A 110,351-nucleotide genomic window follows, 5' to 3' on the forward strand; every position below is an offset into this window, starting at 1 on the left:
TCCTTCGGAACCACCACGGGCAAGCAGCCATCAGCCACACCCCACCGCTCCGGGCATCCGAGACATCGATCCCGGACATCAACAATCTTATGGAGACAGCCATGACGGCAACCCCCGCGTCCAGCGCAGCCACGCCCCCGGTCGTCGACCGGGAGACCTGGCTGCGCGAGCGCAACGAACTGCTGGTCCGGGAGAAGGCCCATACCCGCGAAGGAGACGCGATCGCAGCCGCTCGTCGTCAGCTGCCGATGACGTTGATGCCGACGGTGACGGTCCAGGGCCCCGGCGGGGACACCCCGCTGGTAGAGGTTTTCGAGGGCCGCCGGATGCTCATCGCCTACTTCCACATGTGGCACGACGGCAAGCCGCACGAGCATCAGTGTGAGGGGTGCACCTTCTCGACCTGTCACATGCAGACGCTGGACTACCTGCATGCCCGGGACGTCACCTACGCCGTGTTCTGCCAGGGCCCCTACGACGAAAGTGCCCCGTTCGCGGAGTTCATGGGCTACCCGTTCCCCTGGTATTCGGCGAAAGACTCCGACCCGGCTCTGGCCGACGGTCGTGACTTCGGGTTCATCGCCTGCTACCTGCGCGACGGCGACCAGGTCTACGAGACCTACTGGACCACCGGGCGGGGCGTGGAGGCGTTGATGACCAGCTACCACGCCCTGGACCTCACCGTGTACGGACGGCAAGAGGACTGGGAGAACTCACCCCAAGGTTGGCCGCGGGTCAGTGGTCACCCGTGGCGGCTCAACGGCCGCCCCACCGCCCAATGGTCACGCCCCGGCGTTACCTCGGCGGTGACGTCCTGACACTCGAGATGATCATGCTCGGGTCGGCCGCGGTGTCGGCCTGCTGCTGCGTCGCGCCGCGGGCGGGCGCGTGCCGCAGGGCCCGGATGCTCGCGGGTGCGATGGTGGCTGTCATGGTCGCGGTGACCCTCGACGCCGCACCGGTTGTGCAGTACGCGGGCGCGCTGCTGCTCCTCGCCTTCGCGGTCGCACTCGTCACCAGCGGTCCGACCGAGCGCGGCCCGGAGGTGGAGTGGCACCGTACGGCCGGGGCCGTGCTCATGGCGCTCGCCGTGCTGATGCATCAACACGGCGGGTCGATGGCCATCCACCACCTGGCCGCCGGGCCCCGGATGGACCACGGCACCGTCACCGGCCATGACGGGGCGCTCGTGTTGCTACGCGCCGCCACGGCGGCTTACCTCTGCTGGATGGCGGCCGCACTCGTCCGGCTGCGCAATCGACCGATCACGGACCTGCTCCGTTGGGAGCACCTGGCCATGGGGGCAAGCCTCGCGGCCATGATCTTCTTCATGAGCTAGCCGAGTAAGCCAGCCGGCAGATCACGTGACGTTGGAGTATCAGGCCGTGCTCACGAGCCTCGCGCTTCGGACCGTCGTGGCGCAGCTCGCGGCCCTGCTTAAGAAAATTAAGATCAACCTCTTGGAAGTTGAGGATTTCTGAGCTAGAACTTCAGGTATGACAGATCAGGCGATGGATTGGCAGGACCTCACCAGCCTGACGCGAGGGCAGCCGTTCGTCGTCGAGCGGGTGCGCCTGGCGAGCAACGGCGTCGCGATCGAGGGCGAGTTCGAGCCGCCGCAACTGGCTCAGCTCAACGTCGAGGATCAGGTCTTCGTCACGGCGTTCGTGCGCTGCCACGGTTCGATCAAGGAGATGGAACGCATCTTCGGGGTGAGCTACCCGACGATCAAGTCACGACTCAACCGGATCACGCAGATGCTCGACTTCGTCGAGACCGACCCGGCGCCCTCGCGGGCCGACATCATCGACCGGCTGCGCCGCGGTGAGATCACCGCACAGCAGGCGTTGGCCGAGCTGGACGGCCGGACGTGATGCCGCAGCTGGTGACCGTCAAGGTCAACCGCCCGGACCGCCGACCCGTCCGCGTCTGGGTTCCGGTGCTCCCCGTGGCGCTCGTGCTCTTCCCGGTCGTGGTCCTGGTCGTACTGGCGGCGATCGTGGCCTGCCTTGTGTTCCGCATCGGTGTGGTGCGGGCACTCGGCGCCGCCTGGCGTGTCATCTGCGCGCTACCCGGCGCCCGCTTCGACATCGAGCAGGGCCGCACGGCCGTGCTCGTGGCTATCCGATAGGAGACGTTCGCATGACCGAACAACGCAAGGACATCCTCGACCTGCTGGCCGCCGGCAAGATCACCGCCGAGGAGGCGGAGCAGCTCATCGCCGCCCTCGAACGCGACCAGGCACCGGCGACGGCGGGTCATGACACCCGCCCGAAGGGCAAGGTGAAGTACCTGCGGGTGCTGGTGGACGCCACCGACAACGGCGAGCCGTCGCGGGTCAACGTGCGGGTGCCACTGCAACTGCTGCGCGCCGGCGTACGGCTGGCGGCTTTGGTCCCGCCGCAGGCCCTGGTCAAGGCCAACGCCTCACTCAGCGACTCGGGTGTGCCGATCGACCTGACGCAGCTCAAGCCCGAGCAGTTGGAGGCGCTCGTGGAGCACCTCGACGAGGTGACCGTGGAGGTGGACTCACCCGATGCCACCGTGCGGGTCTTCTGCGAGTAGGCGCGGCTACGACGTCTCGCGGTGTTCCAGCCCGCCACCTGGACGGGTGTCCTCAGTCAGCCCTTGGCCGGCCTACGACGAGCCCGCCGACGGGGGTTGTCGTCGCCGCCGGCAAGCCTGGTGAAGGTGAGCATGTTCGCCAGCGCCACCACGACGATCGCGACGCCGACCTGGATCGCGAGCACGACCCAGTCCCACCGCAGCACCCACACCCGCATGCTGGCTCCGTCGTCGATGTCGAGCGCCCTGGCGACCACTGTGCCCAGCACCGCCGAGCCGACGCCGATGACGAACGTGGCGAAGAGGCCGATCCGCTGCCTCCCCGGCAGGATGAGTCGGCCGAGCAGGCCGACGAGGGCACCGATGAGCACCGCGCCGAGATAACCAGTCACCAGCATTGCTGTCTCTCCCCTCCAGCAGTGCCGAAGTACATGCCCGGATCTCACGTTCCCGGAAACCCCGCTCCCGGCCGTCGCCGGACGCGGGTGGTTCGCGGTGGCCTCGGGTGGCGGTCGTGGTCGGGCCTGGGTCGGCAGGTCGGGTTACCTGGCGTCATCGCGTGCCTAGATCTGCGTCCGTGCGTGCTCGATCTGCCGCACGATGGCGTGGGCGCCGTGCGCCTGGGCGAGGGCGTCCGCGCGGTCGAGTGTCGCGAGCGCGTCCTCGTGACGGTCCTGGGCGGCGGCGACGTAGGCCAGGCCGACCATGTTGGCGGCCACGCTGCCCAGCGCTCCCTGCTCTCGGCGCAGCCGCGACGACTCCTCCAGCCGCTCGCGTGCCTCGTCCAGCCGACTCGCAGCGTGCGCCGCGATGCCCAGGTGTCGCAGTGCCTCGGCCTGGGTCGTCTTGTCGCCGACCTGTGCCGCCATCTCGCGGGATCTCTCCAGGTGTGGAACCGCGGTCTCGTTGTCACCTCGGATGACCTGATGCAGGCAGCCGATCCAGAACGACGTCTCGGCCTGGCCGCGGACGTCGCCCAACGCCTCGTACAGCTCGATCGCACGCTCGAACAACGGCAGCTCAGCCGGGTCCTCGACGGCAGGCGAGCCGCTACTGGCGCGTGCGATGAGAAACCGCGCGTGCAGGATCCGCCCACGGGCCAGCGCGGTGTCGGCCTCCACCCCGTCCAGGTCCCGATCGGCGTCGGTCAGCGCGCTCGCATCCCCACCCAACACGGCTTGGTCGTAGAGCGTCCTGGTTCGTTCGATGCGATCTTCGGCGTTCATCGCCGCCCCCGTCCTGGCATCACCACCGAGTGCTGGGGCAGCAGTTTAGTGGTGCAGCACGGACCGCGTGGTTCCCAGTGCCCGCCGATCCGTTCTACCAACCGCGCAGGTTCCACTGCTGGGCGGCGGTGCTGTTGCAGGTCCACTGCTTGTTGGCCGTGCCATCGGCGGTGCTGGCGTACGACACGTCGATACACAAGCTGCCGTACGGCTGCACGCTCATGATCAGGCCGTGGGCGTGTCAGCTCGATCCACTACGCTGGGGAGCTGTCACACGTGAACGAAGGACACACATGGCCCGCCCCTACAGTCCCGGACCGAAGCTGTTCGTCTTCACTGCCGGTGCTGGCAACGATCAACACGTCTCGGTGGGCGACCCGCAGGAGGCGTACGTGGCGTTCTCTGCGTTCTTCCGAGGTCGAGAGTCTGACACCTACACCATCAGGGACGAAGCGGCGAGGCAGAGTGTGGTGCTCAGGCCCGGTCGCGGTGCGATCTCCCGGATCAAGGATGCGGACCAACCTCGGTCCGAACATCTCCTGGTCGACAGGGGCAACCGCTACCTTCCGAGCGCGATGCTGTTCTTCGAGAACGGATACGCCGGCCTCGACCACTTCGGCCAGTGGTTTCCCGACCTCTCCGATCTCGACGCGTCACCGGAGACCCGCGGTGCCGCCCGCGCCGCCACGTTCACGACGGAAGCGGCGGCAGTCGAAGAAGTCGCCCGGATCTGGGCAGATTCCGGCATCGTCGACCCGAGCGACAGGTACTACGTCTTCTTCGACTCGCATGATGTCGACGAGGACCGAGCCGAACGAGCCGAACTGCTCCAGTTGATCGGTTTCCTCGGCCTCGAACAGGTCGACGCCCCGGCCGACGCCGCCGGGGGCGAAGTCTGGGTGCGGACGGACCCACGCCTCGACGTCGAATGTGCACGGTGGTCGTGAGCCGTGCGGGACATCGTCTTCACGCGTAGCGGCAGCGGCTGGATCCCGACGGTGATCCGCGAGGACGGCGAACTGAGACTGATGCTCGCCGCCGGGGCCGACGCCAACCACGACCCTCGTACGTTCACGTTCCCGATCGGGGAAGCCCACCTCGCGGTGATCCGGGACGACCTGGCCAGACACCTGCTGCTGTGGAGTGCGGTCCTCCCACTGTGCGACGCCGCCGGCACTCGGGGCCAGCTCGACGAGGACGCTGCCGTCGCGCTCCTGGATCCGGTCCTGCTCTCCCCACCCGCGGACGTCGACGCGCTCTTTCGGCGCATCCGGTGGGACCGGAGCCGACTCGTTGCCCATGGTGCCGACATCGAGCTACTTGGGCGCGGTCAGGTCTGCACGGCGATGCGCACGGCGACGGAGGGGTCGGATGAGAAACGTGCGCAGGAGTATCACGCGCACCGCCGTCGCGCCGAGCGCGGAGTGGTCCTCGGGCCACTCGATGCGGAGATCCTGAGGTACACGGGCCGGTACCTGCATGGCGCGACGGTGCCACGGCGCAGCCCCGACGCCGTCGACCCCGCGCTGCTGCCCCAGGTCATGCGTGTGATCGCCACCGCGGAGCAGGCGTGCGCCGGGATGCGGATCGACCTCGATCCGCGGCGGGGAAACCGGGCCACGGACAAGCGCGACTGGGATCGGATGGCGGCGACGGTTGACGCGGCCGTGCGCCGCGCACACCCCGAACTCGTCGATGACGCGGTCCGTACGGTGAGCTTCCTGATGTGCTCGGAGGCGGCGGACCGCTCCCGGAGCACCCCTGCGGACGATGACGAGGAGGCCGCCGACGTCGGTGCGAGTGCGGGAAAGGCGGCCCTGTCGTTCACCGATGACAAGGGCGGCGAGAAGACGTGGGTACGGGACGGTTCTCGCACCGCCTCCGCCGAGTTCTGGGAGTTCGTCGCCGATCGCTCCGCCGGGGACAACGAAGTGTTCACCATCGAGGACGAGGAACTGGGCGAGGGGATTCAACTGCACTTCTACGCGGACTCCATCGCCCGGATCACGACGGTGCGGCACGGGGCAGCCGGGTCGGATCCGCAGTACCAGGTCGAGTACCGCCTGGTCGACGGGATCGGCGAGTATCGAAGTCTGGTGACCGCCTTCGTGCGTGGCGGCTGTGCCGCACTCGAACAGCACGGTCCCTGGATGTCAGATGTCGCCGAATTCGAGCGCGCGCGTCGTCGGCGCGACGCCCGCTAGTCCCAGAGAGTGCCTCAGGTCGGCCTGCATGCCGGCCAGCCACCGCAGGAAACCCGGCTCTACCAGGGCGGCGAGGCGGGTATAACCAGCCGCGAACGGATGATAGGCATCACCCGCAGCGATTTCCTGGCACCAGACCGGGTCCGCGGAGAGCTCCGTGACATCGACGAATGGCACGCTTCGGGTGGTACAAACCCGCGCCATCGCGGCGGCGAGATCGGCTGCCCGTTTGCTTGCCTGCGGGTCCAGCACCGGCGGCGGCCCCACGACAAGCGTGTGCCACCGTGCGGCGTGGGCGTCGTCGAGCATCGCGGCGAGCAGCGCGAGTGATCGGCCCGGCGGGACACGAACCTGGTCGAGCTGCATGTCCACGTCGTTGGTCCCGAACGCGAACACGACCCCGAAAGCCTGCCCGTCCTTGAGGCGGACACGGGCTTCAGGAAGCCAGCGTTGGGCCACGTCCAGGGATGTGTCCCGGCGAACCCCCATGTTGTAGACGGTCAGATCATGGCCTTGCGCGCGGGCGGCAGCAGCCACGTGCCCCACCCAGCCCACACCGGACGGATCGCCAACCCCCGTCGTGAACGAGTCACCGAAGAAGCACACCCGCAGGTCGCACCGCGATCCCGTCGCGCCGGGCTCCTCCGAATAGGCGGATAACATACCTCCAGCATATCCATTCACTTGAACGCATCACAATGCGTTCAAGTGTCGATCTCCCTGACCTCAGACTGCGGATTCTGCTGGCCGGTGCGGCGCGGTGACGTCTCCAGGTCAGTGAGCATCGCCGCGGCCTGCGCAAGCTGTCCCTGGTGGAACACCGGCATGCCGTGACGGAGCAGTTCCTCTGCGGCTACTCCCCGTCCGGGCACGGTACGGCCGGTGAACGAGCCGTCATAGATCACGCTGCTGCCGTTGTACCGCAGCGCCTGCCCCTGCAAGCATCCGCTGACAAGTACCTTCAGCCCGGGCCGAACCGTAGCACCGCCGATGGCTGCGTTATGCCGTTAATGCGGGCGCAGGCCGTCGAACAGAACGGCGAGGGTCCGGTCGATGACGGGGCCGGAGTAGTCACCGGTTTCGGCCGCCATGCTGGCGCCCCTTAGCAAGGCGAGTATCTCGGGCAGGCCGACGTCGGGGCGTACGGCGCCGACGTGTTGGGCGTCGCGCAGAAGCTCTGCCAACGCTTCACGCATCCGCGTACGCTGGCCCGCCTGCTCTGCTTTGACGTCGATCCCCGCGCTGCGCAACGCGTCCGTCAGGGTCTTCTTGCCCGCCGCGTCCGCGACGACCTGCGCGAAGAATCGGAAGAACCCGGTCTGTGGCTCCGCGGCGGCGCGCAACCGGGCGGCCTCGTCGAGCAGCAGGTCCACACGCGCCGAGACGATCGCCGCGTAGAGGGCTTCCTTGGTCGCGAAGTGCCGGTACAGGGTGCCGACACCCACTCCGGCTCGGCGTGCGATCTCGTCCATGCGGGCGGTCGGTCCCTGCTCGTCGAGCACGATCTCGGCCGCTTCGAGCACCTTCGCGCGGTTGCGCGCCGCATCCGAGCGGATCATGCCGGCCTCCTCCGATCGAATACCGTTGACAATCGGAATCCAGATTCCGTATGTTGAAGCGGAATGCTAATTCCGATTGTACGAGGGGTGGCATGCGGTACGCGACACTGGGCCGATCCGGCCTCCACGTCTCCCGGGCATGCCTGGGCACGATGAACTTCGGCACCGATCCGCAGGCACCGACGCCGGCCACCGAGGCCCGCCGCGTCATCGGCGAGTTCCTCGACGCCGGCCACAACTTCATCGACACCGCGGACACCTACCGGGGTGGCACCAGCGAAGAGGTCGTCGGCCGAGCCATCGCCCACCGCCGCTCCGAGGTCGTCCTCGCCACCAAGGGGGCGGCACCGCAAGGCGCCGGACCCAACAACCGGGGCCTGTCCCGCGCCCACCTGACTCGCGCCCTGGAGGCGAGCCTGCGCCGACTGGGCACCGACTACGTCGACCTGTACCAGTGCCACGTGCCCGACCCGGACACCCCGATCGACGAAACCATGGCAGCGCTCGACGGCTTCGTACGCTCCGGCAAGGTCCGCTACGTCGGCTGCTCCAACTTCACCGCCGCCGGAATCGTCAGCGCCCAATGGGCAGCGCAACGCCTGGGCGGCACACCCTTCATCAGCCTGCAAGCCAACTATTCGCTGATCGCGCGCGCGATCGAGGCCGAGATCGTGCCCACCTGCCAGCAACACGGGCTCGGCATCCTCGCCTACAGCCCGCTCGGCAGCGGTCTGCTCGCCGGTCGATACCAGCGCGGCACCGCGCCGGCCGCCGGATCCCGACTCGCCGAGTGGGCGGCCATGCCCAGCCCGATGGCACGCGCATTCGTGACCGGCCTCCTCGCCGAGCGGCATTTCGACATCGTCGACGAGGTCACCACCGTCGCCGCCGAACTGGCAACGACCACGCCAACCGTGGCGCTCGCCTGGCTCGGCAGCCGCCCCGAGATCAGCTCGGTGGTCCTCGGCCCTCGCTCCGCCGATCAACTGAACGCCAACCTGGCCGGCCTCGCATTCGAACTGCCGGAAAGCGTGTCCGCCCGGCTGGATGCGGCGAGCCGGTGCACCATCAGCCCTCCGGTCAACGGCCAGCACAACGCCGCCTGATCCAGCGACGAGCCGCTCCCTCGTCGTCCGCGTCCACAAGCGCGAGACCTTGTCCCCAGCGTGGCCCCCGACCGCTGGGTGGATAAATCGCGGCCCTCCAGCATGACGGCCGAATGATCGAGTCTGAACGTTCTTGAACGCCTCGGTCCGTTTCATGGCATCTCTTGATCCGGATCGTATAAATATGATTCGATGCGATCAGACGATGGCGTGCCACCTCTGGACACCGCAGGCCGGCGAGCCCGAGGCGTCGCCTGCCACCACCACCCTGACCGGTTGACTGGAGATCTCATGACCAGCCCTCGATCCGCTCCGCCTCGGCAGACTCCGGGAGTAGCCCGCCCGCGCCGTGCCCGCGTCAGACCCACCGCGCTGAGCATGCTGTCGATCGCAGCGCTTGCCCTGGCGTACGTGGTAGCCATGCCGGCCGCATCCACCCCAGTGGGCCTGACCATGGAAGTAGCCGCCACCTACGTCAAACTGGGCAACCGGACCACCGGCAAGTTCATCGACGGCATGGGCCGGACCACCAACGGCGCCGCAGTCGGCCAGTACTCCTCGTCGTCCAGCGACAACCAGCAGTGGACGATCGATGCCGTCGGCGACTACGTCCGGATCAGGAATCGGGCCACCGGCCTGTACCTGGACGGGATGGGCCGCACGACGGGCGGATCCATCTGCGGCCAGTGGAGTGACACCGGCAGCACCAACCAGCAGTGGACCCGGGAGGACTCCGGCGGCTACGCCAAGTTCAGGAACCGGGCCAACGGGCTGTACCTGGATGGCGGGGGCAGCACGTCCGACGGCGCCAACCTCGTCCAGTACGCGAACAGCGGCAGCACCAACCAGCAGTGGATCGTCACTGACGTGTCGACTCCGGGATCGGGCACGATCACGGTGGACGGCAACAACATCCGCGCCGGCAACGTCAACGGCCTGACGTTCAAGGGCTTCGGCGCGCTCAGCGCCAACAGCACCAGCGAGTTGCTGATGGATTACAAGGCCCAGAGCCCGACCGCGTACGCGCAGCTGCTGCGGGTCCTCTTCGGTGGGGAGAGTCCGGTCTTCACCAACGTGAAGATCGAGATGGGCAACGACCGCAACAACTCCACCGGACCGGACCCCTCGACAATGCGTTGGGAGTCCGAGACGCCCAACGTCAAGCGTGCGCAGGGCTTCCAACTCGCGGCCGACGCGAAGAAGGTCAATCCCAACGTCAAGGTGTCCCTGCTGCGCTGGAACTCCCCCGGCTGGGCGAACAGCAACGACAAGGTCTACACCTGGTTCAAGAAGACCATCCTGAGCGCGTACCGGACCTACGGGTTCATGGTCGACTACGTCAACCCGGGTCTCAACGAGCGCGGGGCGGACCTGAACTGGACCAAGACCTATGCCAACCGGGTCAGGACCGACAGTGCCGACTTCGCCAACTCGACAGAGCAATCCCGGTACAACCAGCTCAAGGTCGTCATCTCCGACGAGGTCGGTGTCGGGTCGTTCGGCGGCAGCATGATCAGCGACGCCGGCCTGCGCGACGTGGTGGCGGCGGCCGGCTACCACTACAGCCCCGACGACGACGGCGCCGGCAACTTCAAGCGCCTGGCGATGGACTACGACAAGGAGATCTGGAACAGCGAAGCACAGGCGACCTTCGGCAACTCCGCCTTGCGCCCCAACAACAACATGCGGTCCCCGTCGGTGGTCGGAACCGGCATCGGCGGCACCAACAGCGCCCTGGAGATGGGAAACACCATCATCAAGGGATTCGTCAACTCGCGCCGGACCAACTTCATCTACCAACCGGCCATCGGGTCCTTCTACGAAGGTGGGCAGTACTCCTACAAGGAGGTCGTCAGCGCCCGTGATCCCTGGTCGGGCTGGCTGCACTACGACGCCGCCATCGACGTGCTGCGGCACTTCAGCTGGTTCGCCAAGACCGGCTGGGAGAACTCCAGCAACACGGCCGGTATCTGGCGCGCCGTCCCCGAATCCAGCTACACCGGAGCGACCGGGACGAACCCGGTGGTCGGACGCAACGGCACGCCCAGCTATCTCACGCTCGCCGCGCCCGACCGGCGCAACTTCTCCACGGTCTTCATGAACGACAGCGAGTACACCCAGTCGTACCGCCTCCAGCCGGTGAACATGGCCTACTCCGGCACTCCGGCCCTACAGCTGTGGGAAACCCGCGCGGCCGACCCCGGCCAGGCGTTCAACGCCAACTACCTGAAGCACCTCGGCAGCGTCCCGGCCGGTGACGGCGGGGTGTACACCGTGACGGTCCGGCCGAACTCGGTCGTCACCGTGACGACGCTGGCCAACCACACCAAGCCCGAGTACCTGGAACCCCTGCCGGTGGAGGGCCAGCGCACCGTGCTGGACACCGACATCTCCGGCGACGTGCAGAGCACCAGCGACAACATCCTCTACGCCGACGGCTTCGACTACACCGGCAAGACGGTCCCGGTGATCGGCAGTGGCGGCACCATCACGGGCACCGAGGACTTCATCACCTCGCGTGGCGGCGCCAAGAGCGTCATCCCGCGCTACGCCAGCGACCGCAACGGCGCCTTCGAGGCATACCAGCCGGACGGATCGACCAATTACGTGCTGCGCCAGCAGCTGGACAGCCCGAGCCAGGGCCTGGGCGGTGCGTGGAACGGGGGGGACGCGGTCACCAGGATCGGTGACAGCCGGTGGCTCAACTACAAGGCCAGCGTCGACGTCTCCTTCGAGAACAGCAGCACCCAGAACGGCGCCAACCACGCCCGGCTGGGCATCCGCGAGCAGCACGGGGACAACGGTGCGCCGTACTCGGTGCGGTTCACCTTCGACGGGGGCTGGCAGTTGCTGGTCAACAACACTGCGGTCGCCAGCGGCAACGTGGTCAGCGGCGCCGGCGGCGTGCGGATCAGTGGGTTCAACACCGCTCCCAACGCGTGGCACAACATCGCGCTGAAAGGCGTCGGAAGCACGGTGACCGCCTACCTCGACGGCGTCACACTGGCCACCTACACCGACCCGAATCCCAAGCTGTCCGGCCGGATCACGCTGGGCAGCGGCTACTACTTCACCCGGTTCGACAACCTCAAGGTGGAGACGGTCGACGGAAGCCCGCCGTACTACTCCGAGGTGCTGGACAACCTGGAGATGTCCGACCTGGCCAACCCGCCCGCCCGGAAGCTGGTGTACGGCGGGTCCTGGGCGCACGAAAACGGTAAGGGTATGTACAACGTTCAGCGGAGCCTGTCGACCAGCCAGGGCAGCGGCTCGACGCTCACCTACACGTTCGCCGGCACCGGACTGGACATCATCGGGCCGAACAACGGCTCGGCCGTCCTGCAGGTCACGGTGGACGGCACGGTGGTCAACTCCGCAGCGAGCACGCTCGCCTCTCCCGAGTTCTCTCAGACGTACGCCCTGCGCAACCTCGGCGCCGGCACGCACACCGTGCAGGTCATGGTGCGCAGCGGCAGTCTCGTCGTGGATGCCGTCGGGGTCGTCCGGCCGTGATGCCGGTCGCGCCGGACGACCAATAGGACCCGCATCGTCCCGTCCCCGTCCCCGTCCCCCAACAGAAAGGACGACGCAATGCGACCTGCCATGTTCAGCCGCCCCCTGTCGCGAATGGCCAGGCTCGTGGCCACCAGTGCGGTGATGGCGACCACGGCTGCCGCAGCGGCAATCGCCATCACCGCTACCGCCGGCCCAGCAGCTGCCGCCACCAGCCAGTTCCGAGGCATGAACTGGGCTCAACTGGGTGACAACTTCAGCACCAGCCCGCTCGTCGTGCAGGGTCTGAGCCAATCCGACAGCTACGCGACGGTGCAGGCCAAGGCCAACGCCCTCTACGACGACATGGCCTCCACCATGGGGATCAACACCGTCCGGCTGCCCATCAACACTCAGACGGTGGCCAACACCACCTGGTGGAACGCCTACCGGGGCGCCATTGACGCCGCCACCGCCCGTGGAATGAAGGTCATCCTCGCCTTCTGGACGGACCACAACTCCGGCGCTAGGATCGCGAACCTCGCCGCGTGGAACACGATGTGGTCCAGCGTGACCAGCGCCTACGGCTCGAACACCAACGTGTACTTCGAGCCAATGAACGAGCCGGGCGGTTACAGCTCGGCACAGTGGCGCGACATCGCAGCCACCTGGCTCAGCACCCACTACTCCGCCGTGCCCAGCCGGGTGCTCATCGGCGGCACTGGCGCAAGCCAGGACCTGCGCGACGTCTGCAACGACAGCCGCTTCAACGGCACGCTGCTGTCGTTCCACCACTACGCCTTCTTCTACGGCGCGATGACCTACGACGCCTGGCGAAGTCACATGCAGACCCGTCTGGGCAACTGTGCCTCCCGGGCGGTCGCGACCGAGTTCGGCGGGCCCATGGACAACGGCCTCAACTACGCCGACGCGAACAGCACCGACAACTTCGTGCGCCACATCCGTGCCATGGCTCAGGTCATGCGGGACAACCAGATGGGCGGCACCTACTGGCCCGCCCTCGGCGGCAAGAACTCCGGCTCCGGCCACGACTGGTACTCGATGTTCGCCCTCAGTGGCAGCGGCACCAATCTCAACCTGACCATCCGCAACACTTCTGGCGCCGACCGGATCCGCTATGCCTATGGCGACAACATCGGCGGCGGCTCCACGACGCCCCCGCCCTCGGGGACCCACTACCGGATCAACAACGTCAACAGCGGCAAGGCGATGGACGTGATCGGGCAGTCCACGGCCGACAGCGCTGAGATCAAGCAATGGAGCTACCTGGGCGGCAGCAACCAGAAATGGCGTTTCGAGGACGCCGGTAGCGGCTACTTCCGCATCGTCAACCAGAACAGCGGCAAGTGCCTCGACGTCGCCTCCGCCTCCACCGCAGACGGCGCGAACATCGTCCAGTGGACGTGCGGCAGCGGCCAGAACCAGCAGTGGCAATGGCAGTCCCAGGGCAGCAACTTCCGGCTCGTGGCCCGGCACAGCGGCAAGTGCCTGGACGTGTACCAGTCGGGAACCGCAGACGGCGCGGACATCCAGCAGTGGACCTGCGGAAGCGCCAACAACCAGCGCTGGACAAGAACCGCGGTCTGACCGGGGCTCAGCAAGGCGGGGTGGCAGACCGTGCGGCACGGTCTGCCACCCCCGTCTGTTGGCAACCGTGACCGCACACGCGTGGGAAGGCGAGCCCGGTGGGCCGCTGGTCGAGGCAGCCGACCAGTTCGACCGCGCCTGCCACGACCCACGCGGCCGGCTGCGTCCAGCGGGTTGTCGCCCTGCCGGTCGACCACGACGTCTAGACGGTCCACGTGGTCAATGGACTCCGCGGCACCCAAGTCGCTGCTGTCCGCAGACCAACCAGTCGACAGACAGTCGTACCCAGGTGCAGGACCCGCGGTCGCCCAGGCGGCCTGTTCCATCGTGCATGGGTTAACCGGCGGTGAGCGGCACCGCCGGCGCGCCCTGCTTCACGCACAGCGGCACACCCGGGTAGTGAGCGGTGACCGTGGCGGCGTCGCGTTGCGGGTCACCGACGCCGACGCTGACGCACTTCCCGATCGTCGGCCCCACCTCGTACACGGCCACACCCCGCTGCCGCCAGTAATCCATGTCGGCAGCGATCTGCTCGACCCACCGGTCGAGTGCCCGAGCGGAATGCTGAGCGTCGACGAAACGCACCGTGACGTGCAGACCGAGCTGACGCACCGCCTCGTCGAACCCGGCAGAAGGTATGCGGTGCACCAGCAGCACACCAGCGGGAACATCGAGGCTCACGTCCGCGTACAGGTCGGGCCAGCGCTCGCCGACGCCATCCACGGCTTCGGCGGCGTCGCTAAGCGCATCCTGGGCAGGCCAGTACGACTGCTCAGCGTGCGGCACGCTCGGCACGGCGGACGCCGACGGTGAGGCGCAGGCCGCAGGCAGGGCCAGCAGCGCCAGGGTGAGCAACGCGGGAACACGGCGAGGCATCGTCGACCTCCTTCGGCGGCACCCACCGCCAGACGGACACTACGGATAAACGAACCACCAGAGGATGAGACGCACACCAGCCCCAGACGGTTCCCCACCCGCCCCGCGAGGTCTGGCCCTCCGGCCGGACTAGCCAGCGGCCATGGGCCCAACTGCGCGGGTGCGCCGGCCGAACAGCTGCGCTGAGGACAGCCGGCCGTGGCAGCAACGGATCGTGACCGCCAGACGCGCGGCGCGACGAGACCGGCGTCCGGGTACGGGCTCAGGCGATCAGTGTGCCGCCGTCGACGGTCACCACCGTGCCGGTGGCGTAGGTCGCCCGCAACAGGTAGACGAACGCCTCCGCGACCTCCTCCGGCTCGCCCACCCGACCGAGCGGAAGTGACTCGCTGAGCTGGGCGTACATCTGCTCTCGGGTGTCCTCCGGCAGCGAGTCCCAGAGTGGCGAGCGGATGACGCCGGCGGAGACGGCGTTGACCCGGAGCGGGGCGAGTTCGACGGCGAGGGCGCGGACCAGCGCGTCGATGGCCCCGGTGATGCTGGCGGCCACCGACCATCCGGTGCTCGGCCGGTGGTTGGCGGTGCCGGTGGTGAGGGTGATCGAGCCGCCGGATCGCAGGTACGGGAGTGCCGCGTTGACCGCCGACAGGGAGCCGAAGTAGCGCAGGTCGAAGGCGCTGCGAGCGGCGGCGAGGTCGAGGGCGTCGACGGACATCAGCGCGAGCGGCTCGCCGGCGGTGTAGACGAGGTGGTCCAACGGGCCGAGACCCTGGAACAGTCGGGCCACGTCGGCGGGGTCGGTGAGGTTGGCGACGTACCCGTGGGCGGTGCCCGGCAGGGTGGCCAGGGCGCGGTCCACGCTGCGCTGGTTGCTGGAGGCGACCACCACCTGGGCGCCCTCGCGGGCGGCGCGGGTGGCGGTGGCGAGCCCGATCCCCGAGGTTCCGCCGAGTACGACGACGCGCTGGTCGGTGAGGGTCATGATGGTGTCCTTCCGGGTTCGTGGTGGAGACGGCTACCACCATGCGTCGCCTCCGAACCCCACGTCCAAGACCTCTTTCACCTGCTGTGATACCTGACGGGTATCGTGGATCGGACCGGGATCACGAGCCGGACGGGGGGACCGATGGATGTCGATCTGCGCAAGCTCCGCTACTTCGTGGCGGTTGCCGAGGAGTTGCACTTCGGGCGGGCCGCCGCGCGGCTGCACATCGCCCAGCCGGTCCTGTCGCGCCAGATCCGGGCCTTCGAGCACGAACTCCGCGCGGAGCTCTTCGTCCGGGACCGCCGGTCCACCGTGCTGACCGAGGCCGGCCGTCAACTGTTGGCCGACGCCCGTCCGCTGCTCGCTTCGGCCGAGGCTCTGCGCCGGCGGGTGCAACAGGTGGCGCACGGCAGGGCGACGTTCACCATCGCGTTCATGCCGGGCATCATCGTCACCGCCGAGGCACGCGCCATCGCGCAGCGGCATCCCGACCTGACCGTCGATGTCGTGCGCACCTCCTGGGACGACCAGGCCGAAGTTGTTCGTGCGGGGCGCGCCGACGTCAGCTACGTACGGCTCCCGGTCGACCAACGCGGCCTGCGCCTCCGCCCACTGTTCCGCGAACCCCGCGTCGTCGTCCTGCCCAGAGATCACCGCCTGGCCGGCAAGGAGTCCGTCGACCTCGCCGAGTTGGTCGAGGAACGGCTGCTCCAGGACCCGGACGCGGTGCCGGAGTGGCGGGACCTGCCGAACCGCCCGACGGACCCCGATCCCCGCCCAAGGCCCGAGTTGAACTCCGTCGAGGAGAAGTTGGAGCACGTCGCCGCGTACTCCGGGATGGCGATCCTCCCCCTGTCAACGGCGACGTTCTACACCAGGCCCGACGTCGTGCACGTGCCCGTCGCCGACCTCGGTCACAACCAGGTGTGCCTGGCCTGGGCCGAGGACAACCGGTCGCCCCTGGTCGGCGAGTTCGTCGACATCGCCGAGGCCGCGACCCGGCGGGATGTCGGCTAGCTTGCCGGCCGTGGTCGGGATCCGCTGGTTGCGGGGACGGCGACGACGTAACCAAGGTGGTCCCTGCCGCAGCCAGGTCCGAACCTTCGAGTCCTGTCCGTATGCCCCGTCCTCCGTGACCCAGCTCGCCGGAGGCCCGCGATAGTGGCGAGTTGGCTTCCTCGCGGCGGACGGGCTCGTCGCACCAGCCGCGGGGTAGATACAACTCTCGGTCGATCAGCGTGCGCCCGGCCGGGCTGGCATGGGCCAGGAACACTCCGAGCTGGCAGTTCTCCGTCCGCCCGGCCCTGCCCGAGTACCGCCGCTGCACCCCGGCGGACTTGATTCCCTTTTCAGTAAGCCGGTCTCGTCGACGTCCTGGACGAGGCGGTGACGCGTGGCGTTCGCTGTGAGTCGAAACGACGGGCTGACGCCGACTCGTCACGGGTCCAGTTGGACTGGGTGCGGTCACCGGGTGAGGCCGACAAGCGTCGCCAGTCGCGCCACGCCAGCCGGCGCCGGCTGCGCGCGGGCGACATCAGCGATCACCGTACGCGCCAGCGGCCGGCACCGAACCTCGGCCGGCGCGACACTGTCCGCGTCCACAAGCGCCCGTGCCGCGCCGCGCAGGTCACCCACCTGGAGGTACGCCCGCGCGACGTCCATCAGGTACGCGCCCCGATACTCGGCCGGCAACCGCCGCCACGCCTCCCGCCGCACCACGGCCGAGTGCCGCCGGAGCGCCTCCTCGGCGTCACCCCGCTGCGCCGCCAGCACCACCCGAGCCAGCTCGACGACAACCGGCCCGAAGCCGGTGCGGTGCTGATCGTCGTACCCCCGAAGGTGTGCGGCGACCCCCGCGGCCCGGTCGGTCAGCTCGGCGGCGCGGCGGTGCTCGCCGCAGCCGGCGGCGGCCAGCGCGGCCTGCACCAGCAGCGTCCCACCCAAAGCCCACTCCCCCGCCGACCACCCCCGACCCTCGCCCCCGTGATCAAGAGGTTTGCGGGCGGTTTGATCTCCAACAGTCCCGCAAACCTCTTGATCACCAAGGCCGGGCAGGGATGGGAGGATGCGGTTTGCGGCCGTTAGGGACGCTGTTAGGGCCAGGTGGTCGCGGTTGGACGCGCGGAGCGCCTGGGCTACCGCGATGGTCGCCGTTGCCGCCAGGATCTGGTTGTCTTCGGCGGCGGCCATCGCCCGGTCGGCCGCCAGCCAGGCCAGGTCGGCCTCGTCGAGCTTGACCAGCAGCGACGAGGTGATCCGGTACGCCGGCACCAGCACCTCCGTCGACCGCACGCCCTGGACGGCGTCCAGCAGACCCGGCAGCACCCGCACCAACTGCCCGTAGTGCGCGTGCTGGTAGGACAACCAGGCGTACCCGATCTGCCTTCGCAGCTCCTCCGGCGCCTGCGCCGGGGACTGCGGGATGTCGTAGCGGGCGAGCGCGGCCCGGATGTCGTCCACCCCGTCCGGCGTGCCCGCCGGAGTGCTCGGCTGCTGGCCGAGCAGCACCTCCGGATCGACCCGCAGGACGTGGGCCAGTTCCTGGATCACCGAGTACCGATCCAGGGCGCGCACGCCCCGCTCAACCTTGTCCACCCAGCTCTTCGACCTGCGCAGCCGGTCGGCAAGCATCTGCTGCGTCATCGACCGCCGCACCCGCCAGCGGGCAACCCGGCGGCCGATCGGGAGGTCATCGTTGGTCACGCCGCCACCGCCGGTCCGGGACCGCGCGGGTCGTGTCGTCCACGGGTACGCGGTCCGCCTCGGCCTGGGCCAGGAGGCGCTGTTTGGCAGCCTCCCGCTCGGCCGCCTCACCCGTGTTGTCCGGAACGTTGTCGTCCTGCCCGCTCATCCCCGCCTCCTCCGTCATAGTTCCGGGAGGCTCGCCGCCCTCCCAGGCCAGGACGTGATCGCGTCCCAAACCGGAAACTAGGGCGAAATGGTGATGCGGTGATTACTGGCAGTTATGTGGCCAGGTTGATGCCGATGCGGCCGGCGAGCAGCCGCAGGTCGTCGGGGATGGCTCGGCGCTGGGCGCGCTGGGCAAGGGTCACCACGGCGTCGCGGGCGAGCGGGTTGATGGCGAACGGGATCGGCGCGGCCTGCTCGGCCCGGATGAACGCAGCCAGCGCCTCGGAATCCCGACGACCGCTGTCCGCCAACGCTCGCCCGATGTCGAGCCAGTACGACAGTTGGCGATTGGATGCTTTGAGCACCTGCGGTCGGATCGTGCGGGACAGCTCGATTATCTTGCCGTACTCGCCCTGCTCAGCGGCGATCGACATTTTCCAGAGCCCCACATTGGTCGGGCCGAAGCAGCAGCCGTTGAAGCCGCCTCCGTCGGCCGGATCTCCCAGACTCGCCGCCTCCCGGGTGGCTTCGGCGAGGTGGTCACGAGCATCGTCCGGGCGAGCGTCCACGGTCAAGGCCAGCGCTGCCATCAGGTGAAGCTGACCAAGCATCTGCCGCACCCGGACGTCGGAGGCGTCCCCCTGAAGCTCCACCAGTGAGCGGTCACTGACTCTGGCTGCCAGGCGCGCGGACTCGATCGGCAGGCTCTGCGCGTAGATGAACCGGGAGGCGCCTATCCACGCGCGATCTTCGACGTCCTCGGCAGCCGATACGGATACCCGGGCGGCGTTGAGGGCAAGGTGGCGGTAGCCGAGGTGCCGAAGGCAGGTGGAGGCGAGGTAGGCGACCTGAGCGAGTGCGGTGCCGCCCACGGCGGCGGCTTCGAGCAGCAGGGTCGGGAGCATGCGGGCCATGGCCGGGTAGTTGCACGAGTTGCGGAGCTGATCGGCGAGGGCGATCTCGGCCACCAGTTGATCGGCGGTGTAGGTCGGTGGGCGGCGCTCGCCGTCCTCGATCTCGATCACGGCCGACCAGACCGCCGGCACGCACTCGGCGGCGCTCTCACGGGCCGGATCGCCGGACTCAGTGCCCTGGCCGAGCAAATCGGCCACCGTGACCTGGAGTGCGGCGGCGAGAGCGACCAGAGTGGAGCGGCGATCGATCGGCTTTCGGCCGGACTCGACCTGCGACACGTAGGACTGGGTGACGCCAGCAAGCCCGGCGAGGACGGCCTGAGTCATCCCGCCCCGGCGCATCCGCCAGTACCGGATCCTGGCACCGATGGTGTCTGGCTTCATCACCATGCCTTTGCCAACCTGGAGGTAGAGGACCAAAACAGCGGCCATGCTCTGCTGGCCCCCATTCTGGGACGGTACACCGGTTGACCGTCGCAGTGGCCCGTGACGCACGTCCAATGTGCTGTGTCGGCACTGACGATCGTCGTTGGCATGACGTGGACCGACTCCGATGCGCCGTACGCTGCCCCTGCCACCCTCCGCGCCGCCACAGCAGCCGCCATCGTTAGGGGCTGGTCTTGATCGAAATCGCTTTCAACATCCTGAGTAATTTCATTGCGAACGTGCTGTTCTGGGTCGTCCTCGGCGGCATATTCTGGTTGGCGAGCAAGGCCGGCCGCCGGAAGTTTGGCGGATTCTTTGGCCTTCGTACCCACTCCACTATCAGTGCCTATGTGTCAAATTTGTGGCTGCCGGAAAGCGACCAACATGACGGGAGGTTACTCTATCTCCCTTCATGAGTCCATGGCCGCTCAGGCGATTGCCAGTCTCGTTGGATCATCCCAGTTAAGAGCCCCTGAGATTGCCCGAGGGCTCGTCGATGGAATTTGGCTAAGCACCACCCTTAACTCGGTGACTACTGTTACAGATGCCATCAACGAGACCTCACCTCATGCCGGCGGCCCCGCAATCACCATAGGTGCGGCTGATCGCAATTCACTTCGCAGACGGTACATCCGGGCCGGACTTCCACGCGCCACGTTCAGCTACGAACGCGCGGATGGCCGTTTGCCGACCGGCGCAACGAAGAATCGCGCCATCGAGGTTCAACATCGATCCGGCAACCGTCTGGTAATCGACGCACAGATGCATTTAGCAGTCATAGAGAAATTTCAGGATGCCGAACGCGCTGCGACCCGGTTCTTCTGTTTCGGCGAGAAAGGTGACAGCACCTGAATCGCCGTCGAGTATTTGTGTAGGAATTGGAAGGCTCTTGAACGAAAGTTCGGAAAAACGAATTCGTCATCTGCCTCGGATTACCCACCGCCGAAGAATACTCAAACCGACTACCAGGAACCGCTCCGGCTGGCCGCGATACCCATGTAGCATGGTCAAACTCTGGCAGAGGTGCAGATACTTCCCGCCACATCAGCGGGACTGACCCATTGACAGGACTGCCGCGCACCCGCCACAATCCTCGCCCGGCTGCACGCCGCCGCCCTGACGGTGGGGAGGCTACTCATGGTGGACTGGCACCACCTGCAGGGATCCGACCGTGAGCGATCACCAGCTTTACCTTCGACTGCGGAGCACCGCTCATGACCTGACGGCAATTGACAGCGGGCGTGCAGCGTACTCGAACAAACAAGACCCGAGCACCGAATAGTCAACGGAGTGATACCACGACGAGAATTGCCCCGCCAGCCGATATCGAAAGATGAAGACTAACCCATATCAGGTTAAGGCGAATTCGGCGCAGCCACGGATGTTGTTTATCGTGGATATCGCGGCCTCGACGCCGGGCGGCCTCCAGATCGAGACCGGGATGCAACTCTTCCATCGCTACTGCGAAGCCGGCTGATTGCCTCATGTGCAGCCGATAGCGCTCGTGCAGCTTCGCAGATGCCACGGCACCATATAGTCCCAGTAAAACAAGCCCGCAAGAGATCGGCAAGGTGGCTGACGTCGCACCGTTTTGAGCGATAAATCCGAAACCGATTGCGGATATAGTCAAGACGATGTTTGCGAAGACTGCACGCTGATCCTCCGACCGCTGAGCTTGCCGCCTCTGATCCTCCCAGAAGGTAATCAACAGCTCATCCGATGAACTCATCGTCTCTCCAATAGCTCAATTGCTGATGTCCCATCGAGGATGCTCTTGCTCGAAAGCGTCGGGCACCTCGGCACAGATCGTACCCAATGGCCGCAAACGCTTTGCGATTCACATGCCCAGCAATTGCGACATTTGCAATTCCCATGAATGCAATATTGCCAAGCAGGTCGCCGGCCTGACAGAACTTTGACTTAACATGACCTTCGGCAGTCGGTATGATGACGCTCATTCGATTCACTTGTACGAAGAAGCACCCGTCGCGAATAGGGGGATCCACGTGACAGTGGAAGATTTCTCATCTCAGACGCTCGGACTTTTCGCGCGGGTCGCTCCCGACTACTACAGCCACACCGGCCTAGAGACACTTCTTCTAACTCACGGAATAGTAGAGGATTCGACCGAACGGTCATGGGTCAGCAAACAAAGAAGAATCTTGAACGCAATAAAGATCATCCAGGAAATGGGAGAGCCACGTGCATCCGAAGCAATGAGAGCTTTTATTACGGACCTCATTCCGCATTTTCATGACACTGACTGCATGGGAGATGGGACGGATCCGCAAGTGGAGGGATTTATTCAGTCCCTTCAGAACGACGGATGGACAATAGCATCCGGTCGACTGGAGAGGGGTCAACTCTCGAAGCAAAATGGGGAAGTCCGCATACCGGAGCACAGTCGAGTCCGTTCAGACCTAAATACCAGCCGCCGCGTATTTATTGTGCATGGCAGAGACAACACATTAAAGAATCACGTCACCCGGGCGGTACACGAGTTCAGATACGAGCCTTGCATTCTTGGGTCTACGCCAAATCGAGGTCAAACGGTGATCGAAAAGTTGGCCGCAGAGGCACAAGATGCAGCATTCGCTATCGTCTTATTGACTCCGGACGACGAGGGCCGACTGGCTGGCGAAACAGGCAAGCTTGAAGCCCGCGCCCGACAGAACGTGATCTTTGAATGGGGTTTCCTCATCGGCCTTATCGGACGTAACCGAGTGGCTGCCATGTCACGCGGCGATGTGGATCTACCTTCAAACCTCCTGGGAATCGCCTGTATAAAGGTAACCGATGATTCCGATGGCTGGAAGATGAGGCTGGTACGGGAGATGCGCGCGGCCGGTCTCGATATCGACAGCGATGTTCTCTGAAGTTCATGTAGTCACAGCGCCACGATCGCCGCAGTCTCCGCCGGCAACTGGATCCGGTCCCGCATCACCGTGACCCCCTCCCCCGTAGCCAGCAACACCCGGCGAGCCACCCCAGGCAGGCTCACCCCCTGCCCCCGCCCCGCGAGGTTGGCCACAACAAGCGTGTCCCCCCGCCGCATCACCAAAAACTGGTCCCCATGCTGCACCGACACCGCGTGCAGCCGAGGATCCGACAGGTCAGGGCACGACCGACGCAGCCCAATCAACCGCTGGTAAAACGCCAGCATCGAAGCATGCTCAGGCTTGTCCAGCTCCGCCCAGTCCAACCGCGACCGTACGAACGTCTCCGGGTCCTGCGGATCCGGCACGTCTCCCTCCGGCCACCCGTGCGACGCGAACTCCCGCCGCCGCCCGCTACGCACCGCAGACGCCAGCTCAGGCTCCGGATGCGAGGTGAAGAACTGCCACGGCGTAGAGGCAGCCCACTCCTCCCCCATGAACAACATCGGAGTAAACGGAGCGGTCAGCAGCAACGTAGCCCCGACCCGCAAAAGCGAAGGCGAGAGAGAAGCCGAGATCCGATCCCCAGCAGCCCGGTTCCCGATCTGGTCATGGTTCTGCAAGTAGGCCACGAGCCGGTGACCAGGGACGCGGGAATCCAGAGGCCGCCCATGATGACGGTTGCGGAAGCTCGACCAGGTCCCCGCGTGGAAGAACCCACCAGTCAGCACATCAGACAACGTCTCCAGGGAGCCGAAGTCCCCGTAGTACCCCTGCCGCTCCCCCGTCAGCAACGTGTGCAGCGCGTGGTGGGCGTCGTCGTTCCACTGCGCGTGCAGCCCGAACCCGCCCGCCTCCCGAGGCGTGATCAGCCGCGGGTCGTTGAGGTCGGACTCGGCGATCAGCGACAACGGCCGCCCCACGTGCGTCGACAGCGACTCGACGGCGATGGCCAGTTCTTCCAGGATGGGCACCGCCCGCGAGTCCGGCAGGGCGTGCACGGCGTCCAGGCGCAGGCCGTCGACGTGGTAGTCGCGCAGCCACATGAGCACGCTGTCGATGATGTAGCGGCGTACCTCGTCGGAGTGCGGGCCGTCCAGGTTGATCGAGCGGCCCCAACTGTTGCTCTGCTCGGCCAGGTAGGGGCCGAACTGCGGCGCGTAGGCCCCGGAGGGCCCGAAATGGTTGTAGACAACGTCGAGGATCACCCCCAACCCCTTGGCGTGGGCGGCGTCGACGAACCGTTTCAGGCCGTCGGGGCCACCGTAGGGCTGGTGGGGGGCGTACCAGCAGACGCCGTCGTACCCCCAGTTGTGTTCGCCGTTGAAGGCGTTGACCGGGAGCAGCTCGATCAGGTCGACGCCGAGTGACACCAGGTGGTCGAGGCGGTCGATGGCCGCGTCGAAGGTGCCTTCCGGGGTGAAGGTGCCGATGTGCAGCTCGTAGAGGATGCTGCCGGGCAGTTGCCGGCCGGTCCACGAGGTGTCGGACCACGCGAAGGCCGAGTGGTCGTAGCGGCGGCTGGGACCGTGCACACCAGCAGGCTGCCACGGTGACCGGGGGTCGGGCAGCGGGGTCTCGTCGTCGTTCAGCAGAAAGGAGTAGTCGAGGCCGGCGTTGGGGACGTCGACGCGCCACCAGCCGTCGGCGGCGGCGCGCATCTCGTGGTCGGCGTCACCGGTCAGGCGTAGCCGCACGCGGGTGGCGTCCGGTGCCCACACGGAGAATTCGGTCATGACGCAGCCTCCACGGCAGCGGTGGGTGGGGCCAGCAGTGCGACGGGATAGTCGGACAGAAGGTCGTCCAGAGGGGTCTCCCCGCCACTGTAGACCCGACCGGTGAACAGGTCCTTAACCTCGTTAACGGGGAGCGACAGCGCGGTGTCGCACCAGCCGCCGGCGCGGGCCAGGCCCAGCGGCAGCCGGGTGGCGACGGTGATCGCGCCGCCCCGGTCGAACGCCACCGCGTGCCGCCCCAGCCGCCCGTGCGCCGGCACCGGCCGGTAGCCGGTGAACAGCTCCGGGTGCGCCCGCCGCAGCCGCAGGGTCCGCGACACGACGAGCAGCTTCGCCGCTCCGTCGGTGTCGATCGGGGGACGCCAGCCGCCGTCGAGGCGTGCCAGCAACTCTCGGCGTACGTCGAAGTCGACCGGGCGCCGATTGTCCGGGTCGACGAGGGAGTTGTCCCACAGCTCGGTGCCCTGATAGGTGTCCGGGACGCCGGGCATGGTCAGTTGCACGAGTTTCTGCCCGAGCGAGTTGCTCCAGCCGGCGGGGGTGATGGCGGCGGCGAGTTCGGTCAGCTCGTCGTGCAGGCTCGGGTCGTCGTACATCCGGTCGATGACCGCGTGCATGGCCTGTTCGAAGGCCGGGTCGGGGTCCGCCCAACTGGTCGAGGCCGCGGCCTCCCGGGCGGCCTTCTCGGCGTACGCGTGCAGCCGTTCCCGTTCGATCGGCCACGCGCCGACGGCGGTCTGCCAGAGCAGGTGGGCGAACGCCGGGTCGGGCAGCGGCGCGTACTCCATCCAGGTCTTGACCTGCTCGGCCCAGCGGCCCGGCAGCTCGCTGAGCACGGCGAGGCGGGCGCGGACGTCCTCGCCGCGTTTGGTGTCGTGGGTCGAGATGGTGGTCATGGTGGCGGGCCAGCGGACCTGCTGGGCGGCGGCGAAGCGGTGGAACTCCGCCGGCGGCACCCCGAAGTGGGCGGGGCTGTCGCCGACCTCGTTGAGCGCCACGAACCGGGTCCACCGGTAGAACGCGGTGTCCTCCACGCCCTTGGCCATCACCGCGCCGGTGAGCTGCGGGAACCGTTGCGCCAGCTCGTCGGCGGGGTCGCGCAGTCGGCGGGTGATCGCGTCCAGGGCGCCGGCCAGGTCGGGGCGGCGGCGGCCGGCCTCGGAGCGGGCGGCGGCGAGGTGCCGGGCACCGTGCGGCGGGTAGCCCCGGTAGACCTCGAACGCGGCGGCCAGCTCGGCGAGCGCCATTCGGGCCTGCTCGGTGGGCACCTCGGGGGCGAGCGCGGCCAGCCTGGTCAGCTCGGCGGCCAGCAGCCCGGTGGCGGCGGCCAGCTTGGTGGCGTGGGTGAGGTCCTCCCAGGAGGTGTGGCGCCCGACGAGCTGGGTGTCCAGCACCGTGAAGTCGCCCTCGGCGTCGGTGTCGACGAACAGCCCACCGACCGCGGCCAGCGCCTCGTAACCGGTGGTGCCGTCCACCGGCCAGTCCGGCAGCTCCTCGCCGTACTCCAGGATCTTCTCCACCACGAGCCAGGCGTCCGGCGCGGCGGCCCGCAACCGGGTCAGGTAGCCGCCGGGGTCGCGCAGGCCGTCCGGGTGGTCGACGCGGATGCCGTCGACCTCGCCGGCGGCGGCCCAGCGCAGGATCAGCTCGTGGGTGGCGGCGAACACCGCCGGGTCCTCCACCCGCAGACCGGCCAGGCCCGCGATGGCGAAGAACCGGCGGTACGTCAGCTCGGCGTCACCGCGCCGCCAGGAGACCAGCTCGTAGCGCTGCCGGTCGTGCACCTCCCGGGCGGTGCCGTGGCCGGTGCCGTCGGCGATCGGGAAGCGGTGCTCGTGGTAGCGCAGCTCGTCGTCGACCACCTTGAGGTCGTCCAGGGCGGCCGGGTCGTCGGCGAGCACCGGCAGCAGCAGCCGGCCTCGGTCCCAGTCGATGTCGAACCAGTCGGCGTACGACGAGTCGCGCCCCCGGCGCAGCACGTCCCACCAGGCCGGGTTTGCCGGCGGCACGGCGACACCGGCGTGGTTGGGCACGATGTCGACGACCAGGCCGAGCTGCCTGTCGCGCAGCGCGCCCAGCAGTCGCTGCCGGGCGGCCTCGCCGCCCAGCTCCGGGTTGACCGCCCGGTGGTCGACCACGTCGTAGCCGTGCTGCGAACCGGGGGTGGCGGTCAGCAGCGGGGCGGTGTAGAGGTGGCTCACGCCCAGGTCGGCGAGGTAGCCGAGGATCGCGGCGGTGGCGTCCAGGTCGAAGCCGGGGCGGACCTGGACGCGGTAGGTGGCCTGCGGAGGGGTGGCCGGCATGTCAGATCGTCCTCTCCAGCACGACGAGGGAGCGGTCCGGCACCCGGATGGTGCCGCCCGCGCTGATCACCGTGGCGTCGCCCGGCTCGGGTTCGGCCGTGCTGATCACCCGTTCCCACTTCTGGCCGTATTCGGAACCGGGCATGGTGAAGTCCAGCGGCGCGTCGTGGGCGTTGAAGCAGAGCAGGAACGAGGCGTCGTGGTGTTTCTGGCCGTACTGGCCGCGCTCGCGGATGCCCTCGCCGTTGACGAACAGCGCCACCGAACGGCCGAAGTCGTTACCCCAGTCGTCGCCGGTCATCTCCCGCCCGTCCGGGGTGTGCCAGGCCAGGTCGGGCAGCGGCTCGTCGCTGCCGCGCCCGCCCACCGGCAGGCCGGTGAAGAACCGGCGACGGCGGAACACCTGGTGGCGTTTGCGGAACGCGGTCAACGTCTGGACGAACTCCAGCAACTGCTCGTCGACGTTGTCCCAGTCGACCCAGGCTAGCTCGCTGTCCTGGCAGTAGACGTTGTTGTTGCCGTGCTGGGTGCGGCCCAACTCGTCGCCGTGGCCGATCATCGGCACGCCCTGCGACAGCATCAGGGTGGCCAGGAAGTTGCGCCGCTGCTTGGCGCGCAGGGCGAGCACCGCCTCGTCGTCGGTGTCGCCCTCGACGCCGCAGTTCCAGGAGCGGTTGTGGCTCTCGCCGTCGCGGTTGTCCTCGCCGTTGGCCTCGTTGTGCTTGTCGTTGTACGACACCAGGTCGTTGAGGGTGAACCCGTCGTGCACGGTGACGAAGTTGATGCTGTGGAACGGGCGGCGGCCGTCGTCCTGGTAGAGGTCGGCGGAGCCGGAGATCCGCGACGCGAACTCGGCGAGGGTCGCCGGCTCGCCGCGCCAGAAGTCCCGCACGGTGTCGCGGTACTTGCCGTTCCACTCCGTCCACAGCGGCGGGAAGTTGCCCACCTGGTAGCCGCCGGGGCCGACGTCCCACGGTTCGGCGATCAGCTTCACCTGGCTGACCACCGGGTCCTGCTGCACCACCTCGAAGAACGTGGAGAGCCGGTCCACCTCGTAGAACTCGCGGGCCAGGGTGGCCGCGAGGTCGAAGCGGAAACCGTCGACGTGCATCTCGGTCACCCAGTAGCGCAGCGAATCCATGATCAGTTGCAGGGAGTGCGGGCTGCGCACGTTGAGGCTGTTGCCGGTGCCGGTGTAGTCGACGAAGTAGCGGCGGTCCTCCTCGCTGAGCCGGTAGTAGCTGGGGGCATCCACGCCCTTGAAGCTCAGCGTCGGGCCGAGGTGGTTGCCCTCGGCGGTGTGGTTGTAGACCACGTCGAGGATGACCTCGATGCCGGCCGCGTGCAGTGCCTTGACCATGCCCCGGAACTCCTGCACCTGCTGGCCGGTGCGGCCCAGCGCCGAGTAGCCGTGGTGCGGGGCGAAGAACCCGATGGTGTTGTAACCCCAGTAGTTACGCAGCCCGAGGTCGCTGAGGCGGTTGTCGTGGATGAACTGGTGCACCGGCATCAGCTCGATCGCGGTCACCCCGAGCCGGGTCAGATAGTCGATCATCGGCGGGGAGGCGATGCCCGCGTACGTGCCGCGCAGCTCCTCCGGGATGTCCGGGTGGCGCATGGTCAGCCCGCGCACGTGCGCCTCGTAGATCACCGAGTGGTGGTAAGGGGTGCGCGGCGGCTTGTCGTTGCCCCAGTCGAAGTACGGGTTGACCACCACCGACTTCGGCATGAACGGCGCCGAGTCGGCCTCGTTCATCTTCTCCGGCTCGGCCATGTCGTAGTCGTAGACCGCCGGGTCCCACTGGACGTCACCGTCGATGGCCTTCGCGTACGGGTCGAGCAGCAGCTTGTGCGGGTTACAGCGCAGCCCGTTGGCCGGGTCGTACGGGCCGTGCACCCGGTAGCCGTAGCGCTGCCCCGGCTCGATGCCCGGCAGGTACGCGTGCCACACGTAGGCGTCCACCTCACGCAGCTCGACGCGGCGCTCCGCGCCGGTGTCCCACTCGTCGAAAAGGCAGAGCTCGATCCTGTCGGCCACCTCGGAGAAGATGGCGAAGTTGGTGCCCATCCCGTCGTAGGTGGCGCCCAGGGGGTACCGCTCGCCCGGCCAGACCTGCATGTTGCTCCTTAGACCATGGTTGTGCCCGCACCGGCCGACGCATGCCCGCGCGCACGCAGGTATTGCCCCCCGCCCGGCAGCGCCAATCCATCCTTTCAGGCGGTGACGGAAAACCACCCGTCTGATGCGGGCAACACCCTCAGGTGTCCTCCGTCACGATGACCCTTTTCGAGGTGCGTTCTCGGGCCCGATGCACTTTCCTTGACCGGGGACAAGCGTTCGCGCGTGTTCCGCCAGGCCACTCGGCCACCCCTTACACCTCACTCCGCCGCCACTGACGCCGGCGTACCACCATGCATGGACGGAGATTGATGTGACCCTGCGGGTCGACGAGCAGCACACAGCCACCAAGGACCGGGCCCACCGGCCCACCCTGACCTCCCGGTCCCCGCTCCCGACCCAGCCCGGTCACACCGCGCAGCCCGGTCTCACCGCGCAGCCCGGCGCGGCCGTGCCGGCGCAGCCCGGCGCCGGGGTGCCCCCGCAGACCCAGCGCATCCTGATGCTGTCCTGGGAATACCCGCCGGTGCTCGTCGGCGGCCTCGGCCGGCACGTGCACGCGCTCTCCGTCGCCCTCGCCGCCGCCGGCCACGAGGTCACCGTCGTCACCCGCCACACCGAGGGCGCTCCCATGGAGGAGTACGCCGACGGCGTCCGCGTCCTGCGCGCCCCCGAGGACCCGGTCGCCTTCCCCCTGGCCACCGACTCGCTGCTGGCCTGGACCATGGCCTTCAACCACACCCTCACCCGCACCGCGCTGCGTGCCACCCAGGCCGGTTCGTACGACGTCATCCACGCCCACGACTGGCTCGTCGCCCACACCGCGATGACGTTGCGCGACCACCTGGACATCCCGCTGGTCAGCACGATCCACGCCACCGAGGCCGGACGGCACCAGGGCTGGCTGCCGGAGGAGATGAACCGCACCATCCACGGCGTCGAGCAGTGGCTCACCAGTGAGTCGGGCCGGGTGATCGTCTGCTCCGGGTACATGCGCGACGAGGTGAACGCCCTGTTCGACGTACCGACCGCCCGGGTCGACGTGGTCGCCAACGGCGTGGAGCCGCACCGCTGGCGGGTGCCGGCCCGCGCGGTGGCCGCCGCCCGCGCCCGGTTCGCCGGGGACGGCCCGCTCATCACCTTCGCCGGCCGCCTCGTCTACGAGAAGGGCGTCCAGCACCTGATCGCCGCGCTGCCCCGGCTGCGCGAGCGGCACCCCGGGCTGCGCGCCGTGATCGCCGGCGACGGCCCGTACCGCGCCGAGTTGGAGGCCGAGGTGCACCGCCGCGGCCTCGGCGGGATGGTCACCATGCCGGGCTTCCTGGGCGGCACCGACCTGCCGGCGTTGATGGCCGCGTCCGACTGCTTCGCCGTGCCGAGCATCTACGAGCCGTTCGGCATGGTGGCCCTGGAGGGCGCGGCAGCCGGCGCACCGCTGGCCGTCGCCGCCACCGGTGGCCTCGGCGAGATCGTCGAGCCGGGCGTGACCGGGATGACCTTCCGCCCGCACGACCCCGACGGACTCACCGACGCGATCGACGCGCTGCTGTCCGACCCCGACCGCTCCCGCGTCATGGCCCGCCGTGCCCGCCGGATGGTCCACGACCAGTACGGCTGGTCGGCGATCGCCCAGCGCACCGCCGCCAGCTACGCCGCCGCCATCGCCAGCGACGCCGCGTTCACCGCCCAACGCGCCGAGCAGCGCATGTCCCGGGGCCGGGCGCTTCCGGCGCTGCCCGAGGGCAACCTGCTCGCCGCCGCCGGCCTGCGCTGACGCTACGTGATCGGCGGCCTGGCCCGTTTGCGCGTGATCGACGGCCCGGCGCTTGATCGACTCGATTTCCTTGAAGTCGGGGTGTCCCAGCGCCCGCGACACCCCGACTTCCCGGAAGCCGAGTCGATCACGCCGCGCCAGCCGGCACCGCGCCGCTCGGCACCGGCCGGTCGGCGCACGCCAGCCCGACCGGCCGGCGCCTGTCAGAATGTGCGGATGTCTCGCCCTGTCGACGCCCTGGATGACGCCTTCCCGGTCGCCGCCTCGATCGCGCTGGACCTGATCCGGCGCCCCGAGGTGTCCGAGCGGTGGTCGCATCCGAGCGCGCTGCCGCACCTGTCCGTCGGAGCCCTGGCGTGCCACCTGGGACGGCAGACCGTACACGCGGCGCACCTGCTGCCAATGTCGACCGACCTGCCTCTGCTGGAGTCGGCCGACGGCCACTACGAGCGGGCCGCCTGGGTCACCGAGGGCTCTCCGGACGAGGAGTCGGTGGCCGCGGGTCCCGACGAGGCCGAAGCCGCACAGGGCCTGGCCCGCCTGCGCGCCCGATCCGTCCTCGCCTTGAAGGAAGTGGATCACCTGCTCTCCGGAGGTGGCGCTCGTGACGTCGTGCCGATCCCGTGGCAGGGCTGGGCGCTGCGCCGCGGCGACTTCCTGCTCACCCGCCAGTTGGAGATCGTGGTCCACTCCGACGACCTGGCGGTGAGCGTCGGCGTACCCACGCCAGTTTTCCCCGCGGAGGTCTTCGATCCGGTACGCGACCTGCTGGTGCGCCTGGCCGTACGCCGCCGTGGTCAGTCCGCGTTGATCAGCGCCCTGAGCCGCAGCGAGCGCGCACAGGACATCTCCGCCTTCTGATGCCCCGGCACCACGAAAGCCGAGTCGATCACGCGCGAGCCCCGCCGACGGACGGCCGACCACGGTCGGGCAGCCAACGTCGGGGAAAGCGGCAGGCCGCCGACCCGAAAGGGGTCGACGGCCTGCTGGTGAAGCGAGGAGCAGGTGTCAGCGCTCGGCGAAGGGGACGTAGTCCCGCTCGGGCGCGCCGACGTAGACCTGCCGAGGACGGCCGATCTTGGTCTCCGGGTCGCTGATCATCTCGCGCCACTGGGCGATCCAGCCGGGGAGCCGGCCGAGCGCGAAGAGCACCGTGAACATCTTCGTCGGGAAGCCCATGGCCTTGTAGATCAGACCGGTGTAGAAGTCCACGTTCGGGTAGAGCCGACGGGAGACGAAGAAGTCGTCGGCGAGGGCGATCTCCTCCAGCTCCATGGCGATGTCCAGCAGCGGGTCGGGCTTGGCCATCCGGCCCAGCACGTCCTGCGCGGCCTTCTTGACGATCGCCGCCCGCGGGTCGTAGTTCTTGTAGACCCGGTGGCCGAAGCCCATCAGCTTGACGCCGTCCTCCTTGTTCTTCACCTTGCGGACGAAGGAGCGGACGTCGTCGTCGCCGGCGTGGATCTTCTGGAGCATCTCCAGCACCGCCTGGTTGGCACCGCCGTGCAGCGGGCCGAACAGCGCGTTCACGCCGGCGGAGACCGAGGCGAACAGGTTGGCGTTGCTGGAGCCGACCAGGCGGACGGTCGAGGTGGAGCAGTTCTGCTCGTGGTCGGCGTGCAGGACGAACAGCATGTCCAGCACCTTCGACATCACCGGGTCGACCTCGTACGGCTCCGCCGGCACGCCGAAGGTCATCCGCAGCAGGTTGTCCACGTACCCCAGCGAGTTGTCCGGGTACAGCAGCGGCTGCCCGATGGACTTCTTGTACGCGTACGAGGCGATGGTGGGGACCTTCGCCATCAGCCGGACCGTGGAGATCTCCACGTGCTCGGAGTCGAACGGGTCCAGGCTGTCCTGGTAGAACGTCGACAGGGCGCTCACCGCGGACGACAGCACCGCCATCGGGTGGGCGTCCCGGGGGAAGCCGTCGAAGAAGCGGCGCATCTCCTCGTGCAGCAGCGAGTGCCGCCGGATCCACTCGGTGAACTCGGTCAGCTGCTGCTCGGTCGGCAGCTCACCGTAGATGAGCAGGTACGAGACCTCCAGGAAGGAGGACTTCTCGGCCAGCTGCTCGATCGGGTATCCCCGGTACCGCAGGATCCCCGCGTCGCCGTCGATGTAGGTGATCGCCGATGAGGCGGCCGCGGTGTTGACGAAACCGGGGTCGTATGTCGTCATCCCGGTTTCCTTCAGCAGCTTGCTCACCCCGATACCGGCGGGGCCGTCGACCGCTGGGTGTACCGGCATCGACAGCTGCCCACCGGGGTGATCGAGCTTGACTTCCGTCATGTGGTTCCTCGCTTCGCCGGCAGATCTACGTTGAATTGCCTTCGCTTCTACCGTAATTGCGGCTCGGGGGACAACGCCCGCCGTGGTTCGGCGGTGAGGTATGCGTCACCCGATTCCCGACCGGGCCACCGGGAAACCCGGCTTCCCGGTGGGCGGGACGACCGGTTCAGGACAGTGCGAGGCGTCGCAGCGTACCGTCCGTCGCGACCTGGTAGACGTCGAGCTGGTTGCTACCGGCGTGGAACAGCTTGTCGTCGGTGAGCAACGCGGCGAACCGACGACCGCCGGGGTCGGGCGGCACCACCGGGACGACCGCCCCGATCCGGCCGTTGACGGCCACCGCCAGCAGCGTGCCGTCCGGGATCCGGTCCGGGACGTCGCCCCAGACGAGCGCCGGGAGGGTGCCGGTGTCCGGGTCCATGGCCGTGAACGCGGCCAGGTCGGCCACCCGGGCGTTGCCGCCGGCCGGTCCGGCGCGCACCTCGGTGCCGACCAGGGGGTGCGGTGTCGGCGGCGGCGGTGGGGCGGGCACCCCGCCGGGGAAGGTGACCGGAACGCCCGGGCGGTCGTAGAAGTGTTTCGTGCCGTCGGCGCGGGGGGCCTGCCGGGCGGAGCGGCCGTCGACCGGCCAGGGCAGCCGGAGGTTGGCCTCGTCGGCGACGGTCGGCAGCAGGTCGACGTGTTCCCAGTTGCGGTCGTCCACCCGCCCGGTCCGCTGCCGCGGCTCCTTGACGAACGTCGGCACCCAGGCGACCTCACCGGCGGCGGCCTTGATCGCGTCCATGCCCCGGCCCTGCGCGCCGGGGCGGAAGCTGACGCCGTGGTCGGCGGTGACCACGACGAGGGCCTGGTCGTAGAGGCCGCTGGCGCGCAGCGTCCGCAGGGTCTCGCCGATCAGCCGGTCGGTGTAGCCGAGTTGGGCGAGGTGGCGTTGCCGGGCGAGGTCGATCCAGCCGGCGCCGTCGTTGGGCAGGTCCTCGGGGGCGTCGTAGCGCGCCCCGGAGGGCAGGTAGGCCCACGGTGAGTGCGGCATCAGCAGGTGCAGGAAGTGCAGGGTGGGCCGGGACGTCGGTTTCAGCCCGGCCAGGAAGGTGGTGAACCGGGCCGGTTGGTTGTCGTCCAGGCTGTCCCAGCGGAACGTCGGGTCGGCCGGCACCGGCTCGGCGGCGTCCAGGCCGGCCTCGGCCCGGGTCTGCTCCCGGTAGGAGTCCTCCGGGTCGACGGCGCTCTCCGTCGGCCCGGCGAGCTGGCCGAGCAGCCTGCCGGTCTGCCGGGCCAGCACGCCGAGCCCCTGTTCGGGGGCGACCGCCTGTTCGCAGCGACTGGGCGGGCACAGTCGGGTGATGCTCTCCTCGGCGCGGATGTCGTACAGGCCGCCGAAGGCGGTGAAGATGTTGTCCGGGTACTGCGAGTAGTGCGGGGCGACGGGCTTCGCCGGGTACCGGCCGGTGAGCATGGCGGGCAGCGCGTTGGGCGTCCAGCCGCTGACCCCAGTGGCGTTGCGGTACCAGGTCGAGCCGGCGGCCAGCTCGGCGAAGTGCGGGTACCGCGTGGCGTCGATCCGTCCGTCCGTCCCGAGCAGGCTGACCAGCGGCAGTTCGTCGAGGATCAGCATGACCACCGGCGGGTGTACGCCGGTGCCCTGCGCGGTGCCGGCCGCGCCGCCGTCGCCGCGCGGCAGCACCACCGCCGAGGTGGGTGAGACGAGCAGGAACAGCGCCACGAACGCCACCGGCCCGGCGGCGGCCAGTCGCAGCGCCCGGCCCGGCGCCCGCCACCGCCGGTGCGCGGCCGCGCCGCCGGCACCGGCCAGCACGGCCACCAGCAGCAGGGGTACGCCCCGAAGCGGCGTCACGTGCCGGCCCACCTGCACGGCGAGGGCGGCGAGCAGCAGCCCGACCAGGCCGGTGTGGGTGAGGGCGCGGGCGGTCCGGCCGGCCAGTCGACTGAGCGCGCCGAGCAGGGCCACCGCAGTCGTGGGCAGCACCGCGACCAGGGCGGTCAGCAGCAGGATCTGGGCCGGGTCGGCACGGTGGAACAGGAAGAAGTCGGGGCTGCGCCCGAGTACGTCCAGCAGGGGCTGGGTGACGACCAGCCCGACCAGGGCGACCACCTCCAGCAGCCGGCCCAGCTCGCCCCGCCAGCCCCGGTACCAGCGGGTGGCGGCCGGTCGCGACCGGGCGTCCGGGGCTGGTGGGTGGGCGGCCGGGTCAGCCACCCACCACCGTCCGGTAGAGCGTGCGGGTGCCCGAGGGCAGTTCCAGCCGGTCGGTGATCCGGCCCCGGGCGGCGAGCAACGCCTCGAACGTGTCGCGTCGGTAGTCCGGGAAGAGGCCGGCGGGTTTGTTGGCGAGCAGTCGGGTCGCCATCGGGTCCTGCGGGTCGACGAACTCCACCACGACCGCGCCGCCGGGCGCGGTCAGCCCGGTCAGCCAGTCGACGACCTCCGGCAGCGGCACGTTGCGCCCGATCGCCAGGTGGTGCACCACGGCCAGGGCGAGCACCACGTCGGCGGACGCCCGTTCGGCGAAGCCGGCCCGCTCGACGCCCCGCCAGCCGCCGCCGGGCGACGGGTCGGCGAGGTCCAGCACCAGCGGCAGGATCCGGCGCTGCCCCTCGGCGCGCAGGGTCCGGTACAACTGGTCGACCACCGCCGGGTCCTGCTCGACGGCGACCACGTAGTCGGCGTGCCCGGCGGCCAGTCGGGAGTACCGGCCGTCGTTGGCGCCGAGGTCGAGCACCAGGCGGGGGCGGGCGCCGGCGGCCACCGCGGCGGCGACGAACTGTTCCTTCGCCACGCGGTCGCGGGCCGAGTAGCCGCAGGTCTGCTGGTAGTCCGACCAGTGGGTCTCCGCCGGACGATGGTCCAGCTTGCGGACCAGTTTCCGCATGCCGCGTACCGTGGCCAGCAGCAACTCCCGGGAGAAGCCGGCGGCCCGGAGCTGGTCGCGGACGTCGGTGGTGCTGGCGGCGGCGTTGCGGCGCTGCATGGCGCCGTGCAGGTGCAGGTGCGTCAGCACGCCGGGGCGCAGCCGACGGGTCCCGCCGAACAGGGGCCGGAGTTCGTCGGCCTCGATGCCGTCGACCCGGGCGCGCAGCCAGGGCTGGAAGTCGACGCCCAGGTGGGCGGTGAGCATCAGCGGGTAGAGCACGGTCTGGCAGAACTGCCGGTAACCGGCCCACGGCTCGCCGTCGTGGACCGGCTCGAAGGAGCCGATGTCGATGAAGACCGGCTCGGCGCCGCGCCACTGCAGGTTGTACGCCGAGCCGTCCTTGGTGGTGAAGCCGTCGGTGAGCGCGGCGTGCAGAATCTCCAGGTGCAGCAGGGCGGCGTCGCGCAGCATGCCGAACGACCACTCGTACGGGTGGGAGACGAACGGGATGCGCTCGTGGCGCAGCACGGCGGCCCACGGCGCGCCGGTCGCGGCGGGCACCAGTGTCGACGGGGCGTCCTCGGTGGCGCAGACCTTGCGGGCGGCGACCAGGGCCGGGAAGAACGTGCTGCCGGTGAGGGCACGCCAGTGCTCGGCGGCCTGCGGGTCCAGCCCGCGCAGCACCTCGTCGCCGACGTGGAAGACGCGGTTGGCGGGGTCGCGGAAGGAGGCCGGCTCGGGTCGTACCTCGGTGGGTGAGATCGCCATCGTCGGGACCGGTCCGCTCACCGCTGGTCGGTCGGTTGCCGGCGGAACCGGTCGACGAGGCGTCGCCAGTAGAGCTTGGCGGCGACCGCTGCGCCGGCCACCCCGCCGACGACCGCCTGCACGATCAGGCTGCCGGATCCCGCGTCCAGGTAGGCCAGATGTATCACCGATCGCTCCTTGCGCTCGCCGTTTCGACACCGGCGTCCCGGCCGCAATACCGGTGAGGCTTTTGACCCAGAAAGCCGGACTTGTCCCACACCGTACGCCGCTAGTCATCGCCGTCGCGGGCACATCGGCGTACTCCCAGCCTCGCCACAGAATGTGGTCGAAACGCCCGACCGCACCGGTACGCTGCGGACGTGCGCTGGATGATCGTGGACGCGCCGCTGGACTCCTCCGGCGCTGGGCGCGGCGAGGAACGGGCCCCCGCCGCGCTGCGCCGGGCCGGCCTGATCGACGCCCTGTCCGCCGACGACGACGGGCAGATCGACGAGGCCCGGTTGCGCGACCCGGTCCGGGACCCGGCCAGCGGGGTGATCGGCGCCGCGGGCCTGGTCCGGGCCGGTGGCGCGATCGCCGCGCGGGTCGGCGCGCTCCTGGCGGACGGCCACCGACCGCTGGTGCTCGGCGGGGACTGCGCGATCCTGCCCGGCATCTGCCGTGCCCTGCCGCCGGGAACCGAGCTGTGGTTCGTCGACGCCCACCCGGACTTCCTCGACGGCGCGACCTCCCCCACCGGCGAGGCCGCCGACATGGACCTCTCGGTGGTCACCGGGCACGGCCCGGCCGCCGCCGTCGGCCCGGACGGCACGCTGATCGCGCCGAGCCGCGTCTGTCTGCTCGGGCACCGCCCGGCCACCGACGAGAGCAGCCGGGTCGAGGCGGCCCGGATCGACCCGGCGATCCGCCAGGTGAACGCCGCCGAGGTGCTGCGCCGAGGCGCCGCGACGGTCGGGGCGGGCCTGGCCACCGACTCTGACGGGCCGGCCTGGCTGCACCTCGACCTGGACGTGGTGGATCCACGCGATCTGCCCGCGGTGACCTACCCCGAGCCGGACGGGTTGCGCTGGGCCGACCTGATCGCGCTTGTCACCCCGCTGGCCCGTGCCGACCGGCTGCTCGGAATGAGCGTGACCGACCTGAACACCGACGAGGACCCCGACGGACATTCCACGCGACGCGTCGTCGAGGTCCTCGCCGAGGTGCTGCGCGGCTGACCCAAGGGTGTCCGCGCGGACCGATCAGGTGTCCGTGCTGGGACCGGGCAACCGGACGGTGAACACGGTCCGGCCGGGGCGGCTGTCCACCGCGACCGTGCCGTGGTGGGCCTCCACCACGGCCGCCACGATCGCCAGGCCGAGGCCGGTGCTGCCGTGCTCCCGGGACCGGGAGCTGTCGCCGCGGGCGAACCGTTCGAACATCTCCGGTCGCAGCTCCGGCGGCACCCCGGGTCCGTCGTCGGCGACGGTGAGCACGGCGCTGTCGGCGTCGACGGCCAACGTGGTGACCACCGTGCTGCCGGGCGGGGTGTGCACCCGGGCGTTGCCGAGCAGGTTCGCCACCACCTGGTGCAGTCGCGCGGCGTCGCCGGGCACCCGGATCGCCACCTCGGGCAGGCCGAGCTGCCAGCGGTGGTCGGGGCCGGCGACGTGCGCGTCGCTGACCGCGTCCACCAGCAGGGCGGTCAGGTCGACCGGGTCCGCCGCGAGCGGGCGACCGGAGTCGAGGCGGGCCAGCAGCAACAGGTCGTCGACGAGGCTGGTCATCCGGGTGCTCTCCGACTCCACCCGGCGCAGCGCGTGCGCCACGTCGGCGGGAACCTCGTCGCGGCCGCGCCGGGCCAGCTCCGCGTAGCCGCGGATCGCCGCGAGGGGCGTACGCAGCTCGTGGCTGGCGTCGGCGACGAACTGGCGTACCCGGGTCTCGCTGGCCTGCCGCGCGGACAGCGCGTCGGCGACGTGGCCCAGCATCCGGTTCAGCGCCGCGCCGACCTGGCCGACCTCGGTACGCGGATCGGTGTCCGCCGTCGGGACGCGGACGGCGAGTGCCACCTCGCCGCGGTCCAGGGGCAGTTCGGTGACCCGGGTGGCGGTGGCGGCCACCCGGCTGAGCGGGCGCAGCGTGACCCGCACGATCAGTGCCCCGGCGGCGCCCGCGACGAGCAGCCCGAGGGCGACCACCGCGGCCTGTGCGGCGAGTTGCCGCTGGACGGTCTCCCGCACCCCGGCCAGGGGGACGGCGACGACGCGTACCCGGCCGTCCCAGTACTGCCGGGCCACGGCCCGGTAGTCGCCGCGGGCGCCCAGGTCGACGGTACGCGGTGTGGCGTCGACCGGCAGGTCCGCCAGTGCGGCGACCTCCCCGACTGCGACGGTCTGCTCGTCGGGGAACGGGTCGTCGCCCGACGGGCTCTTGGTCAGGGTCCGGGCGCTCGTCACCCGGCCGTCGGTGATCTCGGCGACCACCGTGCCGGACGGGGACCCGGGTGGGATGGCCGGGCCGCTGCCCGGGAACGCCGGCTGTCCCGGGCGGTCACCCCGCATCACCGTGGCGGGCGCCAACTCGGCGTCCAGCCGGTCGATCAGGACGTGCCGCAGCGCCACGGTGGTCAGGCCGGCGACGGCGACGCTGACCACCGCCAGCAGCGCGAGAAGGGCAAACACCAGTCGGGTACGCAGGGAGCGGCCGGCCAGCCACCGGCGGACGGCGCGCAGGGGGTGGCGGCTACTCGACGGGCTTGAGGACATAGCCGGCGCCGCGCAGCGTGTGGATCATCGGCGCGCGACCGGCGTCGATCTTCTTGCGCAGGTACGAGATGTACAGCTCCACGACGTTGGCCTGGCCACCGAAGTCGTAGTGCCACACCCGATCGAGGATCTGCGCCTTGCTGAGCACGCGACGCGGGTTGCGCATCAGGTACCGCAGCAGCTCGAACTCGGTTGCGGTGAGGGTGATCAGCTGGCCGTCCCGGCGGACCTCGTGGCTGTCCTCGTCCAGGCTGAGGTCACCGACGGTGAGGACCGCGTCCTCCCGGGCGGCGACGGCGAAGCCGGAGCGGCGCAGCAGCGCGCGCAGCCGGGCGATCACCTCCTCCAGGCTGAACGGCTTGGTCACGTAGTCGTCGCCGCCGACGGTCAGGCCGGCGATGCGTTCCTCGACGGCGTCGCGGGCGGTCAGGAAGAGCACCGGGACGGTGGGGGCGTGCTCACGCAGCCGGCGCAGCACCTGGAAGCCGTCCAGGTCGGGCAGCATCACGTCGAGGACCACGGCGTCCGGCTGGAACTGTCGGGCGGCGCTCAACGCCGCCATGCCGTCGCCGGCGCTGCGGACCTGCCAGCCCTCGTAGCGCAGCGCCATCGACAGCAGGTCGGTGAGCGTCGCCTCGTCGTCGACCACCAGCACCCGGACGGGCTCGCCGTCGGGACGACGCAATTCGATCCGGCTCAGCGCGGCCTGCCCGTTGGTGCCCATGGGTCCCATCGTGGCCGCGACGCCTGTGCCACGCCCCTGCGGGAGCTGTGCGCCAGCTGTGCGGTCGACCCGACGGGACGCCGGCCTCACCACCGTCAGCCCCGCCTCGTGGTCACTCGGACACCCCGTACGCGTCGGTGCGCACGAACCGCATGCTCCAACCGCCCGCGTCGTCGGGTTGGCCGCGTTCGTAGAGGTGGTCGGGGCCGGGCTGCACCGGCCCGGTGCCGTCCGGGTGCCGCATGATCCAGCGCTGCGGTGGGGCGCCGTCCGACCCGGCCGGCAGCAGGCGGACCAGGCCGTCCGCGGGCCCGCCGACGAAGCGTACGGTGACCTCGCTCATCGCGGCGCCCCCTCGGGTGACCGTGCCGACACAATCGGTGACGCCGGCTCTGGCTCGCAAGCTACCGCACCCGCCACCGTCGGCGCAGCGCCGATCGCCCCGAACACCGCTGCGGTTTGCCCAGCTTGACGCTCGGGTACCGCGATCGGAGCACCCGCCGTCGGCGGAGCGAGGGCGAGGAGTGGTCGATGCGCACACTGGACGGGCGGTATCAGCTCGAGCAGCGCATCGGTGTGGGTGGGATGTCGGAGGTGTGGCGGGCGCACGACCAGGTGCTGGACCGGCCGGTCGCGGTGAAGCTCATCCTCCCCGGCCCGGACGACCAGGACGGCCGGCACCGCCAGGGCGGCCCGGTGGACCGGATCCGCGCGGAGGCCCGGTCGGCCGCCCGCCTGGTGCACCCGAACGTGGCGAGCGTGCACGACTTCGGCACCGCCTCCACCTGGCCGGGCCGTGCCGTGCCCTACATCGTGATGGAGCTGGCCGAGGGCGAGACGCTCGCCGCGCACCTGCGGGCCGGGCCGCTGGACTGGCGGATCGCGGTACGGGTCTGCGCTGAGGTCGCCGCGGCGCTGGCCGCCGCGCACGCCGAGGGCATCGTGCACCGCGACGTCAAACCCGCGAACGTCATGCTCACCCCGTCGGGCGTGAAGGTGCTCGACTTCGGCATCGCCGTCCCCGCCGGCGCACCCGATCCGACCCCGACCGGGATGGTGTTGGGCACCCCGGCCTACCTCGCGCCCGAGCAGTTGGAGCGGGCGCCGGCCACCCCCGCCGCCGACATGTACGCCCTCGGCGTCCTGCTCTACTACAGCCTCACCGCCCGTCTGCCCTACCACGCGGCCACCCTCAACGAACTGCTCGGCGTACGCCGCTGTCAGCCACCGGAGCCGCTGCCCGAGATCGACGGGCTGCCGCCGGAGGTGGCCGAGTTGTGCCGCTCCTGCCTGGCCGACGATCCCGCGCTGCGCCCGAGCAGCATGGTCGCGGCGCTGCTGCTGGCCGAGGCCGTGGACGCCCGGGTGTACGTCCCGATGACGATGCCGACGGCCCGCCGGCCCGTGCCGACGTCGGAGTGGACCGAACGGGCCGCCACCGAGGCGACCGAGGCGGTGGTCCTGCTCGACGAGCCGGAGGGGGCCTCCGGGCGCTGACCGGAGGCGCACGGGCGTTTCGGCGGGCGGCGGCCGGGTAGCCGACCTGCCGAGCGACGGGAGAAACGCGATGCCGGATCAGAGTTCCTGGCTGCGTGAGGCCACCGCGACCGCCGAGGGCGGTCACGTACGCACCGACGATGGCGGGCTCTCCACCCCGCTGGCCTCGCCGCTGGCGGCGCACTGCACGGGGCTGAGACCAGAGCAGTTGCTGGCCGCCGCCTTCGCGTCCTGCCTGCATCACGCGGCGGTGGAGGCGGCCGGGGAGATCACCAACGAGGCGCACACCGTGCAGGTACGGGCGGAGGCGAAGCTGGGGCGCGACGACGACGGGCTGTACCGGGCCGACGTGCACGCCTCGATCTCGTCCGCCGGCCTGAGCCGAGATCAACTGGCCGACCTGGTGGAGTACGCGGACCGGCTCTGGCCGTTCTCCAGCGGCGACACGAGCCGGCATCGGCTGACCGTCACGCCGGCGGAGAACGGTCGACACTGAGGTCTGGCCGGACGATTCAACGTCAGGCGACGCGTGGGGAGACCTCTATCCCTGCGGACCGGGCGGGCAGACCGGACTGGCCCGTTCCGTCGAGGGGGGCTCACCCGAAGAGGTGAGGCCCCCTCGACGGCACGCTTCGACACGGCGACTCGGTCAATTGACCGCCTTCGCCCAGCCAATCGGAAATGCCGGTCTGGCCCGATCCGCGAGGTTGGTAGGCCTTGCACTACCTTCGCCCCTGGAAATCCCCCGGATCGGGGCAAATTGTGGCGCAGGCCACCCCACGGGCCGGCGAATTCGAGCAATTGGGTCTTTAACCTCGTCAGGTGCATCCCGACGACCCCTCCGACCAGAAGCTGACCGACGCGCATCCGAGCACCCCATCGGGCGATGTCGCATCAACCGAACGGACGATCGGCCGGCACCGCGTCCCCGAACCGCCCCGGCGGCCCCTGCTGGGCTCGACCCCGATCCGGGTAGCCCTGGCCACCGGCGTCACCTGCTGTCTCAGCCTCGTCGCGGTCGCCACCGCCCGGGGCAACGACGACGAGTCGGCCCGCTCGGTGGAGCCGCTCGCCGAGGCGGTGGCCGACCGCGCCGCCATCGCCGACGAGCGCGCCTCCCGGTCGCTGGACCGTGAGCTCGCCCCCGCGCGGGTCCTGCCCAGCCCGACGGCGACGCCGACCCCCGCGCCCACCGTCGCCCGCAAGGCGCCGAAGAAGCCGGTCAAGCCCCGCCGACCCCGTCCGGTGGCCGGTCTCGACCAGGCACAGATGGACAACGCGAAGATCATCGTGGACGTCGGCCGGGACATGAAGATGCCGCGTCGCGCCCTGGTGGTGGCCCTGGCCACCGCGATGCAGGAGAGCAACCTCTACAACCTGGCCAGCGACGTCCTCCCCGAGTCGGCCGACTACCCGAACCAGGGCAGCGGCTCCGACCACGACTCGCTCGGGTTGTTCCAGCAACGGCCCAGCAGCGGCTGGGGCACGGTGGCCGAGCTGATGCGCCCGTCGTACGCCGCGCGGGCCTTCTACAGCGCGCTGAACGAGATCCCCGGCTGGCAGGACATGAGCGTGACCGCCGCCGCCCAGGCCGTGCAGATCTCCGCCTACCCCGACGCGTACGCCCAGCACGAGGATCGGGCGTCCACCGTCGCGGCGGCGCTCACCACCTGAGCCGACAGCTCAACTCCGCGCCGACCGCTCTCAGCGACGGCCCGAGGGCGGCTCCGCACCCGCGTCCAGCCCGCCGACTCCCACCCGGCGCCCCGCCAGGCCGGCAGCCGCGGTCGGGGTGTCGGCGGGCACCTGATCCTCGGTCACCTGACCGAGGATCAGGTCCACCTGCGCCTCGCGCCGCCGCCGGACGTACAGTGCCGCCTCGAAGTCGCGCCGGGCCTGCACCGCCTCCTCGTACGCCTGCTCGCGCACCTGTCGGGCCTCCGCGCGGGCCTCGTCCAGTTCGGCGCGGGCCTGGGCCAGGATCTCGGCGGCCGCCCGTCGCTCCCCGGCGGAGGCGTCCCGGGTGACGGTGGTGTCGCCGAGGTCCAACCGCTGGAGGAGCCCGCTGAGCCACGCCGCTTCCTGCCGGATCTCGTCCCACTCGCCGGAGGCGTCGGCGGCCCCCTCGGCGCGCGCCGCGAGCCGGGACAGCCGGATCCCCAACTCGTCCAGGCAGGAATCCACCTGCCGCGTGTCGTAACCGGTCTCAACGATGGAGAACCTCATCCCGTCGCCCCCCAGGCAGCCGCTGTTACTTCCCCTTCTGGATCCTCGGCCGCGACGGTGACGACCGAGGGGGTTCGGGAAAAATGTTCAGCATGCGCGCACGGGGGCGCGTCAGGCGCGCTTGGGCAGCACGACCACCCGGCCGAAGAACTCGTCGATGCGGCGGACCACGTCGTTGAAGTCGTCCAGGTCGATCGGCTTGGTGACGTACGCGTTGGCCTGCAACGTGTAGCTGCCGACGATGTCGGTGTCGGCGTTGGACGTGGTCAACACCACGATCGGGATGGTCCGCAGATCCTCGTCCTGCTTGACCGCACTGAGCACCTGCCGGCCGTCCATCCGGGGCATGTTCAGGTCCAACAGGATCACGTCGGGCCGGCGGGCCTGCTCGTGCCGGCCCTCGGCGCGGAGAAACTCCATCGCCTCCTCGCCGTCGCTGACCACGTCGATGACCTTGTCGACGTCAGAGTCCGCCAACGCCTCCTCGATCATCAGTACGTCACCGGGGTCGTCGTCGACCACCAGGATGCGTACCGGCTGCGGGCTGTCTGCGCCCATCACTACCTGCCTCGGGTCGGCGGGGACGGGACCTGACGGTCACCGCGCTGGCGGGGAAATCTAGCCCATCAGGAGGCGCTGCGGGACGCGGGGTCGACCGATTCCGGTTCGTAGCTCAACACGTCGGCCAGACCGGTCATCCGCAACACCCGCTCGACGCGACCATTGGCGCCGACGAGCCGGAGCCAACCACCGTCGGCCGCAGCCTGATTGTCCCCCCGGACGAACACCGCCATCCCGGTGGAATCGCAGAAGGTGAGGTCGGTGAGGTCGAGCAGCACCCGGGACTCGCCGGCGGCCGTGAGCCGGTCGATCGCGGCGGTCAGCTCGGGGGACGTGCTCATGTCCAGCTCACCCGCCAGACGCAGGCAGGCGCCACCGCCGTCGCGCTCGACGTAGCTGACGCTGAACGTCACCGTTCTCCCCCTCGCTCCACCCGCGGGTGGACATTTGCGGTGCGGCAAGTATACGCAGGGTCGGCGCATCGGCCGTAGGGCGCGGTGATCGACAGCGACGTCGGCGGGTGGACCCTCAGCGGTCGGCGGCGGGCAGCCCGGCGCGCCCCAGGGCCACCATGCGCTCCGCCCGGGGGAAGTCGCGCAACGTGCCGGCGTAGTGCTCCAGGGACCGGGCGAGCGCCGACCCGGGAACCCCCCGACTCGACAGGATCCCCGCCAGCCACTCGACGAACTCCATGAACAACGAGGCGTCGTCGACGTAGACCGCCGCGGCCAGGAAATCCACCAGGTGACCCAGGTCGCTCACCGTGGAGTCGAGCTGGCTGGCGGTGTAGGTGTGCGTCGCCGGCACCCGCTCCCGCAGGTCGCCCAACGCGCTGTCGATCAGCTCGCCACGACGCCGCACCAGGCTGGCGTACTCGTCGTCGGCCAGGTGGCCCAGCCGCGCCGGCGGCACCCTGCGCAACGCCCGCTCGTCGGAGATCAGCTCAGCCGCCGAGGGCGCGTCCGGCGCCCAGGCCACGCCGAGCCGACGCGCCCACCGGCCGTCCGCACCGAACCCGCGCCCACCAACCACCACCGGCACGTCCGAGCGGCGGCAGGCCTCGATCATCCGGTGGGCGTGCGGCAGCCGCATCGGCAGCGCGCACGCCAACGCGACCGCGTGCGCGTCATAACGGTGCAGGTACGACACGAGGTGGGCCGCCGGCACACTGGCGCCCAGGAACGTCACCTGCCAGCCCCGCAACCGCAGCACCTCGGCCACCAGCCGGGGCGGCAGGGCGTGCCACTCGCCGTCCATGCACGCGACGACGACCCGCCCGCCGGTCGGGCGCGGGTTGACGTGCGTGGCGACCGCCGCCACCACCCGCTCGCTGATGTGGGTGGCCGCGTGCTCCTGGGCGACGCTCCACTCGTTGCGCGCCCACCGCTCACCCACCTCGGCCTGGGCGGGCGCGACCAGGTCGAGCAGCACCCGCTCCGCGGGCACTCCCGCGTCGAGCAGGCCGATCGCCAGGTCGATCGCGGCGTCCTCGTCGGCGTCGGCGAGGCAGTCCAGGTAACCGACGTAGGCGTCGCCCGGGTCGGTGGCGGCGGTTTCGCCGCGCTGGTCGGAGCGGGCCGGGGCGGCGGTCACGCCTCGACCTCGCCGCGCTGCTCGAAGAGGGCCGGTGCGGGCACCGAGTGCAGGTGCCGCGACGCGCGCCCACCCGGGCCGGCCGCCCGCAGCGCCAGCACCGCGATGTCGTCGTGATCGCCCTGCGCCAACCAGTCGCAGGTGACCTGCTCGACCCGCTCGGCCAGGGCCGGCGCCGGCATCCGTTGGCAGCCGGTCACCGTGGCGACCAGCCGTTCGGTGCCGAACTGCTCGTCGCCACGGCGGCCACCGCGGGCCTCGGTCACCCCGTCGCTGTAGAGCAGGCAGGTCTCGCCCGGTGCCAGCCGGACGGTCACCTCGCCGACGCGCGGGTCGGGCACGACCCCGATCAGCATGCCGCGCAGCGGCACCGACTCCACCTCGCCGGAGGCGCGCAGCACCAGCGGCGGCAGATGCCCACCGCCGGCCATGGTCAGGGTGAGGCCACCGTCGCGGTGGGGACGGGCCAGGCCGAGCACGATCGTGGCGAAGCGGCCCTGACCGTGCGCCTGGGTCGTCTCCAGCAACGCGTCGTTGAGCAGCCGCAGCAACCGCCCGGGGTGCGACTCCAAGCGGTGCAGCGCCTGGAGGCACTGGCGCAGCTGGCCGGTGAAGACGGCCGCCTCGACCCCCTTGCCCGACACGTCGCCGAGGAAGAACACCGAGCCGCCGTCGGCGAGCCGGTGCGATCCGTAGAAGTCGCCACCGATGCGGAGCCCCGCCTGCGCGGGCCGGTACGCGGCGCCCCACTGCACGCCCGCGGCCTCGGCCGGCTCGACCGGCAACAGGCTGGCCTGGAGGGTGTCGGCGACCTCCGTCTGGTCGCGGTAGAGCAGCGCGGTGGTCATCGCCGCGCCGGCGCGGGCCGCGAACGCGCGGATCAGCTCCGCGTCGGCCTCGTCGTACGAGTCGGGGGCGCGACGGGCGACCAGCAGCACACCGACAGGCGCGTCCCGGCCCGGCAGTGGGACGACCCGCGCCGCGGTCGCGACGCCGGCGAACTCGGGCAGCCAGCCGGCGTCGACCGCCTGCTCGACCAGCCAGTCCAGGGCGTGCGGCTCGACCCCGGTCAGCCCGTCGGCGATGGCGGCGGGCAGCTCGCCGGCGGCCAGCACACCGTTGTCCACCAACGCCTGCTCGTCGGGAGTGCCCGCGGCCCGCCACCAGCCGGCCCGACCGGCGCGCGGTGCGAGAACCAGCACAGCCACCTCGGCCAGGGTCGGCACGGCGAGCCGGACGATCGCGGCTGCGGCCCGGGCGGGGTGCAGCGGGTTGCCCAGCTTGTCACCGACCACGGCCAGGAAGGTCGAGCGGGCCCGCTCGGCGAGCAGCGCGTCGGCGCGGCCGAGACGGTCGGTGACGTCCTCGACGTACCAGCAGCAGTGGCCGCCGGAGAGCGGCACCTGGCGGGCGGTCAGCCGACGTCCGCGATGGGTGAAGCCGCCGGGGTCGCCCTCACTCAGGCCGGGCACACCGGCCGCGCTGAGCGGCTCGCCGGGCGTCACACCGGGCAGCAACCGCTCGGCCACCGGGCTGACGTACCGCACGACGCCGTCGACGTCGCAGACCACCAGGCCCTCACGGAGGTGCTCGGCGACCTCGAACCAGTCGGACGCGGCGTCATCGCGGTCGAGGGCCGTCGGCGGTAGGCCCGGGGCGGATCGGGGCGGCGGGGCCGCGGCGGGGCGGGGCGACATGTCGGCGCTCCACGCCGGAGACTGTGTCGTGCTCGGCGTGAAGACCCGTCCGTCGCCCGGGTCCCAGTCCCTGACGTCGGATGCAGTCACCAGCTGAGCCTCACTCCTTGTCGTCCACCCGAACCCGTACCGGAACCGGCGTCCATGGTGCAAACTCTCCCGCCCACCCTACGCCGGGACGCGCGAAGCGGCATCTCAGCGTGGCTGGCGAGGTGCCGCCACCAGCGGCTGGGCGAGCGCGAGCGGGCGTGTCGCCGGCCCCCGATTTGCATTCGCCCACCGGGCTGGGAACATGGTGGGATGTCCGACCAGCTGTTGATCATCGAGACCACCCGGCTCGACGCCGGGCACGTCCGACTGCGGCTGACTGGCGAGCTCGACTACGCCTCCGCGCCCGAGCTGATCGCCGCCGCCGCCGATCTGCGCGACGACCAGCAGGTGCTGGTCGACCTGACCGGCGTGAGCCTCTGCGACTCCTCCGGGCTCAGCGCGCTGCTGGTGGTGCACCACGCCGCCGGGGCGATCCGGCTGACCGGGGCCGGCCCGCAACTGCAACGGATGCTGGACCGCACCGGTCTGACCGAGTTGCTGACGGTGGAGCACGCCACCGACGACCTGCGCGCCATCGGCTGATTCGCGGCCACCTCCGGGCAGCCGGGGTGGCCCCCGACCCTGGGACCTGGGGTCGGGGGCCGGAGGAATGTCTCTAGGGTGTCGTCATCGGCTGGAGTCGAGGCCCGTTCTCGCGCAGCTCGCCCGTCGGGGCCGGATCGACGTCGTCGGGCTCTCCCGAATCGGGCGTCTGGTACAGGTAGCGGACGAACTGCCCACCCGCCTCGTTGTCGTCCGCGCCGGGCCACTGGCCGATGCAGTCCATCCCGATGACCTCACGGCCGGTCCCGTCGGCCTCCTCCAGCAGGGCCCACAGGCTCACCGGGTAACACCTGGTGACCTCGGGTGTGAGCTGCCAGCGGGCGTACCAGCCACGTCGGGCGGGGACGATCTCGACGATCTGCTTCATGACGACCTTCCTTCCGCGTACCTCGGAAGAACTTCGGTCCTGACCCGATCGTGCGCTCCGAGCGGGTGAGCACCCCTCACCCCCGCCGGATGAAGCGTCGCGGACACCGGGCCGACCCGCCCCGGCGGCGCCCGTTTCGGCTCCCGGGGCGGCGGGAACGCGACTGACACAGCCCACGATCCCCAGCGGAAGGGGTGCCACCATGCGTAAGCAGATGGAGGGCGACAACCAGCGGCGTCGGGCGCTGGCCCGGCAGGCCCGCGAACAGGGTCGCCAGCCCAGTGAGATCGGTGCCAGCCTGAGCGCTTCCAAGCAACTCACGAGCCTGGACCAGAGCAGGCGATCCGGTCCACCGGCGGCCGGACCGCACAAGCCGGACAGTACGCGCGGCGGGCCGGCGCCGCCGCCGGTCGGCAGCGCCGACAATCCGAGGCCGCAGCCGTCCCCGCCGACCGGCGCGGCCGGAGTCAGCAGCATGGGTTACCACGACCTGGTCGACGAGGTCCGGCGTCGGGCCGGGGTCGACTTCAAGACGGCGAAGGTCGGCACCGAGGCGACCGTGCTCGTCCTCGCCTTCGCCCTGGAAGCCGCCGAGCGGCAACGCCTGCTCGCGGCGGTGCCGGCGTCGCTGCACGACGTGCTGCCCGTCGACGGCATCGAGCGACACCGCGACCTGCCCGGCTTCCTCGCCGAGGTGGGCCGGATCAGTGGCAACACCCCCGAGCAGGCCCGATACCAGGCGGAGGCGACGATCGCCGCGCTCGCCGAGCAGGATGGCGACCTCGTCGAGTCGTTGCACGTACCCGACGGGTTGCGTGACCTGCTGAACCCACCGGAAGCTGGCGGCGGCCTGGTGGGCGCCTCCACCACCACGCCCACCCTGGACCCGGACGCCGTCGACGCGGCGCTGGACGACCTGCCCTACTGGGCCGGCGACACCCAGGGTCTGCACCGGGTGGTCGCGTTGCCGCCGGACAACCTGGACCGGGTGCTCGACCGGCTCGACCGGATGCGCCAGGACAGCGGACGCGGGCCGAGCATCGGACGTCCGGGAGACACCGCCGCCGTCCTGACCGTGCGCACCAGTCAGGCCAACGGGGTGACCGCGCTCGACGTGGACCTCGCCCACCGGATCGACGACGCGATCGACGAGGTGGGTGCCGGGATGGCCGGCAGCTGATCGGCTACGACGGCACCGCCGGGCCGGTGGACGCGGGACCTCCCGCTCCGCCGGCCCGTCGGCCGTGCCGGGCCGCGCGCCGGCTCGGTCGTCGGCCTGGGCTAGCGTGCCCGTCATGAACCGCGCCGCCGACCGGCTGGAGCTGGTCGCCGACCCGGTCCGGCGGACCGGGCGGATCCTGCTGTCCGCCGGGGTCGAGCAGTCGTACGTGGATGTCGATGATCCCCGCCACCTGCACTTCGAGTACGTGCGACGGATCGCCGCCGCGGTCGAGCTGGCCGCCCCGACGGGCGTCCCGCTGAGCGTGCTGCACCTGGGCGGCGGCGCGTTGACGTTGCCCCGCTGGCTGGCCGCCACCCGCCCCGGCTCCCCGCAACGCGTCGTCGAGCGGGACCCGGCCGTGGTCGAGCTGGTGGCCCGGGAGTTGCCGCCGCTGCCGCCGCAGGTACGGGTGGAGGTCGCCGACGCCCGGGACGCGGTCAGCGCCACCCCGGCCGGTTCCCACGACCTGGTGATCGCCGACATCTACCGGGCGGCCCGGATGCCCCCGCACGTACGCACCGTCGAGTTCGCCGCCGAGGTGGCCCGCGTCCTGCGCCCCGACGGCATGTTCCTGGTCAACGTCACGGACCTGCCGCCGCTCGTCGCCACCCGGGTGCAGGTGGCCACCCTGCGGGCGGTCTTCGCCGACGTGTGCGTGCTCGGCGACCGGCGGATGCTGCGCGGTCGTCGGTACGGCAACCTGGTGTTGGCCGCGACGTCCCGACCCGCCGGGCTGCCGGTCGGCCGGCTGGCGGTGGCGGCCCTGCGGGACCCGGTGCCGGGCGGGCTGCTGCACGCCGCCGCGCTCGACACGTTCGTCGCCGGTGCGCACCCGGTCACCGACGCCGACGAGCGCGGCTGACCCGTACGGAAGGACCAGAGCGGCCGTTCCGTCCGCAATGCCGGGTTTCCGACGGCGAGTGCGGGGAAGGCGCGGCGGATGAGCACCGCCGACGACCGGGCGACCGCCCGCCGGACCCTGATCGTGATCGGTCTGCTGCTCGCGACCGCGCTCGCGTTGGTCCTCGTGTACGCGACCCGCCGGGTGCTGGTCTGGGCGGTGGTCGCCGCGTTCTTCGCCGTGGCGCTCAAACCCCTCGTCGACCGCGTGCAACGCCGTCTCGTGCGGCGACGCTCGCTGGCCACGCTGCTGGTGTTCCTCGTCGCGTTCGTGCTGCTGGCGATCCTGGCCGCGCTGATCCTGGTGCCGTTGTCCGGGGAACTGGCCCGGTTCGCCGACCGGGCGCCCGAGCTGCTGCACGACGCCCGCGCCGGTCGTGGCCCGCTGGGGCAACTGCTGGAACGCACCGGAGTGCGGCGTTACGTCAGCGAGCACTCCGACCAGCTCCGTGATTTCGGCACCCGACTGCGGCAACCCGCGGTGGGCGTGCTGCGCGGCGTCGTCGAGACGGTCGCCGGGGTGGTCACGGTCATCGTGCTGGCGTACCTCATGGTCCTGGAGGCGCCGCGGATCACCCGCGGCCTGCTCGCGGCGGCCGGGGACGGTCAGGGTGAGCGGCTGCGCCGGGTGGGCCGGGAGGTATCGCGCACCGTCACCGGCTACCTCACCGGAAACCTGCTGATCAGCGTCATCTGCGGGGTGTTGACCTACGTGGTGCTGGCCCTCACCGGCGTGCCGTTCGCGGCCGTGATCGCCCTGCTGGTGGCGGTGGCCGACCTGATCCCGCTCGTCGGCGCCACGCTCGGCGCGGTGATCGCGGCCGGGGCCGGTTTCCTGCACTCCCCCACCGCCGGGGTGGTGGTGCTCGTCTTCTTCGTGGTCTACCAACAGGTGGAGAACCACCTGCTCCAGCCGTTCATCCTGTCCCGGGCGGTCCGGCTCAACCCGCTGACCGTACTGGTCAGTGTGCTGCTCGCGGCGGAGCTGGCCGGTCTGCTCGGCGCGCTGCTGGCCATCCCCGCCGCCGGCATCATCCAGGCCCTGCTGCGCGAGTACGGCCCGCGCCGACTGCGACCCGCCCCACCGGCCGGTCCCGGCGCGCGGCGACCGGCCGGTCCCGCCCCTCGGGGCTGACCGGCCGGCGCGTGGGCTCCCCGCTCAGCGGGCTCGGGACGCGACCTCGGGTGTGGTGCTCTCCAACGGCACCGCGTTCGCCGGGACCAGCCCCAACTGGACCGCCGAGCGGGTCAGCGCGGCGTCGAGCACCCAGTCGGCGCTGACCCGCGTGCGGTTGCCCGGCATCGCCATCAGGTGGTACGCCCGGGTGACCGTCTTGGCCGGCAACCCGCCCAGGTTGACCTGCAACGGGTTCGCCGCCGCGTCCTTGCCCCCCAGGTCTACGACCCAACCCAGGTCGTGGTGCTTGTACGGCTTGCGCTTGCCGAAGCCGTACGACGCGGCGATGTTGTGCGCCGCACGCTTGCCCTGCCGCTGCGCGTGCTGAGCCGTCATCCCGCAGATCTTGCCCGGGTTCACCAGGTCGGGCACCGCGGCGGCGTCGCCGCAGGCGAACACCTCCGGGTAGCCGGGGACGTTGAGGAACTCGTCGACCACCAGCCGCCCCCGGTCGGTGCGCAGGCCCAACTCGTTGACGAACGGGTCGGGGCGCACCCCCACACACCACACCAGGGTGCAGGTCGGCACGTACTCGCCGTCGGTGAGCTTCACCCCGTCGCAGGTCGCCTCCGCCACGGAGGTGCCCAGCCGCACGTCCACACCCCGGCGGTTGAGCACCCGGTGCGAGGTGTTCGACATCCGCTCGTCCATCTCGGGCAGCACCCGCGGCGCCACGTCGAGCAGCATCCACCGCGGCCGGACCGTGAGCCGGGGCCGCTGGGCGTGCAGCGCGTCGGTGAACAACTGCCCGTGCGCGGCGACCTCGGTGCCGGTGTAACCCGCCCCGACCACCACGAAGGTGGAGCGGGCCTGCTGCTCGGCCGGGTCCTCGGCCTGCTCGGCCAGTTCGACCTGACGAACGATGTGATCATGCAGGTAGACGGCCTCGGGCAGACCGCGGAAGCCGTGCGCGTACTCGGTCACCCCCGGGATGGGCAACAGCTTGTTGACGCTGCCCACGGCGAGGATCAGCCGGTCGTACGCCAACCGGTTCTTCTCCCCCTCCGCCTGGGTGAAGCCGACCCACCGGTTCTGCAGGTCGACGTGGTCCGCCTCGCCGACCACCACACGTACGCCCTTGAGCGTCCCGGTCAGCGGCACCGCGATCCGCTTGGGCTCGACCACCCCGGCCGCCACCTCGGGCAGCAACGGCAGGTAGAGGAAGTAGTCGGTGGAGTTCAATACCACGATCTCGGCCCGATCACGGGCGATCCGGCTCAACGTCTTCGCCGCGTGGTAACCGGCGAACCCGGCCCCCACGATCACCACACGAGGTTTCGTCATTGCGGGCCGTTTCCCGTCGAAGCCCAGGACAAACGTGGAACCGCCGCTCGGGTGCGAGCGGCGAAACATCCACGATCAGCGATATAGACAGACACCACCGTCGATGGGCAGGATGCCGGGATGGGATCAGACGACACCGGCGCACGGCCCACGAGGCCGACCCGCCGCACCTTCCTGTCCGCTTCGGCCGCCGCCACCGCCGCGACCGCCGCCACCGTCGCGGTGCCCGCGCTCGCCGCGCCGGCCGCCGCCGACCCCGTCCCCGCCGGCCCCGGACGCCCGGCCCGCGCCCAGCGACCCGACCGTGAACTGCGCGAACTGCTCCGGCAGGTCGATCGGCGCCGAATCGAGGCGACGGTACGGCGGTTGGCCGCGTTCGGCACCCGGCACACCCTCTCCAGCCAGGACGACCCCCAGCGGGGAATCGGCGCCGCCCGGGACTGGATCCACGCCCGGCTCCAGGAGTACGCGGCCACCTCCGGCGGCCGGATGACCGTCGAACTCCAGTCGTACGTGCAGCAACCCGCGTCGCGGATCCCCACCGCCACCCGGATCACCAACGTGGTGGCCACCCTGCGCGGCCAGAGCGCGCCGAACCGCACCTACGTGGTGACCGGCCACTACGACTCCCGGGTCACCGACGTGATGGACGCGGTCAGCGACGCGCCCGGCGCCGACGACGACGCGTCAGGCGTGGCAGTGGTGCTGGAGCTGGCCCGACTGATGGCCACCCGCCCCACCGCGGCCACCATCGTCTTCGCCGCGGTCGCCGCCGAGGAGCAGGGCCTGTACGGTTCGGCGTACCTCGCCGGGCAGCTCAAGGCGGCCGGCGCGGACGTGCAGGGCATGTTCAGCGACGACATCGTGGGCAGCAGCACCGCCGACGACGGCACCCGCGACCCGCACGCGGTGCGACTCTTCGCGGAGGGGGTGCCGACGGCGGAAACCCCGGCGGAGGCCACCACCCGACAGTCCGTCGGCGGCGAGAACGACTCACCGTCACGGCAGCTCGCCCGGTTCGTTCGAGATGTGGCGGAGAACGACGCCACCGCCATGCGAGTACGGGTGATCTACCGCCGCGACCGCTACCTGCGCGGCAGCGACCACATCTCGTTCCTGCGCGAGGGCTGGCCGGCGGCCCGGTTCACCGAGCCGAACGAGGACTTCGCCCACCAGCACCAGGACGTCCGGATGCAGGACGGCCAACAGTTCGGTGACCTGCCGGAGTTCTGCGACTTCGCGTACATCGCCCGGGTGGCCCGGGTGAACGGCGCGGCGCTCTGGTCGCTGGCCCAGGCGCCCGGGACACCCCGGGGCGCCATCATCGTGACCACCGACCTGACCAACAACACCACCCTGCGCTGGCAGCGCGGCGACGAACCGGGCCTGGCCGGCTACGAGGTGGTGTGGCGGGAGACCACGGCCGCCGAGTGGCAGCGGGTGATCGGCGTCGGTGACGTCACCGAGGTCAGCATCGACCTGTCCAAGGACAACGTCTTCTTCGGCATCCGCGCGGTGGGCCACAACAACCTCCGCAGCCCGGTGGCCTTCCCCCGCCCAGGCGCCTAGGTGTTCCCTCGATCAGGAGGCTCGCCCCCGGCCTGAGACCGGGGGCGAACCTCCTGATCACTCCGGCGAGACGGGCGCCTCGGGGTGCGGTGGGGTGGGGCCGTGTGGTGGCCGCTGCCAGCGCACCGTGACCGTCAACTGACCCTGGACGCCGGTGCGGGCGATCACCGCGCCGGCCTCCGCGGTCAACTGCACCCCGAAGGAGATCTCGACCTCGTCCGGACGGTGGGCCATCGACTGGAACTGCCCGAGCGCGGCGGAGGCGGCATCACGTACCTCCGAGAGCGCCCGGTCGAACGTCGCCCGCGCCTCACGGACCACCTTGCCGGCGTTGCCGGCCGGCGTCACGCCGGCCCGACCGTCGACCTCGACCACCACCGAGCCGCCGCCGTCCAGGTCGAATCTGCGCAGTTCCGTCATCGTTCACGTCCTCTCTCAGGCGGGCGGCACGCACGTCAGATCAAGCCACTCGGCCTTGTGCCCGGTCTCTCTGATCTTGTCGAGTTCGGCCAGCAGACCGTCCAGGCGCTCCGGTGCTTCCAGGTAGACCAGGACCGCCCGCTCGAACGCCGTGGCCATCGTCGCCGGCATCAGGTCCGACGCGTCCCAGCACAGGGTGCCGGTACGCAGTCGCTGCGCGACCGCCGCCAGGACCTCGTCCTGGTATTCGGGTGCCTGGCCGCGCCGACTGAACGCCAGGTCCTGGGTCTGCTGACGCCAGACCGTCTGAGCCTCCTCGGAGGCGAGGTAGGTCATCAACTTCCTGGCCCGCTCGGTGTCCCTGGTGCCCTTGGGCTCCTTGGGGTCACGGAACATGACCGCGACGTCGTCGGAGACCTCGCGCAGCGCCGACGTGTCCGCCGCCCCGATCGACGGTGTCGGGAAGAAGGTGAACGGCGGGGCAGTCGGACCGGTGGTCGTCGGGCTGGACGTTGCCGGCAGGTGCGGACGGTACTCGCGGACCGCGAAGGAACCCTGGTGGTCCAGGTGACAACGTGGGGCGGTCGACCCCGCGTCCGTCCTACGGGGAAACAAGCCCTTCGCCGCTGTCTGGAAGGTGGTGTAGAGGCTGGCCCGGGCCGTCCCCTCCGACGAGGCCCGCAGCAGGGTGCCCCAGGTTTCCCAGGACTCCTTGACCTGCGGGGAATCCCAGCGGAGGTCACCGCGCGTCCACTGCTCGTAGAAGGCCTGGCCGGACTGGTGCAACAGGATGTCCTCGATCCAGTCGGTGCCCGGCCAACCGGAGACCGACTGGGAACTCATGGCGAGACACCAGCGCACCTGTTGGGCGCCGATCCTGCGCTGGGTCAGGCTGACCAGCTCGTCCCACGTCGCCGGCGGATCCTGGCCGAACTTCTTCAACTCGGTCGGGTCGTACCAGACCACGCTCTTCAGGTGGGTGGCGATCGCGACCGCGTAGGCGAGGTCCCTGCCGTTGCGCGTGCCGTTCGGCCCGACCTTGGGGGCGAGCTTGATCAGCTGCGCGGCGGCGCCCGGATCGGTCGTGACAGCGCCCTCCAGCGACGCCAACTGGCCGGCATTGACGTACCGCTGCAGGTCGTTGACGCGGGGCAGGACCGCGACGTCGGGCGGACGGCCGCGCTCGATCGCCACCTGAAGCACCTGGCTGACGTCCCGGTGCCCCTGGTAGCGGGCCCGGATACCGTGCCTCTGCTGGAAGTCGTCCAACACCGCCGTGAACGCGGCCTCCTCGACGCCGGTCCACGAGCCGAAGACCGTCAGCTCCGCAGTCGGTTCGGCAGAGCAACCGCCGAGGGCGACACCAGCGAGCAGCACCGTGACCGTCGCGACCGCCATCCGTGCGCTGCGCTTCATGGTCACCGCTCCCCATATTCCGCCAGGCGGAGCTGGAAGCCCCACAGGATCAGCCCCGCGATGACGAGCGCGAGCAGGGGCAACAGGAGCTCGCCGGCGTAACTCCTGGCCGCGCCGTCGGCGGCGGTCGTGATGGCGTCGTCGGCCGCGACAGCGCCGTCGTCCATGATGGCGGAGTCGTCGGTGACGGCGGTGTCGGTCGCGACAGCCTGGGACGTCGAAGTCGGGGATGGAGACGGGGACGGGAACGAGCCGCGAAGCTCAGCGATGGTGTCGGCACAGGCCGTCCTGCCACACTGCGTCTCCACCTGACCCACGAGGCCGTACGCGGCCAGGGAACCCACGTCCATGAGCTGCGCCCGCCTGCTGCCGTCGACGACGTGGACTCCCGCGCGGGTCTGGTCCAACCGGTCCGCGGAGGAGAGGCTCACCCCGGTCAGGGCCACCATCCCCACCGCCGCGACCGAGGCCACCAGCAGGGGGATATTCACCGTCCGGCGGAAGCGGCGGGCCAGATACACCTGCGTCCGCGCCAACAGCACCCCGAGCGCGACCAGCGGCAGCAACCAGAGCGCCGCGGTCAGCGTGTTGGTCCAGGTGTTGTCCACCTGGCCGTCCAGGGCGAGCAGTTGCTTACCCCGCAGATCCTGGATCCGGACCAGGATGTCGTTCAACAGGCTCGCCGCGTCCCGGAGCGCCGCCACCCCGAGCGCCCCCAGGTCGGCGTCCCGGAAGCGCGCGTCGGCCTGGCCGATGATCCCGGTGTAGGTCACCAGCAGCGCCTCGATCGTCTGGATGTCCTGAGTGCCCTCGTCACCGGCCGCGTTGTTCTCCGCCAACAGGGTGAGGTACTGGCCGGCGGCGGCGATCTGGCGCTGGTAATCAGCCCCGGGACCGCCGAGGACGACACCACCCCTGCCGAGATTGCCCACCGCCGCGAGGTGCGCGTTGCGCAGCGCGTCCTGCGCGTCGTAACTGGCGAGGATCGCCGGCACGGATCGCTCGGCGGCCGCGTCGGCATTGCCGGCGACACCGAGGAAGACCGCCAGGCTGGTCGCCAGGGTGACCGCGGTGAGCCCGAGCAGCCACCCCCGCAGACGCACGAGGGTCCGCCGGGTGGTGCTGACCCGTGGTGGCGTCCGCGCGTCCGCCGTCATGCCGGCACCCCGGCCGTCGGGCCTGCGCCGAATGGTTCGCCGCAGGCCTCGCAGCTTGCCGAGCCGGCCGGTGAGGTCTCCAGACAGACACCGCAGATCACATCCGCCACCGCCGGCACCCGTGGCGCCGGAACCTGCAGCGGGTTCTGCACCGAGTCGACGATGCTGACCCTGACGTCGGCCTGGCTGAGATCTTCCCTGAGCCGCACGAGGCCGTCCGGCTCGATGTCCACCAGGTGCCGCAGTTGCTCCAGGGCGGCCTCGTCGCGCGTCGCGGTTGCCAGCGCCACCGCCTGCGCCAACTGGGCGTGTGCCTCGACCCGGTCACCCCGGTCGAACGCGTCGCAGCCGGCGTTGATGGCCTGCCGGACGTCCTCCTGCCCGGTCACCTGGGAGACGCTGAGATCGATCCGGGCAGACTTCGCCATGTCGACGGTCCAGTTTACGAGGACGGTGGCGGTGGCGGACCGCACCTCGCCGTCGACCACCAGGTTGACCCGGGCGGCCAACCGGTCCTGCTCCAGGACGTCGTCGGGCGCCGTGACCCGCAGAGACAGGTGATAGTCCCTGCGCTCGGCACCCCACGATCCGGTGGCGAACTCCCACGTCCGCTCGTCGACCCTCTCGGCGTACTCGGTGAGGTCCTGGATGGTGGGACTGGTCTGCTTGAAGAAGACCAGCTCGGCGTACGGCATGGTCCGCAGCCGGATCCGTCCGTCCGGCAGGAGCTTGGTCAGCGCGGCGAGAACGGACTCGCGAAAGCTCGCCGCCAGATCGGCCGGGCGTCGTACCGCCTCGGCGGTGCCGTGCAGCGCGGCGGCGATCCGGAGCAGATCAGCAGGGCGCCAACCCTCTCCGATCCCTCGGGGATCGCAGACGAACCGACCGACGCAGCTGTGCAGGACGCGCTCCAACTCGTCCGCGGTCTCGTGCTCGTTTATGCCGTCGGTGAGCAGCAGCGCGTGGTTGATCGTCGACGACGGCGGCAGCAGGCCCCGGGCCGCCGCCAGCCAACTGCCCATCGCCGTACCGCCGCTGGCGCCGAGGCGGGCCACGGCGGCTCTGGCCTCCTTCCGGGTGGCCGACGTGGCGGTCGCGAGCGTCGGAGTCGCCGGGTAGACCATGGTGGCCTCGTGGGTCCCCTGGACCACCGCGTACCGGACACCGTCCGGCAACACGGCGATGGCCGCGGCAGCGGCCTGCTGCGCTGCGGCCATCTTGGTCGGTGGATCCGCCATCGAGCCGGAGCAGTCGATCACCAGCACCTCGACCAGCCGGGACGGATCCGACGGGGCCCTCGGGTCGTCCTCGGCCGGGTCACCCTCTCCGGTCACCGAGAGGACCGCGTGCATCTCCCGACCGCCAACCCGCAGGAACTTGTTCTGGTTGACTTCCAGGTCGAACCGCATTGCGGTTTCCATCGATTCACGCTCCGTTCCGGGTCGGTTCGGTCACCATCGGGTGCGGGGCCGGACGGCGTTCGCTCGGTCGACGAGCAGGTCGTGGGCGGCACGCCGGCCAGCGTCGTCGGTGCGAACGGCCCGCCGAAAGCGGTTCGCGCGCACCGCCACCAGGTCCGGGAACGCGGCGTGTTGCGCCTGCTGGCCCAGGGCGCGGTAGGAGCGCTCCAGCAAGGTGCGGATGGCGCGTTCGGTGGGCGGCTCACCCAGCACCGGGCCGCCGGTCAGCTTGGCGGCGTCGCCGGAACGGGCCAGCTCGAGCGCCATCTCCCGGATCGCCGTGATCAGTCGGTCGCGCGCCTCCCCGCCGACGTCCAGCGCGGCGAGCCGGTGGACGGCCTGGTTGAGTTCACCGGCGGCGGGTGGCCCACCGGGCAGCCGGGACGACAGCACCCGCACCGCGGCGACCCGCGCGGCGTCGTGGTGCCGGGAGAGCGCCGGCACCTCGTCGAGGACGGCGACGGCCCCAGCCCGGTCGGTCGCCGCCAGACGGAGCCGGGCCAACCCGAACGCGGCGCTCGCCTGGAAGGGATCGCGCTGCCAGACCGCCGCGTAGTAGCGGGCTGCCGACACGTGGTCGCCGCGTCGTTCCGCGCAGTAGCCGAGCGCGAGCTTCGGGGCGACCTCCCCCGGGATGTCGCTGTAGACCGCGTCGAACCGCTGCCCCGCATCGTCGATCCGGTCGGCGGCAAGCGCGAGCAGCCCGCGGTGCCAGGCGATCCGCCAGTCGGCGTCGGCTCGGGTGCCGATCAACGTCTCGGCGCTGACCAGCGATACGGCGGCCGAGTCGGGATCGGCCAGCGCGAGGTGCGCCCGGCACCTGCTCAGCTCGATCTCCACGGACGTCTGCTCCACCATCGCGAGCTCACCCAGGAGGGCGTGGGCGTCCGACGCGTCGACCGTGCGGAGCACGTCGACGGCCGGGTCGTCCGGGTCGGGTCGGGGCACCGCCAGACCGAGGGCCACGTCGACGGACGCGGGACGGCCGTCGTCCAGGACGGTGCTGTCGCCCGCGTCGATCCAGGTACGCAGGGGCAGGACCAGCCCGTGCCCCGCGTCCAGCAGCCGGGCGGAGGGTTGGAAGAGCGAGATCGGCTCGGGCTGACGCCGGTCCGGCTGGCCCGCCAGGATCTCCCGCAACACACCGAGGAGCTGCTCGGACATCTCGGTGGCAGAGGCGAACCGCCGGTCCCAGTCCAGGCGGATCGCGCGGGCGACGAGCCGGTTGAACGACTCGATGCCGAGGGCGTCCGGGGCCGCGCCGGGAGTGTCCGGGCCGGGCGTGCGGTGCCGGTACAGGTCTTCCAACGTACGACCGAGGGCGAACAGGTCGGAGCGCTCGGTCGGCCCCCGATTCTGGTATTCGGCCCTGCTGACCGAGAAGTCGACGGAGTGGACGATCCCCTCGCTCCCGCTGTCGGCCTTGCGGACCCCGCCCAGGTCGATCACCTTGATCCGGTCGGCGGTGCGCATCACGTTGTCGGGCTTCATGTCCGTGTAGAGCAGCCCGCGCCGGTGCAGGTAGTCGAGTGCGGCGAGGATCTCGTGACCATAGGCGAGGATGTGGTCGATCGGCAGCGAGACGTCCGGCTGTCGCGGGTCCTTCGCGGCGTTCTGCAACCTGCGCAGCGACATGCCGTCGAGATAGTCCATCACGATGTAACCGGTGGGGCCGGCGACCGGGTCGTCGTGGGTGGCGAAGTCGATGCTCCGCACGATGTTCGGGTGGTCCAGCGCGTTGAGGAACCGTCGTTCCTCGACGGCGGCCCGGAGGGAGGCCTCGTCGGCGGCGTGCAGCACGCCCTTCAGCGCGACGTCGACGTGGTCGTTGTGGGTGTCGTGGGCAAGGTAGACCCAGCCCTGGCCGCCACGGGCCACACAGCGGACCACCTCGTACCGGTCGGCGACAAGGTCACCGGGTTGCAGGCCAGGACGAAAGTTGAACGGCGTCGGGGTCGGGCAGTAGGGGCAGAACCCGCTGTCCCGACCGGGTCGACCGCCCCGGCTCCGACCGACCGGGTGACCCTTCGGGCAGAAGCGGAACTCCTCGGGCACCCGCAGGGGCTGGGTGGTCGCGCCGTCGGGCGAGAAGGTCAGCACCGGCAGCGAGACGAGGCTGGCCACCGTCCAGATGTCTCGACCGGTCGACCGGGACGGGGCCGCGGTCGGTTTGGCCGTGTCGGGAGGCAGTGGCGCCAGGCCGCAGACGTCGCAGAACCCGGTCTCGTCGACGGTGCCGGCGCAGCCCGGCCAGTTGCATGGTGTCACGACCCACCCCCGCCGCGGTGGCCACCGACCCGGTCCGCGACCGCCTCGGTGTAGTCGCGGACCGCCGCCTCGGCGGTCACCAGATCGCACGGCGCGGCCATGAGCAGGTCGTGCGCGCCACGGTACGACGTGCCGAGAACGGCGTCCTCGGCGAACCCGTGCCGTACGGCCCGCGCGCGATAGGCGCCCAGCCGGCCGCGCAGCTCCGACCAGAGATCCTCCCGCGCCACGATCTCCCGCCGGATCGACTCGGCCGTGCGGAGTGCCCGGTCGGTGGCCCGCTCGGTCGAGGCGAGCAGGGCGGCCAGGGTGTCGCCGTCGGTGCTGGCCGCCGCGGCCCGCAGCTTGGTCAACTGGATGCGCAGCTCGATCGCCCTGGGCTGGAGCCGGGGCACGTCGGCGACCACGGCGGCGGCCTGGCGGTAGGCCCGGCGGGTGGCCTCCTCGGTGGCCTGGAGGCTCGCGACGCGACGCGCCAGCAGTGTGGTGCGCAGCGGGACCGACTCCGCACGGAAGGTCAGCAGCATCCGCAGATCCCGGGCGGGAGCCTGGTCGACCAGGGGAAGCACCACCTCGGACAGGAGCGTCTCGGGATCCGCGGCCTCGTCGATGTTGTTGATGATGATCGAGCGCGGCGTCGCCTCGACGGCGCGGTCGTTGTCCGGCGCCGTACTCGCGACGTCGGATTCGCCAGCCCAGTCGGCGATCCGCTGGGACACGTCCTTCGTGCTCCGGTCCGTCGCGTCCACCGCGAGGTCGATGCTGCCGATGGGTGGAGCGTCCGGGCTCTGCTCCGGGTCGCTCGACGATCGAAGCTCCCGACTGGAGAACACGGCGGCCTGGCGAACCGCCTCGGCGACGTCGGACTCGCGGTGGTTGACGACGATGACCAGCACGTTGTCGGGCGAGAGGCGACCGAAGAAGTCCGCGAGTTGGCGGAGGACCTTGAGGTTCGCCGGAATGCCGTCGGGCGACCGCAGACGCGGATCGACCGCAGGCTCACCGGGCACCCGGGGACCAAGCCACGGAAGGCGATTCAGGATCGTCTCGACCGGGATCATCCACGACAGGCCCTGGGCGGCACCGCCGACCACATCGCCGTCGCGGTCGGCATCCTCGTACGTGCTGACCACCATCCCGACGACGTGCCCGCTCCGCGCGTCGAGGACCGCCGTGCCGCTGAAGCCCTTGCTGACCCGGAGATCGGTCGGCCCCGAGACCATCTGAATCCGTTCCCATCTCGCCCCGGACCGGCCCTTGAGCGTGGCCTCGACGCGTACGCCGTGTTCGACTGTTGTCGGGAAGCCGTACATGACGACGCGGCGGTCCAGAGTCTTCGTGCGGCGCAGCGGTGCGAACGGTCCCTGCGCCATCGGCTCGGCAAGCTCGAGCACCGCGATGTCGTCCCGTTCATCGTCGGTCAGTGGCCACCAGCAGCCGGGCACGACCCGGGCCGACACCGTCCGGCTGACCGGTTGGCCGACGAGGTCGAGAAGAACAGCCCAGGACGGCTCGCTGCCGGACGAACTGCTGTCGCCGCCGCCGCTGACGACGTGGGCGCAGGTCAGGACGCGGCGAGCATCCAACGCCAGGCCGGCGCCCAGAACCCGGCCATCCGTACTGCGGACGCGGACCAGCCATCGCTCGTTGTCAGGACTGACCGCCACTTCGCTGAGGGTAACGGAGCGGGACCATTTCCGTTGACCCCGGTCAGCGCGGCGCGGTGATCGCCCAGCGTTCGTGGTCGCGCCAGGCGCCATCGACGAACAGGTAGTCCGGCGAGAAGCCCTCCAGCCGGAAACCGAGCTTGCGGGCGACCCGGCGCGACGGTTCGTTGCCCGGTTGGATGTTCGCCTCCAGGCGGTGCAGTCCGACCGTGTGGAACGCGTGGTCGATCACCAGCGCCACGCCCGCCGAGGCGTGCCCGGTCCCGCTGTACGGCTGGAACGCCGCGTATCCCAGGTAACCACCGCGCAGCGCACCCAGCACGATCCCGCTGATGTTCACGTAGCCGGCGATCGCACCGCTGGCCCGGTCACAGATCAGGTAACCGGCCCCGTCGCGGCGGCGGATCCGCCTCAGGTAGTTGTCGTACTCCTGCGGGCTGGACGGCGCGACCAACCACGGGTGGTGCAGGTCCCGACTGCGCCGGGCGGCGGCGACGAACTCGTCGGAGTCGGTGGGCCGGGGCCGCCGGATCGCGGCGGGACCACCGGTACGCAGATATCTCACGGCCGACCACTCGGAGCGGCCGAGGCCGCTCGTGTCCACGCCTCCCGAGCGTCGAGCAGGGCGGGGAGGTGGTCCTTGCTCCAGGCACGCGCCGCCTCGATCAGGCTCAACAGCGTGCGCCCCAGGTCGGTGAGTTCGTACTCGACGCGCGGCGGATTTTCCGGGTACGCGGTGCGCACCACCAGGCCGTCGCGTTCCATCGCCCGCAGGGTCTGCGTCAGCACCTTGGGTGTGACGCCACGAAGGGGCACCCGGATCTCGGTGAAGCGACGCCGACCGCCCTGTAGACAGAGCACGACCATCCCGGTCCACTTGTCACCGATCTGGAAGGGCAGGGCACCGGAGGGGCACATCGGGTCGAACATCTCGGGATCCAGCTCCGCCACGGTATGCCCCCATCCATCCCGGTTTCCTTGTAGTAACCAGTATCTCGTAGATACCGTTCCCGTGGTCCGCAGCGACAGCCAGACGGGGGACGAATCCATGAACAGCATCGCCATCTTCGGTGCCGGTGGCAGAGCGGGACGGGCCATCACCGCCGAGGCCCGCGCCCGTGGACATCGGGTCACCGCCGTCGTCCGGAATCCGGACCCGAGCAACGACATCGCCGCGGACGGCGTCTCGGTGGTCCGCGGGGACGTCACGGACCCGCGCTCGACGTCCACGATCCTGCACGGTCACGACGCGGTGGTCAGCGCGGTCAGCCCCGCATCCGGACCCGAGGCCCTGGCCGCCCTCGGCCGACTCGACGACCAGTTCTTCGTCAACGCCGTCGACGCGCTCCTGCACGGCATGACCGAGACCGGAGTCCGTCGCCTCGTCCTCATCGGACTCTTCGCCAACCTCCACGACGAGCACGGCCGCCTGATCCTGGACGACCCCACGGCGTTCCCGAGTGAGCTCCGCCCGTTCGCCCTGTCGCACACCGCCGGCCTGGAGCGGCTCCGTACGGCGGACACCCCGGTCGACTGGCTGATGCTCACCCCACCGGCGATGCTGGACGTGGCGGCACCACCACGGGGCCGCTACCGGGTTGGCGGGGACACCGTGCCCCGGTCCGGATCGACCACCCTGTCGTACGCCGACCTCGCGGTCGCGGTGCTCGACGAGATCGAATCCCCTCGGCACCACCGCACCCGCGTCTCGGTCTTCGACTGACCCGGTCCGTCCGCGCCGGCCGCAGAGCCGCCGAACACGGCTCGGACCCGCGCTAGCGTGCCGTCCGGAGCCAGAACTCGCCGCCGTCCGGGTCGGCCATCAACACCCGCCCGCCGATATCGCCGCCGTCGGCGTCGAGGACTGTCGCGCCGAGCGACAGCAGGCGGTCGATCTCCGCCGGCCGGTCGGTGTCGACGCCCACGGCGACGTCGAATCGGACCCGGTCCCGGCCCCCGTTCGGCATGTACGGCGGACCGCCCCAGGAGATCTTCGTGCCCCCGCGGGGCGACTGGATGACGGTCTCCTCGTCCTGGTCCCAGACCAGCGGCCACCCCAGCGCGGCGCTCCAGAAGTAGCCGACCTGCGGCGATCCGTCGCAGGCGAGCGCGCCGATCGGCCCGGTGTCGGCGAGGAATTTGTTGCCCGGCCCGATCACGTCGAACTCGTTGCCCTCGGGGTCGGCGAGCACCACGTGATCGTCGTTCGGGTCCTGACCGATGTCGATGTGTCGGCCGCCGAGCTCGAGGGCCCTGGCCACCGACCGCTGCTGGTCCTCCAGCGAGCTGCTCGTCAGGTCGAAGTGCATCCGGTTCTGGACGACCTTGGGCTGCTGGTGCTGGGGGAAGCGGATCCGGAAGTCGGGGTCGCCGGCGGGCAGCAGCAGAACGCCGTCACGTGGATCGTCGACGATCTCTCGGCCGAGGAGCCCGGACCAGAACCGCGCGAGTCGCAGCGGCTCGCGTGCGTCGAAGCAGATCGCGAACAGGTGTGCAGTCATCGCCTCGCCCATCTCCCCTCCGACCGGACGCCGCGCCGGCCGTTGGAGCGGGAGCCTAAGGGGCGGGCCGGGTCACCCGCACCCGACTTTCCGCGCCTCGACCGGGGCGCCGAGCGTCCGGTCACCGGACGGGATACGCCGCGGCGGTGAAGGCGTGCAGGGCGATCTCGGCCGACTGTTCCAGTTGGTCACGTCGGGCGCCGGCTGCCGCATGGACGGCGTGGCCCTCGGTGACGACGCTCAGGAAGCGGGCCAGGGCGGTGGGGTCGACCTCCGCTGGGAGGTCACCCTCCTCGACGGCGCGGGTGAAGCGGGCCGCCAGGGCGTTCTCCCCCGTTCGCCGGCTGGCCGCCAGGAAGTCGGAGATGGCCGCGTTGTCGGTGCCGCAGGCGGTGCCGCCCTGGATCGAGAGGCAGCCGGCGGGACGGTCGGGGCGGGTCAGCGCCACCACGTTCTCCCGGAGCAGCACCGCGGCCACGTCCCGGGCGGTCGGCTGGTCCAGCGCGTCGCGCGCGTAGGCCATCTCGACGTCCGCGTACCGGGCCACCACTGTGCGGAACAGGCCCTCTTTATTGCCGAACGCCGCGTAGAGGCTGGGCTTGTTGATGCCCATGGCCCCGGTGAGCTCGGTCAGTGAGGCGCCCTCGTAGCCGTGTCGCCAGAACACCTCCATCGCCCGATCCAGGGCCTCGTCGGTGTCGAAACCACGCGGTCGTCCGGTCTGGGCCATCTCCTCCACCCCCTTGCCGCGCCCACTCTACCGCCCGCGGAAACCGATCGGTACAAAAGTTTGGGGAATGACCGTGGACCCTGCTAGGTTCTTTCCATACCGAGCGGTACAGATGTGTGGAGGGGGTTCGCCATGGAGCACGTGAGGCACACGCTCGGCCCGGTCGGGATCTGGAGCACGGAGCTGCGCGGAGCGGCCCGACCCGAGGTCCGCGAGGCCGCGGCCGAGCTGGACCAACTGGGCTTTCCGGCGCTCTGGATCCCCGGCCTCGACGGCCCGGGGGCGGTGGACGACGTCGAGCACCTGCTGGCCGCCGCGCCACACGCCACTGTCGCCCTGGGCGTGCTGTCCATGTGGGGCCAGGACCCGGCCGCCCTGGGGAGCCGCTGGTCCGCGCTGGACGCGACGTACGGCCCGCGCGCTGTTCTGGGCCTCGGCGTCAGCAACGCCCACTCCGCCGCCAACGCCGGCCAGGACTACGGCACACCGACGGTGTCGATGCGTCGCTTCCTCGACGGGCTCGACGCCGCACCCCACCCGATTCCGGCCGACCGGCGCCTTCTCGGCGCGCTGGGTCCAAAAATGGTCGATCTGGCCAGCACGCGTACCTCCGGTTGGCACCCGTTCCTCGTGACTCCCGAATACTCGGCGGCGCATCGGGCACGCGTGGGCGACGCCCCACTCATCGCCCCGCACCTCGCGGTCGTCCTGGACCGCGATCCCACCCGGGCGCGGGCGACCGCCCGCGCCGGCATCGGGATGTTCATCGGTTTCCCCGCCTACCGCGCCAACCTCGGCCGCCTCGGCTTCGGTGCGGAGGACCTGGTCCCGGGCGGCAGCGACCGCCTGATCGACGCCCTCGTCGCCTGGGGAGACCTCGACGACGTCGCCGACCGCATCCAGGCCCACCTGGACGCGGGCGCCGACCACGTCACCCTGCACGTCCTCCGGCCCGACGCCGGCGACGGCGACGGTCCGCCGCGGCGGCACTGGCGGGAACTCGCCACGCTGCTGCCCCACTTCACCACCCGCACACCGGGCACCAACTGACCGTTGTGCCCCACCACCCACACCAAGGAGTACGACTCATGGCTCAGCTCAATGGCAAGACCGCACTGGTCACCGGTGGCACCACCGGCATCGGCCTGGCCGCGGCCCGCCGCTTCGCGGCCGAAGGCGCACACGTCTTCGTCACCGGCCGCCGCCAGCAGCAGCTGGACGAGGCCGTCGCGGCCATCGGCCCGAATGCCACCGGGATCCGCAGCGACGTCAGCGATCTCGACGACCTCGACCGCCTCTTCGACGCGATCACGACCCACGGCAACGGACTGGACGTGCTGTTCGCCAACGCCGGTGGTGGGGAGTTCGCCGCCCTGGGCACCATCACCGTGGAGCACTACTCGGACGCGTTCGACAGCAACGTGCGCGGCACCCTGTTCACCGTCCAGAAAGCCCTGCCGGTGCTCAACGACGGCGCGTCGGTCATCCTGACCGGCTCGACCGCGGCGACGAAGGGCGGCCCCGCCTTCGGCGTCTACGCCGCCTCCAAGGCCGCCATCCGATCGTTCGGTCGCACCTGGGCCGCCGAGCTGGCTGGTCGCGGGATCAGGGTCAACACCCTCGTCCCGGGCCCGACCGAGACTCCGGGCATCACCGGGCTGGCCGCCAGCCCGGAGGAGGCACCCGCGCTGCTGCAGATGCTCGCCGCCACGGTGCCGCTGGGCCGGATGGGCCAGCCGGAGGAGATCGCGAACGCCGCGCTGTTCCTGGCCTCCGACCAGAGCAGCTTCATGACCGGCGGCGAGATCTTCGTCGACGGTGGCGCGAACCAGGTCTGATCGAGGCGTTGCCCACGAGCACGGTGCCGGCCGGCGGCGCGACGTCGGCCGGCACCGGCCAACGCATCACGGGCGATCCGGGTGGCCGGCCGCGGCGAACCACCGGCCCAACCACGGGGTGAGCGCCACCAGGGCGACGGCGAGGGCGGTGATGACCGCCTGCCCGATCCGGCCCGGGGTGACGCCGACCGCCGGGTCCAGCACGTAGTTGGCGTACCAGTTGGCGGCCGCATCCGTCACCAGCACCGCGCAGCCCAGCGCGAGCCCCTCCACCCGGCGGGCCGCCAGGAGCAGCGCGGCCACGGGATCCCACAGCGTCAGGGACACGAAGTAGACCGTGAGCCACCCCGGCAGGGCGAGCTGTGGCCGGAGCGTCGGTACGAGCAACTGGGCGACATGCGCCAGGCCGCCGTAGGCGAAGACCAGCACCGCGACCGACACGACCAGCCGGACCGCGAGCGGCGCGTCCCGCCATCGGGCGGTGTTCATCGGGCCAGCGCGTCGGCGAGACGGGCGATGCCGTACTCGTATGCCTGGTCCACATCGCCGCCCAGCTTGAAGGCCCCGGCCAGTTCCATGCTGACGAATCCGTTCGCCCACGCGGTGAGCGTGCGTGCGGCGTCCAGGGCGTGGTCCTCGCCGGCGAGGTTCGCGGTCACCCGCAGTACGGGTTCGACGGCGTGGGTCAGGACGATGCTGGGGCCGGCGAGGTCGGATCGCGGCGCGAAGATCAGCTGGTAGCCCCGCGGTCGGGCGTGCGCGAACGCGCGAAAGGCTCGGGCCAGCTCGGCCAACTCGCGGCGTGGGTCGGTGCCGGCGACGATCACCGCGAGCCGTTCCCCGAGGTCGCGAATGGTGGCTTCGGTGATGAGGCGCACCAGGTCGTCGCGGTTTCGCACCCGCTTGTACAGCGACGGCGCGCGCACGCCGACCCGGTCGGCGACGGCCTGCATGGTCAGGCCGGCGATACCCGCTGATTCCAGGATGTCCTGCCCGGCGCGGACGATGGCGTCGACGGAGGTCCGATCGGGCGTCGGCATGCCGCTTCCCTCCGGATCGGGGGTCGGATTCGATGGCTATTGACCATAGCCATGATGGCTACGTACCATAGCCACATGCAGACGATAGCAATCCCGACACGGGTGCGGCGATGAGGCTCGCCCCGCACCTGCGCCGCATCGGCAACGACATCGTGGCCGTCTACCTCGTCGACACGGACGAGGGTGTGACAGTCATCGACGCGGGCCTGGCCGGGCACTGGCGCGAGCTGCGGGCCGAGCTGTCGGACCTGGGCCGCTCGGTGGACGACATCCGCGGCGTCGTCCTCACCCACGGCGACACCGACCACCTCGGGTTCGCCGAACGGCTTCGGCGCGACCACGGTGTCCCGATCTACGTGCACGAGGCGGACGCCGCCCGCGCGCGAGGCGAGGTCAAGGCCGACATGTCGTGGGGCACGATGAAGCTCGGCGCGACGGCCGGCTTCTTCTGGTACGCGATGCGCAAGGGCGGACTTCGCACCACTCACCTCACCGAGGTCGTCGCCGTGCACGACGGCCAGGTGCTCGACCTGCCCGGCGCGCCACGCGTCATCGCGGTCCCCGGGCACTCGGCGGGCAGCATCGCCATCCACGTGCCGATCGCCGACGCCGTCTTCGTCGGCGACGCCCTGACCACCCGGCACGTGCTGACCGGCCAGCGGGGTCCACAACCCGCGCCCTTCACCGACGACCCCCACCAGGCGCTGGCGTCGCTGCGCCACCTCGAGGACGTTCAGGCGTCGTGGGTGTTACCGGGCCACGGCACGCCGTGGTCCGGTGGGGTCGCCGAGGCGATCCGCGCGATCAGGACGGTCGCCGACGCCTGACCCGGCCGGGGCGATCCGTCAGAGCGGGCCGGGAAACGTCTGTTCCATCGGCATCGGCACCTGGAGGTACGTGGTGCCGCGTAGGTCCAGCCAGGCCCGGTCCGGTCCACGGACCAGTCGCACCATCACCTCCTCGCAGGAGGGGCAGCGGGCGACCAGACCCGGGGCGTGCGAGTAGACGTGCAGGCTGGCCATCGAGCCGGTCGTCCCGCAGTTCTCGCAACGGCCCATCGCGGTGCTCAGGTCCACGGTGAACAGCTCACGCATCGGGCCGTCGAGCATGTTGCCGTCCAGGTACGACATCTCGGTCATCGGATCTCCTCGGCGTTACGGGAGCGGGCGGGCGGTCAGCCGGTGGGGCCGAAGCGTTCGGTCTTGACCCGCCGCGACGGATGACCCAGCCCCACCAGCAGGTCGGCCACGGTCTCCACGAACGCGGTCGGACCGCACACGTAGGTGAGCGGTTCCAGGTCCGGCGGCCAGCCGTGCGTGTTGACGTCGGCCAAGCCGATCCGGTGCGGCTCGCCGCGCCAGCCCTCGGGCGCCTCGCGGGTGTAGACGTACGCGATGTCCAGGCCGAAGTCGTCGCGGACCCGGCGGCGCAGCTCGTCGGCGTAGATCACGTCGCCCGGGGTGCGCACCGAGTAGATCAGCCGGAACGGCGCCTTGCTGCCGGTCGCCCGCCGCGCCCGGATCATCGCCATCAACGGCACGATGCCGGAACCACCGGCGACCAGCTGCACCGGCGCGGTCTCCTCGGGCCGCCAGATGAACCAGCCACCGAGCGGTCCGCGGACCTCCACCGGGTCGCCGGCGCCAAAGACATCGATGAGGTACGGGGACACCTCGCCGTCGTGCACCCGCTGGACGGTCACCTCGATGCGCGGGCCACCCGGGCCGTCCACCACCGGCCCGGCGATCGAGTACGACCGGGCGGCCTGGTAGCCGTCCGGGGCGGTGAGCCGCAGGTCGACGTGCTGCCCCGGCAGGTGCCCCGGCCAGTCCGGCACCTCCAGCACCAGGGTCTGCGCGCTGGGTGTCTCCACCCGGCGCTCCACCAGCCGGCCGACCTGCCACCGGTTGGGCGTCCGGCGCTGGGTGCTCGTCGCCACGGCGCGCTCAGTCACCCTGGTACCGCTGTTCGCGCCACGGGTCGCCGTAGTCGTGATAGCCGGCGGTCTCCCAGAACCCCGGCTCGTCCATCGTCTTGAGCCGGAGGCCGCGCACCCACTTGGCGGACTTCCAGAAGTACAGGTGCGGCACCAGCAGCCGGGCCGGCCCACCGTGCTCGGCGGGCAGCGGGGCGCCGTCGAAGGTGTGCACCACCCAGGCCTGGCCACCGCGCAGGTCGTCCAACGGCAGGTTCGTGGTGTACCCGCCGTAGGAGTGCGCCAGCGCGAAGTGCGCGCCGGTGTCGACGTCGGCGAGCAGCGTGTCCAGGGAGACGCCCTGCCACGTGGTGCCGAGCTTGGACCAGCGGGTGACGCAGTGGATGTCCACCTGTGGCGTCTCCTGCGGCAGGGCCATCAACTCCTGCCACGACCACCGGTGCTCGCTGCCGTTCTCGGCGGCGATGACGAACTCCCAGGTGTCCAGGGACACCCGGGGCGTCGGGCCGGCCGAGAGCACCGGGAAGTCCTCGGTCAGGTACTGGCCGGGTGGCAGGGCCGGCTCCTGCGTTCGGGGCCGACCCTGAAAGCCCGGTGACACGATTCCCATTGCACAGTCGTACCATCCGCGCCGGCCCGGCCGGGAGCTTTCCCGCGTACCTCCTGGTCGTGCCGGCGCAGTGCGGTCAGTGCCGCTCCGCGACGACCTCGCGCTCCTCGGGCACGTCGCCGCCCCGGGTGGCGCGCAGGCTGGTCAGGGTGACCACCGCCAGCACGCCGATGATCACGCCGAGCGAGGCCAGGGTGGGGATCTGCGGCACGCTGTCCCAGATGCCGTGCGCCCAGTGCAGACCGAGCTTGAGGCCGATGAACGCCAGGATGACGGCCAGGCCGTAGCTGAGGTGCACCAGCCGGCTCAGGGCCGCGTGCAGGACGAAGTAGAGCGCCCGCAGGCCGAGCAGAGCGAACGCGTTGGTGGCGAAGACCAGGTACGGGTCCTCGGTGATGCCGTAGACGGCCGGCACCGAGTCGACCGCGAAGACGATGTCGGTGGCCAGAACCGCCACCACCACCAGGGCGAACGGGGTGAGTGCCCGCTTCGCGCCCTGCCGGACGGTCATCTTCGTGCCGTGGTAGTCGTCGACCACCGGCATGACCTTGCGCAGCAGTTTCACGGAGCGCATCTTGTTGATGTCGACTTCCTGCTGGTGCCCGGAGAGGGCGTCGCGCAACAGCTTCACCGCGGTGGCGATGAGGATGATCGCGAAGAGCAGGAAGGCGAAGTCGAGGGTCTGCAACGCCGCCGCGCCGAGCGCGATGAAGATGGCCCGCAACACCAGCGCGCCAGCGATGCCGTAGAGCAGCACCCGCTGGGCGAGCACCGCCGGCACCGCGAACGCGGCCAGCAGCAGCATGAAGACGAAGAGGTTGTCGACCGAGAGCGACTTCTCCACCAGGTAACCGGTCAGGTACTCCACACCCTGCTGGGAGCCGAAGCGTGCCCAGAGCCAGCCGCCGAACGCCAGCGGCAGCGCGATATAGAAGGCCGACCAGCCGAGGGCCTCCCGCATGGACACCTCGTGCGGGCGACGGGTGACCAGGAAGTCCAGCACCAACAGCAGAAGGACGCCGATGATGGTGACCGCCCACAGCGTGGGCGTGCCCACCGACGACAGGTCACTGGCGGCGGACAAATAAGACACTTCGGTCATGGCTCTCCTCGAACACCGTCATGTTCGAGGTCTCCTTCACCCATCACCTGATGGGCAACCACCCGAGGCACGCCGGGCGTGCCGTACTGACCGGAATGGTTCGTGGGAAGTACTCCCCTCGCACGACAAGGTTAGGCCAGGCTGAATCCCCAAGCCAAGCGGGACATCAATGGTTGCCCTGGTAAACAGCTGTGTGCGCCGCGATCAGGCACGGCGCAGCGTCGCCCCCGGAGCCATCGCCTGCTCCACCAGGCCCCGATAGTCGCGCGGCAACTGAGTGACGACGTCATCGAACTCACCACCGGTGATCGCCTCCCGCAGGGTGGTGAAGACCGCCCGCGTGGCGTCCCCGGCGGCCGGCTCCTGCACCCCCGCGCGCAACGCCACCCGGGCGACGAACTCGGCCGCCCCGAACCGGTCCGCCTGCTCCGTGCTCGGGCTCGGCTTGAGCACCAGTTGCAACGGCTGCGGCAGTTGGGCGGCCAGGTCCAGGACCTCGCCGCCGGTCAGCCGCTCGGCGAACGTCTCCAGGACGGCGCGGGTCACCTCGACCGCGCGCTCCGAGGACGTCGCGGTGCGGTGGGAAACCTGGTCGATGAAGGTGTCGTAGTTCATCGCGTACTCCCTTGGGCTCGCGTCGGCGTTTGCGGGTACCCGCGGCGGCGGGGCGGAAACGGCGCCGGGATTCCTGCGTCGCTCGGGCGTGACCGGCCGGCGGGTGGGTAACCGCCGCCGGTCGTGACCACATCGATGCCCCGAGGGAGCCCACGCCATGGCGAGCTACGCCGACGTCCTGCAGTACCTGTCGAGCCTGGACTACCCGGCCGAGAAGGACGACGTGGTCCGCGAGGCCGAACGGGAGGGCGCCCCGCCGGACGTACTGAAGGCGTTGCGGGCCCTGCCGCCGGTGGACTACGCCAACGGCACCGAGGTGGCCCGGTCGGCCGGCATCGAGGCCGCGCCCGAGGTGGGTCCCGCGCAGCGCGCCGAACAGGCCCGGGACAAGACGCACAACCGGGTCTCGCAGCATCTGCGCGGCATCTGACCCGGCGGTGGCGGCCACGGCTCCGACACCGGGGCGTCGCCGATGACCCACCCCGGCCCCGCACCCCGACCGTCGTCCCGACCGCCGGACGTGCGCTTTCCGGCCGCAGTGCAACTCGCCGTGGTGGCCGTGGTCGGTGTCATCGCCGGCTGCCTCTTCGCGCTGCTGCTACCCCTACCGCTCGCCGCGCTCGCGGGCTGGGACGTGGGCGCGCTGAGCTGGCTCGCCCTGGTCTGGCACAAGCTCTGGCCGATGGACGCCGAGCGGACCGCGCGGCTGGCCGTACACGAGGACCCGAATCGGGCGATCCGCGACGCGCTGCTGCTCGTCGCCTGCCTGGCCAGCCTGCTGGCCGTGGGACTGGTGGTGGCCAGCGCCCAGAGCGCGCCACCCGGGCTCGGCCGGGAGGCGCACGGCGCCCTCGGCGTCCTCAGCGTGCTGCTGTCCTGGTTCGTGGTGCACACCGTGTTCGCCGCCCGGTACGCCCGGATCTACTACACCGGCCCGGACGGCGGGGTGAACTTCAACCAGTCCGAGCCGCCGTGCTACTCCGACTTCGCGTACGTCGCATTCACCATCGGGACGACGTTCCAGATCTCCGACACCAACCTGACCAGCAACGAGATGCGTCGCACGGTGCTACGGCACTCGATGGTGTCGTACCTGTTCGGTGCCTTCATCATCGCCGTGACCGTGAATCTGCTGGCCGGCCTGGCCAACTGAGCGGGCTGCGATGGAGGGGGCCGCGCTGGCCCCGGAGGTGGCACGGAGCGGCGCGAAAGGAAGGGCCGGGACAGGCGGGCGCCCCTGGTCACGAACCGCGACCCAGGGCGCCACGCAAGCCTGCCCAGGCGGTGAACCGCGTCCGAACCGGTCGCGGGTCACCAAGCGGTGGATGCCCGCCCGAACCGAGCGGTCAGCACTGCCGGGTCCAACCATACGACAGAACATCCTCCGTTTGGTCAGATTTTGACGAAGTGTGGGCCAGGGCACGTCACGGCCGACCAGTCACCTCCGCGTACCGGTGCTCCAGGTCGACCCGGGCCAGCGCCCCCACCAGCCAGGCCAACTGCTCCGACTCGCTGGCAAGGCCGGCCAGGTCGTCCGCCGACCTGCCCAGACCGAGCCGACGGGCCGCCGCCAACGCCCGGCGGTCGGCGACCGGCGCCACCTCCCGCCACAGCGCCTGCGCCTCACGGAGAAACAACTCGACGACCTGACCATCCACGCCCGGAAGCTCGGTGAGGAGCGTCCGCTCCCGGTCCGGGTCGTGCCGCGCCACCGCCCGCAAACGGCGCAGATCCCCCCGGTACCGCTCGACCACCGTGCGGGCCAGGTCACCCAACACGTCGGCCAGCGCGTCCACGTCGCCGCGCTGGCCACTCGCGCGCAGCACCCGGACCCGGTCCTCGTGCAGTGACCGGGCCAGCCGGGCGGCGCTGTCCCAGCCCTCGTCGCGCAACGCCCGCGCCCCGTCCAACGCCCGGCGGAAGTCGCCCCGACGCGCCAGGAGCACCGCCAGGTAGAGCACCTGGAACAGGCTCGCCGGGTTGTTGGTCACCCGAAAGCCGTACTGCTCGGCGAAGCCCCGCCCGCTGCCGGCGAGGCGGCGCGCCAGACGCTTCCGGTCCGCCAGGGGCGTGATCAGAGTGGTCGGCATGCCGGCGACTACCCGCGCGACCCTCGGTCACACCCGGCCCACGCCGGGCCGCGTCAGCTGTGCAGGCCGCCGGTGCGGTCGCGGGCCTTGAGGCGGGTGGTGGGCAGGGCGGGAGCCGGCAGCGGAGGCGCCGAATCGTCAGCGACCACGCCGAACCGTCCGTCCCCAGCCATCCAGTCCGCGCGGGCTGCCGCGATCTCCTCGTGCGAGCGGCCGACGAAGTTCCACCACATGACCAGCGGCTCCTCGAAGGGCGCACCGCCCAGCAACAGCAAGCGGGCCCCGGCCCCACCGCGCACGGTCAGCTCGCGGCGACCGGAGCCCAGATACAGCAACTCCCCCGGCTCGAATCCCACCTCGGCCGCCTCGGCGGCGCCGGACATCGCCAGCAGGGCGTACTCGAAGTCGGGCCGCAGCGTCAACGTCGTCGGCGCCTCACCGCTCAACTCCAACTGCACGCCGACCAGCGGGGTGTGCACCACGGCCGGCGACCGCTGCCCGGCGAACTCGCCCACCAGCAGGGTGAGATCAAGATCGCCGTCGCGCCACCGCGGCAGGTCGGCGTGGTGCGCGAAGTCGGCCGCCCCGGCCCGCGCCGGGTCCGGCAGCGCCACCCAGAGCTGCACGCCGTGCATCACCGGCGGGTGGACGGCCGGCGACCGCTCGGAGTGGGCGATGCCGTTGCCCGAGGTCATCACATTGAGTTGACCTGGCCGGATCGGCTGCACGTTTCCGAGGCTGTCACGGTGCAGGATCTCACCGTCGAGGAGCCACGTCACCGTCTGCAGACCGGTGTGCGGGTGCGGCGGCACCTCCATGCCGGGCCGCTGCGCCACGTCGTCCGGGCCGAAATGGTCCACGAAACACCAGGCGCCGACCATCCGACGGACCCGCTGCGGCAACAACCGCCGCACCGTGGTGTACCGACCCAACGGCACGTCGTGGCCGGGCAACAGCACACTGCCGGGATCCACGTCGGCCACGCCAGGTGGCCGGGTCTGCGCCAGCATCGATTCGGTACGCTCCACCGCCCGACTGTACGCTCACGCCCTCGGACCGTCGCGGCGCTTCCTGGTCAAGAGCTCGCCGAGAGCCGGACGACAGTTCCCGCCGCGCCCAGGTCGAGGTCGCGCCGGCAGGTACCGCATCCGCCGGGACGGCCGAATCACTCGGTGCCAGTCGCGCACTCCCCACCTCCGCCGGCGCTGTCAATCGCGCTCCCCGCCGCTGGCGGTGCGGGTCATGCTTGTCACCGCCGCCCGCGGTGCCGATCGCGCACTTCACCGCCGCAGGAACGGAGATCTTGGACAGTTACCGTTTCGCGCGAACGGTAACTGTCCAAGATCTGCGAACAACCACCGATCAGGTCGGGGTAATCAGCTCCCCGGCACGCCCGAGGGTGCGTCGGGCACCTCACCGCCCAGCCCGCCAGCCCCGACCAGGCGGCGGATACGCCGCTGGCCGGCACCCGGTTTGCGGGGTGCCGGCCAGCGGTCCGTGTAGTGCGGTAGTGCGGTAGTGCGGTGGGTCAGCTGTTCCAGTGCTGGCTGACGAGGTCGGTGGCCTGCTGCTCCCACCGGGCGTAGGCGTCGGGGTAGGCGGACACCTGGACGGTCTGCGCGGCCTCGGTCAGGGGCATGTCCTGCCAGCCGTCGACCTGCTTGAGGCCCTTGAGGAACACGGTGGTGGAGTAGGCGGGGTCGGTGATCTGCTCCGGCGTGCCCCAACCCGAACTCGGGCGCTGTTGGAACAGGCCCAGCGAGTCGTGGTCGTTGGCGTCGCCGAGGTGGCCGAGGTTGTCCAGCTTCGACTCCTGCAGGCTCGTCGCGATCGAGATCACCGCAGCCCGCTCGGGCAGGCCGGCCTTCTTCGTGGCGGCGATGATCGCCTTGACGTTGGCGGTCTTCTCCTCGTTGAGGTCGATGTGCGACTGCTCGCCCTGCGGCTTCGGCGCGGTGGTCTGCACGGCCGCCGCGACGGGCTTGCCCTCAACCGGGTTGGCGGCGTGGGCGGCGATCGGGCCGGCGAACACACCACCGGCGAACGCCAGACCAGCAACGGACAGCACACTCTTACGCATGATCGTGTTCATGGGGGTAGCTCCTTCGGGGGTAGGACACCCCGACCGCCAAAAGGGGGGAACGGCGGCAGGGTGTGAGCACCTCGTCCGGCGCTGCACGTTCACAAGGGGGAAGTCTGAGGGGTAACACCCTCGCGGGCGTCGGGTCGGCGACCTACCGAGCGGAGGGCTCAGGGCGCCGGGGTCCAGATGTAACGACCGGGGGGCCAGGGTCATTCCGGGGGGCGGCCCATCCATCGGCACCCACGTGAAGGCGATGCCCGCGGTCGTTCGTGGGGACTACAACGACCCGACCGGGTCCCGCATTCCCACCCCCGGCGGGCCGGGCGGCCGGGCGGTGGTCCTGCGATCATCAGGGTGTGTAACGACCCCGACCCCGCCACGATTCCGCCCCACGGGTGCGCCCGGCCACAGCCCAGAACCCACCCTGACCGGACAAGACACCCACATCATCTCGCGCCCATGACCTTGAGCCACCAAACGAGCACGATCCACTCGACTTCAAGAAAATCGGGCTATCCCGGACCCACAGTCACCCCGATATCAAGAGAACCGAGTCGATCATGCCCGCCTAGGCGCGCACGGCCTCCGGCCACGCCGCGCGCGGCGTACGGGGGCCTCGGCCGGGGCGGGTTCACCCGGCGAGGCGGGAGCGCACCTTCGCGGCGCAGGCGTCCAGGACGGTCTGCGCGTCCAACCCCAGGCTCTCGATGGCCACCAACGCCGTGAAGGCGACGTCCGCCAACTCCGCCGCGACGTCCTCGCGGGTGTGGGTGACACCTTTGCGAGGATTCTGCCCGAGCAGACCGATCCACGCGGCGGACGCCTCCCCCGCCTCCTCGGTCAGCTTGAGGATGCGGCAGGTCAGTTCGGTCTGCCCGGTGCCGTTCGCCGTGTCCAGCCACGTGCGCGACGCTCGGGCCGCCTCCCAGATCAACTCGTCCACGCCGACAAGTCAACCTGACCGGCCCACCCCCACCGACAACCGGGTACGTCCGGCCGACCATCCACCAGCACGCGGCGCATACCGCTTGACCAGCCGATCAGCACAGCCATTGACACGTGTCGACGGCGGTCCTAGGTTCAGGGCGCTACCGGCCGGTAGGCAACCGTCCCGCCTGGTCGCCCCCAGGGCGACATCCGTCCGATGGGGAGCATCGATGCTGTCCGCACCCGTTCGTACCCTCCGCCGGCTGCTCGCCGCGACCGTGACGCTGACCCTGGCGGTCGGGTTGGCCGGTGCCGCGCCGGCCAGCGCCACCGGTCGCGACCCGGGCGGCGGCCAACCGCTGCCCGGCTACACCATCGAGAACCCGCCGTTGGCTCCGCTGGTCGTGGGCGGCAGGTCGACGACGGTACGCCAGGGCGTGCACCGCCACGCCGGCTACATCATCGAGGTCCCCGCCCGGTGGAACGGCAACCTGGTGTTGTGGGCGCACGGTTACCGGGGCCAGGGCACGGTGCTCTCGCCGGAGCCGCCCGCCTTCGGGTTGCGCGAGCGTCTCGTGGAGCAGGGGTACGCCTGGGCGTCGTCGTCGTACGACCGCAACGGCTTCGACATCCGCTCCGGCGTGCTGGGCACCAAAGACCTCGCCGACCACTTCGGACGGACGGTTCGCCGACCGCACCACACCTACCTGGCCGGGGTGTCGATGGGCGGGTACGTCATCGGTCGTTCGCTGGAGCAGTACCCGGGCTACTACGACGGGGCGCTGCCGATGTGCGGGGTGCTCGGCGATCAGACTCTGCTCGACTTCTACCTGGACTACAACCTGGTCGCACAGGCGCTCGCCGAGGTGCCGGCCCATCCCGCCCCGGCCGACTACCTGACCAACGCGGTGCCCCGCATCCAGGCGGCGCTCGGCCTGACGGGACTGACCCCCACCGGGCCGGACACCACCACCGAGCGGGGCAGGCAACTGCGGGCGATCACGGTGAACCGTTCGGGCGGGCCGCGTCCGGGAGCTGACGCCGCGTTCGCGGTCTGGAAGGAATTCCTCTTCTCGATCAGCGTGCCCACCAGCAGCGGCAACTCCCCCGCCCAGCGACCCGGTCAGCTGTCCACGAACCTGCTCACCCGGTACACCCCGAACAGCCCGGTGAACGTCAACGCCACCGTGCGGCGGGTCCCCCCGGAGAACGTCGTGCAGCGGCTCCTGCCGACGCTGACCGAGGTGCCGCGGATCGCCGGTCGGCCCACCGCGCCGGTGCTCAGCCTGCACGGCCTCGGTGACCTGTTCGTTCCGTTCAGCATGGAGCAGGCGTACGCCACCGACGTGGCACGCAACGGTCGCGGCAGGCTGGTGGTGCAGCGGGCGATCCGGGCCACGCAGCACTGCGAGTTCACCCCGGCCGAGGCCGGCGCCGCCTGGGACGACCTGGTGTCGTGGGTACGCACCGGCAAGCGCCCGGCCGGCGACACCGTGACGGACCCGGCCGTGGTGGCGCGGCCCGACTACGGCTGCCGGTTCAGCGACCGGGACGCGTACGCCGCCGGGGTTGGCACCCGCCGCCTCTACCCCGCCTGCTGAGCGGCGGGGTAACGGGAACCCCCGTCGACGGGTCGGCGAACACTCGTCGACGGGGGCAGCGCACGAGCCACCATCGACGGTAGACACATAGACCATGACGAACACCCTTGACCGTCGTACTCTCCTGCGGGTGGCCGGCGCATCGGCTGGCACCGCCGCGCTGGCCGGCGTCACCCTCGCCGGTGGCGCGCCGGCCCACGCGGCCGACGGCGCCTTCCAGCACGGCGTCGCCTCCGGTGACCCGCTACCGGACGGCGTCCTGCTCTGGACCCGGTTGACCCCGACCGCCGAGGCGCAGCCCGGCTCCGGCCTCGGCCCCGAGGTGGGCGTGACCTGGCAGGTCGCCGCCGACCCGGACTTCACCACGGTGGTGGCCGTGGGGACACAGCACACCGGACCGGCATCCGACCACACGGTGAAGGTGGTGGTGGACGGCCTGGCACAGGCCACCACCTACTGGTATCGCTTCGGCCACAACGGCGGCTGGTCGCCGGCTGGCCGGACCATGACGGCGCCACCGGTGGAGGCGGAGATCGACCGGCTGCGCCTCGGCGTGGTGTCCTGTGCGAACTGGGAAGCCGGCTTCTTCGCGGCGTACCGGCATCTGGCCGAGCGAGGCGACCTCAACCTGGTGGTGCACCTGGGCGACTACCTCTACGAGTACGGCAGCGGGGAGTTCGACGCGGGCGGCACGGTGGTCCGGCCGGTGCGACCCGCGCACGAGGTGCTCACCCTCGCCGACTACCGGATCCGGCACGCGCTCTACAAGACCGACCCGGACCTGCAGGCGTTGCATGCCGCAGTGCCGTGGGTGATCACCTGGGACGACCACGAGGTGGCCAACGACCAGTGGTCCGGCGGCGCGGAGAACCACACGCCGGGCACCGAGGGCCCGTTCGCGGATCGGCTCGCCGCGGCGCGGCAGGCGTACCTGGAATGGATGCCGGTGCGGGTCGGGGTGAACGGCGCGATCTACCGTCGGCTGCGTTTCGGCCGGCTCGCTGAGTTGTCCATGCTGGACCTTCGCACGTACCGCTCACAGCAGGCGTCCGGGACCGCGGTCGACGACCCGGGACGCACCATCACCGGTGACACGCAGATGTCCTGGCTCAAGGCTGGGCTGGCCACGTCCAGCGCACGGTGGAAGCTGGTCGGCAACCCGGTGATGATCGCGCGGGTGGACGTCGGGGCTCTGCCCGCCTGGCTGCTCGGCCCACTGGGTGCCCTGCTCGGCATCCCGCAGAACGGCGCGGCGCTCAACACCGACCAGTGGGACGGGTACAACGCCGACCGCAACGAGCTGGTCGACTACGTGCGTGCCACCGGCACCCGTGACGTCGTGTTTCTCACCGGGGACATCCACACCTCGTGGGCCAACGAGGTGACCACCCGATCCACCGGGCCGAACAACCCGGCCGCTGCCGAGTTCGTGGTGCCATCGGTGACCAGCGACAACGTCAACGACTTCCTCGGCCTGCCCGCCGGCAACGCGCTCAGCGCGCTGGGTGCCGGCCTGCTGCGTTCGACGAATCCGCACGTTCGCTGGACCGAACTGGACGGGCACGGTTACGGCGTACTGGAGGTGACCCGCGAGCGGTGCCGGATGGACTGGTATCACCTGGCCGACCGCACCCGCGCGGCCAGCACCAGCCGGTGGGTCGCCGGCTGGTCGGTGGGTGCCGGGTCGGCGAAACTGCGCAAGGAAGGCGCGCCGCCGGCCTGAGACCGGTACGACGACGCCGGCCGGCCCCCTGCACGGGGGGCCGGCCGGCGTGTGTGTCGCGGGTGTCACCACATCTGCTGGACGATGTCCGCCGCCTGCTCCTCCCACTGCGCGTACGCGTAGGGGAAGGCGGAGACCTGGACGGTCTGCGCGGCGGCGGTCAGCGGCAGGTCCTGCCAGCCGCCGACGTTACGGAGTGCGGTGAAGAACGCCGTGGCGGCGTACTCCGGGTCGGTGATCTGCTCGGGCGTGCCCCAACCGGACGACGGGCGCTGCTGGAACAGTCCCTGCGAGTCGTGGTCGTTGTACGCCCCGAGGTGGCCGAGGTTGTAGAGCTTCGACTCCTGCAACGAGGTGGCGACGCCGATCACCGCGCCCCGGTCGCCGACGCCGGTCTTCTTGGCCGCGTCCACGATCTTGCGGGCGTTGTCGAGCTGCGCGTCGTCGAGCGGGATACGCGACTGCGCGCCCTCGATGCCGTGCGGAATGAGCTGGTCGCGGCTGGGCTTGCCGGCCGGCGGCTTGCCGGTGGCGGAGCCGGTGGTCAGCCCCGACTCGACGGGCTGCTCCTCCTGGTGCGCGGGGGCAGCGGCCTTGGCCTTGCCGGTGGCCAGGTCGATGGCGGCCACGGCGCCCTCGTGGGGGCCGGAGGTGACCGGGGCGGCGGCCGCGGTCGGCGCGAGTGCCAGACCGCCGAGGGCAGCCACACCCGCCACGCTCAGCGCGGTCTTGCGGTACGAGTCCTTGGCGATGGCGGGGAGCCATCGAGTGAAGTCGGCCTTCACGATGGTTCCTTTCGATCGTCGGAACGCTCCGGGGTGAACGCTCCTCGGGAGTTGACCGCGGAAGAGGGTTTGGTGCTCCGGCGGTACGGGGACACAACCGGGTTCACGTGTCGGGCATTCCGGAAATGCCGGAGCGGGGGTCCGGGGTAGTGCCCGTCACCTGGGGACATGGGACGGTCGACGCGACCGAGGACAGGTCGGCCCGAAACGGACGATCGACGCAGCGGGCAGATCAGGTGCCGTACGGCGTGCCGTAGCGGACCAGCACGTGCCAGAGCTGCTTCAGATGCTGAAGGGTGTCCGCGATCGGGCCGCGGTCCGCCCACCGGTGCGGTTCGCCGACCACCGAGGCAGCCGCCCGACCGATCAGCGCCGCGTCCACCGGGGCGCCCGGTCGGGCAAACTCCCGGTGCAGGCGCGCCGCCAGCACCGGGATGGCCGGACCCCGGAACTCGGCGTCGACCCGGTCGACGTCCAGCGCGAAGCCGGGGTGCCACCGCAGCGGAAAACCGTACCGCTGGGCGATCGATTCCAGCGTCCCGCCGGTCGGCGTGCCGGCGAAGGACGGGTCCACCACCAGTGCCTCGACGTCGTGCGCGAGGTCGAGCGGGCCGTGGATCTGGGCCTCCACGTAGTCGTCGAGCGCGCGCCCGACCGTGCCCTGCGCGCTCGGCGGGTCCAGCAGCGTCCGCGCCAGGGTGGCGATGTCCGTTCCGGCCCGGCCCAGGCACTCGCCCGTGCTGGCGACGCCGGCCAGCAGCCCGGCGAGCACCGCCTCGAAGGCATCGGCCGTGCCCACCACGCCAGGGTCGAGATGGCTGTCGCCGAGGCAGAAGGTCGCCCGGGCCAGCACCGCCGGGCGCAACCGCAGGTGACAGGAGCCGAAGCGCGGGCAGGCACCGTCCGCGTGGTCGAGCAGGTTCAGGCCGCCGTACGTGGGCCGCTGCGCCGGTGTCACGCCGGGTCGCTGGTACGCGCCGTCGAACATCCGGCGCTCCCAGCGGTCCCGGTCGCCACCGGGGTACGCGGTGAGCCCACCGTTGGAGATCCCGGTGACGAACTGGCTGCGGTACGCCCCGTCCTCGGCCAGGGCGTCGGCGACGGTCCGGCCGTCGGCAGACAGCCGGTCGGGGTGGAAGTTGACGGTCAGCTGCCCGGACCGGATGGCCGCCAGCAGGTGCTCCGGTCGGCGGCCGACGTCCGCGGCGGCGAGGTGCCGGACGATGGTGGCCAGCGCGGCGGGGCGCTCGACCACGGCCACCGACCGTACGTACGCGACGGCGGTCGCCTGCGCGGGGGTGAGAGCAGCGGCGCGCAGGCCGCCCCGCTCAGACGTCGCCGTCACGTCCAGGGCCATCGTCGTCCGACCCGGTGCGCAGCTCCTGGAAGATGGTGATGTGCAGATCGGCCGGGGCGTCGAGGCGGGAGTTGAGCGACTGCCACGGCGTGCGGGTGGGCGGAGCGACCTCGCTCGCCCCGGCGGCGACCAACCGGGCCGTGGTCGCCTCGGCGTCGTCCACCTCGAAGGCCACCCGGAGGCGGGGCGCCACCTGTCGACCCACCTCGACCTCGTCGATCATGCGCTTCTGCGCCGGGTTGGCGATCTCCAGGGTGGCGCGGCCGGCGTCCAGGATCACCACCCGGGCGTCGTCGTCGCCGCTGAACGACGCCTCCTCCGGCATGCCGAGCGCGTCGCGGAAGAACGCCACGGCAACGTCGTGGTCGGCGGCCTCCACCACGAGTCGCAGCTGGCGGACAACAGGGGCGGGCGGGTCGGCGGCCATGTCCGGGATCCTAGCGCCACGAAGGGGTTAGGTTGGGAGCGTCCAGAGGGGAGCGACAGTGGTCGAGGCGGCGAGCGGTGACGCGTACCTGCTGCACCCGGTCGGGCGGGTCGCCTCGCCGCTGACCGACGTGGCGAGCGCGCCACGGCAGGGCGACGAGGGTGCGCCGGCCGCCTGGCTGGTCTTCGACGCGCACGTCGCGCCGGCGCTGCGCGACCTGCACGCCGGCGCGGAACTGGTGGTGCTGACGTGGTTGGACCGTGCCCGCCGCGACGTGTTGGCGGTGCATCCGCGGGGCGACGAGAGCCGGCCCGAGACCGGTGTGTTCAGCACCCGATCCCCGCACCGACCCAACCCGATCGGGCTGCACCGGGTGCGGGTCCTGACGGTGGACGGCCTGCGGGTCCAGGTGGCCGATCTGGAGGCCCTCGACGGCACCCCGATCCTGGACGTCAAGCCGGTGCTGGGCGCGGTCGACGAGCGCTGAGCCGTCGACCGCGCCGCACACCGGGTCTCAGTGGCCCCGGGCGAGCCATTCGTCAAGGTGTGGCGCCTCCGCGCCGATCGTCGTGTCGGCACCGTGGCCGGTGTGCACGACCGTCTCCGCCGGCAGGGTGAGCAGACGGGTCCGGATCGACTCGACGATGGTGTCGAAGTCGCTGTACGAGCGGCCGGTCGCGCCCGGACCGCCGGCGAAGAGCGTGTCTCCGGTGAACACCGCACCCAGCTCGGGGGCGTGGAAACTGCACGCGCCGGGGCTGTGCCCGGGGGTGTGCAGCACCCGCAGCGTGGTGCCGGCCACCTCGATGCCCTGCCCGTCGTGCAGCTCGCCGTGCGGCGGCAGGTGCGGGTGGACCATGTCCCAGAGGACCCGGTCGGCGGCGTGCAGCAGCACCGGCGCGCCGGTCGCCTCGGCCAGCTCGGGCGCGACCCGTACGTGGTCGTCGTGGGCGTGGGTGGCCAGGATCGCCCGAACCCGCCGGTCACCCACCAGGGCGAGGATCGCGGCCACGTCGTGCGGCGCGTCCAGGACGACACACTCGCTGTCGTCACCGATCACCCAGACGTTGTTGTCCACGTCGAATGTCTGCCCGTCCAGGGAGAACGTGCCGGCGGTGACCGCGTGGTCGACGCGGGCGGTCATCAGAACACCACCACCGAACGCAGCACGTCGCCCTGGTGCATCCGGGCGAAGGCGGTCTCGACCTGGTCGAGCGCGATCTCCTCGGTGACGAACGCGTCCAGGTCGAGGCGGCCCTGCAGGTACAGCTCGGTGAGCATCGGGAAGTCCCGACTGGGCAGGCAGTCGCCGTACCAGCTGGACTTCAGCGCACCGCCGCGCCCGAAGACGTCCAGCAGCGGCAGCTCGATCTGCATCTGCGGGGTCGGTACGCCGACCAGCACCACCGTGCCAGCCAGGTCCCGGGCGTAGAACGCCTGCTTCCACGTCTCCGGTCGGCCCACCGCGTCGATCACCACGTCGGCACCGAAGCCGCCGGTGGCGGCCCGGATCGCCTCGACCGGGTCGGTCTCGGAGGCGTTGACGGTGTGGGTGGCGCCGAACTTGCGGGCCCAGTCCAGTTTGCGGCTGTCGGTGTCCACCGCGACGATCGTCGTGGCGCCGGCGAGGACCGCACCGGCGACCGCCGCGTCTCCGACGCCGCCGCAGCCGATCACCGCGACCGAGTCGCCCCGGGTGACGTTGCCGGTGTTCATCGCCGCGCCCAGCCCGGCCATCACCCCGCAGCCGAGCAGGCCCACGGCGGCCGGTCGGGCGGCCGGGTCGACCTTCGTGCACTGCCCGGCGTGCACCAGGGTCTTCTCGGCGAACGCGCCGATACCCAGCGCCGGGGCCAGTTCGGTGCCGTCGGTCAGGGTCATCCGCTGCTTCGCGTTGTGGGTGTTGAAGCAGTACCAGGGGCGGCCTCGGCGGCAGGCGCGGCAGACCCCGCAGACCGCACGCCAGTTGAGGACCACGAAATCACCGGGGGCCACGTCGGTGACGCCGTCGCCCACCTGCTCGACGATGCCCGCCGCCTCGTGGCCGAGCAGGAACGGGTACTCGTCGTTGATGCCACCCTCGCGGTAGTGCAGGTCGGTGTGGCAGACACCGCAGGACTGGATCCGGACGATCGCCTCGCCGGGGCCGGGATCGGGCACCACGATGGTGGTCACCTCGACCGGCGCGCCCTTGCTGCGGGAGATGACTCCCCGGACTTCCTGGCTCACTTCGCCTCCTGCTGGTGGTGTGCGGCAGGGCCGGGCGCCGGGTGGGCAGGTGTGCCACGGGCTCGGCGGTGGGCCCCCGGCGAACCTACCGCGACCACCACGGCCAGCCCAGCCGGCCGGACGGGTTATCGCGGGCGGTGCGGGGTACGCCTGCCGCATTCGACCACGGCCAACGGGGAGTGATCATGAAGCTCGCGCACCTGCCGCTTCGAGTCAGCATCGGCGCGTACTTTCTCAACTCGGGTCTGGGCAAGCGCAACCTGGAGGGCGCCGCCGCCGAGGGCATGCACGGGATGGCGGTCGCCGCGATGCCGCAACTCGGTCAGTTCGACCCACCGCGCTTCGCGAAGCTGCTGTCGTACTCGGAGATCGCCCTGGGGGCCGCGTTGCTCGCGCCGTTCGTCCCGACCCCCCTGGTCGGCCTCGGCCTGACCGCGTTCGGCGCGGGTCTGGTGCAGCTCTACCTGAAGACGCCGGGGATGCGCGAGCCCGGCAGCATCCGACCGACCCAGCAGGGTGCCGGGCTCGCCAAGGACGTCTGGCTCGTCGGCGCCGGGCTGACCCTGGTGGTGGAGGGGCTGACCCACGGCCGCCGACGCCGGTGAGCCCCGCCTGAGGAGCGGCGGTGACGAACTCCCGTTCGGTGCGGCCGTTCTACCGGCCGATGCGGCCCCATCGTCGCGACGAGCCACACCGCGCGGCCACCCCGCTGGAACTCCTCTTCGACCTCTGTTTCGTGGTGGCCGTCGCGCAGGCGGCCAGCAGCCTGCACCACGACGTCGCCGAGGGCCACCTCGGCCACGCCGCGGCCAGCTACGCCATGGTGTTCTTCGCGATCTGGTGGTCGTGGGTGAACTTCACCTGGTTCGCCTCGGCGTACGACACCGACGACGACGTCTACCGGATCACCACCCTGGTGCAGATCTCCGGAGCGCTGATCCTGGCGGCCGGCGTGCCACGCGCGTTCGCCGACGGCGACTTCGCCGTCATCACCTACGGGTACGTGGTGATGCGACTGGCCGCCGTCGTGCACTGGACCCGAGCCGCCGCCGGAGACCCTCGGCACCGCGCGGCGGCGACCCGTTACGCGATCGGCGTGACCGTGGTGCAGATCGGCTGGCTGCTGCGGCTCACGCTGCCCGCCGAGTGGGGCATCGCGACGTTCGTGCTGCTGGCACTTGCCGACCTGCTGGTGCCGGCGGTGGCCGAACGCCCCGGGATGACCCCCTGGCATCCCGGACACATCGCCGAACGGTACGGGCTGTTCACCCTGATCGTGCTCGGCGAGGCCGTCCTGGCCATCTCGATCGCGATCCAGACCGGGCTCGACGCCGGCGAGCACGACCTCTGGTCGCTCGCGGCGGCCGGCGCGGTCATCGTGTTCGCGCTCTGGTGGCTCTACTTCGACCGGCCCATCGAGGCGCCCGACCGGATGCCGTACTCCCTGATCTGGGGCTACGGCCACTACCTGATCTTCGCCGCGATCGCCGCGATCGGCGCCGGCCTGGCGGTGTCGGTGGACGTCGAGCGGCACCTCGCGCACGTCTCCGGGAGCACCGCCGGGTACGCGGTGGCCATTCCGATCGCCGTCTTCCTGCTCACGGTCTGGGTGCTGCACGTACGCCGGCAGCAGCACGGCGCGGTGGTCGTCGCCTTCCCCGTCGTCGCGCTGTTGGCACTGCTCGCGCCGCTCGGCCCGGCCCCGGTGTACGTGCTCGCGGCGCTGCTCGTCGCCCTCGTGACGCTGACCGTGCTGTTGCGCGGCCGCGACGTCGGGCCGAGCGCCGGGATCCACCCGTCCTGACTCGCCGGCGGACATCTCGGTGCCCGACTTCCGGTGCGGCACCGGGCGCGACGGCCCGAAGGTAGGCAGAATTGCGGCATGCCTCGCCGCCGATGGTTGCTGGCCGATCAGCTCGGGCCGCACTTCCTCGACGACCCTGACCAGCCGGTGTTGCTGGTGGAGGTCCGGGACCTCTTCCGCCGCCGACCGCTGCACCGACAGAAGGCGCACCTGATCCTGTCCGCGCTGCGTCACCGTGCCGCCGAGCTGGGTGACCGGGCGCTGCTGCTGCGGACCGACACGTTCCGGCAGGCGTTCGCGCGGGTCGGTGAGCCACTGGAGGTGTGCCATCCGCACTCCCGGGCGGCGCTGCGCTTCGCCCGGTCGGTGCCGGGCCTGACCGTGCTGCCACCGCGCGGCTTCATCACCAGCCAGACCGACTTCGCCGGCTGGGCGGACCGCCCGCGACGCGGCTCGTTGCGGATGACCGACTTCTACCGGGACGCCCGCCGCCGCCACGGCGTGCTGACCACCGCGACCGGGCCGGGACGGCGGCCGCGCACCGAGAGTCGCGCCGCGCCTGTCGCACCAACCCCACCGCCGCCGATCGTCGAGGATGACATCGACGCGGAGGTGCGCCGCGACCTGGACCGGTGGGCCGCCGACGGGGTGCGGTTCGTCGGCCGGGACGGTCCCCGGCGGCACCCGGCCACCCACACCGAGGCGCAGGCCCGACTCGCGCACTTCCTGACCCACCGGCTCCCCGCGTACGGCCGCTACGCCGACGTGATGAGCGGTACGGATCCGTTGCTCGCCCACTCGACGCTCTCGTCCTCGTTCAACCTGGGGTTGCTGCACCCGGAGCCGGCGGTACGCGCCGCCGAGCAGGCGTGGCGGGACGGCACGGCCCCCCGCGCGGCGGTGGAGCCGTTCATCCGAGGGCTGCTCGGCTGGCGGGAGTTCCTCTGGCAGCTCTACTGGTACTTCGAGCCGCGCTACCGGGGGGCGAACTGGTTGGCCGCGACCGAGCCGATCCCGCAGTGGTTCGCCGAGCTGGACGCCGACGCGGTGGAGGCGCGCTGCCTGGCCGACGTCCTCGCCGCCGTCCGGGATCGGGCCTGGACACACCACACGCCCCGGCTGCTGGTGCTGGCGAACTACGCGTTGCAACGCGGCTGGCGTCCCACCGAGGTGGCGGACTGGTTCCAGCGCTGCTTCGTCGACGGCACCGACTGGGTGATGAACGCGACGGTGATCGGCATGAGCCAGTACGCCGACCTGGCCCGGGTGGACACCCGCCCGTACGCGGTGGACGGCACCGACATCGACGAGATCAGCGACTACTGCGCCGGCTGCCGCTACACCCCGGAGCGGGCGCTCGGCGACCTGGCCTGCCCGTACACCGGGGGTTTCGAGAGTTTCCTGCACCGCAACCGGGTGCGGCTGGCGACCGATGCGCGCCTCGCCGCCGAGCTGGAGCGTCGCGACGACCCGGAGCACCGCGAGGCGGTGCTGGCCCAGGAGGAGAAGCGGGGCAGCACACCGCCGTGACCGCGCCGCCGGTCAGGCCACGTCGCGGACCGCGTCGGTGTCGCCGGGGCGTTGCGCCGGCACACCGGGGGTGGCGGCCGCCCGGCGGACGACGCCCCGGTTCAGACCGGCGACCAGCAGCCGGTTGTACGAGCCCGGCAGGACCCGGGCCAGCAGGTCCGGCAGCTTCGCCGACCAGCCGATCAGCACCCGGCCCCGCCGCCGCTCGACGCCGCGCAGGATCACCTCGGCGGCCCGCTCCGGCGCGATGGTGAGCAGCTTCTCGAACTGTGCCCGGCCGGCCGCGTACTCCTCGGGTGAGACGCCGCTGCCGATCCGGGCGTTCGCCGTGATCCGGGTGCGGATCCCGCCGGGGTGCACCGAGGTCACCCCGATGCCGTCGTCGACCAGCTCGTGGCGCAGCGCCTCGGTGAAGCCGCGCACCGCGAACTTGCTCGCCGAGTACGCGGTCTGCCCGGCCGGCGCGATCAGCCCGAACAGGCTGGAGATGTTGACCAGGTGCGCGCCCGGCTCCGCCTTCAGCGTCGGCAGCAGCGCGTGGGTCAGCTGCACCACGGCCCGGAAGTTGACGTCGATCACCCAGTTGAACTCGTCGAACGTCACCTGGTCGAACCGGCCGCCCAGGCCGACGCCGGCATTGTTCACCAACAGGCGTACGCGCGGGTGCCGCCTGCCGATCTCGGCGGCCACCCGGGCGGTGGAGTCCACGTCGGCGAGATCCACCAGGTACGTGTGCGCCTGCCGGTCCGGGTGGTCGGCACGGATCACGGCGGCGACCGCGTCCAGCCGCTCGGCGTCGCGGTCCACCAGGACCAGGTCGGTGCCCCGCTCGGCCAGCGCGTGCGCCAACGCCGCGCCGATGCCGCTGGCCGCCCCGGTGACCACGGCTGTCGCGCCGGTGAAGTCGAATCTCCGCACGGTCGCTGCTCCTCCGCTGACGGTCACCGGCGAGCAGCCGGACGGGTCGGTACGGGACGGTGGGTGGGCGCGGTGGCGCGGGAGAACCGCACCCCCTCGTCGGTGAGCCGACCGTGGCGCATCAGCAGCACGTCGCGGGCGTAGTTCTGGTGCAGCCGCCAGGGTGCGCGCACACCCTGGCGGGGCAGCGCGTCGACACCGCGCAGCACGTAGGAGGAGCGCAGGTCGATCAGCGGCACGCGCCCGTCGTCGGCGGGTGGCAGCGGGGTGACGACCTGCTGGCCGGTGCGGTCCAGGTGGCGCAGCAACCGGCAGACGTACCCGGCGACCAGGTCGGCCTTGAGCGTCCACGACGCGTTGGTGTAGCCGAGGGTCAGCGCGAAGTTCGGCACCCCGGACAGCATCATGCCCTTGTAGGCGACGGTGCCCGGGAGGTTGACCTCGGCGCCGTCCACGCGCAGGGTCAGGCCACCCAGGGCGAGCAGGTTGAGCCCGGTCGCGGTGACCACGATGTCGGCGGGCAACTCCGCACCGGAGGTCAACCGGACACCGTGCGCGGTGAACGTGTCGATGGTGTCGGTCACCACCGACGCCCTGCCCGCACGCACGGCCGTGAACAGGTCACCGTCGGGCGCCACGCAGAGCCGCTGGTCCCACGGGTCGTACCGGGGCGAGAAGTGCCGGTCGACGTCGTAGCCCACCGGCAGCAGGCCGGTCGCGGTCCGCCGCAGCGCCCGCCTCACCAGACCGGGGGCGCGCCGGCTGAGCTGGAAGGTGGCGGTGGACAGCAGCACGTTCTTCCAGCGCACCACCGGGTACGCGACGGTCGCCGGCAGCCGCCGCCGTAGCGCGTCGGCGAACCGGTCGCGCGAGGGCCGGGCCAGGACGTACGTCGGTGAGCGCTGGAGCATGGTCACGTGGGCGGCCCGCTCCGCCAGGGCCGGCACCAGGGTGACCGCGGTCGCGCCGCTGCCGATCACCACCACCCGAGCGCCGGTGTGGTCGAGGTCGTCGGGCCAGTGCTGCGGGTGCACCAGCCGCCCGGCGTACGCGTCGACGCCGGGCAGGGCCGGGGTGTATCCCTCGTCGTAGCGGTAGTAGCCGGTGCAGGCGAACAGGAACGAGCAGGTCAGCACGACGGTTTCGGCGGTGTCGGTGCGGTGCGCGTACACCGTCCAGCGGGCGGCGCCGCTGTCCCACTCGGCGCGCACCACCCGGTGTCGGAAGCGGATGTGCCGCCGCACGTCGTACTCGCGGGCGGTCTCCCGCACGTACTCCCGGATGGTGGCGCCGTCGGCGATGGCCTTCGGGGCGGTCCACGGCTTGAACGAGTAGCCGAGGGTGAACATGTCCGAGTCGGAGCGGATGCCCGGGTAGCGGAACAGGTCCCAGGTGCCGCCGACGGCGTCGCGCGCCTCCAGCACCGCGTACGTCTTGTCGGGGCAGTCCCGGCGCAGGTGGCAGGCGGCGCCGATGCCGGACAGGCCGGCGCCGATGATCAGCACGTCGACGTGGTCGGAGGCCATCGAGTTCCTCCATCCGGGGCGGTGCACGGACACTAACACCGCGCCCGGACGGCCGGAAACCGTCGTGTCAACCCTGGTCGGACGCCTTGCTGAAGATCATGATCCAGTTGGTCTCCCAGGTCTGCTCGCCGTCGACGGAGAACGCCTGCTCCCAACGGGCCGTGGTCGCGCTGATGTCCGACCAGATGAACCGGCACCGCACCGGTCGGCCCTCGTGCTGGTCGTCGGCGTAGAAGTGCCCCACCCCGTCGACGAAGCGGCCCACCATCGGCGGCAACCCCAGCACCCCGTCGACACTGCTCACCCAGTAGATCGACCACTCCTGCCGCGCCGGGTCGAAGACCCGGACGGTGGCGCCCGCGGAACCCTTGGTCGGGAAGGTGATCTCGTCGAAGTGGCCGCCGCCGCCGAAGAAGCCGTGCGCGACGGACACCCCGGGAAACTCCTCCCACTCGTCGGAGCCCACCAGCCGCTTGCGCAGCCGCCGGTTCACCACGTTCCAGGTGCCCACAAAGAAGTCGAAGTCGCCCATCAGTGGCCCACCGGCCCTTCTGCTCGCGTGTCGTTGAGATATCCAGTCAGGTCGGGGGCCTCCGGCGCAAGCACGTGCCGAACCCAGGCGGCCCGCTCGTGTTCCAGCACCGCCAACTCCCACACGCACCCGATCGCGGGTCGGCGGACCGTCACGAAGTGGGTCGGGTCCTCGTCCGGGCAGTCCAGCGCCGGCTGCCCGGCCGCGGCGACCCGGACCTCCACCGCGTTGTCCCACACCCAGGAGTACGCCAGCAGGTAGGCGCCGCTGTCCGCGCCCCGGTGCAGCACCACCCACCCGGCGGCCGGGGTGCCGTCGTCGACGAGGTCGACGAGCAGCAACGGCATCTGCTCGTACGCGGCCTTCTCCACCTCCGGTTCGATCGGCTGCTCCGGCTGGTCGATGTGGTACCGCTTGAACTGTCTGCCGCCCACGGTCACCGGTCCGGGGGTGCGAAGTTCCTTGTCGCGAAATGCCATGCCGGGACGGTAGGTCAGGTCCCCTGACAACTAGTGTCAGTGAAGTGCGGGCTTCTCGACTTCTCTCGTTGCTCCTGCTGCTCCAGCAGCACGGCCGGTTGACCGCCGCACAGCTCGCCGAGCGGCTGACCGTCTCTCCCCGCACGATCTACCGGGACGTGGACTCGCTGCACGCCGCCGGCATCCCGCTCTACGGGGAGGCCGGGCACGCCGGCGGCTACCAACTGGTCGACGGCTGGCGAACCCGGCTGACCGGGCTCACCGCCGGGGAGGCCGACCGGTTGTTCCTGGCCGGGTTGCCCGGTCCGGCCGACGAGCTGGGCTACGGCGACGTGGTGGACGCGCTGCGACTGAAGCTGCACGCCGCGCTTCCCGCTCCCCTGCGCGACCGGGCGACCCAGCTCCAGCAACGCTTCCACCTGGACACCCCCGGCTGGTACGCCGACGGCGACGCCTCCCCCGAGCTGACCCGCACGGCCGAGGCGGTCTGGCAGCAGCACCGCGTCGAGGTGCGCTACCGCGGGTGGAACGGCGAGGTGACCCGGGTGCTGGAGCCGTACGGCCTGGTGCTCAAGGGCGGCCGCTGGTATGTGGTGGCCGACCAGCCCGGCCGAGGCGCTCCGGCGACCTACCGGGTCAACCAGATCCTCGCGCTGACCCCGCTGCCGCAGGAGTTCGTCCGACCGGCCGACTTCGACCTGCCGGCCTGGTGGCAGGCACACGTGGTGCAGTTCCGGGCCCGCCTGCACCGCGACGAGGCCACCGTCCGGCTCTCCCCCGCCGGCCGGCAACGGCTGCGCGAGATCGGCAGCGATCCGGTGGTGACCGCGATGGACGCCAGCGCCCAGCCGCCGGACGCGCGGGGCTGGGTGACCGCGGTGCTGCCGATCGAGTCGCTCACCCACGCCCACGGCGAGTTGCTCCGCCTCGGCGCCGACGTCGAGGTGCTGACCCCGGTCGCGCTGCGCGAACGCCTGGCGGCCACCGCCGCCGGGCTCGCCGCCCTCTACGAGACTCACCGACAGGACGACCCCGCCAACGGCGTGACGTAGGTCGCTCGCGTTGGTCGGTGGCACCGGTCTGGGAGACTCTGGCATCGTGGACGCACTCTCGGTACGGGGACTCAGCCGCAACTTCGGCGACCTGGTCGTGCTCGACGACGTGAGCTTCACGCTCCCGGCGGGCCGGATCGCCGTGGTGCTGGGCCCCAACGGCAGCGGCAAGACCACCCTGCTGCGTTGTGTGGTGGGCGCGGACCGGCCGGACGCGGGCGAGGTGCTGGTGCAGGGCCGCCGGGCCGACGAGACCGATCCGCAGGTGCGGGCGCTGGTGGCGGCCGCCCTGGACGACATCGACTTCTTCCCCGACCTGTCCGTGGTCGAGCATCTGGAGCTGGTCGCGTACGCCCACGGGAGCAACGCCGAGCCGGTCGAGGAGGTCCTGGCCGAGTTGGGTCTGGAGCCGGCCCGCGACCAGCTGCCGGTGACCCTGTCCAGCGGGCAGCGCCGCCGATTGGCGCTGGCGTCCTGTTTCGTCCGGCCACGCCGGGTGCTGATCCTCGACGAGCCGGAGCAGCGCCTCGACGTACGCGGGCGACAGTGGCTCGCCGACCGACTGCTCCGGGAACGGGCAGCGGGCACCGCCGTGCTGCTGGCCTCACACGACCCGGAGCTGATCGACGCGGTGGTCGACGAGCGCATCGAGATCGGCCGGTGAGCGCCCCACCGGCCACCATCGCCGACACGCCGACCGGGGTGCCCACCGCCCGGCAACTGCGTACCCACCTGCGCCGGGCGCGCAGCCGACACCACGATCACTCCTTCGGCGACGTGCTGGGCGACGCGTACGTCATCGTCCTGTTCACCGGCATGTACGGCTGGTTCGCGATCAGCGCCAGCCGCGACCTGCTGGATTCCCCGACCGTGGGGCAGGCGGAGCCGGGGGTGCGCTGGTGGCTGGCGCTCGCCGCGCTGCTGGCCGGCGCCGGCCTGGCCTGGCGTGGCCTGCGCGCGCTCGGCCCGCTGCTGGTCACCCCGGCCACGCAGAGCTGGGCGACGAGCGCGCCGGTCGACCGGCGGGCGTGGCTGGCGCCGCGGTTCGTCCTTCTGCTGGTCGGCGCCGCGGCGGGCACGGCGACGCTCGGGCTGGCCGTGGCGGCGCTCGGCGGGGTCAGCGATCCGGTGGCGCTGGGCTGGGCGGCCGCGGCCGGCGCGGGGTGGGGGGCTGCGGCGCTGGCGCTCAGCGTCGTCGCCCAGAGCAGCCGGGCGGGTCGGCGGTGGCCGGCGGTGGCCGGCGCGGCGCCGATGGTGGCGGCTGCCGTCGTCACCACCGCGGTGGTGCTCCTCGGTCACCTCGGTGACGGGCTGCCCCGGCCGGCGGCGACGCCGACCGTCGCGCTGTTCGCCCTCGCGCTGCCCCTCGCCGGGCTGGGCACGATCCGCGCGGTCCGCGCGCTGCCCCGGGTCGACCGGGCCACGCTGACCACCGGCGCGCAGTTCGCCAACGCCGCCGCCACGGCGACGATCCTGCTCGATCCGAGCCTGCTCACCGGCCTGGTGGAGAGCCGACGGTGGCGTCGGATCGGCCGGGTCCACAGCCGCCGGTTCCTGCCCGGCCCCGGCTGGTGGGCGTTCCTCCAGGCGGACGTGCGCCGGTTGCGCCGCCACCCGAGCGCCCTGCTGATCTGGGCGACGCTGATCGGCGTGCAGTACGCCGCCGCGCTCGCCCTGCCCGGGTTGGCCGGGGCCGCGCAGGTGGTGTTCGCCTACCTCGCCGCCAACCGGTTGACCGGTGGCCTGCGGTCGATCAGCCGGTCACCCGGACTGCGCCGGGCGCTGGGCGGCAGCGACGACCTGCTGCGCGGGGTCCACCTGGTGGTGCCGGCCGTCGGAGCGGGCCTGTGGTGGTTGCTGACCCTGCCGACCGTGGAGCCGGGGCCGTCCTGGCTCGCGCCGACGCTGGCGCTGGGAGTGGTGGCCGCCGCGTTCCGAGCGGGCACCCGCCCGCCGATCAACTACGGTGGCGCGACTGTCAACACGCCGTTCGGCATGATCCCGGTCGACCTGCTGCGGCAGGGCTCACGTGGGCCGGCGCTGCTCGCCGTGCTGGTGCTGGTGCAGCTCTTCCTGGGCTGAGCGATTCCGTTCTCGGCCCGCTCAGCCCGAGCCTGCTGGGCCGTCCAACCAGCGGACCATGGTCAGGAGAGTCTCGATCTGCGATACACGGCCCCGGTCGTCATCCTCTTTCGATCGCTTCGCGTACGGCCGGGGCGATCTCTCTGGCCCAGCGACTGAGGGAGACGATGTCCGGCGTGCCACCGCTCGGTGAGAAGAGCGTGAAGCCGGACGCCCCGTGCTCCAGTACGGCCCCGGTCAGCTCCTCGATCCACTGTCCGACCGAACCACCGGTCCAGCGGCCGTCGCGGTCACGGGTGGCAGCCATCGGCCGGTCGGTGATGCGTCCGGGAAAGTTGAAGACCGTACGGATCTCTCGCGGATGGCGGCCCACGGCCGTTGCCGCTTCGTCGATGACCGGCCGCGACACCCTGTATCGCTCGCTGAGCCAATCCGCAGCGTGGCCAGGGATCCAGCCGTCGGCCACCCGGCCGGTGGCGGCCAGGGATTTCTGGCCGACCGATCCGGTCCAGACGGGGGGCGCGGCCACCGAAGCCGGCTCGATCTGGTTCACCTGGTATTGGCGTCCCCGGTAGGTGACCGGCGGACCGCCGCCGGACAGCATCTTGACCAGGATGATCGCCTCCTCGAAGGCAACGACGGCGTCGGCCGGTGACAGCTTCGGCACTCCCATGTCGGCGATTCGGTCCCACAGCCCGCCCGCTCCCATGCCGAGCACGATCCGGCCGCCGGAGAGCGCCGACAGCGACGTGACCGTCCGCGCCAGCATGGGAGCGGGCCGGGTCGGCAGGTTGGTGACGTTGGCGAAGCCCGAGATGCGCTGCGTGCGGCCGAGGATGAATCCGACGGTGGCGTACGCGTCCAGGCGCCCGCCGAGGTAGGGATGGTCCGACAGCGAGAAGATGTCCAGTCCGTCCTGGTCGGCCTGCTGGGCCATACGCAGCAACTCCGGCCCCTCATCGATGCCGCTGTGCGCGCCAAAGCCGAAGACGACCTCGTGTACCGACAATGCACTGCCTTTCATTCGAGGGGCCGGGGCAGCGAACGGACCGTCGGGAGAGGGCAGCCGCCCGACAGCGCCGGCAATTCAGTTCGCTGCACGAACCATATTGGTTCGCAACACGAACTGCAAGCAGCCTCTCATGAGCACGGGATCCCGGTCTCAGGGCTTGCGAGCGGTGAAGGCTCCGTCGCCCGGCTCCAGAAACACCACCGGAACCTCGTTGTCCAGCACGACGCGGCCGAGCAGACCGGCGAGTGTGGCGCGTTCGGCGGCACCGAGCCCCACCGGCAGGTTGCCGATCCGCCGACAGGTCTCGGCATAGAATTCCTCGGCGAGCCGGTCGCCGTGCGGAGTGAGCGCGACCCGCACCGCACGCGCGTCCTGCGGGTCTGGTTCGCGCCGGACCAGGCCGTTGCGCTCACTGCGGTCCACCAGGCCGGTAAGGCTCGACTTGGCCAGCCTCAGCACCGCACCCAATTCACCCATGCCGTATGGACGCGCCATCAGCACACACAGCAACTGTCCCTGCTGCTGCGTCAGGCCGTACCGCTGGGCCGACTCGGCGTACACGGCATTCACCAAGAACGTGGACCGCACCAGCGCGGCCACAATACCGATCTGGTCATCATCACGCTTGCCCACTCAACCAGGGTACATCAGCGCACCTGATAATTCGGGAGACGAACTGTCGGGCGTTGTGCATCCTCAATCGCCGCTGAACGCGGCCAGGACGCTTGGCGGTGGCCGACCGCGAGGGCGATCTGCGCGATGCCCTCCTCGATCTCGGTCGTCGTACGGGCCGCGTAGCCGAGCACGAGGCCCGGCCGGTAGGGACGCTGGCAGTGCCAGGACAGCGGTTGCACCTTGACCCCCCGCGCCAGCGTCGCCGCCGCCAGGTCGGTGTCGACCACGTCGTCGTCCAGCGTGATCATCAGGTGCAGACCGGCCGCCGCGCCGTGCACCGTCGCCGATGGCAACTCGCGGGCCAGCGCGGCGATCATGGCGTCCCGTCGGCGGATGTGTCGGCGGCGCAACAGCCGCAGATGCCGCTCGAAGGCGCCAGAGGTCAGCAACTCCGCCAACACCAGTTGCGGGAGTACGGCGTTGCCCAGGTCGGCGTTGCGTTTGGCGGTCACCACCGCCGCACGCAGTCGCGGCGGCACGAGCAGCCAACCGACCCGCAGGGCGGGGGCGAGCAGCTTGGAGACGCTGCCGGCATAGCAGACCTGCTCGGGCAGCAGGCCCCGCAGCGCCGGCACCGGTGAACGGTCGTAGCGGTGCTCGGCGTCGTAGTCGTCCTCGATGATCAGACCGCCGGCCCGCGCCCAGGCGACGAGGTGGCGGCGGCGGTCACCGTCGAGCACGACGCCGGTCGGGAACTGGTGTGCGGGGGTGAGCATCACGGCCGGCACACCACTGGCGGCCAACTCGTCGACGCGCAGCCCGGCGTCGTCGACGGTGATCGGCGGGGTGCCCATCCGCCAGTTGTTCAGGTGCTGACGTACGCCGAGCGAACCCGGGTCCTCGACCGCGATCCGGTCGACGCCGGCTGCGGTGAGTGCCTGGGCGAGGAGCCCGAGCGCCTGGGAGACGCCGGCCACGATGATCACCTCGGTGGGGTCGACGCTGATGCCCCGGTTGCGGGCCAACCAGGCGGCGACGGCCTGTCGCAGTGTCGGCGCGCCGCACGGGTCGCCGTAGCCGAGGTCGGACGCGGCGAGGCGACGCAGCACGGTCCGCTCGGCGCGTAGCCAGTCGGTGCGGGGAAAGGCGGCCAGGTCGGGTACGCCGGGCGTCAGGTCGATCGTCGCGCTCGCCGCGCGTACCGCGTCGAAGATGTCGCTGCCCGGCGCCGGCGGGAACAGTGCGGCCGGGGGCGGCACGGCGGCCGGGGCGGTCACCGGCGCGGCGGGCGCGGCGACGACGACCGTGCCGGCCCGGCCCCGGCCGGCCACGTGACCCTCCTCGGTCAACCGCTGGTACGCCTCGGTGACCACACCCCGGGAGACGCCGAGGTCGGCGGCGAGCACCCGGGTCGGGGGCAGCCGCTCACCGGTCGGCACCCGCCCGTCGGCGATGGCCTGACGCAACCGGTTGGTCAACCAGTCGGCCCGGCCGCCCGGCGGCGCGTCGGCGATGGCCAGGTGCAGAAAGTCCGACCCCGCCGTTATGGACCTGTCGGATGCCCTCGGTTTGGCTCTGCTCACCGGACCATCTTGGCAGCAGAGTGGACACGGGGACCCACCCCACCGAACCCATCGGAGGACGACCGTGACCATTGCCTTCCTGGTCACCACGCTGGTCGTGGTGGTCACCCCGGGCACGGGGGTGTTCTTCACCCTCTCCGCCGGGCTGTCCCGGGGCGCCCGAGCCGGCGTGCTGGCCGCGTTCGCCTGCACGCTGGGCACCCTGCCGCACCTGCTGGCGGCGATGACCGGGCTGGCCGCGCTGATGCAGACCAGCGCCGTGGCGTTCGACGTCGTCCGGTACCTCGGCGTCGGGTACCTGCTCTATCTGGCCTGGTCCACCGCACGCGACCGCGACGCCTTCACGGCGACGACCGACGCCGCGCCCCGCTCGGCGACTCGCGTGATCATCTCCGGCGTGGTGGTCAACCTGCTCAACCCGAAGCCGACGCTGTTCTTCGTCGCGTTCCTGCCCCAGTTCGTCGACACCGCCACCGTCGGCTCGACCCAGGCGATGCTCGCCTGCGGCGCGGTGTTCATGCTGTTCACCTTCGTGGTGTTCAGCGGCTACGGCATCTTCGCCGCCCGGGTGCGGGACCGGGTGCTCACCCGCCCCCGCATCACCGACTGGCTGCGCCGATCCGTCGCCGGCACGTTCGTCGCGCTCGGCGTGACCCTCGCCCTCACCCAACGATAGGAGTGCCGTGCGGTTCGAACATTCGGCGCAACTGCGCGCCGCGTACCCCGATCTGGTCGCCGGCGTGGTCCACGCCACCGGCATCACCGCCACGGCCGACGTGGCGCGGCGCACGGCCGGCTACCTGGCCGTCGCCCGCAGTCGGCTGGCCGGCGGACCGGAGAGCGGCTTCCCGGAGATCCAGGCGTGGCGGCGGGCGTACGCGGCGATGGGGTTGCCACCCACCCGCTACCGGTGCGCGGCGGAGGCGCTGCTGCGTCGGCTGCGCCTGGACGGCGAGTTGCCCCGGCTCCACCCGCTTGTCGATCTCTGCAACGCCGTCTCGGCCGCGTACGCCATCCCGATCGCCGCGCTCGACCTGGACCGGATCGACGGTGACCTGGTGGTCCGACCCGCGCACGGCGACGAGGAGTACCAGACCTTCGCCGGCGACACCGAGCATCCCGACCCGGGTGAGGTGACCTTCGTCGACACCGCCGGGCGGGCACACGCCCGGCGCTGGACGAACCGGCAGAGCGGTTGGTCCGCCGTGCGGGCCGACACGTCGTCGGTGCTGATCGTCGCCGAGGCGCTGCACGCCGAGGCCGAACCGACCCTGACCCGCCTGGTCGCCGCGCTGGTCAGCGAGGTGACCGACGGGTGGTCCACGCCGACGGCCAGTGCGGTGCTGACCGCCGCAGCGCCCCGCTTCACCGCCACGCCCTCCGGTGGCGATCTCGGTCAGGCGGTGTCGCCGGGGACGAGGTGACGGTAGCCGGAGATCGTCTCGCCGAACCAGCCGGCGACGCTGGCCAGGCCGCGCTCGTTGAGCTGCGCGTCGTGGATCGGGTACGCGGCGGCGGCGCCCACCGCGCCGGCGAACCGGATCGCCTCGTCGAGGCGCAACCAGGACCCCTGGGCCGGGACGAGCAGGGTGCGCACCGGCTCGTCGGGCACGTGCAGCGCGTCGCCGGGATGGTAGAGCCCGTCGCCGATCAGGTAGCCGAGGTTGGGGCAGTCCGGTTGACCCCCGTGGATGGCGGCGTGCCGGCCACCGTGGGCGCTGACCTCGATGCCGGCCGCCGTGAAGCGTTGCCCGGCGCGGACCCGGGTCACCGACAGCGGGACGAGATCCGGCAGTCGGGCGCCCTCCGGGGCGTACACGGGGACGCCCAGGCCGGCCAGGCGCAGCACGTCCACGTGGTCGGTGTGTTCGTGGGTGACCAGGACGGCGTCCGCGCCGACCAGGGCGCGCGGCTCACTCCACGTCCCCGGGTCGACGACGAGCACCCCACCCTCGTGTTCCACGCGTACGCACGAGTGGGTGAATCGCGTGATCCGCACCCCGGCGACGGTACGCGGTCGGCAGACAGGTCACGGTCCCCGTGGTGGTTGGGTCGGCCCTGCCGGGGTAGTGCGGCAGCATGCCGCAGCGATACGAGAACTACCCGAGGATCGCCGTCGTCACCGGCGCGGACTCCGGCATCGGCAAGGCCTGCGCGGTCGCGCTGGCCAAGGCCGGCTTCGAGATCGGCATCACCTGGTACGGCGATCCCGACGGCGCGCAGCGGACGGCCACCGAGGTCCGCGCGACGGGTCGGCGCTGCGAGGTCGCCGAGGTGGACCTGACCCGACTGCCGGATGCGGCGGGGGTGGTGGACGAGTTGGCCGATCGGCTGGGCGGCATCGGGGTACTGGTCAACAACGCCGGCACCGGGGCCTCGACGCCGTTCGTCGACACCGGGTGGGAGCAGTGGCGCGAGGTGCTCGCCGTCGACCTGGACGCGCCCTTCCTGTGCGCCCAGCGGGCCGCACGACGGATGCGGGCCACCGGCGCGGGCGGGCGGATCATCAACATCACCAGCGTGCACGAGCACGCGCCCCGGGTGGGCTCCGCCGCGTACTGCGCCGCGAAGGGCGGGCTCGGGCTGCTGACCCGGGTGATGGCCCAGGAGTTGGCCGCCGACGGGATCACCGTCAACGCCGTCGCCCCGGGCGAGATCGCCACGCCGATGACCGGTCAGGAGGACGTCGACCCGTACACCCAGGAACGGCCCGGTGTGCCGCTGGGGCGGCCCGGCGACGCCCGGGAGGTGGCCGCCGTGGTCGCGTTGCTCGCCTCCCCCGACGCCGGCTACGTCACCGGCGCGTCCTGGCCGGTCGACGGGGGCATGTTGCTGATGGGCCCCCAGGCGGCGGCGTTGCCGAACGACGACTGGCGGTCGGTCTGACCACCGCGGGCGTCGTCAACGCATCGGCGCGGCCGACGCCCGGACGATGTACGCGAACTGCACACCGAACGCCACCACCGCGACCAGCACCCCGACCAGGACCGTCACCTCTCCCCCGGCCCCGACGGTCGTGGTTGCCAACGCGATGCCGAGCCCGCCCAGCACGGCGTTGACCGCGCCCACGAGTGCGGCGGTGGTCAGCAGGAACTCCCACCGCCCCGGTCGCGTGCCGACCAGGTTCCAGGCTGTGCTCATGGCATCGTCGGCCACCACCGCGTCGGCGAAGAAGTCGTGCTCCCCGGCGAGCTTGTGCTGGTAGTAGGCCCGGATGCGTTGGATCCGCCGCAGGTCCAGCGAGTTCTCCACGGTGGTCTCCACCAGCCGCAGGAACGTCAGCACCCCGATGATGACCAGGGTCGGCAGCACCGCGGCCAGGTACGGCCGGACCAGCTTGTCGTTGCTGGCCACGAAGCCGAGGCCGATCAGCGCCGCCGACAGGACGGACAGGAAGATGGTGGCGCGGCCGGTGGCCTCGGCGATGGTGCCGGCGCGGGACGTCTGCAACGCGTAGTGCTCGGTGGTCAGGACGGTGAGAAGCGCCTGCTCGCGTTCACTCTCGTCCACCCGCCACCCTCCGTGGTCGCACGACTCCGTTACCGTCACCCTATGAGCGGCGAGCCGGGTCCGAGCGGCGAACCGACCGCTCGGCGAACGGGCCAGCGCCCAGCACAGCGGGCACGTATCCTCCGAATTCCGGTGATCAGCAAGCGGTAGTGGGGCCGACCGACGGCGGAAGGGGACCGGATGCCCGAGTGGGCTGGTCGGGGCGGGCGGCAACGACGCGCCTTCGTCGTCGGTGGGGCACTGCTCGGTGTCGCCGTCGTCATGCTGGTGGGCGCCTGGCGCAGCACCGGCTTCCTGAGCGACCTGCTGCTCAACCTCGGTGCCAGCGTCGTACTCGCGGCCATCTCGTACGTCATCTTCGACCCGCTGTTCGAGGAGGCCCGCAAGGCGCGGGTGCAGGAGCACCTGAGCTTCGACCAGCAGGCGTTCGTGGCCCGGCTGCACCGCTCCGGCCGCCGGGTGCGCATCCTCGACACCTGGACGATCCTGCTGGAACAGCGGCACCGCGAGGAGACGCTGAGCGCGATCCGGGCGGCGCTCGCCAACGGCGCCCAGGTGCAGTTGCTCCTGCTCGACCCGGACTGCACCGCGGCGCAGCAACGCTCCGAGGAGTTGGAGCGGCAGCGGGTGGACGTACCCCGGCAGATCCGCACCAACCTGCGCCACCTGGCCGTCTTCACCGACGCCCTCGACGCCCGGCTACGGCAGCGCCTACAGGTCCGGCTCTACGACGCGTCCCCGTCGATCCAGCTCTACCAGTGGGACGGGCGGGCGTTGATCTCGTTCTTCCCGATCGGGAAGCTGTCGTTCAACGTCCCCCAGCTCGAGGTGGACATGGACAGCCCGTGGGGCGGGTTCGTGCACGCCCGCTTCGAGGAGTTGTGGGAGCACGAACAGGCCACCCTCAACCTGGAGCGGTACTGGTCGGTCATGGTCACCCTGCTGCACGACGACTCGGACGTGGCCGAGGTACGCGTGCCGTACGTGACGGTGGACGGGCAGCACTACGTCGACTGCCGTGGGTTCCGGGTGACCGGGCAGCTGACCGCGCGCGCCATGCTGCCGCCCCGCGCACCCGGGGCATCCCCCGCGATGTTCGCGCTGGCGGAGCCCGCCGACGGGGACCGCACACCTGCCGACAGCGTGAAACGGCACTTCGACCAGAAGTACGGGCACGACGACGGGGATCGGGCGATCTACCGGTTGGTGCCGCCACCGGGTGCCTCCCGTCCCCCGGCGCCCCGCGCGGCGGCGGCCGGCGACACCCACGGACGGTGACCCCGGCCCGACCGGTTCGCTCGGCGCGCGAAATAATGGTGGTCCCGCCCCGAACGCCCGGAGGACCCGCCACGTGTCCAGCACCGCACCGCCGACCGGGTCGGCGCAGCTTCGCGCCGACTGCGGACGCTGCTTCGGCCTGTGCTGCGTGGTGCCCGCGTTCGCCCGGTCGACGGACTTCGCCATCGACAAACCGGCCGGGCGGGCCTGCCCCAACCTGGGTCCGGACCACCGCTGCGGCATCCACACCGAGCTGCGGCAACGCGGGTTTCCCGGCTGCACCGTGTTCGACTGTTTCGGAGCCGGGCAGCAGGTCGCCCAGGTCACCTTCGGCGGGCGGGACTGGCGGGACGCGCCGGAGACGCTGCCGGCGATGGCGGAGGCGTTCGCCGTGCTGCGCCCCCTGCACGAACTGCTCTGGTACGTCACCGAGGCGCTGGCGCTGCACCCGCCGGCCGACCTGCGCGACGAGCTGACCCGCGCCCGCGCCGAGACGACAGCGCTCACCGAGGGTGACCCCACACACCTGCGGACGGTGGACGTCGCCGCGCACCGGGACCGGGTCAACCCGCTGCTGTCCCGGGCCAGCGACGCGGCCCGCTCCCCCGGGGGCGCGGACCACCGGGGAGCGCACCTGCCCGGCGTCGACCTGCGCCGGGCCGACCTGCGCCGGGCCAACCTGCGCGGTGCGCTGCTGATCGGCGCCGACCTGCGCGGCGTCGACCTGGGTCTGGCCGACGTCACCGGCGCGGACCTGCGCGGGGCCGACCTGCGCGGCGCCGACCTGCGGAGCACCCTCTTCCTGCACCAGTCCCATCTCGACGCCGCCCGCGGCGACGTCCGCACCGGCCTGCCGGCGACCCGCACCCGACCGGCGCACTGGACGGCGCTGCCGCTCACCCCGGTCCGCCGGCCGTCCCCGTCCACCTCCTCCGCCGGCCGCCGCCGACGGCGCTGACCGCGAGGTTTCGGCCCGGACGACGCCGGGTAGCCAGCGCCGACGCGGACCGGCATCGACGGGGGGCACGGCGTGGGCTACCGAAAGCGCGACGGTGAGTTGCCGGGCGACCCGCAGCACAGCGAGGACGAGGCCGGCCAGGTGCCGCTGGTGCAGGTCGAGGCGGACACCGAGGTGCCCGCGCCGGTCGACACCGACGTCCGACCGGACATCGTGACCGAGCCCGACAACTCAGGTGTCGCCGGTGGCTCGTCCGGCAGCAGCGGCGGCGGATCGAGCATGCCCGGGCACCCCGACGCGACCCGCTGACCCCGCCTCAGCGACTGGTCAGCGCGGCCCGCGCCTCGGTCATACCCTTGTTGGCCAGCCCGTCGGCCCGCTCGTTCTCCGGGTGACCGTTGTGCCCCTTCACCCACAGCCAGGTGACCTCGTGCCGTTCACAGGCCGCCTCCAGCCGCTGCCACAGGTCGGCGTTCTTCACCGGCTGCTTCGCCGCCGTCCGCCAACCGTTGCGCTTCCAGGACGCCAGCCAACTGGTGATGCCGTTGCGCACGTACGTGCTGTCGGTGTGCAGTTCGACGGTGACCGGCCGGTTCAGGCTCTCCAGCGCCTGGATGGCCGCCATCAGCTCCATCCGGTTGTTGGTGGTCGGCGTGGCCTCGCCCCCGCACAGCTCCCGCTCGTGGTCGCCGTAGCGCAACAGGGCGCCCCAACCGCCCGGCCCGGGGTTGCCACTGCACGCCCCGTCGGTCCAGATCTGCACGCCCCTGCCGGCCGCCGCGTCCACCATGCCCGGCAACCTACCGGCAGCGCACGTCGTCCTCCCCGCTCGGGGGGCCGGCGCGCCGCGCCGTCGGCGCCGGACCCACCACCGCGGGTGGGACGGCCGGCGCGGGCCGGGTCGGGCGCAGCCGGTCGCGGACGCGGTGCGCCGCGTCGCCGGCGGTGGCGGCGATCATCGGCAGCAGCCGGGTCGAGTTCATGATCGCGACCTCCTCGGCCGGGGTGGTGACCCCGTCGAGGAAGCGCAGCACCCGCTCGGCCGGGTTGCGGTCGAAGAGCCGGTCGAAGAAGTCCGGGCCACCGACCCCGCCCCGGTCCAGCGCCCGCAGGGCCACCGCGTCCATCCACCGGTGCCGACGCGGGTACGCCGCCCGCGGCACCGGCGCCCGTCCCGCCGCGAGGGCGCGGGCCACCTGGTCGGCCTGGCGGTACATGGCGGAGAAGGTGAAGCCGGTGGAGGGTCGGGTCGCGCCGCCGGCCGTGCCGAGCCGGACCACCCGGGGTGAGGGCCGGGCCGGAAACGGCGCGTCGGTCATCGGGATCACACCGTTCTCCACCTCGCGCACCCGCAGTCCGGCCGGGTCGAGGCCGAGCAGGTCCCGGTAGCCGGCCAGCGCCGCGTCGTACCCGGCGTCGGTGAGCAGGTCGGGGGAGAACTCGGTGTACTCGACCAGGGCGTACCTGTCGCTCACCGGCAGCACGTACCCGAACGAGACGCCCCGGGGCGGCTGCGGGGTGCGGAAGTCCATCAACACCGCGCGCGCCGGGTCGAAGACGGGCCGCTCGGCCTCCAACCACCAGCCGCGGAAGTGCTGCAACCAGGTGGTCCGCCCCGCTCGCGCCGGCGGGCGGGGACGGGAGTCGAGCACCCAACCGGCCCGTACGGTCCGCCCGTCACCGGTGCGCACCAGCACCCGCGAACCGTCGTCGGTCACCGTCTCGGCGGGCGCGACGATCCGGGTGGCGTCCAGCCGGCTTTCGGCCGCGGCAGCCCGGTCGTAGACCGGGCCGGAGCGGAGCATGGCGTACCGCAGCGGGGTCAGGTCCAGGACGCGGCGGCGGGCCGTCGTGGCCACCTCGACCTGCTGCCAGCTCGCGCTGAGCAGCGGGTCCAGGTCGGTGCCGGGGTGGCCCCAGAACGCCCAGGTGCGGTCCTGACCGCGCCGGCGGACCGGGTCGACGACGGCGATGCGCAGCCCCCGGACGCCGTGCCGGTCCAGTGCGGCGAGCAGCAACGACGCCGCGCCACCACCGCCGAGCAGCGCGAGGTCGACGTCGAGCGGCGCGGAATCGGTCACCCGCACCACGCTGCCACACCGTCGCCCACCACCACCGATGGGGCGTATCGGCGCTCAGGCCACCGGGGCGGGCGACTCGATCGGGGGCGGGTCGGCGTAGGCGCGTGCGACCGTCGCGCGGTTGAAGACCCGCCAGGTGGCGGCGGCGACGCCGACGGCCACCAAATTGACAGGCAACTCCCCGGTTGCCTACCGTGACAGGCAACCGATTGGTTGCCTGTCACGGGGGAGGTCCATGGACGACGCGTTCCGGGCGCTGGCCGATCCCAGCCGGCGTCGGCTGCTCGACCGGCTCAACGACCGCAATGGCCAGACCCTGCGGGAACTCTGTGCCGGGCTGGCGACGAGTCGACAGGCGGTCAGCAAGCACCTTGCGGTGCTGGAGTCGGCCCACCTCGTCACGAGCATTCGGCGCGGGCGGGAGAAGGTGCACTACCTGAACGCCGCCCCGATCAACGCCATCGCCGACAGATGGCTCAGCCGATACGACCGCGAGCGAGCCGCCGCGCTCGCCGACCTGAGCACCGCATTGGAGCGACAGCCCATGGAGAGTCCCGCGTTCGTCTACACCACCTACGTCAGGACCACCCCGCAGCGGCTCTGGGCCGCGCTCACCGAACCGGCCTTCACCCGCCGCTACTGGGGCGGGGTCGCCCTGGCGTCCGACTGGCAGGTCGGGTCTCCGGTGCTGTGGCAGGACGCGCCGGACGGCCAGCCGCGCGACCTCGGCCAGCGGGTGCTCGTCGCCGAGCCGTACCGTCGCCTGTCGTACAGCTGGCACGGCTTCCAACCCGAGCACGCCGAGCACTTCGGCTGGTCCGCCGAGGAGCTGGCCGCCCGGCTCGGCGAGCGCCGGTCGACGGTGACCTTCGAGATCGAGCCGCACAGCGGGTCGACCGTCCGGCTGACCGTCATCCATGACGGCTTCTCCCCGGACAGCGAGATGCACCGGGCGATCAGCGGCCAGCTCGACGGCAGCGGAGGCTGGCCGGAGTTGCTGGCCAGCCTCAAAACCCTGCTGGAGACTGGCGAGCCGATGCCCGACCCGTCCCAGGCCCACTGACCCTGACCCACCGGCCAGGGGGTGCATTTCCGCCGTGGCCGGAAATACCTCGCCATCGGCCCAGCGACGACAGCCCGGCCGCAGCGGACATCGATCGGAGCACCGGTGCCGGTCGGCCCGTCCGGGCCTTTGCGCAGCTCTCCCCGCCTTCGGGTGGACACGTGACGGCAACGAAGAATTCTCATTTTCACCTGATCGTGGGGCCAACCCACCTAGTGTTGGGCACACCGGTGCTAGTCGGAGTTGGCCACCCGAACGACGTCCCACGCAGTCAGCGGACGAAAAGTGAGGGAAGACGCGTATGAAGGTCTCAACAGCACTCTGCTCGGCGGCGCTCGGCGTGGGCCTCGGCACGCTCCTGCTGCCAGGCGCCGCACTGGCCGACACCACGGTGTCACCGGCCACCACCCCGGTCGGTGGGACCGTCGTGCTCACCGCGACGACCTGCAACCCGAAGTCGGGTGACGCCCTCTTCCGGGTGACCGGCCCCAACCGCGACCAGAACGTCCGATCCACCACTGCCGCCGCCGGCGGCGGACTGAGCGCCGAACTCTTCACCGCCGGATTCACCCTGGGTACCTACACGGTGGCGGCGACCTGCGGCGACGGCAGCTCGGCCGGCACCACGACGTTCACCGTCACCCCGATCGGCGGCGCACCGGCCGGTTCCGGTGGTGACAGCCGCGACACCGGCGCTCTGGCCGCTGGTGGCACCCTGCTCGGCACCGCCCTGGCTGGCGCGGTGGTCCTGATCCGCCGGCGACGTCCGGTGTCCACTGTCGCCTGATCGGCGACTGCTCCATCCCTGAGGACGGGTGCCCGCACCGGTGACACCGGCGCGGGCACCCCGACGATGCCCTACGGAGGTGTGCCCACGTGTGGTGGCGGCGGACCCTACCGGCCGTGGTGGCCCTGCTCGGCGTGACCGGGCTCGGGCTGATCACCGTCGGCCTCACCGCCGACCCGACGCGGCCACCACGACCGCCGGTCGACGCGCCGAGGCGCACCCACCCCGCACCCGACCTGGCGCCGCTGCCCCGCGCCGCGCCGGTCCGGGTGCGGATCCCCACCATCGACGTACGCGCCGAGGTCGTCCCGGTCGGCGCGGACGCCGCCGGGGTGCTGGAGGTGCCACCACTGGACCGGCCCACCCTCGCCGGCTGGTACCGGCACGGGGTCAGCCCCGGCGAGACCGGCAACGCCGTCCTGGTGGGACACGTCGACTCCCCCGCCGGACCGGCGGTCTTCTTCGACCTCGGTCGGCTGCGCAGCGGCGCGCAGATCGAGATCACCCGTGCCGACGCGCGGGTCGCCACGTTCACCGTGGACGACGTCCGCGCGTACCCGAAGGAGCACTTTCCCACCACGCTCGTCTACGGCCCGGCGGACGCCGCCGGACTCCGCCTGATCACCTGCGGCGGCCGGTTCGACGCCACGACCGGCAACTATGTCGACAACGTCGTCGTCTTCGCCACCCGCACCGCCTGAGCACGGCCGCCCGCCTGTCGGACGCCGGACCCCGCTCGGCAGAATGCGGTGGCACCATCCCGTGCGGGCACCGCGACCGGGGCGGTGC

At 71.2% G+C, this 110,351-nt stretch carries 117 protein-coding genes and 1 pseudogene; 49 read left to right on the forward strand and 69 right to left on the reverse strand.

Annotated features, from left to right (window positions below; all coding sequences use genetic code 11):
* The first annotated feature begins 101 nt into the window (after positions 1–101).
* From AB0O48_RS29255 to AB0O48_RS29275, 5 genes are all read left to right on the forward strand, one after another.
* Positions 102–818: a DUF899 family protein gene (locus tag AB0O48_RS29255; RefSeq protein WP_357238992.1), complete on the forward strand. Its 717-nt coding sequence runs from the start codon at positions 102–104 to the stop codon at positions 816–818.
* Between the two features lie 113 nt (positions 819–931).
* Complete coding sequence (locus AB0O48_RS29260) at positions 932–1,339, forward strand: hypothetical protein (protein ID WP_357238997.1); 408 nt, start codon at positions 932–934, stop codon at positions 1,337–1,339.
* 157 nt (positions 1,340–1,496) lie between these two features.
* A complete protein-coding gene (locus AB0O48_RS29265; RefSeq protein ID WP_357239000.1) occupies positions 1,497–1,874 on the forward strand; it encodes a DUF2089 domain-containing protein in 378 nt (125 codons plus the stop codon).
* Positions 1,874–2,131, forward strand: a complete 258-nt coding sequence (locus tag AB0O48_RS29270) for a hypothetical protein (protein WP_357239003.1) — start codon at positions 1,874–1,876, stop codon at positions 2,129–2,131. The genes AB0O48_RS29265 and AB0O48_RS29270 overlap by 1 nt, the downstream gene beginning before the upstream one ends.
* Before the next feature lie 11 nt (positions 2,132–2,142).
* Entirely contained in the window at positions 2,143–2,565 is a 423-nt protein-coding gene (locus AB0O48_RS29275; protein ID WP_357239006.1) for a hypothetical protein, read from the forward strand.
* Between the two features lie 56 nt (positions 2,566–2,621).
* Here the strand turns inward: AB0O48_RS29275 and AB0O48_RS29280 are convergent, their stop codons facing one another.
* From AB0O48_RS29280 to AB0O48_RS29290, 3 genes are all read right to left on the reverse strand, one after another.
* A complete protein-coding gene (locus tag AB0O48_RS29280) occupies positions 2,622–2,963 on the reverse strand; it encodes a GlsB/YeaQ/YmgE family stress response membrane protein (protein WP_357239009.1) in 342 nt (113 codons plus the stop codon).
* A gap of 165 nt (positions 2,964–3,128) precedes the next feature.
* Positions 3,129–3,791, reverse strand: coding sequence for a tetratricopeptide repeat protein (locus tag AB0O48_RS29285; RefSeq protein ID WP_365069279.1), 663 nt, complete (start codon positions 3,789–3,791; stop codon positions 3,129–3,131).
* 94 nt (positions 3,792–3,885) lie between these two features.
* Positions 3,886–4,014, reverse strand: coding sequence for an RICIN domain-containing protein (locus tag AB0O48_RS29290; RefSeq protein ID WP_357239015.1), 129 nt, complete (start codon positions 4,012–4,014; stop codon positions 3,886–3,888).
* Between the two features lie 352 nt (positions 4,015–4,366).
* Between AB0O48_RS29290 and AB0O48_RS29295 the strand changes: the two genes are divergently transcribed.
* Positions 4,367–4,738, forward strand: a complete 372-nt coding sequence (locus tag AB0O48_RS29295) for a hypothetical protein (protein ID WP_365069280.1) — start codon at positions 4,367–4,369, stop codon at positions 4,736–4,738.
* 3 nt (positions 4,739–4,741) lie between these two features.
* The gene (locus AB0O48_RS29300) at positions 4,742–5,995 is read left to right on the forward strand and encodes a DUF6357 family protein (RefSeq protein ID WP_365069281.1); all 1,254 of its coding nucleotides are present in this window, start codon (positions 4,742–4,744) and stop codon (positions 5,993–5,995) included.
* On the opposite strand, the gene AB0O48_RS29305 is transcribed toward AB0O48_RS29300, so the two are convergent.
* The 3 genes from AB0O48_RS29305 to AB0O48_RS29315 all read right to left on the reverse strand — a co-directional run bounded on the left by AB0O48_RS29305 (position 5,945) and on the right by AB0O48_RS29315 (position 7,554).
* Positions 5,945–6,658, reverse strand: a complete 714-nt coding sequence (locus AB0O48_RS29305) for a GDSL-type esterase/lipase family protein (RefSeq protein WP_357239024.1) — start codon at positions 6,656–6,658, stop codon at positions 5,945–5,947. The genes AB0O48_RS29300 and AB0O48_RS29305 overlap by 51 nt on opposite strands.
* 41 nt (positions 6,659–6,699) lie before the next feature.
* Positions 6,700–6,900 carry a hypothetical protein gene (locus AB0O48_RS29310; protein WP_357239027.1) on the reverse strand — a complete coding sequence of 67 codons (201 nt, stop codon included), beginning with the start codon at positions 6,898–6,900 and terminating at the stop codon, positions 6,700–6,702.
* Positions 6,901–7,002: 102 nt separating this feature from the next.
* On the reverse strand, positions 7,003–7,554 hold the full coding sequence (locus AB0O48_RS29315) for a helix-turn-helix domain-containing protein (protein ID WP_357239030.1): 552 nt from the start codon (positions 7,552–7,554) through the stop codon (positions 7,003–7,005).
* 92 nt (positions 7,555–7,646) lie between these two features.
* Between AB0O48_RS29315 and AB0O48_RS29320 the strand changes: the two genes are divergently transcribed.
* The 3 genes from AB0O48_RS29320 (at position 7,647) to AB0O48_RS29330 (ending at position 13,760) form a co-directional block, all read left to right on the forward strand.
* Complete coding sequence (locus tag AB0O48_RS29320; RefSeq protein WP_365069282.1) at positions 7,647–8,660, forward strand: aldo/keto reductase; 1,014 nt, start codon at positions 7,647–7,649, stop codon at positions 8,658–8,660.
* Between the two features lie 378 nt (positions 8,661–9,038).
* The gene (locus AB0O48_RS29325) at positions 9,039–12,173 is read left to right on the forward strand and encodes an RICIN domain-containing protein (RefSeq protein ID WP_365069283.1); all 3,135 of its coding nucleotides are present in this window, start codon (positions 9,039–9,041) and stop codon (positions 12,171–12,173) included.
* Between the two features lie 114 nt (positions 12,174–12,287).
* Positions 12,288–13,760, forward strand: a complete 1,473-nt coding sequence (locus tag AB0O48_RS29330) for an RICIN domain-containing protein (RefSeq protein WP_365069284.1) — start codon at positions 12,288–12,290, stop codon at positions 13,758–13,760.
* A gap of 336 nt (positions 13,761–14,096) precedes the next feature.
* On the opposite strand, the gene AB0O48_RS29335 is transcribed toward AB0O48_RS29330, so the two are convergent.
* The gene (locus tag AB0O48_RS29335; protein WP_365069285.1) at positions 14,097–14,636 is read right to left on the reverse strand and encodes a hypothetical protein; all 540 of its coding nucleotides are present in this window, start codon (positions 14,634–14,636) and stop codon (positions 14,097–14,099) included.
* 262 nt (positions 14,637–14,898) lie between these two features.
* Entirely contained in the window at positions 14,899–15,618 is a 720-nt protein-coding gene (locus AB0O48_RS29340) for an SDR family oxidoreductase (RefSeq protein WP_365069286.1), read from the reverse strand.
* 144 nt (positions 15,619–15,762) lie between these two features.
* Here AB0O48_RS29340 and AB0O48_RS29345 point away from each other — a divergent pair, with 144 nt between their 5' ends.
* Positions 15,763–16,638, forward strand: a complete 876-nt coding sequence (locus AB0O48_RS29345) for a LysR substrate-binding domain-containing protein (protein WP_365069287.1) — start codon at positions 15,763–15,765, stop codon at positions 16,636–16,638.
* Between the two features lie 154 nt (positions 16,639–16,792).
* On the opposite strand, the pseudogene AB0O48_RS29350 reads toward AB0O48_RS29345, so the two are convergent.
* The 4 genes and pseudogenes from AB0O48_RS29350 to AB0O48_RS29365 all read right to left on the reverse strand — a co-directional run.
* A pseudogene (locus AB0O48_RS29350) lies at positions 16,793–16,972 on the reverse strand (transposase); the annotation flags it as partial.
* 113 nt (positions 16,973–17,085) lie between these two features.
* Entirely contained in the window at positions 17,086–18,324 is a 1,239-nt protein-coding gene (locus AB0O48_RS29355; protein WP_365069288.1) for a helix-turn-helix domain-containing protein, read from the reverse strand.
* The gene (locus AB0O48_RS29360; protein WP_357374751.1) at positions 18,311–18,472 is read right to left on the reverse strand and encodes a hypothetical protein; all 162 of its coding nucleotides are present in this window, start codon (positions 18,470–18,472) and stop codon (positions 18,311–18,313) included. Before AB0O48_RS29360 ends, AB0O48_RS29355 begins: the two co-directional genes overlap by 14 nt.
* 112 nt (positions 18,473–18,584) lie before the next feature.
* Positions 18,585–19,769 (reverse strand): helix-turn-helix transcriptional regulator, encoded by a 1,185-nt coding sequence (locus tag AB0O48_RS29365; RefSeq protein ID WP_365069335.1) that lies wholly within the window; start codon positions 19,767–19,769, stop codon positions 18,585–18,587.
* 236 nt (positions 19,770–20,005) lie between these two features.
* On the opposite strand from AB0O48_RS29365, the gene AB0O48_RS29370 reads away from it, so the two are divergent.
* Both AB0O48_RS29370 and AB0O48_RS29375 read left to right on the forward strand, forming a co-directional pair.
* Complete coding sequence (locus AB0O48_RS29370; RefSeq protein ID WP_365069289.1) at positions 20,006–20,227, forward strand: hypothetical protein; 222 nt, start codon at positions 20,006–20,008, stop codon at positions 20,225–20,227.
* 112 nt (positions 20,228–20,339) lie between these two features.
* A complete protein-coding gene (locus AB0O48_RS29375) occupies positions 20,340–20,663 on the forward strand; it encodes a hypothetical protein (RefSeq protein WP_365069290.1) in 324 nt (107 codons plus the stop codon).
* A gap of 430 nt (positions 20,664–21,093) precedes the next feature.
* Here the strand turns inward: AB0O48_RS29375 and AB0O48_RS29380 are convergent, their stop codons facing one another.
* Both AB0O48_RS29380 and AB0O48_RS29385 read right to left on the reverse strand, forming a co-directional pair.
* Positions 21,094–21,540, reverse strand: a complete 447-nt coding sequence (locus AB0O48_RS29380) for a hypothetical protein (protein WP_365069291.1) — start codon at positions 21,538–21,540, stop codon at positions 21,094–21,096.
* Positions 21,524–21,769 (reverse strand): hypothetical protein, encoded by a 246-nt coding sequence (locus tag AB0O48_RS29385; protein ID WP_365069292.1) that lies wholly within the window; start codon positions 21,767–21,769, stop codon positions 21,524–21,526. Before AB0O48_RS29385 ends, AB0O48_RS29380 begins: the two co-directional genes overlap by 17 nt.
* A gap of 309 nt (positions 21,770–22,078) precedes the next feature.
* On the opposite strand from AB0O48_RS29385, the gene AB0O48_RS29390 reads away from it, so the two are divergent.
* Entirely contained in the window at positions 22,079–22,687 is a 609-nt protein-coding gene (locus AB0O48_RS29390; protein WP_365069336.1) for a nucleotide-binding protein, read from the forward strand.
* Positions 22,688–22,698: 11 nt separating this feature from the next.
* Here AB0O48_RS29390 and treZ read toward each other — a convergent pair whose 3' ends face one another.
* The 3 genes from treZ to glgX are packed head-to-tail and all read right to left on the reverse strand — an operon-like array spanning position 22,699 to position 28,845.
* Positions 22,699–24,423, reverse strand: a complete 1,725-nt coding sequence (gene treZ / locus AB0O48_RS29395; protein ID WP_365069293.1) for a malto-oligosyltrehalose trehalohydrolase — start codon at positions 24,421–24,423, stop codon at positions 22,699–22,701.
* Positions 24,420–26,726, reverse strand: a complete 2,307-nt coding sequence (gene treY, locus AB0O48_RS29400; RefSeq protein WP_365069294.1) for a malto-oligosyltrehalose synthase — start codon at positions 26,724–26,726, stop codon at positions 24,420–24,422. The genes treZ and treY overlap by 4 nt, the downstream gene beginning before the upstream one ends.
* A gap of 1 nt (position 26,727) precedes the next feature.
* The gene (gene glgX / locus AB0O48_RS29405; protein WP_357572632.1) at positions 26,728–28,845 is read right to left on the reverse strand and encodes a glycogen debranching protein GlgX; all 2,118 of its coding nucleotides are present in this window, start codon (positions 28,843–28,845) and stop codon (positions 26,728–26,730) included.
* 502 nt (positions 28,846–29,347) lie between these two features.
* On the opposite strand from glgX, the gene AB0O48_RS29410 reads away from it, so the two are divergent.
* Together AB0O48_RS29410 and AB0O48_RS29415 are read left to right on the forward strand one after the other, a co-directional pair.
* A complete protein-coding gene (locus AB0O48_RS29410) occupies positions 29,348–30,619 on the forward strand; it encodes a glycosyltransferase family 4 protein (RefSeq protein WP_365069337.1) in 1,272 nt (423 codons plus the stop codon).
* Between the two features lie 216 nt (positions 30,620–30,835).
* A complete protein-coding gene (locus tag AB0O48_RS29415) occupies positions 30,836–31,480 on the forward strand; it encodes a hypothetical protein (RefSeq protein ID WP_365069295.1) in 645 nt (214 codons plus the stop codon).
* Positions 31,481–31,627: 147 nt separating this feature from the next.
* On the opposite strand, the gene AB0O48_RS29420 is transcribed toward AB0O48_RS29415, so the two are convergent.
* The 4 genes from AB0O48_RS29420 to AB0O48_RS29435 all read right to left on the reverse strand — a co-directional run bounded on the left by AB0O48_RS29420 (position 31,628) and on the right by AB0O48_RS29435 (position 36,719).
* Positions 31,628–32,911, reverse strand: coding sequence for a citrate synthase (locus AB0O48_RS29420; RefSeq protein WP_357239079.1), 1,284 nt, complete (start codon positions 32,909–32,911; stop codon positions 31,628–31,630).
* Positions 32,912–33,077: 166 nt separating this feature from the next.
* Positions 33,078–35,129, reverse strand: coding sequence for a sulfatase-like hydrolase/transferase (locus tag AB0O48_RS29425; RefSeq protein ID WP_357239082.1), 2,052 nt, complete (start codon positions 35,127–35,129; stop codon positions 33,078–33,080).
* Positions 35,122–36,552 carry a class I SAM-dependent methyltransferase gene (locus tag AB0O48_RS29430; RefSeq protein WP_357240625.1) on the reverse strand — a complete coding sequence of 477 codons (1,431 nt, stop codon included), beginning with the start codon at positions 36,550–36,552 and terminating at the stop codon, positions 35,122–35,124. Before AB0O48_RS29430 ends, AB0O48_RS29425 begins: the two co-directional genes overlap by 8 nt.
* 17 nt (positions 36,553–36,569) lie before the next feature.
* Positions 36,570–36,719, reverse strand: coding sequence for a hypothetical protein (locus tag AB0O48_RS29435; protein WP_007459587.1), 150 nt, complete (start codon positions 36,717–36,719; stop codon positions 36,570–36,572).
* A 201-nt stretch (positions 36,720–36,920) separates the two neighbouring features.
* Between AB0O48_RS29435 and AB0O48_RS29440 the strand changes: the two genes are divergently transcribed.
* Positions 36,921–37,769, forward strand: a complete 849-nt coding sequence (locus AB0O48_RS29440) for an arginase family protein (RefSeq protein WP_365069338.1) — start codon at positions 36,921–36,923, stop codon at positions 37,767–37,769.
* 24 nt (positions 37,770–37,793) lie between these two features.
* Here AB0O48_RS29440 and AB0O48_RS29445 read toward each other — a convergent pair whose 3' ends face one another.
* The 3 genes from AB0O48_RS29445 to AB0O48_RS29455 all read right to left on the reverse strand — a co-directional run bounded on the left by AB0O48_RS29445 (position 37,794) and on the right by AB0O48_RS29455 (position 40,366).
* Positions 37,794–39,245: a HAMP domain-containing sensor histidine kinase gene (locus tag AB0O48_RS29445; RefSeq protein ID WP_365069339.1), complete on the reverse strand. Its 1,452-nt coding sequence runs from the start codon at positions 39,243–39,245 to the stop codon at positions 37,794–37,796.
* Between the two features lie 31 nt (positions 39,246–39,276).
* On the reverse strand, positions 39,277–40,023 hold the full coding sequence (locus AB0O48_RS29450) for a response regulator transcription factor (RefSeq protein ID WP_357239085.1): 747 nt from the start codon (positions 40,021–40,023) through the stop codon (positions 39,277–39,279).
* A 112-nt stretch (positions 40,024–40,135) separates the two neighbouring features.
* Positions 40,136–40,366, reverse strand: coding sequence for a hypothetical protein (locus tag AB0O48_RS29455; protein WP_357239088.1), 231 nt, complete (start codon positions 40,364–40,366; stop codon positions 40,136–40,138).
* Between the two features lie 188 nt (positions 40,367–40,554).
* On the opposite strand from AB0O48_RS29455, the gene AB0O48_RS29460 reads away from it, so the two are divergent.
* The 3 genes from AB0O48_RS29460 (at position 40,555) to AB0O48_RS29470 (ending at position 43,194) form a co-directional block, all read left to right on the forward strand.
* On the forward strand, positions 40,555–41,520 hold the full coding sequence (locus tag AB0O48_RS29460) for a serine/threonine-protein kinase (RefSeq protein ID WP_357572634.1): 966 nt from the start codon (positions 40,555–40,557) through the stop codon (positions 41,518–41,520).
* 70 nt (positions 41,521–41,590) lie between these two features.
* Positions 41,591–42,016: an OsmC family protein gene (locus AB0O48_RS29465; RefSeq protein WP_357239095.1), complete on the forward strand. Its 426-nt coding sequence runs from the start codon at positions 41,591–41,593 to the stop codon at positions 42,014–42,016.
* Between the two features lie 326 nt (positions 42,017–42,342).
* On the forward strand, positions 42,343–43,194 hold the full coding sequence (locus tag AB0O48_RS29470) for a hypothetical protein (RefSeq protein ID WP_357239098.1): 852 nt from the start codon (positions 42,343–42,345) through the stop codon (positions 43,192–43,194).
* 30 nt (positions 43,195–43,224) lie between these two features.
* Here AB0O48_RS29470 and AB0O48_RS29475 read toward each other — a convergent pair whose 3' ends face one another.
* From AB0O48_RS29475 to AB0O48_RS29495, 5 genes are all read right to left on the reverse strand, one after another.
* Positions 43,225–43,746: an ATPase gene (locus AB0O48_RS29475; protein WP_365069296.1), complete on the reverse strand. Its 522-nt coding sequence runs from the start codon at positions 43,744–43,746 to the stop codon at positions 43,225–43,227.
* Positions 43,747–43,857: 111 nt separating this feature from the next.
* Positions 43,858–44,304 carry a response regulator gene (locus AB0O48_RS29480; RefSeq protein ID WP_357239103.1) on the reverse strand — a complete coding sequence of 149 codons (447 nt, stop codon included), beginning with the start codon at positions 44,302–44,304 and terminating at the stop codon, positions 43,858–43,860.
* A 68-nt stretch (positions 44,305–44,372) separates the two neighbouring features.
* Positions 44,373–44,720, reverse strand: coding sequence for an STAS domain-containing protein (locus AB0O48_RS29485; protein ID WP_357572636.1), 348 nt, complete (start codon positions 44,718–44,720; stop codon positions 44,373–44,375).
* Between the two features lie 115 nt (positions 44,721–44,835).
* The gene (locus AB0O48_RS29490; RefSeq protein ID WP_357572637.1) at positions 44,836–45,900 is read right to left on the reverse strand and encodes a cobalamin B12-binding domain-containing protein; all 1,065 of its coding nucleotides are present in this window, start codon (positions 45,898–45,900) and stop codon (positions 44,836–44,838) included.
* Positions 45,897–47,687: a PP2C family protein-serine/threonine phosphatase gene (locus tag AB0O48_RS29495; protein ID WP_357572638.1), complete on the reverse strand. Its 1,791-nt coding sequence runs from the start codon at positions 47,685–47,687 to the stop codon at positions 45,897–45,899. The genes AB0O48_RS29490 and AB0O48_RS29495 overlap by 4 nt, the downstream gene beginning before the upstream one ends.
* A gap of 210 nt (positions 47,688–47,897) precedes the next feature.
* Between AB0O48_RS29495 and AB0O48_RS29500 the strand changes: the two genes are divergently transcribed.
* A complete protein-coding gene (locus AB0O48_RS29500) occupies positions 47,898–48,230 on the forward strand; it encodes an STAS domain-containing protein (protein ID WP_357572639.1) in 333 nt (110 codons plus the stop codon).
* A 73-nt stretch (positions 48,231–48,303) separates the two neighbouring features.
* Here AB0O48_RS29500 and AB0O48_RS29505 read toward each other — a convergent pair whose 3' ends face one another.
* Positions 48,304–48,618 carry a hypothetical protein gene (locus tag AB0O48_RS29505; protein WP_357572640.1) on the reverse strand — a complete coding sequence of 105 codons (315 nt, stop codon included), beginning with the start codon at positions 48,616–48,618 and terminating at the stop codon, positions 48,304–48,306.
* A 202-nt stretch (positions 48,619–48,820) separates the two neighbouring features.
* Here AB0O48_RS29505 and AB0O48_RS29510 point away from each other — a divergent pair, with 202 nt between their 5' ends.
* The 3 genes from AB0O48_RS29510 to AB0O48_RS29520 all read left to right on the forward strand — a co-directional run bounded on the left by AB0O48_RS29510 (position 48,821) and on the right by AB0O48_RS29520 (position 51,875).
* Complete coding sequence (locus AB0O48_RS29510; protein WP_357572641.1) at positions 48,821–49,798, forward strand: DUF2267 domain-containing protein; 978 nt, start codon at positions 48,821–48,823, stop codon at positions 49,796–49,798.
* 115 nt (positions 49,799–49,913) lie between these two features.
* Positions 49,914–50,702 carry a fused MFS/spermidine synthase gene (locus AB0O48_RS29515; protein ID WP_365069297.1) on the forward strand — a complete coding sequence of 263 codons (789 nt, stop codon included), beginning with the start codon at positions 49,914–49,916 and terminating at the stop codon, positions 50,700–50,702.
* A 78-nt stretch (positions 50,703–50,780) separates the two neighbouring features.
* Complete coding sequence (locus AB0O48_RS29520) at positions 50,781–51,875, forward strand: AI-2E family transporter (RefSeq protein WP_357572645.1); 1,095 nt, start codon at positions 50,781–50,783, stop codon at positions 51,873–51,875.
* Between the two features lie 24 nt (positions 51,876–51,899).
* Here AB0O48_RS29520 and AB0O48_RS29525 read toward each other — a convergent pair whose 3' ends face one another.
* Positions 51,900–53,201 (reverse strand): NAD(P)/FAD-dependent oxidoreductase, encoded by a 1,302-nt coding sequence (locus AB0O48_RS29525; RefSeq protein ID WP_357239129.1) that lies wholly within the window; start codon positions 53,199–53,201, stop codon positions 51,900–51,902.
* Between the two features lie 120 nt (positions 53,202–53,321).
* On the opposite strand from AB0O48_RS29525, the gene AB0O48_RS29530 reads away from it, so the two are divergent.
* Positions 53,322–54,770, forward strand: coding sequence for a M20/M25/M40 family metallo-hydrolase (locus AB0O48_RS29530; RefSeq protein ID WP_365069298.1), 1,449 nt, complete (start codon positions 53,322–53,324; stop codon positions 54,768–54,770).
* A gap of 57 nt (positions 54,771–54,827) precedes the next feature.
* On the opposite strand, the gene AB0O48_RS29535 is transcribed toward AB0O48_RS29530, so the two are convergent.
* Genes AB0O48_RS29535 through AB0O48_RS29570 form a run of 8 tightly spaced genes read right to left on the reverse strand, consistent with a single transcriptional unit; the run spans position 54,828 to position 64,109 of the window.
* The gene (locus AB0O48_RS29535) at positions 54,828–55,190 is read right to left on the reverse strand and encodes a CU044_2847 family protein (RefSeq protein WP_357239135.1); all 363 of its coding nucleotides are present in this window, start codon (positions 55,188–55,190) and stop codon (positions 54,828–54,830) included.
* 15 nt (positions 55,191–55,205) lie between these two features.
* The gene (locus AB0O48_RS29540) at positions 55,206–56,606 is read right to left on the reverse strand and encodes an extracellular solute-binding protein (protein WP_357239139.1); all 1,401 of its coding nucleotides are present in this window, start codon (positions 56,604–56,606) and stop codon (positions 55,206–55,208) included.
* Positions 56,607–56,608: 2 nt separating this feature from the next.
* Entirely contained in the window at positions 56,609–57,763 is a 1,155-nt protein-coding gene (locus AB0O48_RS29545) for a hypothetical protein (RefSeq protein WP_365069299.1), read from the reverse strand.
* Complete coding sequence (locus tag AB0O48_RS29550; RefSeq protein WP_365069300.1) at positions 57,760–59,184, reverse strand: VWA domain-containing protein; 1,425 nt, start codon at positions 59,182–59,184, stop codon at positions 57,760–57,762. The genes AB0O48_RS29545 and AB0O48_RS29550 overlap by 4 nt, the downstream gene beginning before the upstream one ends.
* A gap of 30 nt (positions 59,185–59,214) precedes the next feature.
* Positions 59,215–61,491, reverse strand: coding sequence for a tetratricopeptide repeat protein (locus AB0O48_RS29555; RefSeq protein ID WP_365069301.1), 2,277 nt, complete (start codon positions 61,489–61,491; stop codon positions 59,215–59,217).
* Complete coding sequence (locus AB0O48_RS29560; RefSeq protein ID WP_365069302.1) at positions 61,488–63,158, reverse strand: serine protease; 1,671 nt, start codon at positions 63,156–63,158, stop codon at positions 61,488–61,490. Before AB0O48_RS29560 ends, AB0O48_RS29555 begins: the two co-directional genes overlap by 4 nt.
* Before the next feature lie 43 nt (positions 63,159–63,201).
* Positions 63,202–63,723 carry a GNAT family protein gene (locus AB0O48_RS29565; protein ID WP_357239154.1) on the reverse strand — a complete coding sequence of 174 codons (522 nt, stop codon included), beginning with the start codon at positions 63,721–63,723 and terminating at the stop codon, positions 63,202–63,204.
* Positions 63,720–64,109, reverse strand: coding sequence for a helix-turn-helix domain-containing protein (locus AB0O48_RS29570; RefSeq protein WP_357239157.1), 390 nt, complete (start codon positions 64,107–64,109; stop codon positions 63,720–63,722). Before AB0O48_RS29570 ends, AB0O48_RS29565 begins: the two co-directional genes overlap by 4 nt.
* Before the next feature lie 97 nt (positions 64,110–64,206).
* On the opposite strand from AB0O48_RS29570, the gene AB0O48_RS29575 reads away from it, so the two are divergent.
* A complete protein-coding gene (locus AB0O48_RS29575) occupies positions 64,207–64,881 on the forward strand; it encodes an NAD(P)H-binding protein (protein ID WP_357239160.1) in 675 nt (224 codons plus the stop codon).
* A gap of 52 nt (positions 64,882–64,933) precedes the next feature.
* On the opposite strand, the gene AB0O48_RS29580 is transcribed toward AB0O48_RS29575, so the two are convergent.
* Complete coding sequence (locus tag AB0O48_RS29580; protein WP_365069303.1) at positions 64,934–65,659, reverse strand: VOC family protein; 726 nt, start codon at positions 65,657–65,659, stop codon at positions 64,934–64,936.
* A gap of 121 nt (positions 65,660–65,780) precedes the next feature.
* Complete coding sequence (locus AB0O48_RS29585) at positions 65,781–66,389, reverse strand: TetR/AcrR family transcriptional regulator (protein WP_357572655.1); 609 nt, start codon at positions 66,387–66,389, stop codon at positions 65,781–65,783.
* 132 nt (positions 66,390–66,521) lie between these two features.
* Here AB0O48_RS29585 and AB0O48_RS29590 point away from each other — a divergent pair, with 132 nt between their 5' ends.
* Together AB0O48_RS29590 and AB0O48_RS29595 are read left to right on the forward strand one after the other, a co-directional pair.
* Positions 66,522–67,439 carry a TIGR03620 family F420-dependent LLM class oxidoreductase gene (locus tag AB0O48_RS29590; RefSeq protein WP_357239169.1) on the forward strand — a complete coding sequence of 306 codons (918 nt, stop codon included), beginning with the start codon at positions 66,522–66,524 and terminating at the stop codon, positions 67,437–67,439.
* Positions 67,440–67,477: 38 nt separating this feature from the next.
* A complete protein-coding gene (locus AB0O48_RS29595) occupies positions 67,478–68,227 on the forward strand; it encodes an SDR family oxidoreductase (protein WP_357239172.1) in 750 nt (249 codons plus the stop codon).
* 66 nt (positions 68,228–68,293) lie between these two features.
* Here the strand turns inward: AB0O48_RS29595 and AB0O48_RS29600 are convergent, their stop codons facing one another.
* Positions 68,294–68,716: a hypothetical protein gene (locus tag AB0O48_RS29600; RefSeq protein WP_357572656.1), complete on the reverse strand. Its 423-nt coding sequence runs from the start codon at positions 68,714–68,716 to the stop codon at positions 68,294–68,296.
* On the reverse strand, positions 68,713–69,267 hold the full coding sequence (locus AB0O48_RS29605; protein ID WP_357239174.1) for a WHG domain-containing protein: 555 nt from the start codon (positions 69,265–69,267) through the stop codon (positions 68,713–68,715). Before AB0O48_RS29605 ends, AB0O48_RS29600 begins: the two co-directional genes overlap by 4 nt.
* 110 nt (positions 69,268–69,377) lie before the next feature.
* On the opposite strand from AB0O48_RS29605, the gene AB0O48_RS29610 reads away from it, so the two are divergent.
* Positions 69,378–70,094 (forward strand): MBL fold metallo-hydrolase, encoded by a 717-nt coding sequence (locus AB0O48_RS29610; protein ID WP_357239176.1) that lies wholly within the window; start codon positions 69,378–69,380, stop codon positions 70,092–70,094.
* A gap of 18 nt (positions 70,095–70,112) precedes the next feature.
* Here AB0O48_RS29610 and AB0O48_RS29615 read toward each other — a convergent pair whose 3' ends face one another.
* From AB0O48_RS29615 to AB0O48_RS29635, 5 genes are all read right to left on the reverse strand, one after another.
* Positions 70,113–70,406, reverse strand: a complete 294-nt coding sequence (locus AB0O48_RS29615) for a DUF6510 family protein (RefSeq protein ID WP_357239179.1) — start codon at positions 70,404–70,406, stop codon at positions 70,113–70,115.
* A gap of 35 nt (positions 70,407–70,441) precedes the next feature.
* Positions 70,442–71,206, reverse strand: a complete 765-nt coding sequence (locus AB0O48_RS29620; RefSeq protein WP_357240634.1) for a ferredoxin reductase — start codon at positions 71,204–71,206, stop codon at positions 70,442–70,444.
* A 7-nt stretch (positions 71,207–71,213) separates the two neighbouring features.
* The gene (locus AB0O48_RS29625; RefSeq protein ID WP_357572657.1) at positions 71,214–71,813 is read right to left on the reverse strand and encodes a sulfite oxidase-like oxidoreductase; all 600 of its coding nucleotides are present in this window, start codon (positions 71,811–71,813) and stop codon (positions 71,214–71,216) included.
* A 76-nt stretch (positions 71,814–71,889) separates the two neighbouring features.
* Positions 71,890–72,915 carry a TerC/Alx family metal homeostasis membrane protein gene (locus AB0O48_RS29630; RefSeq protein ID WP_357239185.1) on the reverse strand — a complete coding sequence of 342 codons (1,026 nt, stop codon included), beginning with the start codon at positions 72,913–72,915 and terminating at the stop codon, positions 71,890–71,892.
* A gap of 204 nt (positions 72,916–73,119) precedes the next feature.
* Positions 73,120–73,530: a DUF2267 domain-containing protein gene (locus AB0O48_RS29635; protein WP_357239188.1), complete on the reverse strand. Its 411-nt coding sequence runs from the start codon at positions 73,528–73,530 to the stop codon at positions 73,120–73,122.
* 157 nt (positions 73,531–73,687) lie between these two features.
* On the opposite strand from AB0O48_RS29635, the gene AB0O48_RS29640 reads away from it, so the two are divergent.
* Both AB0O48_RS29640 and AB0O48_RS29645 read left to right on the forward strand, forming a co-directional pair.
* On the forward strand, positions 73,688–73,960 hold the full coding sequence (locus AB0O48_RS29640; protein ID WP_328654669.1) for a DUF2795 domain-containing protein: 273 nt from the start codon (positions 73,688–73,690) through the stop codon (positions 73,958–73,960).
* Positions 73,961–74,002: 42 nt separating this feature from the next.
* Positions 74,003–74,683 (forward strand): DUF1345 domain-containing protein, encoded by a 681-nt coding sequence (locus AB0O48_RS29645; RefSeq protein WP_357572659.1) that lies wholly within the window; start codon positions 74,003–74,005, stop codon positions 74,681–74,683.
* Between the two features lie 271 nt (positions 74,684–74,954).
* Here the strand turns inward: AB0O48_RS29645 and AB0O48_RS29650 are convergent, their stop codons facing one another.
* From AB0O48_RS29650 to AB0O48_RS29665, 4 genes are all read right to left on the reverse strand, one after another.
* Entirely contained in the window at positions 74,955–75,620 is a 666-nt protein-coding gene (locus AB0O48_RS29650) for a hypothetical protein (RefSeq protein WP_357239195.1), read from the reverse strand.
* A 53-nt stretch (positions 75,621–75,673) separates the two neighbouring features.
* On the reverse strand, positions 75,674–76,648 hold the full coding sequence (locus tag AB0O48_RS29655) for a pirin family protein (protein ID WP_357239198.1): 975 nt from the start codon (positions 76,646–76,648) through the stop codon (positions 75,674–75,676).
* Positions 76,649–77,148: 500 nt separating this feature from the next.
* On the reverse strand, positions 77,149–77,712 hold the full coding sequence (locus tag AB0O48_RS29660) for a hypothetical protein (protein ID WP_365069304.1): 564 nt from the start codon (positions 77,710–77,712) through the stop codon (positions 77,149–77,151).
* Positions 77,713–78,334: 622 nt separating this feature from the next.
* Positions 78,335–78,646, reverse strand: a complete 312-nt coding sequence (locus AB0O48_RS29665) for a MazG-like family protein (protein ID WP_357239204.1) — start codon at positions 78,644–78,646, stop codon at positions 78,335–78,337.
* A gap of 214 nt (positions 78,647–78,860) precedes the next feature.
* Between AB0O48_RS29665 and AB0O48_RS29670 the strand changes: the two genes are divergently transcribed.
* Complete coding sequence (locus tag AB0O48_RS29670; RefSeq protein ID WP_365069305.1) at positions 78,861–80,231, forward strand: hypothetical protein; 1,371 nt, start codon at positions 78,861–78,863, stop codon at positions 80,229–80,231.
* Between the two features lie 94 nt (positions 80,232–80,325).
* Positions 80,326–81,954 (forward strand): alkaline phosphatase D family protein, encoded by a 1,629-nt coding sequence (locus AB0O48_RS29675; protein ID WP_365069306.1) that lies wholly within the window; start codon positions 80,326–80,328, stop codon positions 81,952–81,954.
* Between the two features lie 65 nt (positions 81,955–82,019).
* Here the strand turns inward: AB0O48_RS29675 and AB0O48_RS29680 are convergent, their stop codons facing one another.
* From AB0O48_RS29680 to AB0O48_RS29690, 3 genes are all read right to left on the reverse strand, one after another.
* On the reverse strand, positions 82,020–82,739 hold the full coding sequence (locus AB0O48_RS29680) for a hypothetical protein (protein ID WP_357239212.1): 720 nt from the start codon (positions 82,737–82,739) through the stop codon (positions 82,020–82,022).
* Positions 82,740–82,971: 232 nt separating this feature from the next.
* The gene (locus tag AB0O48_RS29685; protein ID WP_365069307.1) at positions 82,972–84,084 is read right to left on the reverse strand and encodes a DUF3626 domain-containing protein; all 1,113 of its coding nucleotides are present in this window, start codon (positions 84,082–84,084) and stop codon (positions 82,972–82,974) included.
* The gene (locus tag AB0O48_RS29690) at positions 84,068–84,523 is read right to left on the reverse strand and encodes a VOC family protein (protein WP_365069308.1); all 456 of its coding nucleotides are present in this window, start codon (positions 84,521–84,523) and stop codon (positions 84,068–84,070) included. Before AB0O48_RS29690 ends, AB0O48_RS29685 begins: the two co-directional genes overlap by 17 nt.
* 58 nt (positions 84,524–84,581) lie before the next feature.
* Here AB0O48_RS29690 and tsaA point away from each other — a divergent pair, with 58 nt between their 5' ends.
* Positions 84,582–85,010: a tRNA (N6-threonylcarbamoyladenosine(37)-N6)-methyltransferase TrmO gene (tsaA, locus tag AB0O48_RS29695; RefSeq protein WP_365069309.1), complete on the forward strand. Its 429-nt coding sequence runs from the start codon at positions 84,582–84,584 to the stop codon at positions 85,008–85,010.
* Positions 85,011–85,037: 27 nt separating this feature from the next.
* On the opposite strand, the gene AB0O48_RS29700 is transcribed toward tsaA, so the two are convergent.
* Positions 85,038–85,667 (reverse strand): MBL fold metallo-hydrolase, encoded by a 630-nt coding sequence (locus AB0O48_RS29700; RefSeq protein ID WP_357239224.1) that lies wholly within the window; start codon positions 85,665–85,667, stop codon positions 85,038–85,040.
* A complete protein-coding gene (locus AB0O48_RS29705) occupies positions 85,667–86,752 on the reverse strand; it encodes an S-(hydroxymethyl)mycothiol dehydrogenase (protein ID WP_357239227.1) in 1,086 nt (361 codons plus the stop codon). Before AB0O48_RS29705 ends, AB0O48_RS29700 begins: the two co-directional genes overlap by 1 nt.
* Positions 86,753–86,937: 185 nt before the next feature.
* Between AB0O48_RS29705 and AB0O48_RS29710 the strand changes: the two genes are divergently transcribed.
* From AB0O48_RS29710 to AB0O48_RS29720, 3 genes are all read left to right on the forward strand, one after another.
* Complete coding sequence (locus tag AB0O48_RS29710; protein ID WP_357239231.1) at positions 86,938–87,357, forward strand: hypothetical protein; 420 nt, start codon at positions 86,938–86,940, stop codon at positions 87,355–87,357.
* A gap of 20 nt (positions 87,358–87,377) precedes the next feature.
* Positions 87,378–88,556 (forward strand): low temperature requirement protein A, encoded by a 1,179-nt coding sequence (locus AB0O48_RS29715; RefSeq protein WP_357239234.1) that lies wholly within the window; start codon positions 87,378–87,380, stop codon positions 88,554–88,556.
* A gap of 78 nt (positions 88,557–88,634) precedes the next feature.
* Entirely contained in the window at positions 88,635–90,086 is a 1,452-nt protein-coding gene (locus AB0O48_RS29720) for a cryptochrome/photolyase family protein (RefSeq protein ID WP_357239237.1), read from the forward strand.
* A 12-nt stretch (positions 90,087–90,098) separates the two neighbouring features.
* Here AB0O48_RS29720 and AB0O48_RS29725 read toward each other — a convergent pair whose 3' ends face one another.
* From AB0O48_RS29725 to AB0O48_RS29740, 4 genes are all read right to left on the reverse strand, one after another.
* A complete protein-coding gene (locus AB0O48_RS29725) occupies positions 90,099–91,004 on the reverse strand; it encodes an SDR family NAD(P)-dependent oxidoreductase (RefSeq protein WP_357239240.1) in 906 nt (301 codons plus the stop codon).
* Positions 91,005–91,027: 23 nt separating this feature from the next.
* A complete protein-coding gene (locus AB0O48_RS29730; protein ID WP_357239243.1) occupies positions 91,028–92,530 on the reverse strand; it encodes an NAD(P)/FAD-dependent oxidoreductase in 1,503 nt (500 codons plus the stop codon).
* Between the two features lie 67 nt (positions 92,531–92,597).
* Complete coding sequence (locus AB0O48_RS29735; protein WP_357239246.1) at positions 92,598–93,062, reverse strand: hypothetical protein; 465 nt, start codon at positions 93,060–93,062, stop codon at positions 92,598–92,600.
* A complete protein-coding gene (locus AB0O48_RS29740; RefSeq protein ID WP_357239249.1) occupies positions 93,062–93,541 on the reverse strand; it encodes a hypothetical protein in 480 nt (159 codons plus the stop codon). Before AB0O48_RS29740 ends, AB0O48_RS29735 begins: the two co-directional genes overlap by 1 nt.
* Positions 93,542–93,585: 44 nt before the next feature.
* On the opposite strand from AB0O48_RS29740, the gene AB0O48_RS29745 reads away from it, so the two are divergent.
* The 3 genes from AB0O48_RS29745 to AB0O48_RS29755 are packed head-to-tail and all read left to right on the forward strand — an operon-like array spanning position 93,586 to position 96,675.
* Positions 93,586–94,593: a WYL domain-containing protein gene (locus AB0O48_RS29745; RefSeq protein ID WP_357239252.1), complete on the forward strand. Its 1,008-nt coding sequence runs from the start codon at positions 93,586–93,588 to the stop codon at positions 94,591–94,593.
* Between the two features lie 46 nt (positions 94,594–94,639).
* The gene (locus AB0O48_RS29750; protein ID WP_357239255.1) at positions 94,640–95,257 is read left to right on the forward strand and encodes an ABC transporter ATP-binding protein; all 618 of its coding nucleotides are present in this window, start codon (positions 94,640–94,642) and stop codon (positions 95,255–95,257) included.
* Positions 95,254–96,675 carry a DUF6297 family protein gene (locus tag AB0O48_RS29755; RefSeq protein WP_357239258.1) on the forward strand — a complete coding sequence of 474 codons (1,422 nt, stop codon included), beginning with the start codon at positions 95,254–95,256 and terminating at the stop codon, positions 96,673–96,675. The genes AB0O48_RS29750 and AB0O48_RS29755 overlap by 4 nt, the downstream gene beginning before the upstream one ends.
* A gap of 100 nt (positions 96,676–96,775) precedes the next feature.
* On the opposite strand, the gene AB0O48_RS29760 is transcribed toward AB0O48_RS29755, so the two are convergent.
* The 3 genes from AB0O48_RS29760 to AB0O48_RS29770 all read right to left on the reverse strand — a co-directional run bounded on the left by AB0O48_RS29760 (position 96,776) and on the right by AB0O48_RS29770 (position 99,885).
* The gene (locus tag AB0O48_RS29760; protein ID WP_365069310.1) at positions 96,776–97,684 is read right to left on the reverse strand and encodes an LLM class flavin-dependent oxidoreductase; all 909 of its coding nucleotides are present in this window, start codon (positions 97,682–97,684) and stop codon (positions 96,776–96,778) included.
* Positions 97,685–97,837: 153 nt separating this feature from the next.
* On the reverse strand, positions 97,838–98,320 hold the full coding sequence (locus AB0O48_RS29765; RefSeq protein WP_357239264.1) for a MarR family transcriptional regulator: 483 nt from the start codon (positions 98,318–98,320) through the stop codon (positions 97,838–97,840).
* Between the two features lie 14 nt (positions 98,321–98,334).
* A complete protein-coding gene (locus AB0O48_RS29770; protein ID WP_357239267.1) occupies positions 98,335–99,885 on the reverse strand; it encodes a PLP-dependent aminotransferase family protein in 1,551 nt (516 codons plus the stop codon).
* Between the two features lie 64 nt (positions 99,886–99,949).
* On the opposite strand from AB0O48_RS29770, the gene AB0O48_RS29775 reads away from it, so the two are divergent.
* A complete protein-coding gene (locus AB0O48_RS29775) occupies positions 99,950–100,561 on the forward strand; it encodes a LysE family translocator (RefSeq protein ID WP_357572671.1) in 612 nt (203 codons plus the stop codon).
* A 7-nt stretch (positions 100,562–100,568) separates the two neighbouring features.
* Complete coding sequence (locus AB0O48_RS29780; protein ID WP_357572672.1) at positions 100,569–101,309, forward strand: phenylalanine--tRNA ligase beta subunit-related protein; 741 nt, start codon at positions 100,569–100,571, stop codon at positions 101,307–101,309.
* On the opposite strand, the gene AB0O48_RS29785 is transcribed toward AB0O48_RS29780, so the two are convergent.
* Positions 101,282–101,884 (reverse strand): MBL fold metallo-hydrolase, encoded by a 603-nt coding sequence (locus tag AB0O48_RS29785; protein ID WP_357572673.1) that lies wholly within the window; start codon positions 101,882–101,884, stop codon positions 101,282–101,284. The two genes, AB0O48_RS29780 and AB0O48_RS29785, sit on opposite strands and share 28 nt — an antisense overlap.
* An 80-nt stretch (positions 101,885–101,964) precedes the next feature.
* On the opposite strand from AB0O48_RS29785, the gene AB0O48_RS29790 reads away from it, so the two are divergent.
* The gene (locus tag AB0O48_RS29790) at positions 101,965–102,771 is read left to right on the forward strand and encodes an SDR family oxidoreductase (protein ID WP_357239280.1); all 807 of its coding nucleotides are present in this window, start codon (positions 101,965–101,967) and stop codon (positions 102,769–102,771) included.
* A gap of 15 nt (positions 102,772–102,786) precedes the next feature.
* On the opposite strand, the gene AB0O48_RS29795 is transcribed toward AB0O48_RS29790, so the two are convergent.
* Positions 102,787–103,395, reverse strand: coding sequence for a hypothetical protein (locus AB0O48_RS29795; protein ID WP_357572674.1), 609 nt, complete (start codon positions 103,393–103,395; stop codon positions 102,787–102,789).
* Positions 103,396–103,575: 180 nt separating this feature from the next.
* Here AB0O48_RS29795 and AB0O48_RS29800 point away from each other — a divergent pair, with 180 nt between their 5' ends.
* The 3 genes from AB0O48_RS29800 (at position 103,576) to AB0O48_RS29810 (ending at position 105,940) form a co-directional block, all read left to right on the forward strand.
* A complete protein-coding gene (locus tag AB0O48_RS29800; protein ID WP_357572675.1) occupies positions 103,576–104,673 on the forward strand; it encodes a DUF5919 domain-containing protein in 1,098 nt (365 codons plus the stop codon).
* Between the two features lie 73 nt (positions 104,674–104,746).
* The gene (locus AB0O48_RS29805) at positions 104,747–105,631 is read left to right on the forward strand and encodes a pentapeptide repeat-containing protein (protein ID WP_365069311.1); all 885 of its coding nucleotides are present in this window, start codon (positions 104,747–104,749) and stop codon (positions 105,629–105,631) included.
* 72 nt (positions 105,632–105,703) lie between these two features.
* Positions 105,704–105,940 carry a preprotein translocase YidC gene (locus AB0O48_RS29810; RefSeq protein ID WP_357239292.1) on the forward strand — a complete coding sequence of 79 codons (237 nt, stop codon included), beginning with the start codon at positions 105,704–105,706 and terminating at the stop codon, positions 105,938–105,940.
* Between the two features lie 7 nt (positions 105,941–105,947).
* Here AB0O48_RS29810 and rnhA read toward each other — a convergent pair whose 3' ends face one another.
* Genes rnhA through AB0O48_RS29825 form a run of 3 tightly spaced genes read right to left on the reverse strand, consistent with a single transcriptional unit; the run spans position 105,948 to position 107,889 of the window.
* Positions 105,948–106,421: a ribonuclease HI gene (gene rnhA / locus AB0O48_RS29815; protein WP_030491933.1), complete on the reverse strand. Its 474-nt coding sequence runs from the start codon at positions 106,419–106,421 to the stop codon at positions 105,948–105,950.
* A 10-nt stretch (positions 106,422–106,431) separates the two neighbouring features.
* Positions 106,432–107,712, reverse strand: coding sequence for a lycopene cyclase family protein (locus tag AB0O48_RS29820; protein WP_357239296.1), 1,281 nt, complete (start codon positions 107,710–107,712; stop codon positions 106,432–106,434).
* A 54-nt stretch (positions 107,713–107,766) separates the two neighbouring features.
* The gene (locus AB0O48_RS29825) at positions 107,767–107,889 is read right to left on the reverse strand and encodes a hypothetical protein (RefSeq protein WP_365069312.1); all 123 of its coding nucleotides are present in this window, start codon (positions 107,887–107,889) and stop codon (positions 107,767–107,769) included.
* A gap of 58 nt (positions 107,890–107,947) precedes the next feature.
* On the opposite strand from AB0O48_RS29825, the gene AB0O48_RS29830 reads away from it, so the two are divergent.
* The 3 genes from AB0O48_RS29830 (at position 107,948) to AB0O48_RS29840 (ending at position 110,263) form a co-directional block, all read left to right on the forward strand.
* On the forward strand, positions 107,948–108,775 hold the full coding sequence (locus AB0O48_RS29830) for a metalloregulator ArsR/SmtB family transcription factor (protein WP_365069313.1): 828 nt from the start codon (positions 107,948–107,950) through the stop codon (positions 108,773–108,775).
* A gap of 301 nt (positions 108,776–109,076) precedes the next feature.
* On the forward strand, positions 109,077–109,562 hold the full coding sequence (locus AB0O48_RS29835) for a hypothetical protein (protein WP_357239305.1): 486 nt from the start codon (positions 109,077–109,079) through the stop codon (positions 109,560–109,562).
* Positions 109,563–109,678: 116 nt separating this feature from the next.
* Positions 109,679–110,263, forward strand: a complete 585-nt coding sequence (locus AB0O48_RS29840) for a class F sortase (protein ID WP_357239308.1) — start codon at positions 109,679–109,681, stop codon at positions 110,261–110,263.
* The last annotated feature ends 88 nt before the right edge of the window (positions 110,264–110,351 follow it).

The organism is Micromonospora sp. NPDC085948 (genome assembly GCF_040686315.1).
Lineage (GTDB): Bacteria > Actinomycetota > Actinomycetes > Mycobacteriales > Micromonosporaceae > Micromonospora.

Excerpts from the sequence above, each read along its gene's own strand:
- AB0O48_RS29430 (WP_357240625.1), bottom strand. The coding sequence starts at position 36,552 with ATGGCGATCTCACCCACCGAGGTACGACCCGAGCCGGCCTCCTTCCGC.
- AB0O48_RS29295 (WP_365069280.1), top strand. The coding sequence starts at position 4,367 with ATGCTGTTCTTCGAGAACGGATACGCCGGCCTCGACCACTTCGGCCAG.
- AB0O48_RS29510 (WP_357572641.1), top strand. The coding sequence starts at position 48,821 with ATGCGTAAGCAGATGGAGGGCGACAACCAGCGGCGTCGGGCGCTGGCC.
- AB0O48_RS29305 (WP_357239024.1), bottom strand. The coding sequence starts at position 6,658 with ATGTTATCCGCCTATTCGGAGGAGCCCGGCGCGACGGGATCGCGGTGC.
- AB0O48_RS29700 (WP_357239224.1), bottom strand. The coding sequence starts at position 85,667 with ATGACCGCCCGCGTCGACCACGCGGTCACCGCCGGCACGTTCTCCCTG.
- AB0O48_RS29835 (WP_357239305.1), top strand. The coding sequence starts at position 109,077 with ATGAAGGTCTCAACAGCACTCTGCTCGGCGGCGCTCGGCGTGGGCCTC.
- AB0O48_RS29635 (WP_357239188.1), bottom strand. The coding sequence starts at position 73,530 with ATGAACTACGACACCTTCATCGACCAGGTTTCCCACCGCACCGCGACG.
- treY (WP_365069294.1), bottom strand. The coding sequence starts at position 26,726 with ATGCCGGCCACCCCTCCGCAGGCCACCTACCGCGTCCAGGTCCGCCCC.
- AB0O48_RS29280 (WP_357239009.1), bottom strand. The coding sequence starts at position 2,963 with ATGCTGGTGACTGGTTATCTCGGCGCGGTGCTCATCGGTGCCCTCGTC.
- AB0O48_RS29650 (WP_357239195.1), bottom strand. The coding sequence starts at position 75,620 with ATGCCGACCACTCTGATCACGCCCCTGGCGGACCGGAAGCGTCTGGCG.
- AB0O48_RS29320 (WP_365069282.1), top strand. The coding sequence starts at position 7,647 with ATGCGGTACGCGACACTGGGCCGATCCGGCCTCCACGTCTCCCGGGCA.
- AB0O48_RS29520 (WP_357572645.1), top strand. The coding sequence starts at position 50,781 with ATGAGCACCGCCGACGACCGGGCGACCGCCCGCCGGACCCTGATCGTG.
- AB0O48_RS29450 (WP_357239085.1), bottom strand. The coding sequence starts at position 40,023 with ATGGGCACCAACGGGCAGGCCGCGCTGAGCCGGATCGAATTGCGTCGT.
- AB0O48_RS29340 (WP_365069286.1), bottom strand. The coding sequence starts at position 15,618 with ATGACCCTCACCGACCAGCGCGTCGTCGTACTCGGCGGAACCTCGGGG.
- AB0O48_RS29730 (WP_357239243.1), bottom strand. The coding sequence starts at position 92,530 with ATGGCCTCCGACCACGTCGACGTGCTGATCATCGGCGCCGGCCTGTCC.
- AB0O48_RS29550 (WP_365069300.1), bottom strand. The coding sequence starts at position 59,184 with ATGGAAACCGCAATGCGGTTCGACCTGGAAGTCAACCAGAACAAGTTC.
- AB0O48_RS29690 (WP_365069308.1), bottom strand. The coding sequence starts at position 84,523 with ATGGCCGCCGACCCGCCCGCCCCTGTTGTCCGCCAGCTGCGACTCGTG.
- AB0O48_RS29480 (WP_357239103.1), bottom strand. The coding sequence starts at position 44,304 with ATGGGCGCAGACAGCCCGCAGCCGGTACGCATCCTGGTGGTCGACGAC.
- AB0O48_RS29365 (WP_365069335.1), bottom strand. The coding sequence starts at position 19,769 with ATGAAGCCAGACACCATCGGTGCCAGGATCCGGTACTGGCGGATGCGC.
- AB0O48_RS29735 (WP_357239246.1), bottom strand. The coding sequence starts at position 93,062 with ATGGGCGACTTCGACTTCTTTGTGGGCACCTGGAACGTGGTGAACCGG.
- AB0O48_RS29600 (WP_357572656.1), bottom strand. The coding sequence starts at position 68,716 with ATGAACACCGCCCGATGGCGGGACGCGCCGCTCGCGGTCCGGCTGGTC.
- AB0O48_RS29585 (WP_357572655.1), bottom strand. The coding sequence starts at position 66,389 with ATGGCCCAGACCGGACGACCGCGTGGTTTCGACACCGACGAGGCCCTG.
- AB0O48_RS29605 (WP_357239174.1), bottom strand. The coding sequence starts at position 69,267 with ATGCCGACGCCCGATCGGACCTCCGTCGACGCCATCGTCCGCGCCGGG.
- AB0O48_RS29505 (WP_357572640.1), bottom strand. The coding sequence starts at position 48,618 with ATGAAGCAGATCGTCGAGATCGTCCCCGCCCGACGTGGCTGGTACGCC.
- AB0O48_RS29330 (WP_365069284.1), top strand. The coding sequence starts at position 12,288 with ATGGCCAGGCTCGTGGCCACCAGTGCGGTGATGGCGACCACGGCTGCC.
- AB0O48_RS29575 (WP_357239160.1), top strand. The coding sequence starts at position 64,207 with ATGAACAGCATCGCCATCTTCGGTGCCGGTGGCAGAGCGGGACGGGCC.
- AB0O48_RS29290 (WP_357239015.1), bottom strand. The coding sequence starts at position 4,014 with ATGAGCGTGCAGCCGTACGGCAGCTTGTGTATCGACGTGTCGTACGCC.
- AB0O48_RS29440 (WP_365069338.1), top strand. The coding sequence starts at position 36,921 with ATGATCGTGGACGCGCCGCTGGACTCCTCCGGCGCTGGGCGCGGCGAG.
- AB0O48_RS29360 (WP_357374751.1), bottom strand. The coding sequence starts at position 18,472 with ATGAGCGGGCAGGACGACAACGTTCCGGACAACACGGGTGAGGCGGCC.
- AB0O48_RS29420 (WP_357239079.1), bottom strand. The coding sequence starts at position 32,911 with ATGACGGAAGTCAAGCTCGATCACCCCGGTGGGCAGCTGTCGATGCCG.
- AB0O48_RS29530 (WP_365069298.1), top strand. The coding sequence starts at position 53,322 with ATGGGATCAGACGACACCGGCGCACGGCCCACGAGGCCGACCCGCCGC.
- AB0O48_RS29545 (WP_365069299.1), bottom strand. The coding sequence starts at position 57,763 with ATGACGGCGGACGCGCGGACGCCACCACGGGTCAGCACCACCCGGCGG.
- AB0O48_RS29625 (WP_357572657.1), bottom strand. The coding sequence starts at position 71,813 with ATGGGAATCGTGTCACCGGGCTTTCAGGGTCGGCCCCGAACGCAGGAG.
- AB0O48_RS29675 (WP_365069306.1), top strand. The coding sequence starts at position 80,326 with ATGACGAACACCCTTGACCGTCGTACTCTCCTGCGGGTGGCCGGCGCA.
- AB0O48_RS29390 (WP_365069336.1), top strand. The coding sequence starts at position 22,079 with ATGGGAGATGGGACGGATCCGCAAGTGGAGGGATTTATTCAGTCCCTT.
- AB0O48_RS29325 (WP_365069283.1), top strand. The coding sequence starts at position 9,039 with ATGCTGTCGATCGCAGCGCTTGCCCTGGCGTACGTGGTAGCCATGCCG.
- AB0O48_RS29315 (WP_357239030.1), bottom strand. The coding sequence starts at position 7,554 with ATGATCCGCTCGGATGCGGCGCGCAACCGCGCGAAGGTGCTCGAAGCG.
- AB0O48_RS29590 (WP_357239169.1), top strand. The coding sequence starts at position 66,522 with ATGGAGCACGTGAGGCACACGCTCGGCCCGGTCGGGATCTGGAGCACG.
- AB0O48_RS29640 (WP_328654669.1), top strand. The coding sequence starts at position 73,688 with ATGGCGAGCTACGCCGACGTCCTGCAGTACCTGTCGAGCCTGGACTAC.
- AB0O48_RS29595 (WP_357239172.1), top strand. The coding sequence starts at position 67,478 with ATGGCTCAGCTCAATGGCAAGACCGCACTGGTCACCGGTGGCACCACC.
- AB0O48_RS29415 (WP_365069295.1), top strand. The coding sequence starts at position 30,836 with ATGTCTCGCCCTGTCGACGCCCTGGATGACGCCTTCCCGGTCGCCGCC.
- AB0O48_RS29465 (WP_357239095.1), top strand. The coding sequence starts at position 41,591 with ATGCCGGATCAGAGTTCCTGGCTGCGTGAGGCCACCGCGACCGCCGAG.
- AB0O48_RS29645 (WP_357572659.1), top strand. The coding sequence starts at position 74,003 with ATGACCCACCCCGGCCCCGCACCCCGACCGTCGTCCCGACCGCCGGAC.
- AB0O48_RS29670 (WP_365069305.1), top strand. The coding sequence starts at position 78,861 with ATGCTGTCCGCACCCGTTCGTACCCTCCGCCGGCTGCTCGCCGCGACC.
- AB0O48_RS29385 (WP_365069292.1), bottom strand. The coding sequence starts at position 21,769 with ATGAGCGTCATCATACCGACTGCCGAAGGTCATGTTAAGTCAAAGTTC.
- AB0O48_RS29275 (WP_357239006.1), top strand. The coding sequence starts at position 2,143 with ATGACCGAACAACGCAAGGACATCCTCGACCTGCTGGCCGCCGGCAAG.
- AB0O48_RS29615 (WP_357239179.1), bottom strand. The coding sequence starts at position 70,406 with ATGACCGAGATGTCGTACCTGGACGGCAACATGCTCGACGGCCCGATG.
- AB0O48_RS29800 (WP_357572675.1), top strand. The coding sequence starts at position 103,576 with ATGCCCGAGTGGGCTGGTCGGGGCGGGCGGCAACGACGCGCCTTCGTC.
- AB0O48_RS29265 (WP_357239000.1), top strand. The coding sequence starts at position 1,497 with ATGACAGATCAGGCGATGGATTGGCAGGACCTCACCAGCCTGACGCGA.
- AB0O48_RS29475 (WP_365069296.1), bottom strand. The coding sequence starts at position 43,746 with ATGAGGTTCTCCATCGTTGAGACCGGTTACGACACGCGGCAGGTGGAT.
- AB0O48_RS29410 (WP_365069337.1), top strand. The coding sequence starts at position 29,348 with ATGCTGTCCTGGGAATACCCGCCGGTGCTCGTCGGCGGCCTCGGCCGG.
- AB0O48_RS29580 (WP_365069303.1), bottom strand. The coding sequence starts at position 65,659 with ATGACTGCACACCTGTTCGCGATCTGCTTCGACGCACGCGAGCCGCTG.
- AB0O48_RS29630 (WP_357239185.1), bottom strand. The coding sequence starts at position 72,915 with ATGACCGAAGTGTCTTATTTGTCCGCCGCCAGTGACCTGTCGTCGGTG.
- AB0O48_RS29710 (WP_357239231.1), top strand. The coding sequence starts at position 86,938 with ATGAAGCTCGCGCACCTGCCGCTTCGAGTCAGCATCGGCGCGTACTTT.
- AB0O48_RS29525 (WP_357239129.1), bottom strand. The coding sequence starts at position 53,201 with ATGACGAAACCTCGTGTGGTGATCGTGGGGGCCGGGTTCGCCGGTTAC.
- AB0O48_RS29610 (WP_357239176.1), top strand. The coding sequence starts at position 69,378 with ATGAGGCTCGCCCCGCACCTGCGCCGCATCGGCAACGACATCGTGGCC.
- AB0O48_RS29345 (WP_365069287.1), top strand. The coding sequence starts at position 15,763 with ATGGATGTCGATCTGCGCAAGCTCCGCTACTTCGTGGCGGTTGCCGAG.
- AB0O48_RS29535 (WP_357239135.1), bottom strand. The coding sequence starts at position 55,190 with ATGACGGAACTGCGCAGATTCGACCTGGACGGCGGCGGCTCGGTGGTG.
- AB0O48_RS29515 (WP_365069297.1), top strand. The coding sequence starts at position 49,914 with ATGAACCGCGCCGCCGACCGGCTGGAGCTGGTCGCCGACCCGGTCCGG.
- AB0O48_RS29540 (WP_357239139.1), bottom strand. The coding sequence starts at position 56,606 with ATGAAGCGCAGCGCACGGATGGCGGTCGCGACGGTCACGGTGCTGCTC.
- AB0O48_RS29285 (WP_365069279.1), bottom strand. The coding sequence starts at position 3,791 with ATGAACGCCGAAGATCGCATCGAACGAACCAGGACGCTCTACGACCAA.
- AB0O48_RS29255 (WP_357238992.1), top strand. The coding sequence starts at position 102 with ATGACGGCAACCCCCGCGTCCAGCGCAGCCACGCCCCCGGTCGTCGAC.
- AB0O48_RS29660 (WP_365069304.1), bottom strand. The coding sequence starts at position 77,712 with ATGAACACGATCATGCGTAAGAGTGTGCTGTCCGTTGCTGGTCTGGCG.
- AB0O48_RS29830 (WP_365069313.1), top strand. The coding sequence starts at position 107,948 with ATGGACGACGCGTTCCGGGCGCTGGCCGATCCCAGCCGGCGTCGGCTG.
- AB0O48_RS29500 (WP_357572639.1), top strand. The coding sequence starts at position 47,898 with ATGTCCGACCAGCTGTTGATCATCGAGACCACCCGGCTCGACGCCGGG.
- AB0O48_RS29260 (WP_357238997.1), top strand. The coding sequence starts at position 932 with ATGGTCGCGGTGACCCTCGACGCCGCACCGGTTGTGCAGTACGCGGGC.
- AB0O48_RS29460 (WP_357572634.1), top strand. The coding sequence starts at position 40,555 with ATGCGCACACTGGACGGGCGGTATCAGCTCGAGCAGCGCATCGGTGTG.
- AB0O48_RS29740 (WP_357239249.1), bottom strand. The coding sequence starts at position 93,541 with ATGGCATTTCGCGACAAGGAACTTCGCACCCCCGGACCGGTGACCGTG.
- AB0O48_RS29720 (WP_357239237.1), top strand. The coding sequence starts at position 88,635 with ATGCCTCGCCGCCGATGGTTGCTGGCCGATCAGCTCGGGCCGCACTTC.
- AB0O48_RS29270 (WP_357239003.1), top strand. The coding sequence starts at position 1,874 with ATGCCGCAGCTGGTGACCGTCAAGGTCAACCGCCCGGACCGCCGACCC.
- glgX (WP_357572632.1), bottom strand. The coding sequence starts at position 28,845 with ATGCAGGTCTGGCCGGGCGAGCGGTACCCCCTGGGCGCCACCTACGAC.
- AB0O48_RS29455 (WP_357239088.1), bottom strand. The coding sequence starts at position 40,366 with ATGAGCGAGGTCACCGTACGCTTCGTCGGCGGGCCCGCGGACGGCCTG.
- treZ (WP_365069293.1), bottom strand. The coding sequence starts at position 24,423 with ATGACCGAATTCTCCGTGTGGGCACCGGACGCCACCCGCGTGCGGCTA.
- AB0O48_RS29790 (WP_357239280.1), top strand. The coding sequence starts at position 101,965 with ATGCCGCAGCGATACGAGAACTACCCGAGGATCGCCGTCGTCACCGGC.
- AB0O48_RS29335 (WP_365069285.1), bottom strand. The coding sequence starts at position 14,636 with ATGCCTCGCCGTGTTCCCGCGTTGCTCACCCTGGCGCTGCTGGCCCTG.
- rnhA (WP_030491933.1), bottom strand. The coding sequence starts at position 106,421 with ATGGTGGACGCGGCGGCCGGCAGGGGCGTGCAGATCTGGACCGACGGG.
- AB0O48_RS29380 (WP_365069291.1), bottom strand. The coding sequence starts at position 21,540 with ATGAGTTCATCGGATGAGCTGTTGATTACCTTCTGGGAGGATCAGAGG.